The organism is Algoriphagus confluentis, assembly GCF_036245625.1.
Taxonomy (GTDB): Bacteria; Bacteroidota; Bacteroidia; order Cytophagales; family Cyclobacteriaceae; genus Algoriphagus; species Algoriphagus confluentis.
This window is the reverse complement of the sequence record NZ_BTPD01000002.1, coordinates 1-115,343: the sequence shown is the minus strand read 5'-3', so window position 1 is coordinate 115,343 and position 115,343 is coordinate 1. Positions and strand designations below refer to the sequence as shown.

Annotated in this window: 108 protein-coding genes and 1 pseudogene (1 of these 109 running past the window's edge); 49 read left to right on the top strand and 60 right to left on the bottom strand. The window is 45.0% G+C overall.

All coding sequences use genetic code 11. The features are described from left to right. On the top strand, positions 1 to 163 hold the final stretch of the coding sequence (locus AAA943_RS03130) for an ABC transporter permease/M1 family aminopeptidase (RefSeq protein WP_338222796.1). The gene continues 3,485 nt to the left of window position 1, outside the view; only the last 163 of its 3,648 coding nucleotides appear in the window; the start codon falls outside the window, past its left edge; it ends in the stop codon at positions 161 to 163. A gap of 67 nt (positions 164 to 230) precedes the next feature. Continuing rightward, the gene (locus AAA943_RS03125; RefSeq protein ID WP_338222795.1) at positions 231 to 1,661 is read left to right on the top strand and encodes a M20 family peptidase; all 1,431 of its coding nucleotides are present in this window, start codon (positions 231 to 233) and stop codon (positions 1,659 to 1,661) included. Positions 1,662 to 1,680: 19 nt separating this feature from the next. Here AAA943_RS03125 and AAA943_RS03120 read toward each other — a convergent pair whose 3' ends face one another. Further along, the gene (locus AAA943_RS03120; protein ID WP_338222794.1) at positions 1,681 to 1,974 is read right to left on the bottom strand and encodes a hypothetical protein; all 294 of its coding nucleotides are present in this window, start codon (positions 1,972 to 1,974) and stop codon (positions 1,681 to 1,683) included. Positions 1,975 to 2,034: 60 nt separating this feature from the next. After that, positions 2,035 to 3,969 carry a tetratricopeptide repeat-containing sensor histidine kinase gene (locus AAA943_RS03115; protein WP_338222793.1) on the bottom strand — a complete coding sequence of 645 codons (1,935 nt, stop codon included), beginning with the start codon at positions 3,967 to 3,969 and terminating at the stop codon, positions 2,035 to 2,037. Between the two features lie 218 nt (positions 3,970 to 4,187). Between AAA943_RS03115 and AAA943_RS03110 the strand changes: the two genes are divergently transcribed. Further along, on the top strand, positions 4,188 to 5,327 hold the full coding sequence (locus AAA943_RS03110; protein ID WP_338222792.1) for an acyl-CoA dehydrogenase family protein: 1,140 nt from the start codon (positions 4,188 to 4,190) through the stop codon (positions 5,325 to 5,327). Between the two features lie 68 nt (positions 5,328 to 5,395). Here AAA943_RS03110 and AAA943_RS03105 read toward each other — a convergent pair whose 3' ends face one another. From AAA943_RS03105 to ubiE, 9 genes are all read right to left on the bottom strand, one after another. Further along, positions 5,396 to 6,190 carry a 5'-methylthioadenosine/adenosylhomocysteine nucleosidase gene (locus AAA943_RS03105; RefSeq protein WP_338222791.1) on the bottom strand — a complete coding sequence of 265 codons (795 nt, stop codon included), beginning with the start codon at positions 6,188 to 6,190 and terminating at the stop codon, positions 5,396 to 5,398. Beyond that, positions 6,181 to 7,476 (bottom strand): NCS2 family permease, encoded by a 1,296-nt coding sequence (locus AAA943_RS03100; protein WP_338222790.1) that lies wholly within the window; start codon positions 7,474 to 7,476, stop codon positions 6,181 to 6,183. The genes AAA943_RS03105 and AAA943_RS03100 overlap by 10 nt, the downstream gene beginning before the upstream one ends. Positions 7,477 to 7,514: 38 nt before the next feature. Next, positions 7,515 to 8,285, bottom strand: a complete 771-nt coding sequence (locus AAA943_RS03095; RefSeq protein ID WP_338222789.1) for a 3-ketoacyl-ACP reductase — start codon at positions 8,283 to 8,285, stop codon at positions 7,515 to 7,517. After that, positions 8,282 to 9,724 (bottom strand): oxidoreductase, encoded by a 1,443-nt coding sequence (locus AAA943_RS03090; protein WP_338222788.1) that lies wholly within the window; start codon positions 9,722 to 9,724, stop codon positions 8,282 to 8,284. Before AAA943_RS03090 ends, AAA943_RS03095 begins: the two co-directional genes overlap by 4 nt. Then, positions 9,721 to 11,100, bottom strand: a complete 1,380-nt coding sequence (locus AAA943_RS03085) for a glycosyl hydrolase (protein ID WP_338222787.1) — start codon at positions 11,098 to 11,100, stop codon at positions 9,721 to 9,723. Before AAA943_RS03085 ends, AAA943_RS03090 begins: the two co-directional genes overlap by 4 nt. Beyond that, positions 11,090 to 12,502, bottom strand: coding sequence for a sodium:solute symporter family protein (locus AAA943_RS03080; RefSeq protein ID WP_338222786.1), 1,413 nt, complete (start codon positions 12,500 to 12,502; stop codon positions 11,090 to 11,092). The genes AAA943_RS03085 and AAA943_RS03080 overlap by 11 nt, the downstream gene beginning before the upstream one ends. Then, positions 12,499 to 12,711, bottom strand: a complete 213-nt coding sequence (locus AAA943_RS03075; RefSeq protein WP_338221165.1) for a hypothetical protein — start codon at positions 12,709 to 12,711, stop codon at positions 12,499 to 12,501. Before AAA943_RS03075 ends, AAA943_RS03080 begins: the two co-directional genes overlap by 4 nt. A gap of 138 nt (positions 12,712 to 12,849) precedes the next feature. Further along, positions 12,850 to 13,650, bottom strand: a complete 801-nt coding sequence (gene porT, locus AAA943_RS03070; protein WP_338222785.1) for a type IX secretion/gliding motility protein PorT/SprT — start codon at positions 13,648 to 13,650, stop codon at positions 12,850 to 12,852. Beyond that, entirely contained in the window at positions 13,599 to 14,321 is a 723-nt protein-coding gene (gene ubiE, locus AAA943_RS03065; protein ID WP_338222784.1) for a bifunctional demethylmenaquinone methyltransferase/2-methoxy-6-polyprenyl-1,4-benzoquinol methylase UbiE, read from the bottom strand. Before ubiE ends, porT begins: the two co-directional genes overlap by 52 nt. A gap of 121 nt (positions 14,322 to 14,442) precedes the next feature. On the opposite strand from ubiE, the gene yihA reads away from it, so the two are divergent. Continuing rightward, positions 14,443 to 15,054: a ribosome biogenesis GTP-binding protein YihA/YsxC gene (yihA, locus tag AAA943_RS03060; RefSeq protein ID WP_338222783.1), complete on the top strand. Its 612-nt coding sequence runs from the start codon at positions 14,443 to 14,445 to the stop codon at positions 15,052 to 15,054. A 38-nt stretch (positions 15,055 to 15,092) separates the two neighbouring features. After that, complete coding sequence (locus AAA943_RS03055) at positions 15,093 to 15,515, top strand: DUF5606 family protein (protein ID WP_338222782.1); 423 nt, start codon at positions 15,093 to 15,095, stop codon at positions 15,513 to 15,515. Here AAA943_RS03055 and AAA943_RS03050 read toward each other — a convergent pair whose 3' ends face one another. From AAA943_RS03050 to AAA943_RS03040, 3 genes are read right to left on the bottom strand one after another with little or no spacing between them, the layout of a single operon-like run. After that, positions 15,516 to 17,141, bottom strand: a complete 1,626-nt coding sequence (locus AAA943_RS03050; RefSeq protein WP_338222781.1) for a calcineurin-like phosphoesterase C-terminal domain-containing protein — start codon at positions 17,139 to 17,141, stop codon at positions 15,516 to 15,518. Continuing rightward, positions 17,138 to 18,568 carry a SusD/RagB family nutrient-binding outer membrane lipoprotein gene (locus tag AAA943_RS03045; RefSeq protein WP_338222780.1) on the bottom strand — a complete coding sequence of 477 codons (1,431 nt, stop codon included), beginning with the start codon at positions 18,566 to 18,568 and terminating at the stop codon, positions 17,138 to 17,140. Before AAA943_RS03045 ends, AAA943_RS03050 begins: the two co-directional genes overlap by 4 nt. A gap of 12 nt (positions 18,569 to 18,580) precedes the next feature. Then, positions 18,581 to 21,754 (bottom strand): SusC/RagA family TonB-linked outer membrane protein, encoded by a 3,174-nt coding sequence (locus AAA943_RS03040; RefSeq protein ID WP_338222779.1) that lies wholly within the window; start codon positions 21,752 to 21,754, stop codon positions 18,581 to 18,583. A 375-nt stretch (positions 21,755 to 22,129) separates the two neighbouring features. On the opposite strand from AAA943_RS03040, the gene AAA943_RS03035 reads away from it, so the two are divergent. From AAA943_RS03035 to AAA943_RS03025, 3 genes are all read left to right on the top strand, one after another. Then, positions 22,130 to 22,438, top strand: coding sequence for a hypothetical protein (locus tag AAA943_RS03035; protein ID WP_338222778.1), 309 nt, complete (start codon positions 22,130 to 22,132; stop codon positions 22,436 to 22,438). Between the two features lie 79 nt (positions 22,439 to 22,517). Further along, positions 22,518 to 23,642, top strand: a complete 1,125-nt coding sequence (locus AAA943_RS03030) for a sugar phosphate isomerase/epimerase family protein (RefSeq protein ID WP_338222777.1) — start codon at positions 22,518 to 22,520, stop codon at positions 23,640 to 23,642. A gap of 149 nt (positions 23,643 to 23,791) precedes the next feature. Beyond that, positions 23,792 to 25,015 carry an ATP-binding protein gene (locus tag AAA943_RS03025; RefSeq protein WP_338222776.1) on the top strand — a complete coding sequence of 408 codons (1,224 nt, stop codon included), beginning with the start codon at positions 23,792 to 23,794 and terminating at the stop codon, positions 25,013 to 25,015. Between the two features lie 22 nt (positions 25,016 to 25,037). Here AAA943_RS03025 and rnhA read toward each other — a convergent pair whose 3' ends face one another. The 8 genes from rnhA to ccsA (AAA943_RS02985) form a co-directional block, all read right to left on the bottom strand. Further along, complete coding sequence (gene rnhA / locus AAA943_RS03020; protein ID WP_338222775.1) at positions 25,038 to 25,496, bottom strand: ribonuclease HI; 459 nt, start codon at positions 25,494 to 25,496, stop codon at positions 25,038 to 25,040. A 24-nt stretch (positions 25,497 to 25,520) separates the two neighbouring features. Then, complete coding sequence (locus AAA943_RS03015; protein WP_338221174.1) at positions 25,521 to 26,102, bottom strand: MarC family protein; 582 nt, start codon at positions 26,100 to 26,102, stop codon at positions 25,521 to 25,523. A gap of 339 nt (positions 26,103 to 26,441) precedes the next feature. After that, positions 26,442 to 26,969, bottom strand: a complete 528-nt coding sequence (locus AAA943_RS03010) for a hypothetical protein (protein ID WP_338222774.1) — start codon at positions 26,967 to 26,969, stop codon at positions 26,442 to 26,444. Continuing rightward, the gene (locus AAA943_RS03005) at positions 26,950 to 28,392 is read right to left on the bottom strand and encodes a hypothetical protein (RefSeq protein ID WP_338222773.1); all 1,443 of its coding nucleotides are present in this window, start codon (positions 28,390 to 28,392) and stop codon (positions 26,950 to 26,952) included. Before AAA943_RS03005 ends, AAA943_RS03010 begins: the two co-directional genes overlap by 20 nt. A gap of 309 nt (positions 28,393 to 28,701) precedes the next feature. Then, positions 28,702 to 31,221: a cytochrome c biogenesis protein CcsA gene (ccsA, locus tag AAA943_RS03000; RefSeq protein ID WP_338222772.1), complete on the bottom strand. Its 2,520-nt coding sequence runs from the start codon at positions 31,219 to 31,221 to the stop codon at positions 28,702 to 28,704. A gap of 28 nt (positions 31,222 to 31,249) precedes the next feature. Further along, positions 31,250 to 31,666, bottom strand: a complete 417-nt coding sequence (locus tag AAA943_RS02995) for a cytochrome c maturation protein CcmE domain-containing protein (protein ID WP_338222771.1) — start codon at positions 31,664 to 31,666, stop codon at positions 31,250 to 31,252. A gap of 12 nt (positions 31,667 to 31,678) precedes the next feature. Continuing rightward, positions 31,679 to 31,921, bottom strand: coding sequence for a CcmD family protein (locus AAA943_RS02990; protein ID WP_338222770.1), 243 nt, complete (start codon positions 31,919 to 31,921; stop codon positions 31,679 to 31,681). Between the two features lie 3 nt (positions 31,922 to 31,924). After that, complete coding sequence (gene ccsA, locus AAA943_RS02985) at positions 31,925 to 32,599, bottom strand: cytochrome c biogenesis protein CcsA (protein ID WP_338222769.1); 675 nt, start codon at positions 32,597 to 32,599, stop codon at positions 31,925 to 31,927. A 194-nt stretch (positions 32,600 to 32,793) separates the two neighbouring features. On the opposite strand from ccsA (AAA943_RS02985), the gene rlmN reads away from it, so the two are divergent. From rlmN to AAA943_RS02970, 3 genes are all read left to right on the top strand, one after another. After that, the gene (gene rlmN, locus AAA943_RS02980; RefSeq protein ID WP_338222768.1) at positions 32,794 to 33,852 is read left to right on the top strand and encodes a dual-specificity RNA methyltransferase RlmN; all 1,059 of its coding nucleotides are present in this window, start codon (positions 32,794 to 32,796) and stop codon (positions 33,850 to 33,852) included. 80 nt (positions 33,853 to 33,932) lie between these two features. Then, entirely contained in the window at positions 33,933 to 36,614 is a 2,682-nt protein-coding gene (locus tag AAA943_RS02975) for a TonB-dependent receptor plug domain-containing protein (RefSeq protein ID WP_338222767.1), read from the top strand. A 50-nt stretch (positions 36,615 to 36,664) separates the two neighbouring features. Then, entirely contained in the window at positions 36,665 to 37,135 is a 471-nt protein-coding gene (locus AAA943_RS02970) for an outer membrane beta-barrel protein (protein WP_338222766.1), read from the top strand. Here AAA943_RS02970 and AAA943_RS02965 read toward each other — a convergent pair. Genes AAA943_RS02965 through AAA943_RS02955 form a run of 3 tightly spaced genes read right to left on the bottom strand, consistent with a single transcriptional unit; the run spans position 37,132 to position 40,983 of the window. Further along, positions 37,132 to 37,866, bottom strand: coding sequence for an MIP/aquaporin family protein (locus AAA943_RS02965; protein WP_338222765.1), 735 nt, complete (start codon positions 37,864 to 37,866; stop codon positions 37,132 to 37,134). The two genes, AAA943_RS02970 and AAA943_RS02965, sit on opposite strands and share 4 nt — an antisense overlap. Further along, entirely contained in the window at positions 37,863 to 39,365 is a 1,503-nt protein-coding gene (gene glpK / locus AAA943_RS02960; protein ID WP_338222764.1) for a glycerol kinase GlpK, read from the bottom strand. The genes AAA943_RS02965 and glpK overlap by 4 nt, the downstream gene beginning before the upstream one ends. A 52-nt stretch (positions 39,366 to 39,417) precedes the next feature. After that, positions 39,418 to 40,983 carry a glycerol-3-phosphate dehydrogenase/oxidase gene (locus tag AAA943_RS02955; RefSeq protein ID WP_338222763.1) on the bottom strand — a complete coding sequence of 522 codons (1,566 nt, stop codon included), beginning with the start codon at positions 40,981 to 40,983 and terminating at the stop codon, positions 39,418 to 39,420. Between the two features lie 188 nt (positions 40,984 to 41,171). Between AAA943_RS02955 and AAA943_RS02950 the strand changes: the two genes are divergently transcribed. Continuing rightward, entirely contained in the window at positions 41,172 to 42,224 is a 1,053-nt protein-coding gene (locus AAA943_RS02950) for a hypothetical protein (RefSeq protein ID WP_338222762.1), read from the top strand. A gap of 208 nt (positions 42,225 to 42,432) precedes the next feature. Further along, on the top strand, positions 42,433 to 43,194 hold the full coding sequence (locus AAA943_RS02945) for a DeoR/GlpR family DNA-binding transcription regulator (protein WP_338222761.1): 762 nt from the start codon (positions 42,433 to 42,435) through the stop codon (positions 43,192 to 43,194). Here AAA943_RS02945 and AAA943_RS02940 read toward each other — a convergent pair. The 3 genes from AAA943_RS02940 to AAA943_RS02930 form a co-directional block, all read right to left on the bottom strand. Further along, entirely contained in the window at positions 43,191 to 43,688 is a 498-nt protein-coding gene (locus tag AAA943_RS02940; protein WP_338222760.1) for a SixA phosphatase family protein, read from the bottom strand. The genes AAA943_RS02945 and AAA943_RS02940 overlap by 4 nt on opposite strands. Positions 43,689 to 43,791: 103 nt before the next feature. Further along, the gene (locus AAA943_RS02935; protein ID WP_338222759.1) at positions 43,792 to 44,526 is read right to left on the bottom strand and encodes an RluA family pseudouridine synthase; all 735 of its coding nucleotides are present in this window, start codon (positions 44,524 to 44,526) and stop codon (positions 43,792 to 43,794) included. Between the two features lie 93 nt (positions 44,527 to 44,619). Continuing rightward, positions 44,620 to 45,096, bottom strand: coding sequence for a GNAT family N-acetyltransferase (locus tag AAA943_RS02930; protein WP_338222758.1), 477 nt, complete (start codon positions 45,094 to 45,096; stop codon positions 44,620 to 44,622). Positions 45,097 to 45,323: 227 nt separating this feature from the next. On the opposite strand from AAA943_RS02930, the gene AAA943_RS02925 reads away from it, so the two are divergent. From AAA943_RS02925 to AAA943_RS02910, 4 genes are all read left to right on the top strand, one after another. Further along, entirely contained in the window at positions 45,324 to 46,094 is a 771-nt protein-coding gene (locus tag AAA943_RS02925) for a type III pantothenate kinase (protein ID WP_338222757.1), read from the top strand. Between the two features lie 79 nt (positions 46,095 to 46,173). Then, positions 46,174 to 47,337, top strand: a complete 1,164-nt coding sequence (locus AAA943_RS02920) for an AIR synthase related protein (protein WP_338222756.1) — start codon at positions 46,174 to 46,176, stop codon at positions 47,335 to 47,337. 122 nt (positions 47,338 to 47,459) lie between these two features. After that, on the top strand, positions 47,460 to 48,812 hold the full coding sequence (locus AAA943_RS02915) for an alkaline ceramidase (protein WP_338222755.1): 1,353 nt from the start codon (positions 47,460 to 47,462) through the stop codon (positions 48,810 to 48,812). After that, positions 48,809 to 49,198 (top strand): DUF983 domain-containing protein, encoded by a 390-nt coding sequence (locus AAA943_RS02910; protein ID WP_338222754.1) that lies wholly within the window; start codon positions 48,809 to 48,811, stop codon positions 49,196 to 49,198. Before AAA943_RS02915 ends, AAA943_RS02910 begins: the two co-directional genes overlap by 4 nt. On the opposite strand, the gene AAA943_RS02905 is transcribed toward AAA943_RS02910, so the two are convergent. After that, complete coding sequence (locus tag AAA943_RS02905) at positions 49,195 to 49,791, bottom strand: methyltransferase (protein ID WP_338222753.1); 597 nt, start codon at positions 49,789 to 49,791, stop codon at positions 49,195 to 49,197. The two genes, AAA943_RS02910 and AAA943_RS02905, sit on opposite strands and share 4 nt — an antisense overlap. A 180-nt stretch (positions 49,792 to 49,971) precedes the next feature. Here AAA943_RS02905 and AAA943_RS02900 point away from each other — a divergent pair, with 180 nt between their 5' ends. Continuing rightward, positions 49,972 to 51,330 (top strand): acyl-CoA dehydrogenase family protein, encoded by a 1,359-nt coding sequence (locus tag AAA943_RS02900; protein ID WP_338222752.1) that lies wholly within the window; start codon positions 49,972 to 49,974, stop codon positions 51,328 to 51,330. Here AAA943_RS02900 and AAA943_RS02895 read toward each other — a convergent pair. Next, positions 51,327 to 52,163, bottom strand: coding sequence for a UbiA prenyltransferase family protein (locus AAA943_RS02895; RefSeq protein ID WP_338222751.1), 837 nt, complete (start codon positions 52,161 to 52,163; stop codon positions 51,327 to 51,329). The genes AAA943_RS02900 and AAA943_RS02895 overlap by 4 nt on opposite strands. A 149-nt stretch (positions 52,164 to 52,312) precedes the next feature. On the opposite strand from AAA943_RS02895, the gene AAA943_RS02890 reads away from it, so the two are divergent. Then, positions 52,313 to 52,948: a GDSL-type esterase/lipase family protein gene (locus AAA943_RS02890; RefSeq protein WP_338222750.1), complete on the top strand. Its 636-nt coding sequence runs from the start codon at positions 52,313 to 52,315 to the stop codon at positions 52,946 to 52,948. Between the two features lie 47 nt (positions 52,949 to 52,995). Here AAA943_RS02890 and AAA943_RS02885 read toward each other — a convergent pair whose 3' ends face one another. Then, the gene (locus tag AAA943_RS02885; RefSeq protein WP_338222749.1) at positions 52,996 to 54,552 is read right to left on the bottom strand and encodes a sulfatase family protein; all 1,557 of its coding nucleotides are present in this window, start codon (positions 54,550 to 54,552) and stop codon (positions 52,996 to 52,998) included. 268 nt (positions 54,553 to 54,820) lie between these two features. Here AAA943_RS02885 and AAA943_RS02880 point away from each other — a divergent pair, with 268 nt between their 5' ends. The 3 genes from AAA943_RS02880 to AAA943_RS02870 are packed head-to-tail and all read left to right on the top strand — an operon-like array spanning position 54,821 to position 56,944. Further along, complete coding sequence (locus tag AAA943_RS02880) at positions 54,821 to 55,396, top strand: anthranilate synthase component II (RefSeq protein ID WP_338222748.1); 576 nt, start codon at positions 54,821 to 54,823, stop codon at positions 55,394 to 55,396. After that, positions 55,393 to 56,361 carry an aminodeoxychorismate synthase component I gene (locus AAA943_RS02875; RefSeq protein ID WP_338222747.1) on the top strand — a complete coding sequence of 323 codons (969 nt, stop codon included), beginning with the start codon at positions 55,393 to 55,395 and terminating at the stop codon, positions 56,359 to 56,361. The genes AAA943_RS02880 and AAA943_RS02875 overlap by 4 nt, the downstream gene beginning before the upstream one ends. Then, the gene (locus AAA943_RS02870) at positions 56,345 to 56,944 is read left to right on the top strand and encodes an aminotransferase class IV (RefSeq protein WP_338222746.1); all 600 of its coding nucleotides are present in this window, start codon (positions 56,345 to 56,347) and stop codon (positions 56,942 to 56,944) included. The genes AAA943_RS02875 and AAA943_RS02870 overlap by 17 nt, the downstream gene beginning before the upstream one ends. Before the next feature lie 98 nt (positions 56,945 to 57,042). On the opposite strand, the gene AAA943_RS02865 is transcribed toward AAA943_RS02870, so the two are convergent. From AAA943_RS02865 to AAA943_RS02815, 11 genes are all read right to left on the bottom strand, one after another. Further along, positions 57,043 to 57,822, bottom strand: coding sequence for a prohibitin family protein (locus AAA943_RS02865; RefSeq protein WP_338222745.1), 780 nt, complete (start codon positions 57,820 to 57,822; stop codon positions 57,043 to 57,045). A 173-nt stretch (positions 57,823 to 57,995) separates the two neighbouring features. After that, positions 57,996 to 58,853 carry an HIT domain-containing protein gene (locus tag AAA943_RS02860; protein ID WP_338222744.1) on the bottom strand — a complete coding sequence of 286 codons (858 nt, stop codon included), beginning with the start codon at positions 58,851 to 58,853 and terminating at the stop codon, positions 57,996 to 57,998. Next, positions 58,841 to 59,953, bottom strand: coding sequence for an HNH endonuclease signature motif containing protein (locus tag AAA943_RS02855; protein WP_338222743.1), 1,113 nt, complete (start codon positions 59,951 to 59,953; stop codon positions 58,841 to 58,843). Before AAA943_RS02855 ends, AAA943_RS02860 begins: the two co-directional genes overlap by 13 nt. 195 nt (positions 59,954 to 60,148) lie before the next feature. Beyond that, positions 60,149 to 61,021 carry an ATP synthase F1 subunit gamma gene (gene atpG, locus AAA943_RS02850; RefSeq protein WP_338222742.1) on the bottom strand — a complete coding sequence of 291 codons (873 nt, stop codon included), beginning with the start codon at positions 61,019 to 61,021 and terminating at the stop codon, positions 60,149 to 60,151. Between the two features lie 64 nt (positions 61,022 to 61,085). Beyond that, the gene (atpA, locus tag AAA943_RS02845) at positions 61,086 to 62,660 is read right to left on the bottom strand and encodes a F0F1 ATP synthase subunit alpha (RefSeq protein WP_338222741.1); all 1,575 of its coding nucleotides are present in this window, start codon (positions 62,658 to 62,660) and stop codon (positions 61,086 to 61,088) included. Between the two features lie 21 nt (positions 62,661 to 62,681). Continuing rightward, complete coding sequence (gene atpH, locus AAA943_RS02840) at positions 62,682 to 63,245, bottom strand: ATP synthase F1 subunit delta (protein ID WP_338222740.1); 564 nt, start codon at positions 63,243 to 63,245, stop codon at positions 62,682 to 62,684. Between the two features lie 6 nt (positions 63,246 to 63,251). Then, positions 63,252 to 63,746: a F0F1 ATP synthase subunit B gene (atpF, locus tag AAA943_RS02835; RefSeq protein ID WP_338222739.1), complete on the bottom strand. Its 495-nt coding sequence runs from the start codon at positions 63,744 to 63,746 to the stop codon at positions 63,252 to 63,254. An 83-nt stretch (positions 63,747 to 63,829) separates the two neighbouring features. Continuing rightward, positions 63,830 to 64,087, bottom strand: a complete 258-nt coding sequence (atpE, locus tag AAA943_RS02830; RefSeq protein WP_026947636.1) for an ATP synthase F0 subunit C — start codon at positions 64,085 to 64,087, stop codon at positions 63,830 to 63,832. A 38-nt stretch (positions 64,088 to 64,125) separates the two neighbouring features. Continuing rightward, positions 64,126 to 65,154, bottom strand: coding sequence for a F0F1 ATP synthase subunit A (atpB, locus tag AAA943_RS02825; protein WP_338222738.1), 1,029 nt, complete (start codon positions 65,152 to 65,154; stop codon positions 64,126 to 64,128). A gap of 19 nt (positions 65,155 to 65,173) precedes the next feature. Next, positions 65,174 to 65,557: a hypothetical protein gene (locus tag AAA943_RS02820; RefSeq protein WP_338222737.1), complete on the bottom strand. Its 384-nt coding sequence runs from the start codon at positions 65,555 to 65,557 to the stop codon at positions 65,174 to 65,176. A gap of 43 nt (positions 65,558 to 65,600) precedes the next feature. Continuing rightward, positions 65,601 to 65,834: an AtpZ/AtpI family protein gene (locus tag AAA943_RS02815; protein WP_338222736.1), complete on the bottom strand. Its 234-nt coding sequence runs from the start codon at positions 65,832 to 65,834 to the stop codon at positions 65,601 to 65,603. Between the two features lie 101 nt (positions 65,835 to 65,935). On the opposite strand from AAA943_RS02815, the gene porW reads away from it, so the two are divergent. The 3 genes from porW (at position 65,936) to uvrC (ending at position 72,734) form a co-directional block, all read left to right on the top strand. Continuing rightward, the gene (porW, locus tag AAA943_RS02810; RefSeq protein ID WP_338222735.1) at positions 65,936 to 68,554 is read left to right on the top strand and encodes a type IX secretion system periplasmic lipoprotein PorW/SprE; all 2,619 of its coding nucleotides are present in this window, start codon (positions 65,936 to 65,938) and stop codon (positions 68,552 to 68,554) included. Between the two features lie 3 nt (positions 68,555 to 68,557). Then, a complete protein-coding gene (locus tag AAA943_RS02805; RefSeq protein WP_338222734.1) occupies positions 68,558 to 70,864 on the top strand; it encodes a penicillin-binding protein 1A in 2,307 nt (768 codons plus the stop codon). A 64-nt stretch (positions 70,865 to 70,928) separates the two neighbouring features. After that, the gene (gene uvrC / locus AAA943_RS02800; RefSeq protein WP_338222733.1) at positions 70,929 to 72,734 is read left to right on the top strand and encodes an excinuclease ABC subunit UvrC; all 1,806 of its coding nucleotides are present in this window, start codon (positions 70,929 to 70,931) and stop codon (positions 72,732 to 72,734) included. 13 nt (positions 72,735 to 72,747) lie between these two features. Here uvrC and porN read toward each other — a convergent pair whose 3' ends face one another. The 8 genes from porN to AAA943_RS02760 all read right to left on the bottom strand — a co-directional run bounded on the left by porN (position 72,748) and on the right by AAA943_RS02760 (position 81,971). Beyond that, positions 72,748 to 73,563, bottom strand: a complete 816-nt coding sequence (gene porN / locus AAA943_RS02795) for a type IX secretion system ring subunit PorN/GldN (protein ID WP_338222732.1) — start codon at positions 73,561 to 73,563, stop codon at positions 72,748 to 72,750. Between the two features lie 24 nt (positions 73,564 to 73,587). Next, positions 73,588 to 75,186 carry a type IX secretion system motor protein PorM/GldM gene (gene porM / locus AAA943_RS02790; protein WP_338222731.1) on the bottom strand — a complete coding sequence of 533 codons (1,599 nt, stop codon included), beginning with the start codon at positions 75,184 to 75,186 and terminating at the stop codon, positions 73,588 to 73,590. Positions 75,187 to 75,222: 36 nt separating this feature from the next. Next, positions 75,223 to 75,993: a type IX secretion system motor protein PorL/GldL gene (porL, locus tag AAA943_RS02785; protein WP_338222730.1), complete on the bottom strand. Its 771-nt coding sequence runs from the start codon at positions 75,991 to 75,993 to the stop codon at positions 75,223 to 75,225. Positions 75,994 to 76,041: 48 nt separating this feature from the next. Next, positions 76,042 to 77,136, bottom strand: coding sequence for a T9SS ring complex lipoprotein PorK/GldK (porK, locus tag AAA943_RS02780; protein ID WP_338222729.1), 1,095 nt, complete (start codon positions 77,134 to 77,136; stop codon positions 76,042 to 76,044). 147 nt (positions 77,137 to 77,283) lie between these two features. After that, positions 77,284 to 78,270, bottom strand: coding sequence for a PorP/SprF family type IX secretion system membrane protein (locus AAA943_RS02775; RefSeq protein WP_338222728.1), 987 nt, complete (start codon positions 78,268 to 78,270; stop codon positions 77,284 to 77,286). Positions 78,271 to 78,343: 73 nt separating this feature from the next. Continuing rightward, the gene (locus AAA943_RS02770; protein WP_338222727.1) at positions 78,344 to 79,117 is read right to left on the bottom strand and encodes a uroporphyrinogen-III synthase; all 774 of its coding nucleotides are present in this window, start codon (positions 79,115 to 79,117) and stop codon (positions 78,344 to 78,346) included. A gap of 34 nt (positions 79,118 to 79,151) precedes the next feature. Then, positions 79,152 to 80,276, bottom strand: coding sequence for a DUF4271 domain-containing protein (locus AAA943_RS02765; RefSeq protein ID WP_338222726.1), 1,125 nt, complete (start codon positions 80,274 to 80,276; stop codon positions 79,152 to 79,154). After that, a complete protein-coding gene (locus tag AAA943_RS02760; RefSeq protein ID WP_338222725.1) occupies positions 80,277 to 81,971 on the bottom strand; it encodes a BamA/TamA family outer membrane protein in 1,695 nt (564 codons plus the stop codon). Between the two features lie 43 nt (positions 81,972 to 82,014). Between AAA943_RS02760 and hemW the strand changes: the two genes are divergently transcribed. The 7 genes from hemW (at position 82,015) to AAA943_RS02725 (ending at position 89,871) form a co-directional block, all read left to right on the top strand. Further along, positions 82,015 to 83,136: a radical SAM family heme chaperone HemW gene (hemW, locus tag AAA943_RS02755; RefSeq protein WP_338222724.1), complete on the top strand. Its 1,122-nt coding sequence runs from the start codon at positions 82,015 to 82,017 to the stop codon at positions 83,134 to 83,136. A 4-nt stretch (positions 83,137 to 83,140) separates the two neighbouring features. Next, positions 83,141 to 83,452 (top strand): DciA family protein, encoded by a 312-nt coding sequence (locus tag AAA943_RS02750; protein WP_338222723.1) that lies wholly within the window; start codon positions 83,141 to 83,143, stop codon positions 83,450 to 83,452. 95 nt (positions 83,453 to 83,547) lie between these two features. Then, positions 83,548 to 85,623, top strand: coding sequence for a GAF domain-containing SpoIIE family protein phosphatase (locus tag AAA943_RS02745; RefSeq protein ID WP_338222722.1), 2,076 nt, complete (start codon positions 83,548 to 83,550; stop codon positions 85,621 to 85,623). Positions 85,624 to 85,635: 12 nt separating this feature from the next. Beyond that, positions 85,636 to 85,968 carry an STAS domain-containing protein gene (locus tag AAA943_RS02740; RefSeq protein ID WP_338222721.1) on the top strand — a complete coding sequence of 111 codons (333 nt, stop codon included), beginning with the start codon at positions 85,636 to 85,638 and terminating at the stop codon, positions 85,966 to 85,968. Beyond that, complete coding sequence (locus tag AAA943_RS02735; RefSeq protein ID WP_338222720.1) at positions 85,969 to 86,382, top strand: ATP-binding protein; 414 nt, start codon at positions 85,969 to 85,971, stop codon at positions 86,380 to 86,382. It begins immediately after the preceding gene. Positions 86,383 to 86,470: 88 nt separating this feature from the next. Continuing rightward, a complete protein-coding gene (locus AAA943_RS02730) occupies positions 86,471 to 88,468 on the top strand; it encodes a peptidylprolyl isomerase (RefSeq protein ID WP_338222719.1) in 1,998 nt (665 codons plus the stop codon). Between the two features lie 38 nt (positions 88,469 to 88,506). Next, the gene (locus AAA943_RS02725) at positions 88,507 to 89,871 is read left to right on the top strand and encodes a peptidylprolyl isomerase (RefSeq protein WP_338222718.1); all 1,365 of its coding nucleotides are present in this window, start codon (positions 88,507 to 88,509) and stop codon (positions 89,869 to 89,871) included. A gap of 80 nt (positions 89,872 to 89,951) precedes the next feature. Here the strand turns inward: AAA943_RS02725 and AAA943_RS02720 are convergent, their stop codons facing one another. Continuing rightward, entirely contained in the window at positions 89,952 to 90,275 is a 324-nt protein-coding gene (locus tag AAA943_RS02720) for a hypothetical protein (RefSeq protein WP_338222717.1), read from the bottom strand. Between the two features lie 63 nt (positions 90,276 to 90,338). After that, on the bottom strand, positions 90,339 to 92,129 hold the full coding sequence (locus AAA943_RS02715) for an ABC transporter ATP-binding protein (protein ID WP_338222716.1): 1,791 nt from the start codon (positions 92,127 to 92,129) through the stop codon (positions 90,339 to 90,341). Between the two features lie 146 nt (positions 92,130 to 92,275). Here AAA943_RS02715 and AAA943_RS02710 point away from each other — a divergent pair, with 146 nt between their 5' ends. From AAA943_RS02710 to coaE, 7 genes are all read left to right on the top strand, one after another. Beyond that, positions 92,276 to 93,376 (top strand): Glu/Leu/Phe/Val dehydrogenase dimerization domain-containing protein, encoded by a 1,101-nt coding sequence (locus tag AAA943_RS02710; protein WP_338222715.1) that lies wholly within the window; start codon positions 92,276 to 92,278, stop codon positions 93,374 to 93,376. A 118-nt stretch (positions 93,377 to 93,494) separates the two neighbouring features. Further along, the gene (gene nusB, locus AAA943_RS02705) at positions 93,495 to 94,679 is read left to right on the top strand and encodes a transcription antitermination factor NusB (protein WP_338223089.1); all 1,185 of its coding nucleotides are present in this window, start codon (positions 93,495 to 93,497) and stop codon (positions 94,677 to 94,679) included. A 7-nt stretch (positions 94,680 to 94,686) separates the two neighbouring features. Continuing rightward, positions 94,687 to 94,989, top strand: a complete 303-nt coding sequence (locus tag AAA943_RS02700; protein WP_338222714.1) for a YtxH domain-containing protein — start codon at positions 94,687 to 94,689, stop codon at positions 94,987 to 94,989. 97 nt (positions 94,990 to 95,086) lie between these two features. Further along, the gene (locus tag AAA943_RS02695) at positions 95,087 to 95,620 is read left to right on the top strand and encodes a DUF1573 domain-containing protein (RefSeq protein ID WP_338222713.1); all 534 of its coding nucleotides are present in this window, start codon (positions 95,087 to 95,089) and stop codon (positions 95,618 to 95,620) included. 4 nt (positions 95,621 to 95,624) lie between these two features. Next, positions 95,625 to 95,942, top strand: a complete 318-nt coding sequence (gene yajC / locus AAA943_RS02690) for a preprotein translocase subunit YajC (RefSeq protein WP_338221240.1) — start codon at positions 95,625 to 95,627, stop codon at positions 95,940 to 95,942. Positions 95,943 to 95,949: 7 nt separating this feature from the next. After that, the gene (locus tag AAA943_RS02685; RefSeq protein ID WP_338222712.1) at positions 95,950 to 96,918 is read left to right on the top strand and encodes a YbbR-like domain-containing protein; all 969 of its coding nucleotides are present in this window, start codon (positions 95,950 to 95,952) and stop codon (positions 96,916 to 96,918) included. Next, positions 96,908 to 97,513, top strand: a complete 606-nt coding sequence (gene coaE, locus AAA943_RS02680; RefSeq protein ID WP_338222711.1) for a dephospho-CoA kinase — start codon at positions 96,908 to 96,910, stop codon at positions 97,511 to 97,513. Before AAA943_RS02685 ends, coaE begins: the two co-directional genes overlap by 11 nt. Position 97,514: 1 nt before the next feature. Here the strand turns inward: coaE and AAA943_RS02675 are convergent, their stop codons facing one another. Genes AAA943_RS02675 through AAA943_RS02665 form a run of 3 tightly spaced genes read right to left on the bottom strand, consistent with a single transcriptional unit; the run spans position 97,515 to position 100,079 of the window. Next, entirely contained in the window at positions 97,515 to 97,946 is a 432-nt protein-coding gene (locus AAA943_RS02675; RefSeq protein WP_338222710.1) for a nuclear transport factor 2 family protein, read from the bottom strand. Between the two features lie 52 nt (positions 97,947 to 97,998). After that, complete coding sequence (gene serS / locus AAA943_RS02670) at positions 97,999 to 99,270, bottom strand: serine--tRNA ligase (RefSeq protein ID WP_338222709.1); 1,272 nt, start codon at positions 99,268 to 99,270, stop codon at positions 97,999 to 98,001. Positions 99,271 to 99,308: 38 nt separating this feature from the next. Beyond that, the gene (locus AAA943_RS02665; protein ID WP_338222708.1) at positions 99,309 to 100,079 is read right to left on the bottom strand and encodes a hypothetical protein; all 771 of its coding nucleotides are present in this window, start codon (positions 100,077 to 100,079) and stop codon (positions 99,309 to 99,311) included. A gap of 78 nt (positions 100,080 to 100,157) precedes the next feature. On the opposite strand from AAA943_RS02665, the gene AAA943_RS02660 reads away from it, so the two are divergent. The 10 genes from AAA943_RS02660 to trxA all read left to right on the top strand — a co-directional run bounded on the left by AAA943_RS02660 (position 100,158) and on the right by trxA (position 110,092). Next, on the top strand, positions 100,158 to 101,135 hold the full coding sequence (locus AAA943_RS02660) for an isopenicillin N synthase family dioxygenase (protein WP_338222707.1): 978 nt from the start codon (positions 100,158 to 100,160) through the stop codon (positions 101,133 to 101,135). A gap of 1 nt (position 101,136) precedes the next feature. Next, positions 101,137 to 102,336: a chromate efflux transporter gene (chrA, locus tag AAA943_RS02655; protein WP_338222706.1), complete on the top strand. Its 1,200-nt coding sequence runs from the start codon at positions 101,137 to 101,139 to the stop codon at positions 102,334 to 102,336. An 80-nt stretch (positions 102,337 to 102,416) separates the two neighbouring features. Beyond that, positions 102,417 to 103,082 (top strand): CBS domain-containing protein, encoded by a 666-nt coding sequence (locus tag AAA943_RS02650; protein WP_338222705.1) that lies wholly within the window; start codon positions 102,417 to 102,419, stop codon positions 103,080 to 103,082. Between the two features lie 86 nt (positions 103,083 to 103,168). Further along, positions 103,169 to 104,044, top strand: coding sequence for an NAD kinase (locus tag AAA943_RS02645; protein ID WP_338222704.1), 876 nt, complete (start codon positions 103,169 to 103,171; stop codon positions 104,042 to 104,044). A 91-nt stretch (positions 104,045 to 104,135) separates the two neighbouring features. Continuing rightward, positions 104,136 to 104,897 (top strand): type IX secretion system protein PorG, encoded by a 762-nt coding sequence (porG, locus tag AAA943_RS02640; RefSeq protein ID WP_338222703.1) that lies wholly within the window; start codon positions 104,136 to 104,138, stop codon positions 104,895 to 104,897. A gap of 80 nt (positions 104,898 to 104,977) precedes the next feature. Continuing rightward, positions 104,978 to 105,715, top strand: a complete 738-nt coding sequence (locus AAA943_RS02635) for an isoprenyl transferase (protein ID WP_338222702.1) — start codon at positions 104,978 to 104,980, stop codon at positions 105,713 to 105,715. Between the two features lie 7 nt (positions 105,716 to 105,722). Continuing rightward, a complete protein-coding gene (locus AAA943_RS02630; protein WP_338222701.1) occupies positions 105,723 to 108,419 on the top strand; it encodes a BamA/OMP85 family outer membrane protein in 2,697 nt (898 codons plus the stop codon). 91 nt (positions 108,420 to 108,510) lie between these two features. Further along, positions 108,511 to 109,038: an OmpH/Skp family outer membrane protein gene (locus tag AAA943_RS02625; protein WP_338222700.1), complete on the top strand. Its 528-nt coding sequence runs from the start codon at positions 108,511 to 108,513 to the stop codon at positions 109,036 to 109,038. 84 nt (positions 109,039 to 109,122) lie between these two features. Further along, positions 109,123 to 109,680, top strand: coding sequence for an OmpH/Skp family outer membrane protein (locus AAA943_RS02620; RefSeq protein ID WP_338222699.1), 558 nt, complete (start codon positions 109,123 to 109,125; stop codon positions 109,678 to 109,680). 106 nt (positions 109,681 to 109,786) lie between these two features. Further along, positions 109,787 to 110,092 carry a thioredoxin gene (trxA, locus tag AAA943_RS02615; RefSeq protein WP_338222698.1) on the top strand — a complete coding sequence of 102 codons (306 nt, stop codon included), beginning with the start codon at positions 109,787 to 109,789 and terminating at the stop codon, positions 110,090 to 110,092. Between the two features lie 27 nt (positions 110,093 to 110,119). On the opposite strand, the pseudogene AAA943_RS02610 reads toward trxA, so the two are convergent. The 5 genes and pseudogenes from AAA943_RS02610 to AAA943_RS02590 all read right to left on the bottom strand — a co-directional run. Beyond that, positions 110,120 to 110,731, bottom strand: a pseudogene (locus AAA943_RS02610) (pseudouridine synthase); the annotation flags it as partial. A 68-nt stretch (positions 110,732 to 110,799) separates the two neighbouring features. After that, positions 110,800 to 110,949, bottom strand: a complete 150-nt coding sequence (locus tag AAA943_RS02605) for a hypothetical protein (RefSeq protein ID WP_338222697.1) — start codon at positions 110,947 to 110,949, stop codon at positions 110,800 to 110,802. A 19-nt stretch (positions 110,950 to 110,968) separates the two neighbouring features. Beyond that, positions 110,969 to 112,333 carry a hypothetical protein gene (locus AAA943_RS02600; protein WP_338222696.1) on the bottom strand — a complete coding sequence of 455 codons (1,365 nt, stop codon included), beginning with the start codon at positions 112,331 to 112,333 and terminating at the stop codon, positions 110,969 to 110,971. Positions 112,334 to 112,510: 177 nt separating this feature from the next. Then, positions 112,511 to 113,215, bottom strand: a complete 705-nt coding sequence (locus tag AAA943_RS02595; RefSeq protein ID WP_338222695.1) for a hypothetical protein — start codon at positions 113,213 to 113,215, stop codon at positions 112,511 to 112,513. Positions 113,216 to 113,234: 19 nt separating this feature from the next. Continuing rightward, positions 113,235 to 115,343: RHS repeat-associated core domain-containing protein (locus AAA943_RS02590; RefSeq protein WP_338222694.1), on the bottom strand; the 2,109-nt coding region annotated here is incomplete at its 5' end.

Here is a 115,343-nt window from a genome sequence, read left to right as displayed (position 1 = left end):
CCGAGTCAATCCCCTGTATGTTCAAAAGCATAAAATCAAACCCGGACAGAGCACACTGACCGTAAAAGTGAAGGGACAACCCGTCAAAGCAGGAATCGATCCCTACAATAAGCTGATCGACCGGATTCCGGATGACAATACCAAAGACGTGGAAATCCAATAACCCCAAAAGTCCAAGCCAAGTGTTTGGACTTTTTTTTTCTTACTTTCAGAAATAAAAAAATCCTCCCATGAAGAAAATTTTACTGGGCCTAGCTTTGGCTGTTGGTGTTTTGGTCGCCGTCCTTCTAATCAATACGCTTCGGATGAGCTCCCGACAAATCAATTCAGAACCTTTAGAAAAAGTAGCTTTTTCAGATCAGGTGTTTGACAATCTGTCTAAAGCCATTCGGTTTGAGACCATTTCTTTCAGTGAAGATACGCCACCGGATTCTGCAGCTTTCTTTGGGTTTCACCGGTTTTTGGAAGAGACTTTTCCTCTTATTCATATCCGCTTGAAGCTGGAAAAGATCAATACTTTCAGCCTACTCTACACTTGGGAAGGTTCTGATCCCAGCCTAAAACCCATCATCTTGATGTCTCATCAGGACGTGGTGCCGGTAGACGCTCCTACCCTCAGTCAATGGGAAGCGCCGCCTTTTTCGGGAAGCATCACAGATACCCATATCATTGGACGAGGCACTATGGACGACAAAGGTACTCTGATGGGCGTTTTGGAGGCTGTGGAAAAGCTGCTCTCTGAGGGATTCCAACCAAAAAGGACCATTTATATCGCCTCAGGCCACGACGAGGAAGTGGGAGGACCAAGAGGAGCAGGGAAAATTGCAGAATACTTAAAAGATCAGGGGGTAGAAGCCTTGATGACCCTCGATGAAGGAGGATATTTTGCCGAAGGGATGATTCCGGGATTAAACAGCCCGGTAGCCATGATCAATCTGGCTGAAAAAGGGTTTGCTTCTTTTCGTCTGATCGTCCGTACCAATGGAGGTCACAGCTCAGCTCCTCCAAAAGAAAATACGATCGGAATCCTAGCCAAAGCTATCGTCGACTTGGAAAACAACCAGTTGCCCTACAAGCTGATTCCACCCATTACCGATCAGTTGGAGTATTTGGGTCCAGAGCTTCCTTATCCAAACCGCATGTTCTTTGCCAATCCTTGGTTGTTTAAAAAGCCCATTTTGGAAGCGCTGAATGCACATACCACGACCGCACCCACGATCATCGACGGCGGAGTGAAAAACAATGTAATCCCTACCGTGGCTGAGGCGACGATCAATTTCAGAATTCTTCCCGGGGAAACGATAGAATCTGTCCAAGCCCACATCGAAAGCGTAGTTTCCGATACGGTAAAGGTAGAGCCCGTAGGGTTTTTGACCAATCCCTCCGGTGTATCCAGCACGGACTCCGAAGCTTACGAAGTGGTGCAAAAGACCATTCGTGGATTGCACCCTGAAGTTTTGGTCGTACCGGGATTATTGGGTGGCGCAACCGATTCGAGGTATTTTCAGGAAATTTCTGAACAAGTCTACCGATTCTACCCGATTCGGATTACTCCTGAATCCATGACCCGATTTCATGGGATCGATGAAAAAATCAGCAAGGACAATTATCTGGAAATCATCCAGTTTAGCTATCATTTGATAAAAAACTTCCAACAATAAATTCAAAAAGGACTCCTGATCAGGGGTCCTTTTTACTGTCCTTCTGCATCATTTCCAGCAAAACTCGGATTAAGCCCAATTTTTCCTCAGTTTCAGTCTTGAGAGTATCCAGGTTCTTTACTTGACTGAGTGCCTTTTGAGATCGGGCGATTTCTTGCTGAACCAATACTTCCAATTGTCGGAGCCGCTCACTTTGATTTCTTTTTTCTCTAAGTGTCTCGCGAATCAATAGCCACTGAAAAAAAAACAAAAGTCCCAAAGCGCCAATTGCCAAAAGGCCAATACCTCCGATATCGTTTAAAAATGAAAGCATGCTCAACAAATTGAACCAAAAATATCTGGAATGCCGAGCTTAAGCCATACGCCAAACTACCTATTCTGAATCCCAAACCAGAAGAATCAAAGTACCACCTCCAGGAGTCGAAGACAGTTCAAGTACTCCTCCCAATTCCTCTGCCCGCTTTCGCATGTTGTATAGCCCATTTCCCGGAGTGATTTCCGATTCCTCAAATCCTTTCCCATCATCTTGAACAGCTACGTGATATTCAACTCCCTCCTGCTCGATACTCACCCGAATAAACGTCGGGGAAGCATATTTGACAGAATTTTGGACCGCTTCCTGAACGACCCTCAAGACCTGAATGCTAGCAGCCGACCCCAATCCGGAATTCTTTTCCAAAGAGGTTGCCACATTGAGCTCAAACTGAATATCCGGACTGGATTGCCCGGCTTTTTGCAAAAAGTCCTGAATTCGTCCGATGAGAGACTCCCAAGTCACCTGCCCACTGTTCATAGCCCAGATGGTATCCCGAAGCTCCGTGATCGTCTGTTTGGTAAAATTGGCTATGGAATCGTATCGCTCACTCAGCTTTTCCTTGATTGGGTCGAAGTATTTTAGGTTTTCGATCGCCGAAATGATAAAGGTAAGTTGAGCGCCGATATTGTCATGCAAGTCTCTGGAGATCAGCAGACGCTGCTCCTGCAGTTTGTTTTGGGTTTCGATTTGAGCCAAAGCCGCCTTGAGATCCGCTTCCTGTTGGAGCTGAGCGTTTTTCAGCTTTTGCTGACGGTAAAGCAAATAACCCAAAATACCCAAGGCTAAAGCTAAGATCAAACTGCCGTAGAGTTGGAAATTTTTATTTCGAATGGCCAGTTGTTGCTCGGCTATTTCCCGGTCTTTCTTTTCCGTCTCGTATTGGGTTTGGAGTTCAGAAACGATTTCCTTGGACTCTTTTTCCAGCTTATTTCTAAGGTTTTGTTGGTAGAGATTGCCGTAAAATCTGGAACTATCCGGCATCCCCAAAGCCGCATAAACGGAGATCAACTCAAAATAAGGAAACATCGCATCCTCAACGGTACCCTGATCGACCATACTGGCAGCTGAAGAAAGCAGATATCTCTTAGCTTCGGCAAACTCTCCCTTGGCATTGAGGGCAACTCCCAAAGCATGCTCTATGGAGGCGATATCGTATTGGGAATTGACCTGATTTGCCACCTCAAGACCTTTCCTGGCTACGGATTCCAGCTTTTCCAAATCCCCTTTTTCCATCAAAAAAGCCCCGTAGATCCGATAGGTCATCGCCTGATTCATCAAGTCGCCCAGCTCTATCGACCCCTCGAGTGCTTTTTGGAAATATCGCTCCGCACTTTCGAAATCACCCAAATACTTATAGACTGTCCCGAGATTATTGTAGGAAGCGATAGTACCCCTGACATCCCCTAGCTGCTCACGAATAGAAGCCGATTCTTCATAGGCCTCTTTGGCCTTTTCGTAGTTGGACAAATTTTGATAAATCACCCCAAGGTTATTCAAAACAGTTGCAGCATTGAGTTGTGCACCGGATTTTTGAAAGATGGGCAAAGCCAACAAAAAATAATTAATGGCCGAATCTGTCTCATACTTTCTCTGGTGAATAAAACCGAGGGCATTGTAAGACTTGGCCATTCCCAGCGAATCCTGAATCTCCTTTCTCAAGGCAAGGGATCGGAGATAAAGCACCTTGGATTCATCCAAATCCCCTTTTTGAAGGATTCCACTACCCAGGTCTGAATAAGCTTGAGCCAAAATTCCCGGATCCCCGGCCAGTTCAGCTTGCTCCACAGCCAGCTTGCCAAAGTAGATCGAAGAGTCCAAGTTGATACTACCGTATTGCCAACCTATCTCTCCGTACATATTTGCCAATTGATTTGGAGGCAGAGGCTCTTTCACCCGAATAAGGAGACTGTCTATCACCTGTCTCGGGCTTTGGGCAAGACTGCTTATGCTCAATAAAATACCAAAACAGATAAATGAGCTGATCCTACGCATAGGTGATTAATTTTTAATGGGATACCTCCGAAAATAAGAATAATTCATTGGCCTTGAACTTCGCCTTCAAAAAAAGAAGAGGCTTAGCTAAATTTCAAATTTTATGAAAAAAAATAGCCATAAATCGAAATAATAATCTGTTTTAGATGATTTGGTACTGCCAAACCAATTTTTCATCTTGGAGTTAATTAATCAGAATTAAACCCAAAATAGTATCCATGAATTTTTCCCTCAACGAAAACCAAAGCATGATCGCTCAGATGATCCGAGACTTTGGAGCCAAAGAAATCACTCCTTTTCGTAAGGATTGGGATGACCAGAGCCACTTTCCCCTGCCTGTCTTTAAAAAACTCGGTGAGTTGGGACTGATGGGCGTACTGGTCCCCACCGAATACGGAGGTTCAGGCTTTGGCTACTTCGAATACGTGACTGCCATTGCCGAACTAGCCAAATTGGACCCATCTGTGGGACTATCCATGGCAGCGCACAATTCCCTCTGTACCGGCCACATTCTGATGTTTGGCAATGAAGAGCAAAAGAAAAAATACCTTCCAAAATTGGCCACCTGCGAATGGCTAGGGGCTTGGGGTTTGACAGAGCCCAATACCGGTTCGGATGCAGGAAACATGCGAACCGTAGCCAAAAAAGAGGGAGAATATTATGTAATCAACGGAGCTAAAAACTTCATCACGCACGGCTACTCAGGGGATGTGGCCGTAGTGATCGCCCGAACCGGCGAGGTGGGTGACAGTCACGGAATGACTGCCTTTGTCATCGAAAAGGGGACACCCGGCTTCAAAGGCGGACGAAAAGAAGATAAACTCGGCATGCGGGCTTCTGAGACGGCAGAAATGATTTTTGAGGACTGCCGGGTACATGAAAGCCAAGTTTTAGGTGAGGTGGGTGAAGGTTTTATCCAGTCTATGAAGATTTTGGACGGAGGACGAATTTCTATTGCTGCTCTTTCTTTGGGAATTGCCGAAGGAGCTTTGGAAGCTTCCATCCAGTATTCCAAAGAACGGCAACAGTTCAATAAGCCGATTTCCAGCTTTCAGGGCATTTCCTTCAAGCTGGCAGACATGGCCACTCAGGTGGAAGCAGCTCGGCTTCTGACTTTCAAAGCTGCTGATCTGAAAAACAGGGGCGAAAAAGTAACCCTCGCCGGAGCTCAAGCCAAGTATTATGCTTCCGAGGTCGCTGTATCTGTATCCAATGAGGCCGTTCAGATTTTTGGAGGTTATGGATTTACCAAAGATTATCCTGTGGAAAAATACTATCGGGATTCCAAACTCTGCACCATCGGAGAAGGTACCTCTGAGATCCAAAAGCTGGTGATTTCAAGGGAAGTGTTGAGGTAATATCAGAATTGCCCTTCGACTTCGCTCAGGGTGACCCCAGTGTCAGGCTGAGCGGAGTCGAAGCCTTTTTACATTTGTTCCAAAATACCGAGCACAATCCTGGCCGAATTGGCCGAGGCAGGTCCCACGAAAGAATTAAAATTCACCCTGGCGTGGTTATTCGCATTGTCGCTACAGGATCGGATAATGACAAAAGGGATCTCCAGGGTCCGGCAGATATGGGCAATCGCCGCGCCTTCCATTTCTGTGGCCAAGGCTCCAAATTCATCGTACAATTCCCTTGCTTTTTGATCGCTGCTGACGAAAACATCCCCAGTGGCGATGATTCCCTGAAACACCCTTGGCTTCCGGCCGGAAACCGGTTCTAATTCGGATTGGTCGGCAGCGGTTTTGGCCTTTTTCGCCAGTTCTGAGTCTGCTTGGATGAAAAGTTCTTGGTGATTCCCCCCACTCAGCCTTCGAAAAGGAGAAACTTGAAATCCCGTAGAGTCGATCTGTCCGAAGTCGTATTGGACCAATTGCTCCCCGATAACAATATCCCCCGGCATAGCATCGGGTGCCAATCCTCCTGCCACTCCGGTAAATATCAGGGTTTTGGGGCGATAGTTTTCTGTCAAAACGGCCGTACTATAGGAAGCATTGACTTTTCCGACTCCGGCTTTTAGTAGGACTACTTTTTGCCCCCTTAGTTTTCCAAGAAAGAAATCAATTCCTCCCTTGTTTTGGGTTTTGTATTTGCCCATCTCCTCCTTCAAAATGGCAATCTCCTCATCCAATGCCCCCATGATCGCAATCCGCTGGGCTTGGATTTCGACCAATACAAGGCAAAAAATGAGAGTAAAGGTGAGTTTTTTCAAATCCATAAAAAGAAAAGAGAAAGCAGGCTGATGACTGCAAGAATTGGGTTGATTTGGGAGGCTTTTCCCGTAAGCAAAAGTAAAACTGTCCAAGAAATAAAGCCAAATGAAATCCCAACGGAAAGGCTATAAGTGAAAGGAATCAATACAATAGTCAAAAATGAAGGCAAAGCTTCCTGAGGATTCTTCCAGTCAATATAGGTCAGCGGAATCACCATAAATGAACCTACAAGGACCAAGGCAATCGAGCTTGCGATGGTTGGGATGATGGACAAAAGCGGGGAGAAAAACATAAAAGGCAGAAAAAGCAATCCTGCTGTCACGGCTGTCCATCCTGTCCTTCCTCCCTCCTCGATCCCTACGGCTGACTCGATGTAGGCCGTACCCGAACTGCTTCCCACCAAACCAGCAAAGAGTGTGGCCAAAGAATCCGTCAGCAGTGATCTTCTCATATTTCGTGGACTTCCATCGGGATCTTTCAGTCCTGAAGCCTCCGAAAGCCCCACAAAGGTGGATATTCCGTCAAAGAGAATCGTGAAAGTGAACACAAAGATGACAGGGATATAAGCCACCCTCAAGGAACCCAATATGTCTGCTTTTCCCACCAAACTGAAATCCGGCATGGCCAAGACTCCGGAAAAGTTGACCAGCGTAGAAATCCCAAAATTCACGGCAGCAGCATCTCCCCACCAGCGCCCAATAGGCCAAGCCAAGACGGTGGTAAAGAGAATCCCGAAGATTATCGCCCCGGAAACGCGGCGAATCAGCAACCCTGCGGTGAATAACAATCCTGCCAAAAAAGTCAGACTAATAGGGTCTTTGAAGGCGGCCATACCTACCAAAGTGGCTTCATTTCCGATAATGAAGTGAGCGTTCTGGAAGCCGATAAAGCAAATAAACAATCCAATCCCCGCAGAAACGGCATGTCGGATGGCGGGAGGTATGGCCTGAATGATTTTCTCCCGAGTTTTGAAAACCGAAAGAATAAGGAAGATTACCCCTGACCAAAAGACTGCTCCCAAAGCTTCTTCGAAAGTCAGCCCAAAGCCCATCACAGCCGTGTAGGTAAAGAAAGCGTTGATTCCCATACCTGGAGCGACGACGATGGGATTTTTGGCATAGAGTCCCATCATCAGACTCCCAAATGCAGAGACCAAAACCGTGGCGGTCAATACTGCCGAAAAAGGCATTCCGGCTTCTGCTAGAATCGCAGGATTGACAATAATGATGTAAAAGCAGGCGAGGAAGGTAGATATCCCGGCGAGGATTTCGGTTTTGACATGGGACTTCATTGCAGAAAAATAGGGAAATGAATCCCAATTTGAAAAGCTCACAATCTACCCACCATCATCCCTCCATCTACTGCGATAATTTGCCCGGTAGCATAAGTCAAGTCCCCCCTTAGGATGGCTGCGACGATTTTCCCAACATCCTCTGGAGTTCCCAAACGCGATTCCAAGGTCAGCCCGTGGGAGATCTTTTCTTCGTAAATCTCCTTGACCTTGGCGGTCATGTCCGTCTCAATGACTCCGGGCTGTATTTCGTAGACAGGAATCCGCTGACTGGCCAATCGCACGGCAAATACCTGAGACATCATGGAAAGAGCTGATTTGGACATGCAGTAAGCCACCCGATTGGTAGAAGCCAATCGGGCTGAGACTGAGGTAATGTTCACTAAGGCGAAATCGGATACAGGGGAAGCCTTCTTTTGATCCAACATCCAACGTGCCACTGCTTGGGTAAGAAAAAAAGTGCCTCGCAAATTGATATCCATCAAATAATCAAAATCCTCCACTTCCACCTCCAAGACATCCGCCCGGACCCGTGGGGCCACCCCGGCATTATTGACAAGGAAATTGAGCTTTCCAAACTTCTCTTTCACTCCATTCAAAATGCTGGCCCGGTCGTTTTGCTCTGCGATATTTCCTGGAAAATACTCCACGCGAATGCCCTCTTTTTCCAAATCTAAGATCACATCCTCCACTTCTTCTTTTGCCCTGACTCCATTGAGCGCCAAGTCTATTCCCTCCTTGGCCAGCTTTTGAGCAATACCAAGCCCAATGCCTCGGGTGCCTCCTGTGATTAGTGCTACCTTTCTCATTCTCCTTTTACCAATTTTAGCTGTTCGTATTCAGGCATGGCTTTGTAGACCGGGTCCAAGGGAAAACACCCGGAAATCATCCCATTTCTAGGCGCTGTGGTACAATCCGAAAACGTACGGCAGATTTTCCCCCGCTTCAATCCCTCTCCTTTCAAAATATCCGCAGGCATATCCGGATAGCTTAACACCATTCTTCCAAAACCGATGGAATCTGCCTTCCCCGTCCTCAAGACATGTTGCCCCACATGGGGAAGCCACTCCTGCAAATAGGAATAGGCTGAACCGACCACATAAAACTCGGGGTACGCTTCCTTGATCTCAGCAGTGGCCTGAATCTGCCTTGCCACTCCATGTAAAGGATCTTCCGGGGGTAAATAGCCATCAGAAGGCGGGAAAAGGGCCGGGCGCTGAATGTGGGGATTGTAATAGGGACTTCCGGCAGTGGTGCAGAAAAGCTCAATCCCAAGCTCTTTCAGCACTTCCAAAAACTGAAAAGATTCGGTCATTTTGGATTGAATCCCGCTTTCATCCCCTCCAAAAGCGTATCGGTAGGGAGCCTCCATGGCTGGAACACCTTTTTCCTCAGGCCCTTTCTGAAAAGGAACCCAATCGAAAATGCTCATCCTCACCCCAATCTCCAGCCCCGGAGCGGCTTTTCGGATGCCATCCACAATCTCCCGGAGAAACCGGGTTCGGTTTTCAAAACTTCCTCCGTATTTCCCCTCTCTATCGTAGGCACTCAGAAATTCATGCCCCAAATACCCATGACAATGCTTGATATCCACGAAGTGAAACCCGGCTTTTTGAGCTAAAACTGCGGCTTTGATGTAATCCTCAATGATTCCTTCAATTTCTTCATCCGACATCACGGGGTAATCTTCAGATAGTCCAAACTTGGCATTCAACACAGAATGGGGATATAGAATCCTCGGCTCCATCTTCTTCTTGTCATTGGGCTTGCAAAAGCGTCCCGAATGCGTGAGCTGTAAGCCAATCAGGAAGTCGGACGTGTCGCCAAAATTCTCCCGATGCGTTTGCTGAAGCATGTCAAAAAGATCCACAAAATCAGGAAAGGTATAGGGATTCAGCAGGAGCTGATTGGGATTGGCCCTACCCTCGGGTCGAACAGCCACAGCCTCGCATCCCCACAGCAATTTGGCTCCGCTGAGTGCGAAGTTTTTCCAGCGCCTTTTGGTCAATTCACTCGGCCTCCCGTCTTCTGTCCCGTCCCAACCTTCCATAGGAAGAATGCAAAGTGCATTGCCAATTTTCCTACCAGATTTGAGAATATGAAGCTTCGCAAAGTGAGACCTCTCTCCTGATTCCAGCTCCTCGTCAAATTCAAGGGGAATCCGCTCTTTCTCCAGATGCTGTCGAAACAGATCGGCAGTTTTGAGCTGGGCTACTCGGGGGTATTGGGGTTTGTATTTTCCACTCATGGATTGACACAGTTGAGGTAGGTGTAATAGGTTTCCTTCTTAGCTATGCGCTGGATCAGCAGAGCCAGCTCACGGGCATGATAATCTCCCCACATGCTGGATTCTCCATGGGCCACTTTCCCTTTTTCCGGCACATAATCCCAACCGTTTGGTTGGTGGTAAATCGAATGCAAAATCAGGCCTTGATGCTGCGGGTGGGTTGAGAGGTAGGGTTCAGAGAAAAGAACCCCAGCGACCTGAATTCCGGCCTGAAGGTATCTTTCGGATCGCTCAGGGTCGAAATTTTTGAGATAATTACCAATACGAATCAAACCCTGTGCAGCTATGCAAGCCGCAGAGCTATCCACAGGTTCAAAGGCATTGAAGGGATCTGCAGGACGGTTGAGGTAATCGCCCATCCGATGGAGATTCGGGGCTCCGGTATCCCAATAGGGAATCCCGTCAGTCGGCGTATTTGCCAGATAAAACTCAGCTGTTGCAACAGCAGCCTGCTTGAGTTCGGCAATCAAGTCTGCTTTTGAGATCACAGGGGCATAGTCGGCTTCCGGGATTTGATCCAAAATCTCCAAAGTCTCCCCTACGCCGCAAATGGCCCAAGCCAAGCCTCGGGTCCAGGTACTGAACCCAGTATAACCTTGTTGGGAATTGGGACAGCGACAATTGCCGTCATTGGTATTGAAAATGATCTCATGGGCAGTTCTGCCCGGTACGTCATAGCTGTCTCTTCCCTTTCCATAAAAAACCGAAAAGCGAACGGTACTCAGAAGATGCTGCACTGCCCGTTGAATCAGGGAGATTTTGACATCGTTTTCTCCCTGAAGTACATGGCCCAGCTGATGAGAAACCACCAAAGCCCTGCAGCTTCGGATCGTATCCACAAAGAGGGAATGAGGGCCATTGAAAGAGTAAATAAATCCTCCATTTGGAATTTTAGTCCAACGAGTCGCCTGGACCGCGCCAGTGACTTTTAGGGCAAGCCTATAAAACTCCTTCTCCCAAGAGGAACCTTCAATTTTCCCTTCCTGAATCAATCGCAGAAGATTTCCATAGGTACTCACATTGTTGAAGCCGTGGTCATGGACGCCCGTATGAGTCAAATGAGGAGCCATTTTATCCACGGTATTTTTCCTTCCGATATCCAGGAATTCCTCTTCACCGGTGGCATCAAATTGTAAAATCGCGGACCCGAACTGGAAACCTTGAGTCCATTCAGTCCAGCCCCGGGTGACATAGATTCCTTTTTCTGTAAAAACAGGAGCCCCTTTTGAGGTATCAAAACTATCCTCTATAGCCCGGATTTTCTGGCCGGAAAGCTCCCAGAATCTCGGAAGCAAGTCTTGTACTGCCTGAAGGTCAATTGCGGAATTAAGCTGCATGGAGTTTCTTGGTTTTGGAATGGTGAAGGAGCATCAAAATAGATGTAGCTGGAATCAATATCAGATACATCGCCGCGTCAGTGGGCAAGCCGGCAAAACCAGCCGGAACCCATCCCAACAGACTAAGTACAAAATAACTGAGTCCAAGGGCGGAGAGAATCAGAATGGACTTTGGGGGATTTTTGAAAATCACCGCACTCAGGACCACCGGCGCAATCATCGACGTTCCGGCAAAGCTAACCCGAGCCAAAAGCACCAATTCGTCGCTAATCAGAGAAGAAAAGACCAAGACAATAAGGGAAAAAACCAAAATTCCCAGTTTGGTGATCCTCATGTTACGCTTATCATCTCCGCTCAGAAGCGACCTCAATTCTGTTCCCAAAGCGAAAATCTGGGCATTGGTAGTGGAGAGACAGGCAGCAAACAAACCGACCACAGCCAAAGCTGCTACCGGGTTGGCCTGATCAAAAAGCAAGGCTGAAGAAAGGAAATCAGCTGTACTGGCGTCTGGATATTTCACAGCTCCATAAAGGCCGATGAATGCCGTGGGCAAAATCACCAAAATGGCAAAAATACCCACGGCATAGGCCATTTTATGAACGGATTTTAAGTTTTTCATCACTACCAACCGTGTGGTAAACTGAGGCTGAGAAACCGGAATCATCATAATTGCGATGGTAGAAGCAATCAAAAATGCAGGACTGAACAATCCCTTGGGTCCGGGCAAAGAAAGGAGAGCTTCATTGCTTTCCAAGACCGCTTGGGTACCCGCTTCCACGCCGCCCGCCATGGTCAGGCAGGTCACTCCGATGATCCAAATGACCACCAAAAGAATCACTCCTTGGATCGCATCAGAGTACATGATGGCTTTTAGTCCCCCGATTTCTGAATAGACCAGCATGATTATCACCAAGAGTGCCGACCAGCCCCAATAGGGAAGTAAATCCGGAAAGGATGCATTAAGAAAAATGGAAATACCCCGGATTTGGATTGCCACATAGGGAATCAAAAACAGGAAAGAGCTCGCAAAAACGAGATACCCCGCCCACTTATTTCGGAAGCAGCTTTGGACAAATCCTGCCACTCCCTGATAGCCAACTTCAGCGGCTCTTTTGCGAAGAGCATAGCCAAACCAAAGAATAAAAAACACCATCAAGGCATCCGAAAACCCCAAAAAGATCCAAGCTCCCACTCCATGCACCCGGAAGAAATCCGGCATCCCCATAAATGTAAAAGCGCTAAAGAGGGCCGCTGAGAAAGTCAGAAAACCCAGAATCGTCCCGATGTTGGATCCTGCCAGCATAAACTCCTCGGAGCTTCTGTTTTTGCGGTAGGACTTATAGGAAGCATAAGCCAAAGAAGCCAAAAAGAGCAGGAAGAAGAAGAGCAGCCAACCGATCATTTTCCTTTGGAATCAAGATGTGGAAATACTCTGGAGCCCAAAAAAGTGAAAAGAACCAATAGGCAAGTCACCAAAAAACTCACCCAAAACACATAAGGCACTGAACCCAACATGGGTTGGGATTTTCCTTGGGAAAAAAGGAAAAGGAAAGAAATCAAAGTCAGCAAGACGACTGAAGATACGAGGAGTATCCATTTTCGGGAATTCATAGGCATTTTGGGTTGGATAGAAAATCCCCTGAAATCAATTCAGGCATGCTTAAAGTAGCGAATTCCACTCAAAAGCCTTTTTGAATGAAAAAGTAAATGCCTAAGAATCTACGGAAACAATTCCGTACATCTGAGGAATTATTGGAAGTTGAGGTAGATGGTCACGGACTTTCTCCTGATAGATTCAATTGCTGAGGCAAAGGCAGGATCGGTTTTTTCAGGCACATAAAGATTATTCAAGCCATGGGAAAAGCGGATTTCCGGAGCAAACTTGAAAAAGCGAAAATAAATCTCGAATCCCATCCCGGCCTCGATGGTGAAGTCCTGTCCGGTGGTTACAATCGGATCCAAGTTGGCCTCATCCTGAGACTTGGTCCTAAACTGATAGCTACCTCCACCGATGAAATACATTCGGGTATTATTAAATCGCTGAGAGCGGTACTTAAAAAGCAAGGGCAACTCGACCATGGTAGCCTCTGTAACCAATTCATCCGTGCGGATCCCCAGGTTACTTTCACCACCGGTATTATCCGGAGGCAGGTTGCCAAGTGGGGGATTGAAATAATTGACATCTACTCTGTACTCGTAAAAGCCGATTTTTGGAGTAAAAAGGAGATTTACCTGATCATGAAATCTTATTATGCCCATGAAGCCCAGTGAAAATCCAGGGGTGTATTTTGGGTAGATGGACTGAACCTCTGCCGTAGTCGGATTGGTCGGAGTCAGGAATGCATCTGCATAGCGAATTTGGTAGGTGGCTGTATGCCCCGCAAGAAAGAATCCATAGGATAGTGTCCTATCGTCAGATCCGGAAGTACTGGTCAGACCAAACAACCCTTGAGCCTTTGCAGTATTTCCCCCGCCAAAAATTAACAGGACAAGGAGTCCTATTTTTGCCCTACGTAGATCGAACTGATACCAAAAGTGAGTGGTTTGCATACGGTGCTGTGAAATCCGACTTTTTTCAATACGGCCAGAAAATCCTCTCCATCGGGAAATGCCTCAACTGACTCGGGAAGGTAAGTATAAGCAGAATTGTCCTTGGATACAATTTTACCCACCTGAGGCAAAATGGTGTTTGAATAGAAGGAGTAGGCCTGTTTCATCGGGAAAGCTCGGGGCTTACTGAATTCCAGAATGACCGTTTTTCCTCCAGGCTTAAGTACCCGATACATGTCTGCCAGCCCTTTTTCCAGATTCTCGAAGTTTCTGACTCCAAAAGAAACGATCACTGCATCAAACTTATTATCCTCAAACTGCAAACCTTCAGAATCTCCAAGATGCATTTCGATTTTGTCCTGAAGGCCTTTTTTGATCATCTTTTTCTGTCCTTCGGAAAGCATCCCTTCAGAAATATCCACTCCAATGATCTTGTCCGGATTCAAGGCCAAAGCCTCTATGGCGAAATCTCCCGTACCGGTAGCGATATCCAAGATTAGTTTAGGATGATCATTTTTGAGCACCTTCACCGCTTTTTTCCTCCAAATGATATCAATGCCCAAGCTCAACACATGATTGAGTAAGTCGTATTTGGGGCTGATGTTGTTAAACATCTCAGCCACTTGTGCTTTTTTGGGGTCTTGTTTGTCTTTGTAGGGTACTACAGTCATCACGAATCTTCTTTAAGGGGGCAAACTTACTACAGAAACCCGACTTAAAGAAAATTGTTGAAATACCGACCGGAAAAGCCTTTGGAAATAAAGCCCTATTTTTGTGATCAACTATCCGATCATGATCCAGAAAGCAGAATTTGTCGTCAGCAATACCCAACCCGAGAAATGCCCCAAGCCTGACCGTGCCGAAATCGCCTTCATCGGCAGGTCCAATGTGGGTAAAAGCTCCCTGATCAATCGGCTCACGGGGGTAAAAGAACTGGCAAAAACTTCCCAAAAGCCAGGAAAAACCCAATTGATCAATCATTTCAACATCAATGACCGATGGTATTTGGTGGATTTGCCGGGCTACGGCTTCGCAAAAGTCAGCAAAGACACCAAAGCCAAATGGGAAGTTATGATCAGCGGCTATCTGACCGGAAGAAAAAACCTCTGTGGAGTATTTATCCTGATTGACAGCCGTCTTCCGCCTCAGCAGATCGACCTGGAATTCCTGCTATGGTGCGGGACAGAAGGGATTCCGGCCGTCCTTGTATTTACCAAAGCTGACAAGCTGTCCAAATCTCAGGTAGACAAAAACGTGAAGGCTTTTTTGAAAAAAACCGAGGAGATCTTTGAAGAAGCCCCGGATTACTTTGTGACCTCGGCAGAGAAGGGAACAGGCAAAGATGAGTTGACTGCCTTTATTGAAGAACTGGTCATTGAGTACGAAGAAAACCAGACTAATTGAGCGATAATTCTATATTTGCACGCTGAAAATAATCAACAATGAATTTCAAAGATATTGCAAACGTATCCGGAAAACCCGGACTTTACCGAGTATTGAAACCAACCCGATCCGGAGTGATTTTGGAGTCTCTGGACGAGAAAAAAGCCAAATTTGTAGCCGGAATGTCCTCCCGAGTATCCATTTTGAGTGATATTTCTATCTACACACTGACTGAAGAAGGTGCTGAGCCCCTCGAGTCCGTGATGAAAAAAATCGAAGCCGAATATCAGGGAGATACCGGAGTGGATGCCAGTTCCTCAGACGCTGAACTTCGGGCTTTTCTAAAGTCTATTCTTCCTGAATTTGATGAAGCGAGGGTTTACACCTCCGACATCAAAAAACTCAACGCCTGGTACCAAATCATCCGAAAGCAGGCTCCTGAAGTTCTTCAGGACAATCCAAAAGAGGAAAAAGAAGAGTAATTAATGAGAAGAGGCCGAAATTAAAAACTCCGGCCTCCTTTTTTTTAGTCCAACGTTTTTAATCAACGACCTTAAATACTTTTTTCCAATGTGAACCTTGCCATATCGATCAGTCGCCGAAACAGTGATTTCATGCTCACCTGCACCTAGATTGACTGGAATTGGCGTTTTCCACAAATGCCGGCTAGGCTGTGCATTAGAGGGCCTTTTTCCTTGAATTATTTCCTCAGTCATATCCCATTCCAAAAGATCTACCAAATAGGCTGGATCTACTTCTTGGATTTGGTTCATTTTTATCCATTCACCTTCGTCAATTTTATACTTCACCTCATCTCCTGTAGCCCCCATAAAGAAATTAACATAAATTCCTGCGGTAGTTCGGAGGTCTTTTTTGAGGACTTTCGGGGCAAATATCTCCATTTGGTATTCTGCTGGTTTTCCAGCTACATGATACCGGATTTGGTATTGATTCCCCGCGAAATCCACCAAGGCAAAACCTTTGGGGGTGCCATCTCTCATCGTTGAAACAGGAATCCCATTTGCATCCAACACGCCTTTGTACCAATCTCCTGAGGTGGTCCCTACATTGTAATGATGGTGTGGTTTTTCCTGCTTCCATCCGTCTTCTTTTCCAAAGTAATCCTGCTTTTGCAAATGCGTGTGAGCAGACATGGAAAATGTATAGGGAAATTCTGCTAGCAAATCAAATAAACGCTGACGATCCTCATCCCTGAAGGAGTCTCCTTCTTCTGATAATGGAATGTGCATTGAAATTACCACCAAATGGTCTTTGGGAACCAATTTGAGATCATTTTCAACAAAGTCCAATTGGTCCGGACGCATGCCTCCCCAATATCCCTTACCATCCCGAGGATCTGGCCAAAGAATATCGTCCAACACGATAAAGTGCACTTTCCCTACATTGAACGAATAAGTACTGGGACCAAAGTGTGCCTCAAAAGTCTCATCTGCCAATTCATCCCAATCCACGTCATAGTTTTCGTCATGATTTCCCATGACATTGTACCAAGGGAGTCCCACTTTGGCTACCGCTCTGGAATAAGGATAGAAAAGATCAAGATCATCTCCTACCAAATCCCCTAAAGAAAGTCCAAAGGCCACATTTTGTATTCCTGCTACTTCATCTACGATTCCCCGATCAAAATAATCTACCTCCTCCAAATTGTAGGGCTGAGGGTCGCCGAAAATTAAAGCTGTAAACTTTTCAGGCTCCTCCTTTGGAATCAATCCAAAATTAATTTCTTTAGGAAGAGGTCCGGTAGGCTGGCTACCAGCATAGGTTAATTTGGGGGACCCCTCTGGCTTATGGATATAGAAAAACTGCGGCTTATTCAATGAATCAAGACAGACCTGATATCCACTTGGTTTGATTACAAAAATTAATTGACCGCTTGAAACAGGGATTTCATAGAAGCCATTGGCGTCTGAAGTGACGACAAGCTGTCCATTGGAAATTCCTACTCCTGGGATTCCGGGTTCTTTCCTGTCCTTTTTCCCGTTTTGATTTTGGTCAGAATAGACGTACCCTTTGGCTACTTCCTGAGCGGGCAAAGCAAATGAGATCGATCCCAAAAGAAGAGCAAGTAAGTAAATGGACTTTCTCATTTTTCCCACCAAACTTTAGTATTAATGTCATCTCCTCCCATCCGTGCCACAGCTTCCTGATAATTAATCGGATTGTTTATCTGAGCGTTGACCGGATATCTGAATCTGACAGGTACACGTTGGTCATTGAGCATTCCATCTGCTTTGGGAAGTACTGGAAAACCAGTACGCCGATACTCAAACCACTGCTGATAGTCATTGAAATACAAGGCAATGTATTTTTGAAAGAGTATTCTCTCCAGACTTCCATCATACGCTGCAAAGCTATTGGCGAAATAGGACTCTGGCAGGGTTACTGACCATTGCTCCATGGCGGCTTTGACCCCATTTTGATAAAATTCCTCAGCATCTCCCATAATCACCCCCCTTTGAGCTAATTCAGCTTTAATGAATTCAACTTCAGCGTAGGTCAATAGGAGTGATATCATAGGAGCCTGAACTAAGGCGATGTTGTGATTGGAAGGAATAAACTGAAACTGAGACTCTGTACCCCCATATCCCGATGGAATTCCTTTATACCCAATGGAAGTAGTACCATCCAATGCTCTTGCATTAGTCATAAACCGCATCCGACGGGGATCCTCCAATTCATTTAGGCGATCTGCAAAAAATTCGGAAATAGCGCGAAAGGTGGTAAAGTCAATTGCTCTTCCCCAAGGAGAAATATTTGGGACAACACCTGTGATCTTCAGTATTGCCGATTCCTCAGTGGATGTAAATACAGGATATTGAGTAGGATTGGAAAGGATGGAAGCCATTTTGATCAAAGCATCTGACTTCTTATTTGAAACCCTTAGAAGCAGGCGAAGATGTAAGGAATTGGTAAATTTCTTCCATCTTCCGACTTGGTTCCCAAAAAGGATATCTTCTCCATATACCATTGCTTTGCTGGGATCATAAAGTTGGTTGGCCTTTTCCAAATTTTCGAAAATAGCCTCATAGATATCCTCTTGAAGATCAAATTTTGCCTGAAAAATCCCTTGTTCACCCTTGCTCGCTTCAGAAAAAGGCACATCCCCAAAAGAATCAGTCAACTGGCTGGCTACCCAAGACTCCAAGGTCAATGCAATCGCCTCATAGTTTTGATCCTGTGCATGGATAGCTGCATCTTTCATTTCTCGAATGTTTACCAACCATCGGTAATAGGTATTCCAAGTTGAGTTGCCAGAGGACTCTGTAAGATCAAATCGATGTAAACCTCCGTTGGCACTTGGATAAGGAAGGGCCACCTGCATGATTTGGAAAGTAAATGCGTCTGCCCGATCAGTATTAAAACTACTTAACCCATAAATGATGGGATTTAAGAGAGTTCCAGGACTAATTTGATTTATACGGTTTGGGTCTGTATTGATTTCCTCAAATTCTCCAGTGCAGGAAAAGGCCAAGGAAAAAGTCAAAAAGACCGCAATTTTTTTTGCAAAATTCATTTTTCTGTTTCTTTAAAATTTCAGGTTAAGGTTTGCTCCAAAAGTTCGCGGGGTAGGTAATTGTCCCATTTCCACCCCGGGTAAAAGCGTGGAGCCGTTGAGCGCGGCTGTTTCAGGATCGAAAATTGGAAACTTGGTCCACATTGCAAGGTCTCGACCATAGAAAGCCAAGGAGGCTGCACGAATAGAGGTTCGGCTCAGGATTTTGGCAGGAATAGCATACTCCAATCGCATTTCCCGCAGCTTTATAAATGACGCATCAAAGGAGTTGGACTCCACATTAGCTCGGCGATAGTAATCTCCATAGTAGGTCGCCAAATTAACTTGGGTCGTATTGGGAGAAAAAGTTCCGTCAGCATTTTGGACTACGCCATCTCCGACTAGGAATCCGTCCTCTCTACCCCTCAAGGTATGGGTCAGTTTCCCCTGTTCGGACATTTTGTGGTGAGTCTGTGAATAGACAATCCCTCCGTACTGACCATCGAAAAGTATAGACATTCGGATGTTCTTATAGCTAACTTCGTTCCTTAGTCCTCCTTTCCAATCAGCAAATGCATTTCCTATATATTGGATTTCCTGTGGTCTGAGCGGAAGTCCGTTGGATCCAAAGACGATATCCCCTTCAGGAGAACGGACAAATCCGAATCCGTAAATATCCCCAGTGGTACCACCCACTCGGGCAATAATTGTGGCATTGCCTCCTGTACCAATCACCTGACTACCCTCTACCTCATCGGGCAGGGAAAGGACTTTGTTCCTGTTTCGGGCCCATGTCAACGTGGTGTTCCACTCAAATGGGCCTTTACGAACAGGAGTCCCATTCAAGACGACCTCCCAGCCTTTGTTTTGGACTGTACCGGCGTTCAAAATCGCACTGGAAAACCCAGTCACAATATCAATAGGTACCTGGATAATCTGATTTTTTGTCTCTGCTACGTAGTAATTCAGATCGAGACTTAGTCTTCTGTCTAAGAAGATTAATTCCAAACCGGTCTCAAAAGAAGTGGTGATTTCCGGTTTGAAATCTACATTGTATAAAGTAGTAGGTACAGAAGCCGAGCCGGGGAATTCACTTTGTCCGTAATATTTAGAAGTTCGATAGGGATCGGTATCATTGCCTACTTGGGCTCCAGATATTCTTAATTTGGCAAATGAAATAGGCTTTGGCAAAGACATTAAATCAGAAAGAACAAAGCTGGTGCTCAGGGAAGGATAGAAAAAGCTGTTGTTTTGAACCGGAAGGGTACTGGACCAATCATTTCGTCCAGTCAGATCAATAAAGATTTTCTCGTCCCAATCGAAGGAGGCCAAGCCGTAGACTGAATTGATCCTGCGGTTATTGTCACTGGTAGATACCGTTGGGTTATTGATGCCATTGGCTAATTTGTAAACCCCCGGAATGACAAGTCCGATAACTTCTGCACTGATCATGCGGAAGTTTCTGCTCATTTGGTTGGCTCCAATACTGGAGCTCAGGTTAATTTTATTTCCTATTTTTCCCCGATAGGTGAAAAGAAAATCAGAGTTGATTTCATAATTGGTAATATCCTGCTCCTTGTAAAAACCTCGTTGATAATTTGCAGAGGAGTAGGGTCTCTGTTGGGCTCTTTCCTCTTGGCTCATGGTGATTCCTGACCGAACCATCAGATCAAAATGCTCATTGAATGAGTAGGTGGCCGAAATGTTTCCTAAAAACGCATTGTTATTGACTGAATTGGTCATTTCATAGGCAATCAGAAAGGGGTTATCAATAAATGAACTAAAAGGATGAACCTGATCTACATTGGTCTGTCCAGATTTCCAAATTGGCCTATACCAGTCCAGGTCCACGTTTGGGTTTTGAAAAATCATGAAGTAAGCAATGGATTGATTATTATACCCCGTAGCCGGTAGATTATCACTTCTCTTGTTGGTGTAATTGGCCTTTACATTCAGCTTGAGTTTATCAGAAATGGATTGATTCACAGAAAGTGCGGCAACAAATCGCTCAAACCCGGTATTGGGCATTATCCATTCATTTTTGGTATGGGTAATGGAAGCCCTAACTGCTCCTCCAATATGACTTCCTTCCACTGCTACATTGTTAATTATATTGAACCCAGTTCTCCAGAAACCCTTGATGTTGTCCCGGTAAGGTCTCCAAGGCTGTCGGGTTGCCGATTGACCCTCCAAAGTAGGATCATATTGAAAATAGGACTGGCCGTCAAACCTTGGTCCAAAAGCGGAACTCGTCCCCCCTGTACTTGCCCCATCCTCAGAAGCCCCATAGGAATAGTAAAGCTCACCATCAGAGTTAAATGCCCTGCCGGTCCCTTGTCCATATTCATATTGGTAATCGGGCCATCTTAGAATATCATTAAAACTAATATTAGTATTGATGGACACTCCGATTCCTTTGGATTGTTTTGATCCTCCTTTGGTAGTGATGATTAGTGCACCATTTGCAGCACGGCTACCATAAAGCGCTGTAGCACTGGCCCCTTTTAATACGGTTATATTTTCAATATCGTCCGGGTTGAGATCAGCAATTCCGTTTCCAAAATCTACAGGAACATCACTTCCTGATCCTGCTCCATACGCGTTGGATACTCCGGAAGAGGTCAAACCAGAATTCATCGGAACTCCGTCAACCACAATCAGGGCAAAATTCCCATTGGGATTTAACGAGTTATTCCCCCTGAGGCTGATTTGGGAAGAGTTCATCGGACCAGAGCCTGCAGATAAGATATTCAATCCGGCTACTTTACCCCTTAAAGCATCTGACCAATTGTTGGATCTGGCTTCTAGCAAATCCTCCGAGCCAATCTTTTGAGTGGCATAGCCCAATGCTTTTTCCTCTCTTTCAATTCCCAATGCAGTCACCACCACCTCATTCAGAGCCAAGCCCTCGGTAAGCTGTACTGAAATAGAAGAAGAATTACCCACGACTCGTTCTATTGACTCAAATCCCACGAAGGAAAATACCAGAATATCATCAGGAGAAACCTCTAAGGAGTATTTTCCCTGCACATCAGTGATTGTCCCTCGACTGGTACTTTTGACAATCACAGTTGCCCCTGGAAGGGGTTCGTTAGAACTATCGGTGACTACACCGCTGACTCTAAATTGCTGGGCCTGGATGACCATCGCCGCAAAAAATGCGAAAATGAAAAGCATCCCCCGTTTGGTAAACTTTACAGGAACCATGAAAACTGAAATTTTTATCTGAAAAGGGTTTATAAAATATTGTGCAAACGTATCCCAGAGCTATTTTCCTTAAGTAAACTAAAGGTTATCAAAAAGTGAATTAACTCTTTATTAAGTCCTCCCTATTCAAAAAAAATGCAGCTAATTGACCAATAGACCCAGATTAAGTTGGTTAACATACCCTTTAAAACGGCATATTTTGCTGTCAAAAATTACCGAAAAATCAACTTATAAATAAGTAAGAATTAAACCCACAAACGGCAAATAAGTGAAAGGAAAGGTATTTCTTCTTGGGCCTTCCTTATTTCACTTTTTTCATTTGTTTAGCTATTTCAAAAAACATAGTAATCAATAAGTCCTGACTCATCTAATTCCATGGAAATTTCTCAAGCCAAAGAAGCCTTCCTCTTGATCTCAAAAAATTTTGACCTGGAAATTTCAGAGGAAAACTTGACTGAGAAAATGGCCATAGAACTCTTAGGGAAAGCTATAGCTGAGTTGCTGAATCAAAATCTCGAAAAACTCCTACAAATCTGTTACCGAGTCGATTTGGATGAAAATAAACTCAAGCAAATCCTTCATCGCTCCGATCCGGATTTTGTCGCTGCTGACCTTGCCCAAGCGCTTTGGGACCGGCAAAAGCTGAAAATCGAGATCCGAAGGAGATATTCCGAGAGCAAATAAGGCTTCCGGACCTTTCGTATCAATTCCCTCCTGTTTCTGTTTTTTTCCCTTTATTTTAAGAGGCAAATCCCAAAAAACCATGGCAAACCCCATTTGGATCATGACCTCGGCCTTTGATCAGCTCAATCTGGATCAAACCATCGAGAAGGCGAAAGAAATCGGCGTTCAGGGACTTGATCTCTGCGTTTTCAGAAAAGACGGAACCCGTGACGACTTTGTCGCCACTCATTTGGACTATGAAAACTTTGGCCCGGAACAAGCAAAAGCCCTGATCGAAAAGTTCAATGGCGCCCAACTCCGGCTTTCGATAGGAGCCTTCGAAAATCTCATCGGAGGAGATCCTGTTCAAAGGGTAAAAAACCAAAACCACCTGATCCGATTGATCCGAATGGCGTATCTCCTGGGAGGCGATGAAAATGATGTGAAGGTGGGGACTTTTGTGGGCTACAACCACGAATTGGGAAATGAAGAGGGTGGATTTGAAAAAAACCTTTTGGAATACCAACGCATTTTTGGGCCGATTATCCGCTATGCGGCGGATTTGGGAGTGACTGTTTTGTATGAAAACTGCCCCATGGAAGGCTGGAGAAGTTCAGGATTCACGGGAACATTCAACAACCTCACAGGAGTATTGGCCGCCCGAAAGCTGATGTACGAGTTGGTTCCAATGAAAAACCACGGGGAAATCTACGATCCTTCCCACGACGTGTGGCAGCATACGGATCCGGTGGAAGTGATCAAACACACGGATATGGATCGGCTAAAGCGGATTCATGTCAAATCCACCCGAAACAATCCAGATCCCTTTTGGGGAAACATGTATCCCATGCACCAAATCCGCCCCGAATGGGCTGAGAAACTGGGAATTCCCTCCAGCACCAACTCTTGGGATCGACACCATTACGAAGCCACTTTGCCGGGATTCGGACTAGGAGACTCCATGGACTGGAGAGCATTCATCAATACGCTCAAGCAAAGAGGCTTTTCAGGACCCTTTGAAATTGAAAATGAAGCGGTGCTTAGCAAGCAAACCGGAAAAATGGGAGCCATCGTCCAAGGCTGCAAAGCAGCAGTTCAAAATCTAGCTCCCCTAATGTGGAACCTCACAGATGAAGGCTGGACTTATCCGACCTCAGAATATCATCCGCTGAAGGATTTGAATCATCAAGACGTACCTGTAGTCACGATGGAGGAGATTCAGTAGACGGACCTTAGACAGGTGACATTGGGCGATTTAGCAGGAAAATCATTTAATAATTTACGTTTACAAAATAAACCTTTTTACTTTTTGAATGTAAATTTTTGTATTTTTATAAAGTACACCGAGGTTTTACTAGCCAAATTTTTGATCTGATGATACTTAAAGAGGATCTGCAAGCAGCTGTCGAAGGGCAAAGAAAAAGCCTTTCCAAAATAAAAGGATTGACTCAGCGGGAAGCCTTAGCAAAATTCAGTCCCACCAGTACTCATATCGAGGTGATTACAGGTGTCAGGCGAAGCGGAAAAAGTACGCTTATGCGCCAAATCATTGAAGAAACAACCACTGATTTTGCCTTTCTAAATTTTGAAGACCCAAGAATATTTGATTTTGAAATCGGAGATTTCCCAAAATTGGACGGACTTTTTGGGGAAGAAGTTTCGATTTATTTTTTTGATGAAATCCAAAATGTAAAAGGATGGGAAGTGTTTGTAAGGCAACTTCATGATCGGGGCAGGAAGGTTTTCATTACCGGATCCAATGCTTCTCTTCTAAGTAGCGAATTAGGCACAAAGCTGACAGGACGACACCTCTCCCATGAAATCCTCCCATTCTCCTATACAGAGTTTTTAGCCTATTGTAACCTTGAAAACTCAAATGAAAATTTCCTCGATTATTTGATCTCTGGAGGCTTTCCCGAGTATTTAAGAGACAGAAATCCTGAAGTCCTTCAGAATCTACTCAAAGACATCGTTTTTCGGGACATAGCTATTCGGCATGGTATTAAAAACACCCAAACACTGATGGAGATCACCTTATTTTTGATTGCCAACGTAGGAAAAACAACAAGTTTTAATAGCCTGCGAAAAACCTTCAACGTAGGCTCTCCGAGCACAGTCTCTGATTACTTGGCATGGCTGCAGGATTCATACTTACTGTTTTTTCTGCCAAAATTCAGTTGGTCACAAAAAAGTATCTCCAAAAATGCGAAAAAGGTCTATTGTGTGGACACGGGGTTTGCAAAGGCGAACTCACTGAGCTTTTCCAAAGACAGCGGTCGACTCTTAGAAAACCTGGTCTATCTCATTTTGAGAAAAAAGAGGATGGATTTATTCTATTTCAAAGAAAAAGGAGAGTGTGATTTTGTGGCTTTTGAAAGCAAGCAGTGCAAATGGCTCATTCAAGTGACAGAACGAGTCCATGCTGATAACAAAAAGGGGGAATTAGATGGCTTAACAGAAGCTATGTCCTTTTTTGAAAAAAAAGAAGGCTTCATCCTTACTTTAGACCAAGAGGATAAATTAATCATTGAGGGAAAGACCATCCATTTGGTTTCGGTGCGAGGATTTATTGAAAACTTCCTTTCCGGAGACAGTTAAGGAAGATCTCTTTCAAATTATCTCAATTACCCAATCCTTGCTCATATCCTAGATCAGCTGGAAGGTTACTCCCCATGGATGCTGCCACCGCCAGCTGATCGCATCGCTCGTTTTCGGGATGACCGGCATGGCCTTTCACCCAAAAAAACTTAGGCTTGTACTTAAGGTGGAGTGGAATGTATCGCAGCCACAGGTCGGGATTTTTTTTATCCTTGAAGCCCTTTTTTTGCCATCCCCAAAGCCAGCCCTTTTCGATGGCATCGACCACGTATTTGCTGTCCGAAAAAATCTGTACAGGATATTCTGTGGTATTCAATGCCTGAAGTCCCCGAATCACCGCCAAAAGCTCCATTCGGTTATTCGTCGTGAGCCGAAAGCCCTCAGAAAGCTCTTTTTCATGCTTCCCAAACTTCAGCACCACCCCATATCCTCCCGGACCGGGATTTCCTTTGGCAGCACCGTCTGTATAGATTTTGATCATAAGGAAAAAAGGAAAAGGTCACCCTTACATGGTGGAAATAGGGAAAGCATTGGATTTGAAAATCTTCACGGCAATGGACAGGAGGATGATTCCAAAAATCCTCCTCAGCACATCCACTCCGGTCTTGCCCAGCTTTCGCTCCAGCCAATTGGTGCTCTTGAGGACCACGTAGACAAAAATCAGGTTGAGTAATATGCCGATCGCGATATTGATCTGCTCAAATTCCGCCTTCAAAGTAAGGATCGTAGTCAAAGTACCTGCCCCTGCAATCAGGGGAAAAGCAATGGGCACGATGGAGGCACTGGAAGTAGCCTCTGGATCCGGCTTAAAAAGCTCGATCCCCAAAATCATCTCCGCCCCAAGGGCAAAAATGATCAAGGCACCGGCGATGGCAAAATCCTCCACTCCGATACCAAAAAGGCCCAAAATAGACTTTCCAACCAACAGAAAAGCAATCATCAAAACCCCTGCAGCCAGGGTAGCCTTTTCGGACTGGATATGACCTACTTTTTTGCGGAGATTGATGATGATGGGAATAGAACCCAAAATATCAATCACCGAAAAAAGAATCAGGGAAACGGACAGGACTTCTTTCGCATCAAACATGCGGCAAAATTAAGGATTCCTTTTGGCCCAAGTGTAGAACAATCCATAAAGAACGGGGGAAATTTAGAATATCACTGTCTTTAAGACTTTTTAAAACCTTTGGAAGAAAGGATCTAAAAATCAAGAAAAAGACACTTTTTGCAAAAAGCTCAAAAAGCCCAAATCTGGGGATTTGGGCTTTTTTTCTGATTTCTAACTTCTGATTTCAGTCTTTACTTTTTGCTTTTCCCACCGTATTATTCGCCGCTCTTACTTCAATAGCCATCTACGTCTGGGATGGATTTTGGGTGTAATCCGCATTAATAAACTTCTTTTATTAGAGTCAAGCTTTATCATGTTCTAATCAATAAAAACCACATAAAGTGGAATTGCGCATTCAAAAACCCAGTTGCCTTCACTATTCTTTTTCTGAACACTCAAACTTTCAGAGTTTGGATATTTGAACAAAATAAAGGAATATTCTCCAATAATGATTGGTTCGGTAATGGATAAGTAGGGGTAATCAGTTAAGTCATTAATCAAAGTAAATCTTTTTCCAAGTTTATTCCGGCTGAGCTCTTTTACCCGAATGTTACTGACATGATCGATTAATTGATCTATAGCCCTTTCTAAATTAGGATCTTCAAAAGAACAAAGGGCAATACCACGTTTATCTCTATAGTAACTTCCATATAATAAATGAACCCAGGACTTATAATCGATTGTTTGGAAAAAAATTCGGGTTTCATCCTTTCCGGATTTTCTAAACGCATCTTCTATCACTTGGTACTGTTCTTTAGTAAGATTTTTTTCGACCTGCCCTTCGGAAATAAGTGGAAAGATGATAAATAAAATAAGAAAGCCCCAACTAGTTGCACTTCGTTCCATTGGCCTGATTAGTTCCTGTTGCTTCATTATTTAAGATTTTTTGGATTTCAGCCCAGCTACTTCCTGATGGAATAAACTGTTTTGCTTCATCAATTAATTGAGTGGGATTGTCCGGATTTAACAACCCTCCAAAAGCCATTTTGTAGTAATAATCAAAACCCAAAGTACCTCCTGTCGGGCCAAATTTTTTATCCCAATTGTAAAGTGAAACTGCCATGCCTAGAATAAAATGACTCATCGCAGCATGATGGGTTTCATTCCAATTTTGATCATATTTTTCAAAATATCTTAGTAGTAAATCAAATGTAGTGTGGTTATATCTCAAATCCATATTATAAGTGTTTTCCAGCAAGAAGGCATGGACCGTTTCATGAATAATAGTTCGAGTAATGCTAAGAGAAGTAGCTTTCGCTAAATAATCATTATTCAATGTAATTACATTAATTCCATTGATTCTTTGAGTAATTGCATTAGCTCCGTTTGATACGAACCCATTTTGAATCTGATAGTCAAACTTCCCGCTCTGTTCAAAAAGATCCAGCATTCCCGGAAATATATCTAAACTCCCCAATCCATATAGGTCCGTGAGATAAGAACTTCCCTTTGATAATTGCTTAAATGTTCTGGATGCACAAGGATTAGTTAATCGATTGACAATGGTATTTGGTGAAGGAATAGTCGGTGGGTCATAGGAAGGCAAGTCCCGCGGTGGAGCTGGAACCGGATCATCACAGCATGGGGGACGCTCATAGTCATGGTAATCACTTCCGTCATTCCTATTATTCCCTGAGGGAGTATAGCCTCCTGAACCTGTGCAAACAACTTCTACAACTACAGTGGGTGGTCTTACTACTACAATTCCATCCCTGTCCGTGTAATTATTGGATATTTCCCGAATGATCGTTCGGCAATCACCCATGATTCTAGCCTCCCCCATTGAAGTCTGAAGCTGATACGTGGAATGGTGGGTCAATTCTCCATTATCAAATATAAATCCGATAAAGTGCCGCTCATTATAGGTCCATATATCCACTTTTCCAGACCAGTCATAGGGTATCCCGCCATAACTGATGCTTTTGAAATCTTCTAGGGACTCTTGATTATCCGGATAATACCTCGCAATCAGCGGATCAAACCGCTCCTGTGTCGGATGCTTCACAAACAGTATATTCTGAATCACCAGCTCTGCCGGATCTCTGTCAGGGAAGCTGTCCAGCATACTTGTCGGGAAATATTTGGTGGCATTTTCCAGGCTGACCTCAAAAACCTCCCGCCCATCGGGAAAGTAATAGTGATGAAATTGGTCCCAATCGGGTTCTTTTTCAAAAAAAGGCAAAATCAACTCCTGAGATTCCGTTCGGAAGTTGGAGCCACGCTCGGGCAGACGGAGATTAGTTTTGTTTTCTTCAAACCAAGACTTCACCCTGGCAAGCTGATCACCGGAATTTGGCTCCAGACGGGGAGCTTCAGGCTCTTGTACGCAAGATGTAAGCAGGGAATTTATGGTAATCAGGACAAGCAAAAGTGGTAAAAATCCGGATCTACCTAAATTTTTGTACTTGAGGGGGGGCAAAAATGTTTTTCATAAAATTGAGTTAGGTGGTTGATTAAAATTTCAGATCAAGATTAAAACGATCTGTTTAAAAGTCAAGCACTCCATGAAAATTTGCCACAAAAAAAGCCCAAATCTGGGGATTTGGGCTTAGATATTTTTGGAGATATTGGCACGCATTTACTCCATCCCCTTATCCCGCATCTTGGCGAATTCATCGAATCTACGGAAAATAGCCACGGTAAATCCTATCAACATCACGATAGTTCCTACCCAAAGCACATTGATATAAGGCTTCACGATAGCTTTCATCACCACGTAGTCCTTTTGGTACTGATTGACTTTGAAAACAAATTTGTTCTGATCAGGAAGGATATTCTCCAAGCTGACTCTGAGTCCCAACTCGGTATCAATCACCGGAAGCTTGCCCACTTGATTGTTTCGAATGATAAAGGTCGGCTCAAGCAGTTTTTCCACGTCATAATCCAACACTCTCAATTTTGCCTTGACTGCGACATCCCCTTCCTGTAGGACATAGCCTTCGATCTCCTTCATCACCTCTGCCCCATCAAAATAGGTCACGAAATCCGCAATATGAAACTGCTCCCCGGGACTCACTTCATAAACTTCGTCCTCTTTCCATTCCGGATCGGAATAGTCATTCATCGCTGCCACATAGGTATACAGATCCCGATTGAGGTAGATTTTCGAATCCGGAGAGGAGATCAGCCCACCCATTCCTTCGTTAAACTGAGACATGGGATTGAGGGAAAATTTCAGAGCCTCATTCTGAAAATAGTCAATCTTGAAGTAGTCATTTTCCTCCAAAACCAAATTGACCACATCCCCTTTTTTGAAGTAATCCTTGTAATCAACCAATGCAACCGCTTCGTTGACATTGCCGGTGGATTCAAGATATTTGGCCGGAACGAATTCAGGAACCCCAACCACCTTCTTTTGCCTTCCCCGGTAGACTACGGTGTAGTCTTTCATCTGAGTGGGCTTGTTGATCCAGAGTAGCACATGCTCCTTGTTCATCTCATCCTCCCAGCTGTTGCTGTAGGTGAGCCCGGACATATTGATGGAAATCACATCCGAATACCCGGAACTGAACATGATTCCGATCAGAATCATCCCCAAACCGATGTGGGCCAGTGAGCCTCCTGCCAGTTTGAAGGTGGACTTTTTTAGCAGCTTAGCCAAAATCACCGAGTTGGCGACGATGGTAAACATCCCAGCCAATACGATAATGATGTATTTCCAGTCATAGACCTTAGCCAATACGATCACTGCAGCCGAAAGCAATACAGAGATGATGTAGGGAGTGACCAAAGCCTCTTTAAGTGCTTTTTTATCCATCTTTTGCCACCAGAAAAACTGCCCCACTGCGGTCAGCAAAGCCAAAGCAACGGCAAACCACAACTGGAACTTGGTATAAAACTCCACCTGATCCGCTGGAGGAGCCATATTGGAGATGCCTCCGAAGATTTCGACCAAAGCATTCCAAGCCGGAATAGAAGTAGGCAAAATCACCTGAAAGGACATCAATCCCAAAGTCACCGCACCCAAAAAGATCCAAAACTCACGGGAATAGACGGAGGCTTCTTTTTCCGAAGTAGGAATATGCTTCCAAGCCCGCACCGCCAAAAAGACGGCAATAACGAGGAAAAACAACATGTAAATCAGCAACTGACCGGAGAGTCCCAAATCGGTAAAGGAATGCACCGATGCATCACCCAACACCCCGGATCTTACAAGGAAAGTCGCATACAAGACCAGAATAAAGCTCAGAATCACCAGGACGATGGAGGTCTTCAGAGCGGTTGCGCTTTTCTTAAAAGTGATCATGGTATGGATCGAAGCTACCAAGATCAGCCAAGGCACATAGACGGCATTTTCCACCGGGTCCCAGTTCCAGTACCCGCCAAAGTTCAGCGTGACATAGGCCCAGTATGCGCCCATGATGATTCCCATTCCCAAAATCATGGCTGAGAAGATCGCCCACGGCAAAGCCGGACGGATCCACTCCGAATAGCGCTTGGTCACCAAGCCGCCTATCAGGAAGGCAAAAGGCACCAAAGTAGAAGCATAGCCCAAAAACAGGGTTGGCGGATGGATGACCATCCAGATATTCTGCAAAAGCGGGTTGAGCCCAGTGCCATCCTCCGGAACAAAGTCTGGATTCAACTCAAAAATCGGTGCCTGAGTAGCATCTCTCAACAGGATAAAAGGAGAACTGCCGATTTTCAAATCCCCGATTACCACACCCAGAATCATGGAAACCAAAAAGGCCTGAACAAGGGCAAAAACAACCATTACAGGACCTTCCCAAAACTTATTGGTCTGAATTAGAATGATGCCCAAGACCACATTCCAGAAAGCCCAAAGGATAAACGCTCCCTCTTGCCCTTCCCAGAAGCTGGAAATCATGTAGTGGACAGGAAGCGCTTTGGAACTGTGCGAATACGCGTAAAAATACTCGAAGCGATGATTGTAGATGATCTCAAATAGGGAAAAAGCAATCATCGCCGTAGAACCGGCGTGAATGTAAAAACTGATCCGGCTGAATTTTCTCCAGCTGGCCTTTTCAATTTCATTGGCTCTGAAATACTGGAAATAGGCATAGGCTGTCACCAATGCACTGACAAAGGCCACGATGGTCATCAGGTGGCCGAGATTACCCATAAAGGTATTGATCATGATTTTTTCTTAGATAATAATCCCAACATCACATTCCTGCCGCCTGCACGTCTGTCTCCTGATATTTGGACGGACACTTCATCAGAATCTTATCTGCAACGAAGATATCCTTGTCCCGATAGGAACCGATCACCACGACCTGCTCCGATCGTTGGAAATCTGCAGGAACAGGTTCGTTGTAGAAAACCTTCTGCTCAGTGCCTTCATTGTCCACAAGGAGGAAAGTAAAAGAAGTTTTGTCTTCCCGCACCTCGATTCCGGTCACTTGACCTATCTCATCTTTTTTCAGCTGACCCACCACGTGTATGGCTTTGTCTTCCCCGTCCTGCTTCATTTCCCAGGCGGTACTGAAGCTTTCGTAGCTACTTGCATCCCCGATGGAAGTCATGATGATGACGATGGCTACGGCAATGATGCCCAATCCGATGATATGTCCTTTTTTCATGATATGGCTGATTTATTGGGGAAGATTCTTTTCCAGTTTTGAAATTTTCCGATCTGTATTGATGATATAAACCACCATTCCGGCGAAAATGATCAGAATGATGCCCACCAAAACGTAGATTTTTCCATCGGCACGCATTTGATCAGCCATTTCCACAGTCGTGTTGCTGTAGTCAGCTTCGGTGACCTCAATCTTTTCCTGAGCACTGAGGTTCAGGGAAAACAAAAGGAGGATTATTACAAATAATTTTTTCATCAATCAGGAATTAAGAAATCTATCATGGATAACTCGCTCTACCCTACGGATTCTGACCCGAACGGTTGCCAGCCAAGCCCCCAAAAGAGTCCAAGCCAGGATTGCCGGGTAAAAGACCAGTCTGAGTTTGGAGTCCAGGTCATAGGCATTGAAGCCAGGATTGCCCCCATTACCGGGATGAAGGCTGTCCGTAAGTCTGGGCAGCACAAAAATCAATGGGATAAAGGCTGCAAAAGCAAAAATATTGTAAACGGCTCCGATTCTGCCTCGCTGCTGCGAATCTGCCAAGCTGCCTCTCAAAATCAGATAGGCAAAATACATCAAAAGCCCAATCGCAGCCGCATTTTGCTTCGGGTCTCCACTCCAATAATCTCCCCAGGTAAACTTGGCCCAAAGCATTCCAGTCACAATACCCAATACTCCGAAAAGAATGGCCGCATTGGTAAATTCCAAAGCGAGATCATCATCTTCAAGTCGATTGCTGCGCAAAAACCGAATGCTGTAATAAACTGAAACCATCAGCATCAGAATCATCCCAAACCACATGGTCACATGGAAATGCAGGGCTCGGATCGTCTCATTGAGAATCGGAAGACGGGGTACGTCCATCAATAGACCGGCAGTCAGGGTGTAGATCAGCAAAGCGACCGCCAGGATTTTCCACCAGGATTGGCGCATAGGTTATTTTTGAATTGCAAGTGCAAAAATAAGGCATAAGTTCCTGAATCCCCCCTTTTTTTATGATAAAAGGCTCAAACCTACTTCATGAAAAAAACTTATTGGAATGAACTGAAGTCACCTTCCTAAAAGCTTAAAATCAGCAATTTTCCAATTTTGAAATTTTTCAATTTTCCAATCCTTAACTTTGCCCCGTGGAAAATCAAAAACAGGACATCCGAAAGCTATCTCTCGAGGAACTGGAAGCCTTCTTTTTGGCACACGGAGAAAAAAAATTCCGGGCCAAGCAGGTGTATGAGTGGCTTTGGCACAAGTCCCTGAAAAACTTTGATGACATGAGCAATATCTCCCTCGCAACCCGAGAACTGCTCAAATCCCACTTTATCATCAATCACATCCGGGTGGACCTCATGCAGCACAGCAATGATGGCACGATCAAAAACGCCGTCAAGCTTTTTGACAACAAAATCGTGGAGTCTGTGCTCATTCCCACCTCCAAGCGAATCACCGCCTGTGTTTCTTCTCAGGTGGGATGCAGTTTGGATTGTAACTTCTGTGCCACAGCCCGACTGAAAAGAATGCGCAATCTCAATCCGGATGAGATCTACGATCAGGTGGTAGCTATTAAGGATGAAGCAGAAACCTATTTTCAGCGCCCGCTGACTAATATTGTTTTTATGGGTATGGGAGAACCCCTGCTCAATTACAATAACGTGATCGAAGCCATAGACAAAATCACCTCTCCTGAGGGCCTGGGCATGGCTCCCCGCAGAATCACTCTTTCTACTGTGGGTATCCCCAAAATGATTCGGAAAATGGCCGATGATGGAGTAAAGTTCAATTTGGCCATTTCTCTCCACTCCGCAATCAATGAGACCCGTTCCCGGCTGATGCCCATCAACGATTCCAATCCTTTGGAAGACCTAGCTGAAGCGCTGAAGTACTGGTATCAGATGACCAAGCGTAAAGTCACCTACGAATATGTCATTTGGGAAGGAGTCAATGACGATGAAAAACATGCCCGTGCACTTGCTAAGTTTTGCAAAATCATCCCCTCAAAGGTCAATATCATTCAATATAATCCAATTGATGAGGGAGAATTTCGTCAGGCTAAGCAAGAGGCAGTGGACATGTACGTCCGCATCCTGGAATCTCAGGGAATCATAGCGAAAGTCCGAAAATCAAGGGGTCAGGATATCGATGCAGCCTGCGGGCAACTGGCTAATAAAAATGAAGTGGCAAATTTGGCGTAAACGTCGAATAATTTTTCTTGCAGATTTATCAAACCTTAGTTTATTTACGGCCGTTTTTTAACCAAACCAACTATTTTAAAATGCCCAGATTTACTTTGAGAGCCATCCTGGCTGTCCTGTGCCTTTTCCCCTTCTGTCTAAAGGCTCAAGATGACCTCCCAACCCAAATTCAAAATTACCTCGCGGCCTACCAAGAGGAGTTTCCTGTAGAAAAAGCCTACCTCCATCTGGACAAGCACACCTTCACCCTGGGGGAGGATATTTGGTTCAGCGCCTACTTGGTGGCCGGAGGAATACAGGTTCCCTCCCCGCTGAGTAAGACCCTGTATGTAGATTTTTTTGACGGAGACGGACTTTTGCTTTCCCAGAGAATCATCCAGATCGAAAACGGAAGAGGAGCTGGCGAATTACAGATTCCCCGCTACGGAAAAACCGGTCTGTATCAAATTAAAGCCTACACCTCTTGGATGCGCAATTTCGGAGAAGACTACTTCTTTGAACAATTTGTCAAAGTAGTGGATGGAGCTGGAGGATCATTCCTCCCTCAGGTAGAATACAAATCCGTCTCCTCAGAGGCCGGAAAAGCCAACTATGAAGTAGAACTCCTTGCAGTAAATGCTTCAGGAGAGCCCTTGGCCAATCAGGTACTTCTACTCAGTGCCATGGCAGGACAAGAAGAACTGTATCGCCAACAAATCCAACTGAATGCGCAGGGACAGGTTTCATTTAGCTTCTCCATACCGGAAAAAGATCATGCTGAACAGCATTTGGAGCTGAGTTTTGAAGAAAATCCCGACTACATCGTCACGCAGAAAATCCAGCTTCCTTACACCCTCAATCAGGCTGACATTCAATTTCTTCCAGAAGGAGGTAGCTGGGTTCAGGGGAAAAAAGCCACACTTGCCTTTCGGGCGGTATATCCCGATGGAAGTCCAGCCCAAATATCAGGTCAAATCGAAGGAGTGGAAGACAGTTTGTTTGAAAGTCAATTTGGAGGATTGGGGAAAATCTCATTTATTCCGGATAGACCTAATTACACCGCAGTAGTCAAAAATCCATTTTCTGAGCAGGAAAGAAGAATCCCTCTTCCCGAAGCAACCCAGACCGGATTGACTGTTCAAGTCCAAAACAACCCAGATGCCTCCTTTATTTCTGTATTTATCCAAGGTGAGGGAGACCCAGGGGAACTCTTGCTGTTTTCACACATTCGGGGATTGGTCAATTACATGATTCAGGGAACCCTTACCAATGGGGTCTGGGGAGTACGGATTCCCAAACAAAACCTTCCCTCAGGAATTAACACGGTGACCGTATTGAGAAAAGACGGCACTCCTCTCCTCGAGCGTCTTGTCTTTGTCCAAAGCGGGGACAAATTGGACTTAGAGGTACAAAGCAGAGGCAGCCTTAGTCCTAGAGGTAAATTCCAACTGGAATTGAACAGCAGCATGAGAGGAGCACCCACTCCTGGAAGCTTCTCTGTAGCGGTGGCTGATGCGGATCAGGTCAAAGAAGAAAGCCTGATTCACGGCACTATCTTTTCCCACCTGCTATTGACCTCTGATTTGCAGGGAAAAGTCTATCAACCGGGATTTTATTTTCAGAATCAGGAACCTGCCACATTGGAGCAGCTGGATTTGGTCATGATGACCCATGGCTGGAGGAGATTTACCGTTCCAGAGATTTTGGAGGAAAAGTTTCCTGAAAATGGCTTCTACATTGAGCAGGGAATCACCATCACAGGTCAGGTCAAGGAGCAGACAGTAACCAAGAAGGGTTTGGGCGGAGGAAAAATCAGTGCCTTGATCGGTGAAGGTTTGGAACTCATCGGTTCTGAATACGGACCGGACGGAAAATTCATTTTCACCGGGCTGGAATACCAGGATTCGGTGAGTGTGACCATCACCGCCGAGGATCAGCGGGCAAAAAACTTCATTGACCTGAGTGTGGACCAGCGCAAGCCGGTATTCCCTTCTCTTCCAGGAAAATATACCGCGCAGATTGTTTGGCCGGAGGAACTGGTTGCTACCTATCAAGCCCGCACCCTGATGCAGCAACTCAACGCTGAGGAAAATATCACCGACCTGGAAGGGGTGACTGTAGAAGCTCAAACCTTACAAGAAGAACAAGCCTCTGGCAGAAAGTTTTACGGAGATGGAGATGCTTCCATCAAGCCTGACGAAATTCCGGGAAGTGTCGGGTTTACCAATATCTTTCAGATGATTCAGGGAAGAGTAGCCGGGGTAAGGGTGAGTATCAGCGGAACAGGCGCAAGTGTCCAAATCCGTGGAGCAGGCTCGATTCAGGCAGGAACAGAGCCTTTGTATCTCCTGGACAATGTTCCGGTGGATGCTTCCCTCCTGTTCACCGTCAATCCCAGAGATGTGCAGAGCATAGACGTATTCAAAGACCCTGCTAGGACAGCCATTTTCGGATCTCAGGGTGCCAATGGAGTCATTGCCGTTTACACCAAAACAGGCGCTGGAATCAGCTACCAAAGCGTGGGTGGAACTCTTGTGGTGAGATATGGAGGTTACCATGCAAACAGGGAGTTTTACGCTCCAAAATATGATCAAGCAAGTCCTCAGACGGCCATTACCGATCAGCGAGCTACCATTTTGTGGAACCCTCTGGTAGAAACTGACGCCAACGGGCAGGCCAAGCTTGAGTTTTTCAATTCTGATCTGGCCAAAAGACACCTCATCATCATCGAAGGCATCGATGCGATGGGGAGAATAGGACGAACAGTCAAATTGATCGAATAACTATTGCATAGCTGAGCAAAGCCGTTTACCTTTTACAAAATTTCAAAACTATGAAAAAGGCTTTGCTCGGTTTGTTCTTTTGCGGTATGATTTGCTCCTGGGCAAATGCTCAGCAAAGTGGAGAAGCACGGATTCATGGATATGGAGTCTATGGACTCAGGACAAATCAATTTGGAGCAGGTGGAGGAATTGAATATTTTTTTTCAGACCAATTTGCCCTGATGCCCTCCTACACCTGGATCGATGCTGAGGTAGGAAATCTGTCCAACTTCAGTTTTGACCTCCGCTATTATTTTACTGAAGGAGTCTCCCAAGTCTATGTCTTAGCTGGGTATAGCCAAACCTTCGAAAACACCCAACCGGGTACTGCCGGCACTAGGCGGAATTCGGTAGGTGGAAATATTGGTGCTGGAGCCTACATTCGCATTACTGATTGGATGGGTTTAATATCAGAATTCCGTTTCCAAAGTCAGGGGATCCAGCAGGTGGTGGCAAAAGCAGGTTTAGCCTTTCCTCTTTAGAAACCTACTGCCTTGTACAAACCCGCCGCAAGCAAAGCACCAAGAATAGGGCCTATAATTGGAACCCAAGCATATCCCCAATCCGAACTCCCTTTTCCCTGAATGGGCAGGAGTTGATGCATCAGTCGAGGACCGAAATCTCTCGCAGGATTGATGGCATAGCCGGTAGTACCACCTAATGCCAAGCCAATCACCCAAACCACAAAGGCTACTGGCAAGGCTCCAACAGAGCCCAATCCCACAGGGGTCCCCTGCTCATCCTCAATTTTGGCTCCCGTGATATATAAGACGGCCAAAATCAAAACAAATGTTCCCAAAGTCTCCGAGAGTACACTTGTCGGAAAATTGCGGATGGCCGGGTCAGTACAAAATGAAGCTCGCTTCAGTTCGGGGTTTTCTTCCAAATCAAAGTGAAGCCGGTACATCATCCAAGCTAGCCCCGAGCCCAGCATGGCACCTGCCACCTGAGCCAAAATATAGCCTGGGGCCATGGACCAATCAAATTTTCCGACTGAGGCCAAGCCGATGGTCACTGCCGGGTTTAGATGAGCACCACTGTAGGGGCCTGCTATGACTACTCCACAAAAAACTGCCAAAGCCCATGCCGTAGTGATGGCCATCAGCCCTGCTCCATTTCCTTTGGTTCCCGGAAGGAGGACATTAGCGACTACCCCTACACCCAATAGAAGGAGGACACCTGTTCCGATTAGTTCTGCGATGTATGGATTCATTCTTCTACCCAGTTTTTAGCCCGTTCTACTGCTTTATTCCAAAAATGCACCAATTTATCTCTTTTTGAGGATTCCATTTGCGGATGAAATTCTTTTTCCGATTGCCAAAGATCCTGCAGCTCTTCCCTGCTTTTCCAGAACCCTACTGCCAATCCTGCCAAAAATGCTGCCCCAATCGCTGTGGTCTCAATGATTTCCGGCCTCTTGATCTCGCAACCCAGAATATCTGCCTGAAACTGCATGAGAAAATTATTCGCCGTGGCTCCCCCATCCACCCGGAGTTCCTGAGTGGGTTTGCCGGAATCTTTTTCCATGGCTTTCAATACATCATGTACCTGGTAGGCAATGGCTTCCAAGGCAGCCCGGGTCATGTGTGCAATGGTCGTACCCCGGGTGATTCCAAAGAATGCACCCCGGGCATTTTGATCCCAATGAGGTGCTCCCAATCCTGCTAAAGCCGGCACGAAATAGACTCCATCATTGTCTGCGAGACTGCTTGCCAACTTCTCCGTTTCTTTGGCATGACCGAACATTTCCATCCCGTCTCTCAGCCACTGAATAGCTGCTCCGCCAATGAAAACCGAGCCTTCTAGGGCATAATTGATCTCATTCCCAATTTTCCACGCTACGGTGGTGAGTAATTGGTTTTGGGACCGGACGGCTTCTTTTCCGGTGTTCATGACCAGAAAGCAACCCGTTCCATAGGTAGTTTTAGCCATTCCGGGCTCGGTACAAAGCTGACCAAAAAGCGCCGCCTGCTGATCTCCGGCTACTCCTGCAATGGGAATTTTGGTTTTCAGTACATCTCCGGCAGTTTCGGTAAATACCTCACTACAACTTTTCACTTCAGGCAACATCGAAGCAGGAATCCCAAAAAGATCCAACAATTCTTTATCCCATTGCTGGGTATGAATATTGAAAATCATGGTTCTACTTGCATTGGTGATATCAGTCAAATGGCTTTGGCCTGCCGTGAGCTTCCAAATCAACCAAGAATCCACGGTGCCAAATGCCAATTCACCGGCTTCGGCCTTTTCTCTTGCTCCCTCCACATTTTCCAGAATCCATCGGATTTTTGTGGCAGAGAAGTAGGCATCGATAATCAGTCCCGTTTTACCGGCGATAAGTTCGGCATGTCCCTTATCTTTCAATTCGTTGCAATAGGACGCAGTTCTACGATCCTGCCAGACGATCGCATTGTAGATGGGTTTTCCTGTTTTTCTTTCCCAGACGATGGTAGTCTCCCGCTGATTGGTGATGCCAATCGCAGCGATCTGATCGGCTCGAACCCCCTTGTTGAGAAGCGATTCTACCAAAACAGCCGATTGGGTGGTCCAGATTTCCATGGGGTCGTGCTCTACCCATCCCTGTTTGGGAAAATGCTGCTTGAATTCCTTCTGGGCGACGGAGACGATTCGCCCGTTATGGTCAAAAATAATGGCTCTGGAGCTCGTCGTACCTTGATCGAGTGCAAGGATGTAGGATGGATTTTGGGTCATTGCTTGGGTTTGTTTTGGGAAAAAAGGATTAGAAAAAAACCTCTGATTTCAATTAAGTTTTTATCAAATATTTGGTTGCTGTTTTTTGGAAATCTTCCAACTCTGCGGCGATCCACTCTTCATCTTTACCCATCTCCTCGGCCATAAGTCGAGCCACCTTTTCAGCGCAATCCAAGGCCGCTTGGGCATCAAGTATCAACATTCGAATTCTTCTGGAAAGCACATCGTCTAATTTTTGGGCCATTTCACTTCTCACCGCCCAAACCACCTCAGCAAGGATATTGGGAAAATCAGGATGGATGGATGATGCCCAGGCTGAATTCTCTTTAGCCAAATCTTGGATTTGTCCCGCATGGGACCCATATACCTTCCAATGACCCGATGGAATATCCCGAGTGTAGCCATACAAAAGAATATCCTGGGATTTGGAATCCGGTACTTTCAGTCCGGTGACTTTGGAGTAGTAGTCTACCGTATCCTCCCCCATCTTCCGGAAAGTGGTCCATTTCCCTCCCGTAATGGAGACCAATCCACTTTCAGAGAGAATGACCTTGTGAGATCTGGAAATCTCCTTGGTTTTGGTACTCCCCTCTTTTGGCCTAGCCAAAGGCCTAAGTCCTGCGAAGACTGCTTTGACGTCTTCTCGGGTGGGTTTTCGGGTTAGATAGCCTGAAGCGGTTTCGATCACGAATTCAATTTCCTTCTGCAAGGCCTCCGGCTCCAATTTGGGCTTTTCCCGAAGGGTATCGGTGGTCCCAACTACCAATTTCCCATGCCAGGGGACGGCGAATAAAACTCGACCGTCTTTGGTTTTGGGAATCATCAACGCATCTTTTCCTCCCAAAAAATCCTGATCCAACACCAAATGGATTCCTTGACTGGGCTGTATGGTTTTGGGTGCTTCCGGATTGTCCATTTGCAGAATATTGTCTGCAAAAACCCCGGTGGCATTGACAATCATTCGGGCCTGAACGGGATATTTCTTCTTCGAAATTTGGTCCTGAATATTCAATCCGGTGAGTTTGCCGTGCTCGTTTTTCTGAAGGGAAGTGACCTTGGTATAATTGAGGATACAAGCTCCTGCATGGTCTGCAGTCTGGGCGATGGCCAAGGCTAATCGGGCGTCATCAAATTGCCCGTCAAAATACACAATCCCTCCGTATAGATTTTTAGGTTCAATTCCCGGCATTCTACGGAGGGTTTCCTCTTTGGAAATATATCTCGAGGGGCCCAAACTCAGGTTGGCCGCCATGTAATCGTAGATTTTTAGGCCAGCGCTATACTGTACCCGATCCCAAAGCGTGTAGACCGGAATGATAAAGGCTTGATTTTCGGTGAGATGAGGGGCGTTTTTGATCAGTCTTCCCCGCTCTTTTAGTGCTTCCAAAACCAAAAAAACATCTCCCTGAGCCAAATATCTCACCCCCCCATGGAGTAGCTTGGTACTTCGGCTTGATGTCCCCTTGGCAAAATCAGCCTTCTCAAAAAGTGCTACCGACATCCCGCGGGATACCGCATCCAAGGCCACTCCAAGCCCCGAAGAGCCTCCGCCGATGATGGCAATATCCCAAATTTTATCCTTGTCTCTAAGCTGATTTAAGTTTTCTTCTCGATTCATTTTCTTTCCCATCTTGGCTAAAAGTAGTAAATAAAGAAATAATAAGAAATAAAAAGAAATAAATAAATACAATTTACTTTCTTTTTTATTTCTTTATTTATCTTGTTGCCGTCTAAAACCTATCTTAAACCTAAGGTCTAACCACAGGAAAGCACCTATAGTTAAGCTTTCCCAATTCTCAAATCATCATGAAAAAATCAATTTTTCTTTTTCTGCTTTTCGGCTTGCCGCTTACGGTTGCAATTCAAGCACAGACGATTGAAAGCTTGGCAAAGGAACTGCCGCCTCATTTCTCCATTCTTACCACTTGGGGTGTTAGGCCTGAATGGGATGAGAAATCAGAAAATATTTATTTCCTGAATAAACTTGTAGGCGATGTGTTCAAGATCAACATTGCGACCAGGGAAGTTTCACAGGTGACTTCTGGATTTTACCATGGAGGCATTCACCGTGTGCTTGGTTTGGCTAATGGTGACCTTTTACTTGCGATGGGTTCATCGATTTTTGATGCAAACAATCCCGAAAAGGATCGTCATTCTGGATTGGGGCTTTATGTTCTTACAAAGGAAAATCCGAATACACCTTATGCCTTAGAGGCCTACTGTGATGAAGGTCCGGCTGTATCCAAAAACAGTCTGAAAATCGCATGGACGCTGAAAGGTCAGCGGGAAATCAAAGCCGGAGAGATTTATTATGAAAACGGAGTACCCAAGCTGAAGGATGTTCAAACTGTGATCTCCTATCAGGACTCCTCCGCCTACGTGAGGTTGGAAACTCAGGACTTTCGGCCACCCGTCAATGAGGAATTGATTTACACCCATTATTGGGGAGATGAAAGAGACCAATATTTCAACTCTCAGGTTTTTGGGTTCAACCTCACCACCAAAGAGACAAAAAAATACACGGACTTGCCCAAGAGCTACAATGAAGCTGAGGGGATATTTCCAAGCGGAGATTTTATGGTGATCGAAAGTGATCGTCATCAACCTATGAATGAACGAAACAAATACAAGCTTGATATCTACAAACTCAAATTGGACGGCAGTGGAGAAGTGGAGCGTTTGGCGGATTTTTCCACGCGGTATTTTAACAGAATCAAATCTGATAATCCCGTGGTAAACAAAACAGGCAAAATCATTGCCCACCAATTCGGCTACCAAAAAGGTGCAGGTGATGGCAGGGGAATATTTTTGTTTGATTTGGAGGCCTATGAAAAGGCTAAATCGGGTAAAAAAGATTAATTGCAGTCGAATTCATTGTAGGGTTTGATTGAATGAAATTTCATACAAATGCTTAAAAGGAACTTTGCCAATAGAGTCCATCGAAGGCCAATTGAACTAGTGAATTCCAAATCTTTCCCTACCTCTGTCTTCTGTCTTGCAGCCTAAAATCAGGGGAATATTCGTTTACTTACAGAATTACGAACAGCAGATTTAATTAATTAGATAAATGACGATTGCAGAGCGGCACAAGCATATATTGGATGAACTGGCGATAAGCGGATTTGTCAATGTGGCTGACCTTGCCAAATCGCTCCAAGTCACCGTTGTGACGATCCGAAAAGACCTGAAGATCCTCGAAGATAAAGGCTTGCTCTACCGCTCTCACGGAAGTGCCACCTCGGTTTCCCCCTATGTATCTGACCGATCTGTTCAAGTGAAAAAGCTGGAGCAGGTAGAGGAAAAGAGCAAAATCGCCCAGAAAGCTGTGGAGTTTTTAGAACCAAAAGAAGCCATCATTATCGGTTCGGGTACCACCGTAGGCGCCTTTGCGCAAGCGATTCCTCGGAATTATCCGCTGACCGTGTTGACTTCCGCATTGAACGTAGCGATGGCCCTGATTGATTCCACAGAGATAGAACTGGTACAGTTGGGGGGAGTGGTGCGAAAAAGCAGCAGCTCGGCAGTTGGGCATTTTGCCGAAGAGATGTTGAAGAGTTTTGCCTGCAGCAAATTGTTTCTCAGCGTGGATGGAATTAGTCTAGACTACGGGCTCACCACTTCCAATATGATGGAAGCCCACCTCAATGCGCAGATGATCCGGTCCGTTCAGAAGACCATCGTGTTGGTCGATAGCCGAAAGTTTGGTCGAAAAGGATTTGGCAAAATCGGAGAACTCGAAGACGTGGATGTGATCATCACCGACTCGGGGATTCCCGAAATTTTTAAAGAAAAACTGGAAGAAAAAGGAATTGAAGTGGTGATAATTTAAAAATCCTTGTAAACTTTTCGCTCTACGGCTGCCCCATTTTTCTCCAACGTCACCACATAGATGAAATCATATTCTACATCCTGGAGGTCAGAATACTTCTCCCCTTCTCCCACAAAATAATTCGCCAATCTGCTGACCGTATTGCTATGCCCGACCACCAAGATATTTCCTTCCAGACTCTTTAATTGCTCGACCAAAGCATCGTGATTGCTTGGATCGTAAGATTGAATGTTCAAGCCGGCTTGTTCTGCAGTGGGCAAAGCTGTGAGTCTAGTCCGCTTGTAATCCGTGCTGAAGACATGCTTGATATTCTCATTTTGGAGAATCTGGGCCAGTTTTTTAGCCCGAATCTGACCTACTTGGAGCAGTTCAGGATCACTTCCGGCGAGTTGCTTTTCGGCATGGCGGACGATGTAGATGGCTTTAGGGGAGGTTTGGGAAGTGCAAGCTCCCAAGAAAAGGATAAGACCTAGAAGAAGGAGAAGGTTTTTCATGGATAGTTAAAGATATGCTTCGCGAGATTAGAGATATGCTTCGCAAAATAGAGGACCTGTCTCGGCGCTAGCCATATTTTTATCTGCAAAGCTATCTTTCTGATTATCCCGAAAAGGTATTGTCCAGATGCTGATCTTTGGCTTTGACCGTCTCAAATTCCAAAAACTGCTCCCAAAACTCATTTTCAGGAAGAGCTGCTCTCATGTAGAGTTTTTCTTTGCGAATGGGATGTACAAAGACCAAGTGAAATGCGTGCAGGTTGATACTAGCATCGGGATTGGCCTTGGCAAAACCATACTTTACGTCGCCCCGAATCGGACAGCCCATAGAAGCCAACTGCACACGAATCTGATGCGGGCGACCGGAAATCGGACGTACCTCGAGCAACCAATGGTCATTGAGTTTGCCGAGAACCTTGTAATTCAGTTCCGCCTTTTGAGAACCCGGCACTTCCCTTTCGTGGGCTGTGACAAAGTTTTTGGCCTCATCCTTGGTCAGCCAATGGGTGAGTTTGCCTTGCTCCTCGGGTGGACGGCGCTTTACGATGGCCCAATAAACTTTATGAATATCCCTCTTTCGGAACAGTTCCATCATCCGCTCCAAGCCTTTGGAGGTGCGGGCAAAGGCCACGAGTCCACTCACCGGACGGTCCAGCCGGTGAACAGGGTGAAGGAAAACCGCTCCGGGCTTTTCGTATTTTTCGGCAATGTAGTCCTTGCAGTAGTCCGTCAGCGTCTTGTCCCCGGTTTTATCCCCTTGTACCAAGACCCCTGCCGCTTTGTTGACGATCAGGAGGTGGTTGTCCTCATAGACAACAGAAAATGGTTTTGCTCTCATAATGAATCACAAAGGTAGGTTTTATTTTGGGACCGAAGACCGAAGATGAAAGACCGAAGCACTTCTTCCGTCTTCGGTCTCCTGTCTTCCTACTTAAGAGAGCATTTTTCGAATTTCATAATCCTGCAAATGCGCATTGAGCCAGCCGGCATCGAGGTAGGCCCCGTATTTTTTGTAAAAATTAATCGCAGGCTCATTCCAATCCAAGACCTGCCACATCATTCCGGTACAGTTTTCTTCCAAGCATTGGGCCATCACCCGGTCAAAGAGCATTTTCCCTGCACCGTTTCCTCTTTCAGACTCGGTCACTACGATATCTTCCAAATAAAGGCGCTTACCTTTCCAAGTTGAATAGCGGAAGTAGTAGATCGCAATCCCAATAATTTCTCCTGTAGTCTCTTTTTCGCAGACAAAAAGTCCATAGACCGGATTGGGACCGAAACCATCTTTTTCCATCATCTCCACCGTATTGGTGACTTGCTCGGGGGCTTTTTCGTATAGCGCGAGTTCTTTGATCAATTCGAGCACTCGGGGTAGGTCTTCGATCGTTCCTTTTCGGAGAGAATACATGAGAGGATTAGTTTAATGAATGGTTAATTTAATTTCTTAAATCCTACCTCAGGAACTCGCAAACTTCAAATTGCCCATTTAACACTAATTTGGATCAAACTTCCGTCTTCGGTCCTCGGTCTTCCAGCCCTTGTTGCTGGAGTAAAGCTCTGAGGAGGGAGTAACACAAAATCAGATTTGCTTATTTCTTTGGAATGGCCCTAAATTAGTCAAAACCTGAGAAACGAATGTTTTTAGCCATTGATGCCGGCAATTCCAATGTAGTATTTGCGCTTTTTGATCCCAAAAACGGCAAATGGACCAATCAATTTCGTCTGGAGACCCAAACTCCCAAGTTGATTTCCCAATTGGGAAAAAAGGTTCCGCTCTATTTTTTGGAACACGGTATTTCTCCTGAAGAAATCAATCAAATCGGCTTCAGCTCGGTAGTTCCTGAGGTCAATTCCGTGATTACGCAGTTTTGTGAGGGCTTTTTTGGACAAGCCCCTTACCTCATCAGCCCGGAGAGCTATAAAAAGCTTCTTGTAAAACCTGTTCGTCCCAATGAAATCGGAAGTGACCTGATGTGCAATGTGATGGCCGCCTACTCCCGGGTAAAGGGACCTGTCATCGTGGTGGATTTTGGTACGGCTTTGACTTTCACTTCGGTAGATGAAAAAGGAAAAATCTTAGGGGTAAGCATTGTCCCCGGGTTGCATACCGCGATCAAGGCCCTTTTTATGAATACCTCCAAGCTGCCTGAGGTAGAATTGAAGCTTCCGGAGTCGGTTTTGGGAAAAAACACCATTCACGCCATTCAGTCAGGCGTGCTGTATGGATACACAGGCTTGGTAAAAGGGATGCTGGAGGCGATCAGAAAAGAAACCGGGACAAAGTTTACAATCCTGGCAACCGGGGGTTTATCCTCCATTCTGACCAACCTTCAGGATGAATTTGATCAGGTGGACAGAAATCTCACGCTAGACGGTCTCCGCCTGATTACTGAAGCAAATCAGTAAATCTGGGCAATTTTTAATTTTTCCAATCTTTCAATTTTTCAATTCCTTACCTTTGCCTTAACCAAACCCTTCCCCAGCTATGAACGAGCGCTACATGCAGCGCGGTGTTTCCGCCTCCAAAGAAGATGTTCACCAGGCCATTTCCAAGCTAGATAAAGGCCTTTTTCCCAAGGCTTTTTGCAAAATCGTGGAAGACACACTCGGCGGGGACCCGGATTATTGCAATATCATGCATGCAGACGGGGCAGGGACCAAGTCCTCTTTGGCTTACCTCTATTGGAAAGAAACCGGCGACCTCAGCGTGTGGAAGGGAATCGCTCAGGACGCCATCATCATGAATACCGACGACCTGCTTTGCGTAGGTGCGATCAATAATATTCTGGTCTCCTCCACCATCGGCAGAAATAAAAACCTGGTTCCCGGAGAAGTAATCTCAGCCATCATTGAGGGCACAGAAGAGGTGCTTCAGATGCTTCGCGACAAAGGAGTGAATGCTGTCCTGACCGGAGGAGAAACAGCTGATGTGGGAGATTTGGTGCGAACGATCATTGTGGACAGCACGGTGACCTGCCGAATGCGAAGAGACGAAGTGATCAGAAATGACAAAATCCAGGCAGGGGACGTGATCGTAGGATTGGCCTCTTATGGACAGGCCAATTACGAAAAGGAATACAACGGAGGCATGGGAAGCAATGGCTTGACTTCAGCACGACATGATGTCTTCAGTAAAGTATTGAAGACCAAATTCCCGGAGAGCTTTGACCCTGCTGTACCGGACTCCTTGGTGTACACCGGAAAATACAATCTGACTGACCCTGCACCCGGAGCCCCTGTGGATATGGGAAAATTGGTCCTTTCCCCAACCCGAACCTATGCTCCGATCATGGTCGACGTGTTGAACTACCTCAGACCTCATATCCACGGCTTGGTGCATTGCAGTGGTGGGGCACAGACCAAAGTCCTTCACTTTGTGGACCAAGTTCATGTGATCAAGGATAACCTTTTTGATACTCCAGCCTTGTTTAGGATCATTCAGGAGGAAAGCGGTACCGACTGGAAAGAAATGTACAAGGTCTTCAACATGGGCCATCGGATGGAAATCTACTTGGATGAGCGCTATGCAGATGAAATCATCGATATCGCAGAATCTCACGGGGTAGAAGCCCAAATCATCGGTCGTGTAGAACCTCACGAAGGAAAAAAAGTAACCATTCAGAGTCATTACGGGACCTTTGAGTATTGATTTTCCGACATGCTCATTTAGAAAAAGTTATTGGTTATTGGTTATTGGTTATTGGTTATTGGTTATTGGTTATTGATCATTGATCATTGATCATTGATCATTGAAAATTTTTGCTCCTCTACATGAATAAGCTTACTTCTACATTTGCCAAGGCTCTAAAGATCTTTCTTTGGGCTTTTCTTTTTTTGGCACTGTTGGGATTTGTATTGATCACTACTGTGGACCGATCTCCGATTGAGGATCAGGATTTTTATCAAGAAACTCTCCAAAGATTGGATCAAGAATCCTGGACAGAAACTCAAGGTGAGGTTTGGCTTTCTGGCTGGTCAAAAGTGAACCTCACTCCCGAAAGACCGGTGGATTTGGTCGGCTATGCCCCGAGAGGGCCTTATGAATTTGTCCAGGACAGCAGCTATGTCAAAGCCATCGCTCTCAGCAATGGCCAAACCCAATTGGCTTGGCTCAATTTCGAATTGCTTATTGTGCATCCTGCCTTGGCCAAAGCAATAGAGGAAGGAGTCCAAAAAGCAGGAATCCCCATTGACCAATTGATCTTCACCGCCACCCACACCCACTCCGGCATGGGTGGATACATGCCCGGCCCTTTGGGAGAAATGGCCTTTGGGGGATACGATGAGAAAATCGTCGAAGGCTTGGTCGCCAAATCCGTCCAAGCCCTGCAATCTGCCCTCAGCACTCAGGATACAGTATCTATTTCCTTCCGTAAAACCAATGCACCTGACCACGTGTCCAACCGCTTTATCAAAGACGGACCTTACGATCCCTTTGTCCGGCAGTTGATTTTCACCAAAAAGACGGATGGGAAAAAAGCACTCTTTTTTACCTACTCAGCCCATGCGACTTGTCTGAGCTCCAAATTCATGGGCCTTTCCGGGGACTATCCCAAGTTCTTGACCCAAAGGTTGGAAAGCCGGGACTATGAATTCGCGCTCTACGCAGCAGGAACCGTGGGAAGTCATCGCCCTATGGCCAAGGGAAATACTCCCGAACTGGTCCAATCCTATGCTGCCTCTCTGGATTCAGTGATTTGGCTTAGGATGACCAACTTTGCTTCCAATAAAAAACCTTTAATCAAATATTCAAGATTGAATCTAGAACTCAGAGAACCTCATCTTCGGATTTCCGACAACCTGAGAATCCGTCCTTGGCTATTTGATTACCTAGTTGGTGACACCAATGCACATTTGGATATCACTCAGATCGGGAACATTCTGATGATCGCTTCCAGCGGGGAGACTTCGGGGGTTTTTTATGAGGAATGGGAAAAACTCGCTCAGGAAAATGGACTCAAACTGATCATCACGGTCTTCAATGGCGGCTACATTGGCTACATCACTCCCGATGAGCTCTACGACGAGCATTTTCACGAAGTCAGAGAAATGAACTGGTACGGTCCGGGAAATGGACATTATTTTGACCAATTGATTCAAAAAACCATAGAAAAAGCTCAATGAGAACCAATCCAACCATCAACCCATCTCTCTGGAAAAGCCTTTTCGGCATGCGCTGCCCAAAGTGTCGGAAAGGTAGATTATTTCAGTCCATGAATTGGGGGAGGCCTGCCAGCTTTTTCGAAATGAAGAAAACTTGTGAAAACTGCCATCAGGCCTTCGAACCCGAACCTGGATTCTACTTTGGTGCTATGTTTATCAGCTATGCCCTGAATACTGCACTATTTATCGCAGTTTGGGTAGCTTATTCAGCTCTTGTAGATGAGTTTTCCATTTTGGAGCTCTTGCTTTGGATCGGGATTTCGGCTATTCTCCTTTTACCAGTCTTCTTCAGGCTAAGTCGGTCGATATGGATTACCATTTTTGTCCCTTTTCAGGGAAAAGACTAATCCTTTCGCCCATACACCTGTGCTTTAATCCAGCCTTTTTCCCATGTTTTTTCTTTCAAAAGGCAGAATCCACTTTGCGAAAGTAAGCCGGGATAATCAGGAAGGTCACTTCTCGGATGCCCGGTAGTAGCCCGAAAAAAGAGAAGCATCAGGCGAGACAGCACCTGTTGTCTCCTAGTTTTGGGTGGGAAAAAATCACTGATTATCACAATCCCATTTTCGGAAAGGCAGGATTTGATTTTCTCCAACAAAGCCAAAATATCCTCTTCCCGAAGACAGTCCAAAACAAAAGGGAGCAGGAAACAATCGGCTTGGCTTTGGCCTTGAAATTCTCCGTGAACAAACTGAAGGGAAGAATTTTTGAGATTTTTTTGGGCTATTTGGAGCATTTTGGCAGACTTTTCCAAATACATTCCCTTCAATCGGGGACCAAATTGCTGATAAGCAAATCCGTCTCCACCACCGATGATTACCAGTTTATTGGAGAGATTTTCGTCCACAAAGGCCCGGTTGGCAGTAAGAATTTTTTCTCCGAAAACCCCTTGGGAGAGCATTTGGTAGATAGGGGCAAGGAAACCATACAGGTCCGACATCGGTATATATTGTCATTGATCTTCTGTTAAGGTTCCCTTTTGCCAAAAGGACTGGTATTTGGGCTCAAAGGAGAACAACCGAAGAAAGTTAAGATTTAATTGCAGGAAGTACTGCTTTTTTGGTCAGTCTTCAGGCAAAGTTGCGAATAACCCATGTAACCCTAATCCAAAAAAATTTTAATGAAAAATTTCCTGAATAAAATCAGCGGCATGCGCCAATTGCTTTCCAACATCGATTTGGATCAGATAGCTAAACTATCCCAGAAAGTGGACTTGCCGAAAATGGTAGGCTTGGTCTCTCAGATGAGTGATGCTGACCTCAGTAAAATGATGGGATTGCTTAAAGGAGGTGGAAAGCCCAAAGAAATCCCACCCATCAACGGGGACTTTTATGAATTGGGTAAATGCCTCCCTAAGCACGAGCGGGAGATTCAGCTGAGAGTAAGGGATTTCATGGAGAGAGAAATCAAGCCGATTGCCAATGACTATTGGAATCGGGCGGAGTTTCCCATGCACATTATCCCCAAAATGGCCGAGTTGGACATTGCCGGATTGACTTATCAAGGATACGGCTGTCCGGGACATTCCGCACTACTTGAAGGGTTTATCGCCATGGAAATGGCCCGGGTGGACACTTCGATTTCTACCTTTTTCGGGGTACAAAGCGGATTGGCTATGGGTTCACTCTACCTCTGTGGCTCAGAAGCGCAAAAGCAGGAATGGCTTCCTGCCATGCAGAAACTGGAAAAAATCGGCGCCTTTGGCCTCACCGAACCCGAAGTGGGGTCAGGGGCTGCAGGAGGACTGACCACCACCTGCAAGCGAAAAGGAGATTCTTGGATACTCAATGGGCAGAAAAAGTGGATCGGCAATGCCACCTTTTCGGATATGACCATCATCTGGGCCAGAGATCTCGATGACAATCAGGTAAAAGGATTCATCGTCAGAAAGGACAATCCGGGATTCCAGGCCGAAAAGCTTAAAGACAAGATGGCCTTGAGAACAGTACAAAATGCCCTGATTACCATGACCGACTGTGAAGTACCTGAAGCCGACCGCCTTCAAAATGCCAACTCCTTCAAAGACACAGCAAAAGTCCTCCGCATGACCCGGGCAGGTGTGGCTTGGCAAGCAGTAGGCTGTGCGCGGGGGGCCTACGAGCTCGCCCTTGCCTACACTAATGAGAGAAACCAGTTTGGGCGACCCATTGCCTCGTTTCAGCTCGTGCAGGACCTCTTGGTGACTATGTTGGGAGATTTGACAGCCATGCAGACCATGGTCTTCAGACTTTCCCAAATGCAGGATGAAGGAGAATTGCTGGACGAGCATGCTTCCTTGGCAAAAGTTTTTTGTACCCTGAGGATGAGATCTATTGTGGACCATGCACGGGAGCTTTTCGGAGGAAATGGGATTCTTCTACAGCATGACATTGCCCGGTTTGTGGCCGATGCGGAAGCAGTCTATTCTTACGAAGGAACCAAGGAAATCAACTCCCTTATCGTAGGTAGGGCGATCACGGGGCATAGTGCTTTTGTCTAAAGCATCCAAAGCAGAAGAGGAAGCATAAAGGATGCTTCCATTCTTCCTCTTTTTGCTTCCTGAGAGATACCTGCATGAAAAAAACTGAGGTAGTGAATAAGGGTCATCAATAAAAGTAGGCAGGCAAAAGGGCGGTAAAAGGAAGGTAAAAGGATAAAAGCCACCAAACTCAGGAAAATCAATAAGAAGGCAAGTCTTCTTATCCAAACAAGCAGTCTTTCCGGTACAAGGGTCAACGCTGCCGAGGGAAATCCCAGAGCAGCATCCTCCTTTCGGTCCAAAAATGAAAACATCAACAGATTCAGAAAGGCCAAAGCCATGTAAGCAGGAATAAATAGCAGATTTTGCCAGGTCCAATCAATCACCTCCAGCCGAAGCAGGGGAATCCAGGCTATCCCCAAGACATAAAACACAGCCGTACTCAGCTCTTTGATCAATCCGGCCGCCTGACCGGCTTTTCTCAGGAAAAACATGGTCAGGAGAATGACTATCCCCAAACCCAAACTGAAATAGAGCTCCTTTCCCAAGCCTAAAACCCGATAAGACAAAAATAGCCCAAGAAGGACTGTGGGAATGACAAAAAACCACAATACCCCCCCCCATCGCTGATAAAATACATGCCTGGAAGATAGTGGGGACTTCAGCTTGCGGGCATCCAGAATATGGTCCAGGGTATAAATGCACCACACTGCCATCCCCAAAAGCAAGGCGATCAAGGGATCCAATTCCGCGTGAAAAAGTCGGGAGAAAAAGAGTAATCCCGCTATTGAGCCTGCCACTACATCCAAGGAAAGACGGGAAATCACCCGGTACGCCGTTTGAAGAAATGCCATAGCCGAAAATAAGGCGGAATTCTGAAATCTTAACTTCCCTTGGTCACTTTGGGGAGTTTAACTCAAATCTCCAACCTCACTCGTGGAATTTGTGAGTTTTTCATTGGCAGAAAAAGTATATTCATGGCTGCAACTCAACCCAAAAACCGATGAAAAAACTCTGCTTACCCCTATTTGCCTTCCTTTTGAGTCTATCCACTTTTGCCCAAAGCCCCATCAAAGTGGCTTTTGTGGGAAATAGCATCACCCAAGGTCCCGGTCGGGACAATCCGGATTCCTACCCTCTTCAGGTTGGAGCTTTACTCGGAGATGCCTATGAGGTTAGAAATTTTGGCGTAAGTGGCCGAACCCTGCTGAGAAAAGGGGATTACCCTTACTGGAATGAGCCGCAGTTTCAGGAAGTAAAAGACTTCCAACCCGATGTGGTTTTGATCAAATTGGGCACCAATGACTCCAAACCGCAGAATTGGGCCCACAAAGAAGATTTTGTGAAAGATTATCTGGATATGATCTCAGAATTCAGAGAACACATGCCCAAGGACGGAAAAGTCTATGTCATCTTCCCCGTACCGGTGACCCGAGTCAATTTTGGTATCACCCCTGAAGTAACGAATAATGAGCAAAGACTCATGCTATTTGAGGTCGTTCAAAAATCAGGAGCGGAGGTGATCGACCTGTATACCCCGCTGATGGACAAACCCGAGCTGCTTCCTGACGGTGTGCATCCCAACAAAGAAGGACTGACCATTATGGCTGAGGTGATTGCGAGAAGGATTAGGCTCTAAGAAGATTTCTTTAAAAATTGGCAGGCGAAGTCGATTTTCGCCTGCCTTTATTTTTCCAAAAACCAAACCTGCTTCCATTCCCCCTCAAAAGGGTCGTTAGCTTGAGGAGTCCCGGGGGTACTTCTCCCATCACGGATGTATTTTGCAAGCAGGCTCTTCAATTCTTCCACTTTTTCGGTTTGTTCAGCCTCCAAATTGGTAGTTTCTCCAGGGTCTGAGGCAAGATTGTACAATTGAACCTCCGGGAGATCCTTCGAAACCGGGTCATTGGGTCTGGGATAGCTCCATCCTCCCGAACCCGGAGCCAAAATCAGTTTCCAGTCTCCCTTGCGGATGGCAAAAGTACCGTTAACGGAATGGAAAACAGTGGCTTCACGAAACTCCCCCGAGGGAGTATTCCCCAGCAACAAAGGAAGCAGGGAATAGCTGTCCTCTCCTTCATTTTCCCCCACTTCATAGCCTGATAATTCCGCAGCTGTGGCAAAAAAATCAACCAAGGAGATCGTATGCTCGCTACGGGCACCTGCTTGGATTTGCTTTGGCCACTTGGCGATAAAGGGCACCCGATGCCCTCCCTCGTAGATATCTGCCTTGTGCCCTCTGAATTGGGCGCTGGGCAAATGCCCCATCTCCACCAATTGGGTAAATCCAGCCGCAGGTGCGCAGCCATTGTCACTGCTGAAAATCAACAGCGTATTTTCTTCCAATCCTGCCTCGGCCAAAGCCCGGTTGACTTGCCCGATGTAGTCATCGATCATCATCACAAAGTCAGCATAGGGCAGCAGACCGCTTTTTCCCTGCCATTCCTCTTTGGGAAGAATGGGGGTATGGGGAGAAGGCAAAGCGAGGTAAAGAAAGAAAGGTTTTTCCTGCCCGGATTGACTTTGGATGTATTGGATGGTTCGGTTAAAGAAGTTCGGGGTCACCTCTTCATGGATAAAGTCCGGAGAAGTGGGACCTTTTCTCCACCAGGAGTATTCCCCTTCGTCTATGGTCTCCCGGTTGGGAATCTGAGTGACTTGGTCATTTTCCACATACACATAGGGAGCCATATCCAAGGAAGCGGGGAGGGCATAGCTGTAGTCAAAGCCCAAGACAGTCGGACCGTTTTTAACAGGCTTTGAAAAATCCACCAAACTGAAGTCGGCCGCATAGCCTTTCCCCACCTGCTCGATCGAATCCACCTTCAATCCCCAATCCATACCCAAGTGCCACTTTCCGATAAAAGCCGTCTCATACTCTTTGGATTTCAACATTGAGGCTACAGTGGTTCTTTCTTTGGGGATCAACGCTTGAGATTCCCCGGTCAGCACGCCTTCTTTCAAGCTTGTCCTCCAATTGTATCGACCGGTAAGCAAGGCATACCTCGATGGGGTGCAAACCGCCGAAGTAGTATGGGCATCGGTAAATATCATCCCTTCTGCTGCCAGCCGGTCAAGGTGTGGGGTTGAAATTTTGCTATTCGGATGAAAGGCCTTCAAATCCCCATAGCCCAAATCATCCGCCAAAATGAAAATGATATTGGGTGGGCTTTCCTTTTTGGGCGGGGCAGTGCAGGAAAAAATCAGAGCAATCAGGAGGTAAAGAAGGGACAGTTTTTTCATAAGGCATTATCAAGACAATCCTGTAAACTAGCCATTTATCTCCGGTTTTCCAGCCTGAACTTGGATTCGATTGGCGGTTTCCAAAACAACACTATAATTTACCTTTAGTAATTTACTTTTGGTTAATTACCCTTGACCGTCCACTAACCAAAACTTTTTGGAGTAACCCCAATTCAAAAAAATTTTTCTGGAAATACCTTCTATTCCAAGTCACGAATCAAATATCCTTCTCCTTACCTTTGCCACCGAAAAACTCGATAGACTGACTGTGGGCCTGCTGCTTTTGGACCATCAGGATTCCTTCACCTACAATTTGGCTGAACTGATCACTGAGGTCACCTCTTTTCCTTTACAAATCATTTCTTCCTCCTCCTGGCAACCTGCCTTCCTGGAGGACATTCGCGGAGTCATTCTGTCTCCGGGACCGATGCGGCCCAAGGACCATCCGGGTCTTTTTCCCTGCATCGAAGCCTGTGCAGAAAAGAATATCCCGCTACTTGGCGTTTGCCTTGGTCATCAGGGAATCGGGGAGTACTTTGGGGCTAGCCTAATCCAATTGCCCCAAGTGATTCATGGAAGAAAGAAGTCAATTGAAGTGCAGCCTTCAGATGAGCTCTTTGCCGGACTTCCTACTCTATTGGAGGTAGGCCTGTACCATTCCTGGATGCTGGAAAAAGATACGCTACCCGAAGTACTGGAAATCATCGGGATATCTGCCGAAAACGAAATCATGGCCATCCGCCACCGTGAAAAACCCATCTTTGGAATCCAATTCCACCCCGAGTCCTTTTTGACCCCACAGGGGGCCCAAGTGATGTCCAACTTTATCTCCCTTTGTCCTTGAGCCCAGAAGAATTTGTCAGACTGACTTCGGCATGGGGAAAAAGCCGGACCCCGTTTTTCTTCCTTCTGGATTTTGAAGGGAAAAATCCACAGGCCTTTCTCTGGGAAGAAGCAGCAACCCATGGAATCTTTTTCAGATTTAAGAACCAAGGGAATGCTACACCAAAAAAAAACCTCCCCGGGGTAAATTGGGCCTTTTCCCCTATTTCCTTTTCGGAATATCAGCGCAGATTTAATCTGGTTCACCGGCATATTCTTCAGGGAGACAGCTATCTGCTCAATTTGACTTTTCCCTCCCAAGTCCAAACCGACCGGACTCTTGAGGAGCTGTTTCACTTGGGAAAAGCACCTTATCAGCTGCTTTTCCAAGACCGGTTTGCTGTATTTTCTCCGGAAGGCTTTGTAAAAATGGAAGGGGAGGAAATCGCCACCTTCCCCATGAAAGGAACCCTCGATGGAAGCGTGGATCGTGCTGAGGAGGTCCTTTTGGCCAATACCAAGGAAGAATGGGAGCACAATACCGTGGTGGATTTGCTGCGCAATGACTTGGCCATGGTCGCCAAAAAAATCCGGGTGGTTCGCTACCGCTACACCGAACGAATCCCCGCGGGTGGAAAGGAAATCGTGCAGTCCAGCTCAGAAATCCGGGGTACTCTGCCGGAAAACTGGCAAGAAAATATCGGAGATATTCTTCTTCGACTACTGCCCGCCGGATCAATCACCGGGGCGCCTAAGGCCAAGACCGTGGAAATCATTCGAGCTGCCGAATTGGACGAAAGGGGGTATTATTGTGGGGTTTTTGGAATTTTCGACGGGGAAAAGGTGGAAAGTGCCGTGGCCATCCGCTTTTTGGAAAAGCGGGACGGGGCCTTTTATTTTCGAAGCGGAGGGGGAATCACCGCTCTAAGTCAAGCCGAGGAGGAATATCAGGAACTCCAAACCAAAGTCTATGTACCCTTTGTTTGAAACGCTATGTCTCCTCGATGGAGAGATTCAGCATGCGGAGTGGCATGAAAGGAGGTTTGTGCGCTTCTATCTCAGGGAGTTTGGTCAGCAGCCTTCCTACTCCCTTTTGGATGGCCTGAAGATTCCGAAGGAATTCCAAAAAGGGAAAAACCGGCTTCGAATCCGCTACCACGCCCAAGGGACTTTGGCCGAATTCGAGCCCTATCATCCTGCACCTCTCAACCGACTCCGACTGATCGAAGCTCCGCAGCTCGACTATTCCCTGAAGTGGACAGACCGCAGTGCCCTGAACCAACTCAAAGAACAGAAAGGCGAGGCAGATGATGTGCTGATCCTTCAAAAAGGCTTCATTCGGGACACTTCTTACTGTAATGTGGTATTTTTTGACGGGAAAGATTGGCTGACTCCGGCCACTCCCCTGCTTGAGGGCACAGCCCGTGCCCGATTGATTGCTGAGGGTAAAATAAAGCCTCGGGAACTTACCCTTTCCGACCTTCCCAAGATGCAGGGATTCCGGCTGGTAAATGCTTTGAGGGAGTTTGAAGAGGAAGAGACACGAGGGATGGAAAACTTGGTTTTCTAACCTACTTTCTGGAAAGACTTCCTAAGCCCGTTTACAAACCAAAGGCCCCGGCAGTTTCCCACCGAGGCCTTTGTAAAAAGCTCAAAATCCCCTTAAAATCAATCTCTTTGAGGATTAATCAACAAAGGCGCCTTGCCATCGGTAATGATAATTTTTGCATTGGGCGAATTGGCAAGTTCCCTAAACGCTTCAATGCTACGCAGTTCAATGATTTCCTTGACCAATCCCTCGGCGAGTATTTTTTGGGCTTCCCGGGTACTTTGGGCTTCGATTTTTCGGCGTTCGGCTTCTTTTCGCTCCCTATCGAGGATGTATTCCATCTGTTGGGCCTCCTGTTCGGCAGCCAACTTTCGCTCGATGGCCCGACTGAGTTCATCGGGGAGCTTGATGCTTTTCATCAGCACCCGCTCTACGACCACGCCGCGAGAACGGAGAGACTCGTGCATTTTTTCCTGGATTTGCTGCTCGATCTGACTCCTCATGCCGGAGTGCATGTCCTTGGCCATATATTGGGCACTGACGTCTGCTGCGGCAGACCGAAACACATTCATAATGAGTACAGAGGAGAAATTCTGTCCCACATCTTCCAAGATGTAAGGAACCTTGGCTTTTTCTACGCTGTAAAGGATGGAAATCTCCGACTCCACGGTGAGTCCTTCCTTACTCGGCAGATTCATTCTTACTTCCTGATTGGTGGTGCGGATGGGTACTTTGAGGACACGGGTCGAGAAGGGATTGAAAGAGACCAAGCCTGCATCAAACACATTGGGATTGAGCTTTCCATACTTTCTTTTTACACCCACTTCTCCCTGCCGGATGACCGTGCAAGAGGCCAATCCCAGGCAGACAATTGCCAGCAAATACGTGATAGTTCTCATAGATTTTCAGGAGTTGATTTGTCTAGTTGAACGAAAAAATTCCTGGGGAAGGTTGGGGAAATCCAGACCAAAATCGACCAAAAAATCACTTTTTTGAAAAGATAATTTTGAGTTTGGTAAAAAAGTCAAAAGGAGGTTTTGAGATTATTTGTCGAGGAGGCGGGAGAGGCAAATCAGTACAATTTTCGATCAGGAACCACCCCCCTCACTCCTCCTCTGGGATCTTCCACATCCCCCGAATACCTCGGAATCAAATGAATATGAACATGGGAAATCGTCTGCCCGGCCTTCTCTCCGATATTTATCCCCACATTAAACCCATCGGGATTAAAGCGTTTTTGGATTTCCTTTTTTGCTTCATTGAGGAGGAAGAAACATGAGGATTGTTCCTTGAAACTTAATTCAAAATAGTCCAAAACATGCCTTTTAGGAATGATTAAAGTATGTCCAGGATTTACTGGAAATTTATCCAAAATGGAATAAGCCTGAGCCGATTCCAGTAATAATTCAGTTTCAATATCCGGATTGCAAAAAGGACATTCAGAAGAGGGTCTTTGAATCTGATTGAAGCGCTGGTATTCGTAAATCTCGCAGTTATCGTTCTTGAAAATAGACCGAAAAGGCAAGACTACATTGGTCTGAAATGTAGGTTTCTGATGGATTTTGTGGGTTCGGAAACCTTCATAAACCAAGTCTCGACGAACAGCAAAATAGGCCTTACCAGATGCATTAAGCAAAGAGGAAATTTCTATTAAAACCAAGGCCTGCTCCTCAGGGAGAAGCACGTTTAACACATAAAAGCAAATAATCGTGTCAAACTTTCTGTCTGGATACTTAGGAAAGTAATGCTTGTCGTAACCTTCAATTTGGAAGCCTTGACTTTTCAGAATTTCCACATCTTTCCCAAATCCACAACCGAAATCCAATATCTCGCCAGTTAATAGGCCTCTTTCCTTTACAATTCTTGCAGGAAAGGAAAGGGAGTCGCGCTCCTTGGCGGTGAGGTGGGAGAATTGGTTTAAGGTTCCCATGGGTCAAATCCTCTTTTTTCAATTAAAAAATGGCACGTTTCCTTCAACTGATCGATTGCCAAATCTCTCCAATTGGAGTTATCAGCATTTCCAAGTAAACTGATTTTGATCTCTTTTTGAAAACGGATTTCAAAGCTTTGATTAAGGATTTCCCAATAATGAAGAATTACTCCCTTTTGTCTGTCAATTAGCCTTGGAGTTGGGATTTTATCCCGTTTAATATTATTGATTTTGGGAACAGAAGGAAGCAAATTCCAGAGATCATTATTCTTCCAAATCGCAAGTGGAATAATATGATCTACTTCAATTTTATTGGTTTTTCTACCAGTCCAAACGCATTCAGTTTCTCCAAGTCTAGCCAACAAAGAACCAAAAAGCTTTTTAGATTCAGTTGCCTCTCTTTCTGTGACAGGTGACTCCACAAGTTTTTCCACAATGTTCTCGAATGGAAGTTCTTTACCAGAAGCTTTCCTAGAAAATTCGGCCCATTTCAAAAAAATGGAATCTTGACCACTTATAAAGCTACCTAAAATCTCAAATGCCTCATAATAGGCTTTAGGAATTGAAAATGTACCGTAATTCAAAACCAAAAAATTACTATCCAGCTTTTTAATTGATCTTGATTTTCGTTTTAATTCCGGAGTAAAAATGGAAAGATAATCAGAAGAAATAGATCTTCCGATGTAGTACATTGGCATTTTCCTAATCGTAGCATTAAGCTGATTTGCCAAACTAATCACAGTTGGAGTCAATTCTTCACTGACACCATTCCTTTTCAAATCAGCATAAAATGCTGATAATCCACCTTTCTTTTGATAAAAGGAAACTACATCGGAAAGCTGTTTTTCAAAAGATAAATTGGCTCTTCCATTGATTTGGGGAATTTTCAAGCTTGAATCAAAAATCGGATAATAATAGATCATCCACTTCTCAATCAACAACCCCATAGGAAAATGTACCCTATCCCCTTTTAACTCAATAAATGGACTATTCTCCTGAATAAGGTCTATTGTGCCCCTCAATAAAGCAAACTTGTACGTGGTAGATTTACTATCCCTCTCTATGATCTTACTGATATTGGAAAAAATCTCTTTGTTCATTTCCTAAAAGCTTTAAACTAAGATAGCAAAAGCAATAAAGGCATCAAATATTATAAAATCGAGTTTAGAAAAGAATCACAATTGGGGAGGATTAAAAAATCTGTTTATTGATCTGTTAAAATCTGTGAGGCCCATACAAAACAAAAAAACCACAACCCTTACGAGCTGTGGTTCCGATTTGGGATCTATTGTTGTTTATTTTCCGCCTAGGGCATTGGCACCGGCTACAATCTCGAGGATTTCGTTGGTGATCGCTGCTTGACGGGTACGATTGTACATCAATTTCAGTTCTTTTAGCAGTTCTCCGGCGTTTTCTGTTGCCTTGTCCATTGCCGTCATCCGTGCACCATGCTCGGAAGCATTGCTTTCCAATACCGCCTTGTAAAACTGCACCCGAAGGGCCTTTGGCACCAATTCCTGAATGATAAACTCCCGGGATGGCTCCAAAATGTAATCGGTCTCAGTAGTCACTGCTTCTGTAGTCTCCATTGGAGACATAGGAAGGAACTGCTCCGTGCGGATAATTTGGGTAGCTACGTTTTTGAATTCATTGAAAACCAAAAACACCTGATCAAATTCTCCTGCGACAAAAGCATCCATCACTTCGTTGGCAGCATTCCAAACCGCATCTACGGTCAAATCCTGAAACATTTGGGCATGTGCGCCTTTGATTTCATATCGGGACTTCTTGAAGAAATCCATGGATTTTCTGCCCACGGGCATGATGGTGACTTCGGCTTGGGAGAAATTTTCCCGGATAGCTGCTTGGGTAGCCTTGATGACGTTGGAGTTGAAAGCCCCGCAAAGTCCTTTGTCAGAAGTCACAGGGATGAAAAGCACCTTTCTCACTTCTCGTTTTTGGGCATAGACCAAGTCTGCGGACCCTTCTGCCGAAGCAGACACGTTGTTGAGGACTGCAGTCAGCTTTTGGGAAAAAGGTCGCATCTGCACGATCTTGTCCTGCGCTCTTCTCAGCTTGGCAGCCGAGACCATCTTCATGGCTTTGGTGATCTGCTGCGTGGACGTGACGGAGGTGATCCTTTGCTTTACTTCCTTGAGGTTAGCCATCTGTGCTTACTTTGTATCGATCTAAATCCGGGCAGGTAGCCCTACCCGGATATAATGGTTGATTTTATGCGTACTTAGGTGCCAATTCTTTGGCTGCTTGAGCGAGGATTTGACCTGCCCCGTCGATATCTCCTTTGAGGATTTTTTCCAAAGCCTCAGGATATGAAGTATCCAAAAGCGTGTAGAATTCCTTCTCAAAAGCTCTTGCCTTCTCTACAGGCACGGTATCCATCAAGCCTCGGGTAGAAGCATAGATGATGGCCACCTGATGCGCTACCGATACCGGAGAGTACTGTGGCTGCTTCAGGATTTCCTGGTTTCTACGTCCTCTTTCGATGGTTCGCTTGGTAGAAGCATCAAGGTCGGAACCGAACTTGGAGAAAGCCTCCAATTCACGGAACTGTGCCTGATCAAGCTTCAAGGTACCGGCTACTTTCTTCATCGATTTGATCTGCGCATTACCCCCTACTCGGGATACGGAGATCCCCACGTTGATCGCAGGACGGATACCGGAGTTGAAGAGGTTGGTCTCCAAGAAAATCTGCCCGTCGGTAATGGAGATTACGTTGGTAGGGATATAAGCGGAAACGTCACCTGCCTGAGTTTCGATCACCGGAAGTGCAGTCAAAGAACCTCCACCTTTTACCAAATGCTTGATGGACTCAGGAAGGTCGTTCATAGCCTGAGCGATTTTGTCGGATTTGTTGACTTTCGCCGCTCTTTCCAACAATCTGGAGTGAAGGTAGAATACGTCACCCGGATAGGCTTCACGTCCCGGAGGTCTTCTCAAAAGCAAAGACACTTCACGGTAAGCTACTGCCTGCTTGGAAAGGTCATCATATACCACCAAAGCAGGACGTCCGGTATCACGGAAGAACTCTCCGATGGCAGCACCCGCAAAAGGAGCAAAGAACTGCATCGGTGCAGGGTCAGAAGCCGCTGCAGATACGATAATGGTATAAGGAAGAGCTCCGCCTTTTTCCAAAGCTGCCAAGATACCTGCTACGGTAGAAGCTTTCTGTCCGATCGCTACGTAGATACAGAATACAGGCTCGCCTTTTTCGTAGAAGCTTTTTTGATTGAGGATGGTATCGATCAAAACGGCAGTCTTACCAGTCTGACGGTCACCGATAACCAATTCCCGCTGCCCTCTTCCGATAGGAATCATGGCATCGATGGATTTGATACCGGTCTGAAGCGGTTCGGTTACGGGTTCGCGGTAGATTACCCCGGGAGCCTTTCTTTCCAAAGGCATCTCGTACAATTCACCGGTGATTGGGCCTTTCCCGTCGATAGGGTTACCCAAGGTATCCACTACCCGACCAAGCATTCCTTCGCCCACCTGAATGGAAGCGATTTTCTTGGTACGCTTTACGGTATCTCCTTCTTTGATATCCTTGGAATCCCCAAAAAGTACAGCACCCACATTGTCCTCTTCGAGGTTGAGCACCATGGCTTTGGTTCCGTTGTCAAACTCCAGCAATTCCCCTGCTTGAGCTTTGGAAAGTCCATAGATACGGGCTACTCCGTCACCCACTTGGAGTACGGTACCCACTTCTTCGAGTTCAGCTTCAGTTCTGACACCGGAGAGCTGTTCTCTCAGGATGGCTGAAACTTCATCAGGTCTTACTTCTGCCATGATAGTAGTATATAGATCGTTTTAAAACTGTTTGACGTATTGATTTTGGATAAGCTGACTTTTCAGCTTTTTGAGCTGCCCGCTGAGGGACTCGTCGAGCTGTTTGTCGTTTACTTTCAGGATGTAGCCACCGATTAGTTCAGGATTGACTTTTTCTACAAGCTGCACTTCCCTGGCCTCAGCAATCCGGGAGATGACTGCCTTGAATTCTTTTCTCAGCTTTTCATCAATGGGGAAAGTGGTGGTCAATTCAGCTACCTGAATGGAGTTTTCGATATTGTATAGTTTCACGAAAGCTTTGGCCATTTCAGGAAGGACATTTTCACGTCCTTTTCTGCAGATAATCTCGAAAAACTTCAGGGTTGCCTCAGTAGCACCTCTTTTTTTGAACAGGGCATTGAGGATGTTAAGTTTTTTCTCCGAACTGATGATCGGATTACGCAGAGCCAATTTCAAATCCCTGTTGGAATCTGACATTTGGGCCAAGTGCATAAAATCCTGGAAGACCTCCTCGACTTGCCCTCGTTCTTTGGCCAGTCCTATCAGGGATTTGGCATAGGCGTAGGCTACTCTTTCGTTGGACATGGATGATTAGTTAAGCTTTAGGTCTTTTACAAATTCTTCCACGAGCTCTTTCTGAGCTTTTTCGTCGGAGAGGTTCTTTCTAAGCAGCTTTTCCGTGACTTCCAGCGTAAGCAGAGCTACCTGATTTTTCACCTCGGTGAGGGCTGCCTTTTTCTCGGTCTCGATTACTGCTTTGGCATTTTCGATTTGCTCAGCCGCGACTTTGGAAGCTTCATTTTTGGCTTCTTCGATCATTTTCACAGAAGTTTCCTGAGCTTTCTTCAGGATAGTATCTCGCTCTAGTCTAGCCTCCTGAAGGAGTTTTTCATTTTCTGCCTTAAGGTTGGCCATCTCGTTTCTGGCTTGTTCGGCAGCTTTGAGAGAATTCTCAATGCTCGTCTCCCGCTCTTCCAATGCAGCAAGCATAGGCTTCCAGGCAAACTTGATCAGGATAAACAATAACCCGAGGAAGCCAAACAGCTGCCAGAAAATAAGTGCGGAACTGGGAGTAATCAAATCCATGATGTATGATTTATTTCAGATTGTTCAATAGGGGAAAGAAAGAGAGGGGAAAGGCCTAGCGCCAATCCCCTTCTGTGTTTGGTTTAGCTGATACCCGCGATATTCAACGCGATCAGCAGACAGATTACCGCTGCAAACAGGGAAACCACCTCGATCAAAGCTGCGATGATCAACATTGCACCCTGGATCTTACCGGCAGCTTCTGGCTGACGAGCAATAGATTCCATTGCCTGACCACCGATACGACCGATACCCAGTCCTGCGCCAATCGCAACAATACCAGCACCGATACCAGCACCCATAAGTGCATAACCAGCAGTCAACAAGATAGACATTAACATAAGTGTAGAATTTATAAATTGAACAAAGAAATTTCTAATTAATGATGATCGTCATGCGCGTGTTCGGCAACTGCAGAACCGATGTACATCGCCGTAAACAGCGTAAATACATAGGCCTGAATCGTGGCCACGAGCAATTCGATGATATTGATAAAGGTCACCATCAGGGTACTCACTACCCCGATAGCGTAAGATTCAAAGATGAAAACCAAAGCAATAAATCCCAAGATCACAATGTGACCTGCAGTGATCGCCACGAAAAGTCGGACCATCAAGGCAAAAGGCTTAGTAAATAAACCGATGATTTCTACCGGAACGATAATCAGCAACATAGGAATTGGCACTCCCGGAGTTGCAAAGACGTGCTTCCAATAGTCCTTGTTCCCGTTGACATTGGTAATGATGAAGGTCAAAATAGCCAAAGTGAAAGTCACCCCAATATTTCCCGTCATATTTGCCGCGCCTGGCAAAAGGCCCAAGAGGTTTCCAAACCAAATGAATAAGAACAAAGTCAAAAGGTAGGGAACAAATTTCTTGTATTTGGGTCCGATTGAGTTTTTGGCGATTTCGTCTCTCACGAAGATGACAATCGGTTCAAGGATGGCTGCAGGCCCTTTTGGAGCGACAGCTCCATTTTTCTTGTAGAAGCTGCCTGCAGAAATGGCCAAAACAGCCAAGAAAATCATAACCAAAAACATCATGACCACGTTTTTGGTGATGGAGAGCTCGAGAAAGCTTGCTCCGTCTACTCTTCCCAAGTGGTCATGCTCGTCGATAAAGTATCCTTCATGCGCATATTCTTTACCGAAGGCGTGAGTCTCATGATTCTGGAAATCGCTGGATTTGAAAAACTCCAATCCCCGGTCAGAAGAATAAACAATAACCGGGAGAGGAAGCGTGACGTGGGTATGTCCAAAGGTTGCGAAATGCCACTCATGGGAGTCTTTCACGTGGTGCATGATAAAGCTTGTCTTATCTTCTTCTGAACCTGCCGCAAAAGTGGGGGTAGAACTTATCAGCAAAAATGCTGAAAATAAAAGACTTAAGGCCAATAATTTACGCGTCATCAACTCTTGTTTTTGAGGGCTACTTCGAAATCGGGCGCAAGTTAGCCAGAAAGGCGTAGATATCAAAAACTAAGTAGAACAAAAAAATCGCAAAGAAATCGGCGATAAACAAAATAATATTTTCCATGCCGGGCCATACTTCCACCCCGATAAAAACCAGGGAACCTATCAGCCTCAGGACCATCGCCAAGACAGAAATCTGAAAAAAACTATCGGGGAGTACTTTCAGCAAAAAAGAATTGAGCAGCTGAATAAAAAAGAAAAACAAAACCAGGAAAATCAAAATTTCCCAAATCTTAGGATGGACAATCACAGGAAAAACCTGCTGAAGGACCCAAATAATCAGCCCAAGTCCCAAGGAAAAGAGCCAAAATCTTACATGTATATTACTTAGGAAGGTCACTTTGGTTGACTTTGGCACAAAGCTACTTCATTCTGCTGAATTGCTACCCATCTCTTTTCATAGAAAGCCAAAGCTGATAAAAAGCCACAAAAACAGATAAAAAGCTGAACAATAGCAACCAAAGAGGGAACTTCATCGCGCTTTTTTGCTGAATCCACCATCCCAGCCAAGTCCCCCCACCGATAATTCCGAATAGCTGAAAAGATAGACCAATGTATTTCACATAGACAGGAGTACCGGAAGAATCGGATTTGGGTTTTGGCTTGGAATCAGGCATAGGTCAAGTTACGTATTGTAAGGAAAATATAACAATCGCTAATTCGTTCGCTAAGTAAGCCAAAAAGCCTAATTTGGTATTTCATTTGGGTAAAAGTAGAAATGAGAAAGATTTTCGGCCTTTTTGGGGTCCTTTTGTTTTTTGCAGCTTCCTGTTCTTCCGAGAGGGATACCTTTACTAACCGGGCATTTCATAATCTCACGGCCCATTTCAACGCGTATTTTTTGGCAGATCAAAAGATCAAAGACGTGGAGAATCAAGTCCGCACCAATTACAAAGAAGATTATACCCAGGTTTTGCCGGTATTTATTCCTATTGATTCCGCCACTATTCAGCAAAACAAAGCCAAACTTGACTCAGCAAGAGACCTGGCATCCAAGGCCATCGAGTGGCACAAAATTTCAAAATGGAAGGATGACAGCTATTTTCTTTTGGGAAAAATCGATTACCTCCAGGCCCAGCAGGATGATGCACTCAACGCCTTTAAATATGTCAACAGCACCAGCAAAGACAATGACTTGAGGCATCAGACCCTGATAAGCCTGCTGAAGCTATATATCGACAAGCAGGAAATAGAAAATGCCAACTTCACCATTGACTATCTTTCCAAAGAATCCGGAATCAGCGACGAAAACCGCTACCAACTTTACCGGACCCTAGCCTATTACTATGAGGTAAGGGAGGACCCCAATGGCATTATCGGCGCCTTGGACAAAGCTTTGGATTATGCAGATGATAAAAAAGAAAAGTCCAGAATCAACTTTATCCTTGCCCAAAGGTATCAGCGGGAAGGATTGGATGCTTTGGCATACGACTACTACAGAAGGGCTTTGGATGGCAACCCTCCCTATGAAAGGAGTTTCTTTGCCACGCTTTATGCCCAGCAAGTAGCCGAACTGAATGCTTCCAAGGACCTCCGAAAGGTGAGAAATTACTATGAGGACCTCTATAAAGATCCTAAAAACAAGGATTTGAAAGATGTAGTGGTCTACGAACAAGCACTTTTTGAGGAAAAGCAAGGGGACATTCCCCTCACGCTGGACTTGCTCCATCAGGCAGCCAAAGAACCCGGCACCAACCCCAGAATCAAAGGCTATATCTATCAGAAACTGGCAGAGATCCACATTCAGGAGTTCAAAGATTACCGGGCTACCAAATACTATTTGGACAGTGCACTGAACTTTATCAAGGCCAATGACCCTGCTGCTTCAGCCATTCAGGAGAGGAAAATCACCCTGGACAATTACGTGTTTCATCAGGAGCGGATTCAGCTCAACGACAGCTTGATTGTGCTGGCTGAGAAAACTCCCGATGAACAGCAGGCTATTGCTTTGGCTTACATTCAGTCTGAAGAAGAACGGCTTATCCGGGAGGCAAGGGAAAAAGAGCAGCCCAAAAACAGCAATATATTCAACAACCTTTTGGCATTTAGTGGAAGGGACTCAGGTTCGAGTTTTTATTTCGACAACGGAGTAGCAATGCAGCAGGGGGCCATTGAATTTAACCGAAACTGGGGAAGCCGTCCACTTCAGGACAATTGGAGGAGACGGTCAGCTATATTTCAGACCTCAGCTCAACCTGAGGAAATCAAACCAAGTGAAGACTCCTTAGCCAATCAGGAGAATTCTATTTTGGCTGGATTACCTACGCTGGAGGGCTTGTTGGCACAGATTCCCACTACTCCTGAAATCAAAGAGCAGATCAACCTGGAATTGGAAGAATCATACTTCGAGCTGGGCAAATTGCTTTATTTTGAATTCAATGAACCTTTGATGAGTATTGAAAATTTGGAGACCCTCATCCGCAATTATCCCAATTCGAACAAAAAGCCGGAAGCCTATTATCTGCTTTATCTAGGTCAGAGAGATACCGGAGGCAACTCGCAGCAGTATGTCAGCCGGCTGAATCGGGAGTTTCCCGACTCTCAGTACACCTTTTCTGTCAACAACCCAAATGCCGCCTCAGGGAATGTGGCCTATCTTGCTGCCTCCAAAGGCTATGAAAAAGCCTACAATGCCTACTACTCCGGACAGTATCAGCAGGCTTCTCAAATCATCCGCTCCACCTTGGAGCAATACCCTTTGACCAGAACAACAGAAAAGCTGTTGCTTTTGGACATCATGGTTGTAGGAAAAACCCAATCCAAAGAGCGGTTCAAGGAAAGACTGGAAGCCTACATCGAAAACACCAAAGAGGAGAGTTTGGTCACTTTGGCGAAAAAAATGCTCCGACCTTTATTGTCAGCTGAAGAATTGGCAGCTTTGGCACCAAAAGAGGAAGAACAGGCTGACTCCACTACCCTAGAGGCAGAAAATCTGACCCCGGAAAATCTTAAAATTCCTGAAAATTCTCCATATAAAATTAACGAAGCCCAAACCCACATTTTTGTGATTTCGATGAGTCCTGAGGAATCGGAAAAGGCCAAAAATCTTTTGGGAGACTTGGAAAACTTCCACGGGCAAAACTTTAAAAACTCCCGGTTGAGAACAGGAAACATGAATATGAGTGCCGAGGAGGCCATTTTCATCATTAGCCCTTTCACCAATTCGGAAGCCGCTTATGAATACTACAAGAAATTTTCCAACGACTTTAAATCGGAGGGTTTACCTGATGAAGTCAAAGCCAAAGCCTTTTTCATTTCTATAGAAAATTTCCAAATCCTGAATAAAACCAAAAATATGGAAGAGTATTTGTTATTCTTCCGAAGTCTGTATCAGTAAACTATGTCTAAAACGACCAAACCCACCCTTCCTATTTGGGCCGGTAAAACCATTAAATTTCTCTGGATTGCCTTTATTGGAGGGTTGCTTTTTTTCATCCTTTTCGTCTGGATGGTCAGTGTGAATTTCTTGGGGCTTTTCGGTTCGCTTCCTGATTTCAAAGCCCTGGAAAACCCCGAGAGTGAAATCGCTTCAGAGCTTTACTCCTCAGATGGAATGCTATTGGGTACCTATTTCCGGGAAAACAGAAGCCCGGTAGACTACGAGGAGCTTTCGCCCAATTTGGTCAATGCTTTGATTGCCACCGAAGATGTCCGCTTCGAAAGCCATTCCGGGATAGATATGACGGCCATGATTCGGGTGATTGTAAAATCCCTGATCTTGGGACAGGATGCAGGAGGGGGATCCACCCTTTCTCAGCAGACGGCTAAAAACCTGTTCAAAACCCGAACCGATGCCAGTCAGGGAGTCCTGAGCAATGTCCTGGGATTGAGAATGCTCATCATCAAGACCAAGGAATGGATTGTAGCCACCCAACTGGAAAAGGCCTACACCAAAGATGAGATTCTGACCCTTTACCTGAACACCTCAGAATTTGGTTCGAATGCCTATGGGATCAAAACAGCCGCCTCTACCTTCTTCAACAAAACTCCCGCCGAGCTTAACTTGCAGGAATCAGCCGTATTGGTAGGATTGTTTAAGGCCCCTACCTACTACAGCCCTGTATTCAATCCGGACAATTCCCTGAGAAGGCGAAACACCGTTTTGTACCAAATGGTGAAAAATGATGCCCTGACCGAAGCAGAATACGACTCTATTTCCAAACTTCCGATTGAGCTGGATTACAAAGTCCAAAATCACAATATCGGATTGGCCACCTATTTCCGGGAGATTGTCAAGGCAGACATGATCAAATGGACTAAAGAAAATCTCAAGTCCGACGGGACAGCCTATGACCTGTTTGGCGATGGGCTGAAAATCCACGTGACCATAGACAGCCGCATGCAGCGCTATGCCGAACAGGCTGTAGCGGAGCACATGTCCGACTTGCAAAAGGCCTTTTACAAAGAAATGGGAACACGGGATCCCTGGATTGATGAAAACTGGCAGGTGATTCCCAACTTCATTGAAGATGCTGTCAAAAGGACTGAGGCATATCGACTCCTCAGAAACCGCTACGGAAATGATACAGACTCTATCCAAATCAAGCTCAACGAGAAAAAAAGAATGCGGATTTTCTCTTGGGAAAGAGGGGAAATTGACACCTTGATGAGTACCATGGATTCCATGCGATACTACAAGAAGATTCTTCAGACCGGATTTGTCAGCATGGACGCCCACACAGGACATATCAAGGCCTGGGTAGGAGGTATCGATCACAAATACTTCAAGTTTGACCACGTCAAACAAAGTAAAAGACAGCCAGGGTCAACATTTAAACCTTTTGTTTACGCCGCAGCCATAGAAAACGGCTACAGCCCCTGTTACTCAGTGGTAGATCAACCGGTGGAAGTCTACATCCCTGGACAGCCTGCCTGGAGTCCATCCAATGCCGATGGCAAATTTTCGTACAAGAAAATGACGATAAGAAGGGCCATGGCCCAATCTGTCAACTCAGTGACCGCGTACATGATGAAGAAACTGAGTCCCAAAATCGTGGTGGAAACAGCCAAAAGGATTGGGGTCACAAGTGACTTGGAAGAAGTGCCCTCATTAGCACTGGGAGTCAATGACGTATCCGTCTTTGAAATGGTCGGAGCTTTCGGGACCTTTGTCAATAAGGGAGAACATACCACTCCATTTTATATTGACCGGATTGAGGACAAAAACGGAAATGTCATCCAACAATTCACTCCAAAAAAGCGACCAGCCATGTCTGAAGAGCATGCTTATTTGATGCTTTATATGCTGAGAGGTGGCTTTGAAGAGGAATCAGGTACTTCTCAAGGGGTGCCTTGGACCTTGCGGGAAGGCAATGAACTGGGAGGAAAAACAGGCACCACCCAGAACGCCTCCGATGGATGGTACATGGGAGTAAGCAAGGATTTGGTATCCGGGACATGGGTGGGAGGCGATGATCGCGCCATCCACTTCAGAAGCTGGACAGCAGGTCAAGGAGGCAGAACAGCCCGCCCTATTTGGGTCAAATACATGGCTAAAGTCTACGCAGATCCTACTTTGGGCTATACCAAGGGCCCCTTCCCTAGACCAGAAAGACCCCTAAGCATAGAAATAGACTGCGATAAATACGAGCAGGAAAGTCAACGATTTGCTGACTTTGACTACGATGCCAAGAAAAATGATTTTTAAATCAAGTGATTTTCCATAGACCAAAAACAGATCGATTCCCGGTCTGTTTTTTTATTTTTGACCCATGCAATCCTCTTCCTATGTGCCATCTGATCATCTTCAGCTTCCCGATCATCCGGGAGTCTATAAGTATTTCAATGCTGAAAATGACCTGATCTATGTAGGCAAGGCCAAGAGCTTGAAAAAAAGAGTCAGTAGCTATTTCAATAAGCTCTCCGGAAGCAATCTCAAAACCCGAAGGATGGTCAAAGAAATAGCGAGAATCGAAATTACCTTGGTCAACTCCGAACTCGATGCACTTCTTTTAGAAAATAACCTGATCAAAAAAGTACAGCCCAAATACAATATCCTCCTCCGGGATGACAAGACCTACCCCTATCTGCTTATTACCAAAGAGAACTTCCCGAGGATTTTCCCTACCCGAAAGCTAATCCCCAAAAGAGGTACGTACTTCGGCCCTTTTGCTAGTGTCAAAGCCATGAATAATGTGTTGGATTTGATTAGAGAACTATTCACCATCCGAACCTGCAATCTAGACCTCTCGCCATACAAAATCGACGAAGGGAAATACAAAGTCTGCCTCGAATACCACATCGGCAATTGCCAAGGACCCTGTGTGGGCCATCAACGCGAAGCCGCCTATCTTCGGGATTTAGAACAGGCAAAGCACATCTTAAAGGGCAATCTTGGGGTGGCCAAGACTTACTTTAAGCAAGAAATGCAGGAGTATGCAGAAAAGCTGGAGTTTGAAAAAGCGCATCGGATGAAAGAAAAACTGGACCTCTTGGAAAAATACCAGGCCAAATCCATGATTACCAATCCGGGAATAGCCAATCTGGATGTGTGTACGTTGGTTGCAGATGAAAAAACGGCCTATGTCAACTACATGAGAGTAATTAATGGAGCGATGATTACTTCCAAAAATGTGGAATTGAAGAAAAAACTCGACGAATCTGAGGAGGAATTACTTATCACAGCCCTTATCCGCCTGCAGGATCAATTCCAAAGTGATGCTGCGGAAACCCTGACCAATATCCAATTGGAAAGCCCTATTGAGGGACTCAACCTCAGTGTGCCAAAAATTGGCGATAAAAGGAAGTTGATTGAATTGTCACTGAAAAACGCCCTTTATTACAAAAAAGAAAAAGCCCTCCTTCAAGGGTTGAATCAGGATAAAAAAGATCGGGTCATCAGACAGCTTCAACAGGATTTAAGCCTTCCGGAGATACCTGATCACATTGAATGTTTTGACAACTCCAACATCATGGGCACGAGTCCGGTGGCCAGTATGGTTTGTTTTCTCAACGGGAAACCGGCAGTGAAAGAATACCGTCACTTTCATATCAAAACGGTTGAAGGCCCCAACGATTTTGCCAGTATGAAGGAAATCGTTAGCCGAAGATACAAGCGACTTCTCGAAGAGGAGAAACCATTACCTAAACTAGTGGTCATTGACGGAGGAAAAGGCCAACTATCCTCGGCAGTAGAGGCCCTTCAGGAACTTGGAGTTTATGGCAAAATGCCCATTATCGGAATAGCCAAACGATTGGAAGAGATCTATTTTCCCGGCGATTCCTATCCCATTCACATTGATAAAAAATCAGAAAGTCTAAAACTGCTACAGCGAATTAGGGATGAAGCCCACCGATTTGCGATCACTTTTCACCGAAAGGTGAGAAGTAAAAACGCCTTTGGAACTCAGCTGACAGCAATTCCAGGAATCGGAGAGAATACGGCAGAAAAATTACTGAAACACTTCAAATCGGTAAAAAAAATAAAAGAAGCCAATCTTGAGGAATTAAGCGAGGTAATCGGAACTAACCGTGCCCAGAGTCTGCTCGAATGGAAAGAAAAAAATAAAGGGGCTTGAGCCCCTTTATTTTTTACCACTCCCAGAGTGAATTTTCAAATTCCAACAACTTGTATTCAAAAGCAAGAGAATTCAAATAAGCTTGCATCTCTGGATTGGGATGTTCTCCATTGACCAAATCCGCGATCAGTGCTTCGTCAGGATTGGTGAATCTTCTCACTACCGATCTGAACAGACGGGATTCGAAAGCCTCATCGTAAGTCAGACTTTTGGAGATGTTCTGGAAATTTAACCATCTGGCTTCTGGATGATTTTTAAAGTAATTCACGAAATCCTTGTATCGGATGTAGGCGATCGTTTTTTGACCTGCGTTTGCATTCGTAGCGGAAGGCATTACCAATTCCAAATGCTTGATATCAAAGATGGTCTTGGAATGGTGCTTTTCAAAAACAAAATCTTCCTTGAAATCCAGGTAATAAAGCTGCTTCACAAAAATGGAATCCCCATTGGCTGAGATCCAGAAATTGTCCTGAAACTCGGCAATAGAAAGAGGTTTGGTAAAGTTTTCGTCTCCAAACACTTCTAAGGCATTTTCATCCACCACAGCTTTGTAGATCTGATTAATAATTCCATTGGCTTTATTGTCGCCGGAACCATAGAGGGAAAGGTTGTATTTCTCTCTCAAGTCAATTCTTCTCCATACAGAAATCTGATACATTTTATCATCTTCTCTGATTCTCTTGATAGAGTAGACGGTATCCATATCAAACTGTCTGTCCCCAAAACCTGAGGGATTGACACTAGTGGCTACCTGTGCCTCTACTTCCTGAAGGCTATAACCTATCAGGACCAGGGCCAAGAGAAAGAATTTTTGCACCAATCGTTTCATACTATTTGTTGTTTTTGGAATCGCTTATTTTACAGCAATCCGCTTGATTTCTCTCAGTTCAGAGTTGATTTTGTTCCCTCTGAAATTTGTTCGTGTTACTTGAGTCACCCGTACAACGATATCATCACCCGGTCTTGCACTTTCGAGCAGAGAACGCATGCTGCCACCGATGGGCACAGTCTGTCTAGGGACCTCACTTCTCAAAAGAATGAGTTCACCGCCAGTCACTTCAAAATTGGCATCTTTCGCCATCGTTCTGGCAAAAGTAGGCTCAGGGACTGCAACTACTTTAATTCCGGAGAGTACATTGATAGCCTGAGCTTGGCTGATATCAATTTCTCCACCATTTGAACCCACAACGCGAATGGTAGGCGCTGGAACCGGCTTAATGTCAAACGCCACATCACCGATTTTATTTCCTCCCGAGCTGACTCCGATAGTAACTTTACCTGAGCCTCCGGGAATAATGGTGACTTGCCCTGGATTATTTCCCTTGATGGATTGACCATTCGAAATGGCAAATTCTGGAGAATAGGAATTACCCAAAGCAGGAACCTCGATCAACAGTTCGTTAGCACAATCTGCATACAACTGCTGAACTACCTCTGAAGATACCTTTATGACCGGTCTTGCCACAAAGTATTCGTATTCCACAGGAATTACCTGGTCTTCTCCACCTACGTTGGTTACAATTTCACCCTTCAATACTTGTCTGGAAAGCCCTCTGTCGTCGTAGCTTCCTGCAGGAGGCACTACAAACTCTACTTTACCGAAACCATTTTCTACAGGTACCGAACGGCCATTTAGCATCATGGAAGGAGCTGCGGAGGAAGATGCGGAAGCGATAAACATATCTCCTTCAAACTTGGTACCTGCAGCTACCACATTAGAAACTGCAGCAATCTTACCTTCCAATATGTCAGCCTTAAAATAAAATGAACCAATCGATTGAGTGATTTGAGATAAAGCTTCTCCCTCAATGTTCAATACTTCATTTTGGAACTGAGACAACAAAGCCATCACTGCGCCTACCGGAGATTTGACAAAGTTCAGATTGGTAAAGCTCTTCCCTCTGACTTCTCTGTCATTCGCGAAAATTTCAATCTCGGAAGCATCCAAAGCAATCGGCTTGAAGGTCACCCCAGTAATTCCAATTCCGTTGAGGATTTGAGAAACCTGAGAAGGATAAGCATTCAGCTTTTCTTTCAACTCATCCCCTTTGCCGTTATTGGCAAACATGTTTCCAGGAACCTCTGTATTTTTCAAGGCTGCGTTGACGAAGTTGCCTTCTTCATTCTTAGCATTTGCCTGAGTAATCAACTGCTGCTTGAGGTCCTCCAGATAAACCGTTATTTCCTTAGTAGCTTCTCTTACTTGCTGCGCCGCAGCCACTTTGGGAACATCCTTGGGGTTGTTGCCCTGCTCTTCTACTGTCGCTTTGATAGAGCTGACAGTAAATTCATTCTTTGAAATGTAATTTCGGGAAGTTCTCTCCATCCCATCATTGATGAGGACAAACTTCTGGAGGATCTGATTACTCACCTGAAGGGCCAAAAGGGCCGTCAGGACCAAGTACATCATTCCGATCATCCGTTGTCTAGGTGTCTCTTTAGCTCCTGCCATCTTTTTTTGATTCTTTATTTAGATGATTGGACGAGATTAACCTTTCATGGCAGAAAGCATTCCGCCATAGATTTTATTGAGAGAGCTTACATTTTGGTTCAACTTAGCCAACTCATTTTTGAAGGCTTCGGTCTCTTTTCCAGCCTCGGTAAGACCTTGCATAGCAGAAGTCATGTTGCTGTAGAACTTGTTCAGTGTCTTCACATGGCTGTTGGCATCCTGTAGTTCCATTTCATATACTGCGTTCAAAGCTGAAAGATTTTTGGTCACCGTCTGAACTTGAGCATGGTAGGCTTTCGCATCCTGAGAAGCGGAAGACATTTCAGTGAGGGCAGCTGCAGTCTTGCTGTAAGAGGTGTTCATATCCACTAAGGTCTTGGCAGCAGTTTTCACGTTGGTAGCATATTCATTAGTAGCAACTGCTGCATCGGCTAGATTACCCATTTTTTCGGCAGAATTGGCCAAATTGCTCATGCCTTTTCCTAGGCTTTCGATCAATTCAGGACCTATTTTCGCTTTAGAAAGCATATCGTCCAATTTGACAGACACATCGTCTCCCTTTCCTTTTTTAGATCCCCCATCAGCTAGCTCAGGATATATCTTGCTCCAATCTACGTCCTCTTGCCGAGGCTCGAAAGCAGAAAGGAAAAAGATGATTGCCTCAGTGGTCAACCCTACCCCGATCATCAAGTTGGCGCCTTGCCAATCGAGGATTTTAAACATTGCACCAAGGATTACTACTGAAGCTCCGATACCATAGATCTTAGGCATCACGCTTGAATAAAAGAAATTGCCTTTACTAGCCATTTTTGAATTATTAATTAAGGTTAAGGTTTTTGTAGGGTTTTAAGTGGTTTATCTTCTTGTTCTTTTTGTTGATTTTACGTCCATTGAACCAGAACGCCCCATAAAGGTCATGGCAGTACGGAATCCAATGTGTGCCTGTGCTACATCTTGATATTCATAGGTTCTGGTAGATGTTTCCAAATAATGGGCAATATCTTTCCAGCTTCCTCCTCTTACGATTTTTCTAGGCTCGTTGGGATCGTCATAGACCGGATCCAAATCCCAGGTATCGACCCTAGAAGTGGCTTTATAGGCGTCCATTACCCATTCTGCAACATTGCCAGACATGTTGTACAAGCCAAACCCATTAGGGGAAAACACATCTACTGGGGCGGTGTATGCAAAGCCATCGTCAATGTAGTTTCCTCTTCCAGGCTTGAAGTTGGCCATTAGACAACCTCTTTTGTTTTTCAGGTAAGGTCCTCCCCAAGGATATTTTGCTACGTCTTTTCCACCTTTGGCGGCATATTCCCACTCTGCCTCGGAAGGAAGCCGGAATGATGGCACATCAAAGTCAGAATCATCATTGGCCCGAAGGTGGTATGTTCTCCACTCGCAATACTGCTTTGCTTGATCCCAGGAGATACCGACTACGGGGTAGTTGTCAAAGGCAGGGTGGTCAAAATAAAATTCCATCAGAGGATCGCCATAGTGATATGAAAAACTGGTCGACCATACGGTAGTATCAGGTCTTAGATCTTCATAATTCAAATTTGGAGGATCTTTAAGCGTAGTCGGAGTGCCGGTAGCCAGCTCTCCGTTTTTTACCGCCTCCAAAAACTGACGGTATTTATTGTTTGACACTTCGTATTTGTCCATAAAAAATTCAGAAATGGTAATCTGTTTATTCATGGAGGATTGGGTATAGGCAATATCTTCATCAGATTGCCCCATCCAAAAAGTCCCGGCCTTGATAGGAACCATGTCAATGGGAAGATTCTGAGACCAGCTTGCCCGCTTTGGGACACCGGTCACTTCACCTCTCCTGTTCGCCTTTTCACTGGCAGAACCTTTTTTATTAAAAAGGCCACAGCCTGGTAAAAGTGTAGCTATTGCCAAGCCCAAGGAAACTGGCAATAGACGGAGTTTCATTTTTTTATACATAAATGACGTTTTTGACTTCATCAAATTTATTCAACCGCAAAACTGGCTTAGATGGCGAAAATTAGAAGAATAAATCCTAATAATGCAAATTGCCTGCCAATTTTACTTCAATTATTTACATAGCCGGACCCGCTTATTTTTATCAGTTTAATACCTGAATCTCGGTGTTCGCTGTATGACCCGTTGTACTTCCCTTGTCACATCCGAGAGGGCATACCTCAGCATGAATTCATGGCTGGTGGGAGATTTAGCCTCTACCCCACTGATGACCAAATCGAAAGCATAACCCAGCTTGAGTGAATTATCCCTTAGAATGCTGTATCCTAAGATTACAGATACCGATTCTTCCCCTCTAAATGCCAACCCTGCGTTTATTCTGTTTTGATGTGTTGCCATAACGCTCACATCGTAAGAAAAATTATTCAGAGATACTGTTTTTAAGAGAAAACTGGGCTCGATTCTAAGTTGACCGATTGGTCTGATTCTATAGCCTACTAATAAATATGAATGGTTTTTGAGTTGGTTGGCATAGGTCGCATCCCCGAAATCAAAAGTGGGCTGATTGAGATGCTTACTGCTAAGCCCAATGTAGTAATCGCCCCGGTCATACAGAAGACCCGCACTTACATCCAGGGCAATTTGATTTTCTCTTCCCGAACTTGGCAAGTTGGGTTCGGGATTCACTACTATCAGCTCTCCGTAATCCAAAGAACTGGAAAACATCCCCACTGAACCTCCAATACTGAGCACTCCACGCTTCAGCTTCTTATGATAACTGCCCTGAAGGTTGACTTCCAAATTATTGGAAGGTCCGATTTGATCGTTGACGATGGTTAGACCATACCCGATGTTTTTGGTATCCAACCTACCCTGTGCTGTAATCAGCTGAGTGATTGGCGCCCCTCCCTGACCACTGCTGGTAGAGTATCCTGCCCATTGTGACCTATGAAGAGCAGAAAACCGATACCCTCCCTCCTTGCCTGCAAAAGCAGGATTGTAGAACATGCCATTGAACATGTACTGAGTAAACTGAGCATCCTGCTGTGCATGCGTAAGTATCGGGCTGAAAAAGATCAAAACCAGCAAATATTTCAGGCATTTCAAAAAATTGTCCAAACGGCTATTTGTTGACATTGCGTGTGAATTATTCAATTTTTAACGAGTGTAAACATTTAAACTGAAAATCCACAGAAAATGATTCTAAGATTTACAAATTATTGGCTTTCTTAATGTAAAGTTCCAAAGCCCCTGTCATACTCGGTGCATTGGGCATGGGGGCTTCTATGTCCAAAATCAATCCCAAATCACGTACCGCCTGAGAAGTAGTAGGTCCAAAGGCTGCAATTCGGGTCCTTCCCTGGACAAAATCCGGAAAATTTTGCTTGAGTGACTTCAGACCGGAAGGACTGAAAAAGGCCAAAATATCATACTTCACATCCGCAAGATCGGAAAGGTCTGCAGGCAAGGTGTGGTAAATGATAGCTTCAGTGAAGGAAATCCCGTTTTTCTCCATGTATTCCGGAATATCATCTTTCCGGATATCGGAGCAGGGGAAAAGGTATTTTTCGTTTTTATGCTTTTTGAAATAATCAAACAGATCCTGCGCCGTACGCTGTCCCACGAAAAGCTTTCGCTTGCGAATTACAATGTATTTCTGAAGATAGTGGGCTGTCTGATCTGAAATACAGAAATACTTCATCTCAGCAGGCATTTCGATTTTGAAATCCTTGCAAATCGCAAAAAAATGATCGATGGCATTTCTGCTGGTGAAAATGATCGCAGTATGCTTCAAAATATCGATTTTCTGCTTTCTGAATTCCTTCGGAGGTACCGGCTCTACTTTGATAAACTGGCGAAAGTCAATTTTGAGGTTGTATTTTTCCGCCAATTGCAGGTAAGGAGAATTGGCATCACTGGGCTTGGGTTGAGAGACTAAAATACTTTTGACAGGCTTAAATCGATCTTTTGGAGTAGTACTCATACCAGATTTATGAATTTTTTCTTAAAAACACTCATTAAAACAACCAGGCCGAAACCCACTTGGATAGGATGAGAAAAGGCACCAGTTCGGCGATGCAAAGGTAAGTAAATAAATGATATTTCTTAAAACTAAGCCGATTCATCATAATCAGAAACAAAGCAAAAATCGCTGCCAGGTACACCCAAAAAATCCCCTGAATGAAATAGGGAAGTAGGATGGACATCCTCCCGAAGTCATTGACAACAAAGAAGGCAATCCCTGCCGATACCAAAGCCACCCCCAAGACAATAAGCCGCAACAGATAAAAAAAATGTGCAAAATCCACTTTGCCCAAATCAAAAAAATAGGACACCAGCCTTATGCCTACAAATTTGCCTACAATCAACAGGAAAACTAGGGCACTACCTCCTATCCATACCAAAATCAAAGAGGAATACTCTATTCCTACCTGTTCTGTAAGTTGCTGAGGGCGAAAGACCACCCCCACCATCAAGGCCAACTGGGCGACCATCATACTCACGATAAACAAATAGGAGAGAATATCAAAAGAAAAAAACTTCTGCAAACTCCCTGAATCCGAGAAATCCTCCGCACTGAGCACTGACACAGGCTGAAGAAGTGCAGAAAGGAGATAGGGATAAGCTAGACGGTACAAGGCTACCAAAAATAGGATAATCAACAAGCTGACAAAATAAAAATCCCTGATTTCAGGTCCGTAGACGAGTCTAGGAAGTGGACCGCCAAGTGTCGTTTCACCACTAGAAAGCACCTGGGTTGATGGCAAATTCAGGACTTTTTTCAAGGCAATCCGCTCCCCTTTGGCTTTGGGAGTAAAGAGCGTCAGAAGAAATTCTTTTTTCCCGACGATCTCTTCCATTTGCCTTAGAGAAATGTAGATCAGCGTGTCCTTTTCGGTGGCCATCCATAATCTCCCCTCAAGAAATAAGGTGGTTTCCGCAGGAGCTTCAATGGAAAAATTGGCTAAGGGGTAGGTCGAGGCGGAAAGCTCCACCTCATACGCCACTTTGGGATTGAACCAGCTTCCTCCCTCAGAACTGTTTGGGGTGACTCCATAGGTTTCCAATACTTGTGCCTGAGCTCCGGCAAAAGCCCACAAAAACCCTAAAACCCCAAAAAAAAGCTGTTTTATCAGACCCATTCAAAATCTTGCTAAATATCCAAAGTGCACTCGAGCATACTCGAAGGACAAGGGTTGGATGTTGGACTTGCCCAATGCAAACACAAAACTGAACAATCCCCCTTCGGTGTCCAAATTAATTCCAGAACCAAATGAAAAAGGCTGGTCAATCCGAGGTGAAAAATACGGATTATCCAGAATCCCCAGATCTCCGAAAACCATCAAATACGAATTTTGACCAAAAAACAAGCGCTGCTCCATATTGATATAGGTATATTGCTGCGCAAAGAAAAATTTCTCATTGAACCCTCGGATGCTTTTCAACCCACCTATTCGGAAAAGCTCATTGAGAAACAGATTCCTGTTTTCAATTATTCCTCCCGCACCTCGAATCCACATTCCCCAAACTGGCTTGAGGTAAATATGCTTTTCCACTTCCAGCTTTCCCTGGATTTGGGTGGAAGTTTCGCTGAGCCCTTCATAAAGTTCGACGGGTATTCCCGTATTTTCCAAGATTCGCTTATTTCCCGCAGCGAAATCACCAGAGACCCTCCATCCTTTTCTGGCAAATCTTACATCATCCAAATAATTCCACTCTCCACCTATACCGTATTGATTCCAGCGGAAGTCAATAAACGAGGGCAGTTCTTCCAGCCCCATTCCGCCTTGGTCGATAAGATCTCCTGCTTGCCTGCGCGTAAAGAAATTCAGGTACCCAGAATCAGATATCCGATACCCAAAATCCAGGACGAAGGACCTGTTCACAAAAGAACTATCCTGTCTCAACAGGCTGAAATGGACCTGAGCATCTAAAGGAGACCTAAACAGAAAAGACTCCTTGTAGTTCAGGTCCAAGGCTTGGGACTGCACATTTAGGCGCTGCCATTGAAGTAAAATATCTCTTCCTTTTCCTCCTAGGTGGAATAGCCGCAAATCCACCTGACCGGTGATCAACAGCTTTCCCGGCTCATTTTCATTGGGTAAAAACCCGATAACTCCATCAAAAACGTTGAGTTTCCTTTCTTGTAAAGTAAATACAGGGATAGCCCTTTGCTGCTGGAAGCTAACTTCAGGAGGACCGACAAGAGAAAAATAAGGAGACTTTCGGAGCAATTGGGTGGAATGTTCCAATCGGGTCTGAGAGAACGGCCTTCCCACTTCCAATCTGGAAAGCGATTGAAGGTAGCCTACTCTGGTTTTTGCAGATCCGGCTATAGAAAGGCTGTCCCAAGTGATCAAAGGACCTGCCTCAAAGTTCATTTTTCCGGATAGCTGGGTCCCTTGAATCCCAATACTGTCAATTTTCACCTCGGCAAAAGGCCAGCCCCTGTTTTCGGCAAAGTCAAGCAAATCCTCTATCCAAAGATACGGCGCCGGGTAATCTGCACCGGGCCGACCTTTATCCTGTACAAATTCCTCCGGAATGGAGGAGAGTTCAAGTTCATTCCAAGAGAATACAGGTCCTGATTTCACCCGCAAAAGCAAAGTGTCTCCTCCAATTTCTTTTAGAATTTGGGCCTGTAGATATCCCTTGTTTCGAATTTGCATCAAAGTGGAATCGGCCTGGAAAGACGCTAGCTCCTGGGTTTTGAAATAGACAGCCTCCTGCTTTGGCACGCCTTCCACCTGAAGAATTACCCCAAAAATTTCTTGCCCCCAAAGATTTTGAGGAATGAAAAGAAGAAGCGGGAAAAGGAATTCAAACCTAAACTTCAAGGATAGAGGGATTGGTTATATTTGCAAAATAACCGAAATCCTCTTGGCGGGCATCTATATTCATATTCCATTTTGCAAGCAGGCTTGTCATTACTGTGATTTTCATTTTTCCACCAACCTCTCCAGAGTCTCTGAGTTAGTGCAATGTATTGAGCTGGAGCTTGCTCTCAGAAAAAATGAGCTTGGAAGTGAAAAAGTAACCACGGTGTATTTTGGAGGTGGAACCCCATCTCTCCTGAACAGCAGCCAGCTGGAGTCCATACTGTCCCAAGTCCAAAATCATTTTGATTGCGATTGGGAAGAGGTGACCCTGGAGGCAAATCCCGATGATCTCCATCCACCAAGGCTGGAAGAATGGAAGGGCTTGGGAATAGACCGCCTGAGTCTGGGGATCCAGAGCTTTCATCCCGAAATCCTTAAGTTTTACAACCGAAGTCACTCAGCCGAACAGGCGATGAAAGCCTTGGAAATCTCCAGAAAAGCCGGGTTTGAAAAGTTTAGCCTAGACTTGATTTATGGTTTTCCCCATTCAGATCACAGGCTTTGGAAAAAAGACCTTCAGGTGGCCCTGGATATGGATCCGGGCCATATATCTGCCTACAGTCTCACGGTAGAGCCCAAAACTGCCTTGGGAAATTGGGCAAAAAAGGGAAAGTTTACTCCGGCAAATGAAGACTTTGTGGCCGAGCAGCTGGAGTGGCTTCAAGAAGAAACCCAAAAAGCAGGCTATGTACAATACGAAATATCCAACTTTGGCAAACCCGAAAAATGGGCGCTTCATAATTCCAACTACTGGAGAGGAATTCCCTATCTGGGAATAGGTCCCAGTGCCCATTCCTTTGACGGTAAAACACGAGGGGCAAACCTGGCTTCCAATCCGCGGTATATAGAAGCCTTACGGAGTGGGAAGCTGGTTTTTCAAATGGAGGAAGAAACGCCCGGAGACAGAGCCAATGAGTTGATTTTGACTTCACTCAGGACAGTCTGGGGGTTGGATTTGGCTGCTTTCGAAGAAAAATTCGGAATTTGGCTTTGGGAGGAAAAAAAATCGGAAATAAAAAAATTCGAACAAGCCGGATGGATGCTTAAGCAAGGGAATACTTTATCTTTGACTCCATCAGGAATGCTTTTGGCAGATAGTATCGCTGCCGAACTTTTCCTCTGAACTTATGGCTTACGAAAACAATCCCGGAAGAAAAAAAGAAGCAGCCCCTTTGGAGTCTGCATTCAAAGAACTGCTCAAAGCCTACCGCTTGGAAGGGAAATTTCAGGAAAATCTTCTGATCAATTCTTGGGGAGATATCGTGGGCAAAACCATATCCAGCCGGACCAACGGCCTGTTTATCAAAGAAAAAAAGCTTTACGTCCGGATCAGTTCAGGCCCCTTGAAAAAAGAACTTCTACTCAATCGCTCCAAAATTTTATTGCTCATAGAGGAACACGTTGGCCAGGGAGTAGTGGAAGATTTGGTGATCTTGTAGCTGCACTTTACAATTTTTAACACCCCCCCGATACCCGCATGGCAATTCACTGAATCAGTTTAGTTCAGATTGAGTATTATTGTGATCATTTATCCATGATCCGACTACCAAAATTCCATATCGGCAAACTGACACTCCTACTCTCCCTATTGGTGTGGCTAGCTTTGCTTTTCGTGGATTTGGTCCGGATTTTTGGAATAATCAATTCCTTGGAGTCGGGAATATCCAGCGAAATCACCTGGGTACTAGAAATCCTCTTTTTCATCTGTGTGTACTTCTTTTACACCCATTCTCTGGAAAAAAACAAGCAGAAAAATTTTCTGGAAATGGTCTGGAGAGGAGCCTCCACGGGGGTTTTTGCCAGTGGAATTGCCCTGGTGATCGAGCTGTTTTACTTCTCATTAGGAGACAGCAAGCTGGGAGGAGATCCATTCCTCAAAAACCTTTTTTACCACATCAATTTCGCCCTAACTACGATTTTCCTTATTTCCACGGCTTTGCTTTGGAAAACCCTCATCCTTTACCAAAAAACCAAGCAGGTAGTCAAGCAATGGCAGGCTTTTGAATTTGCTCTGCTGGTGGCCATGTTTTTTGTTTTTTTCAACAAAAACAACCTGGACTATTCCTTTATTTTTGGATTGGTCATTCTGTTGATAATTTCAGCAGTGCTGGCTGGAAACCTGAAGTGGATTCCCTATCTGAATTTTAAAGAAAAATGGAAATCCCTGCTTTTTCTATTTCTCATTCTGGTCAGTAGTGCATTCCTTTTCACGCGGTTTCTAGCGTATAGCAATGCAGAAATTTACCAAGTCAATCTGACTGACAACCTTTTTCTGATTGCCCTTTTTGGCTTCATCTTTCTTTATGGCCTATTCAGCTTTTTGGTCACGCTGTTCAATCTGCCCACTTCCTCTGTTTTTGAACAAAAACTGACCGAAACGATCAACTTTCAGCGCCTAAGCCAGTCAATCAAACCGGAAGAAAACGAAGAGCAGGTCTTGGATATCCTGATGGATTCCTGCATGAGTGCATCCTATGCAGATGGGGCTTGGCTGGATATCCATGAAGAGGGCAAAAACATCCCCACCCAGTTGCGGTTTATGGAAAACAAAGACCTTGACGAGTTGACCAAACTCATGCATGCTCCAGTCGAGGAATGGGAAAAATCCTCCCCTGTAAGTCTCCTTCAGCCCCTTAGCCTACGCCTGGATCACCTCAAATTCCAATCCGCCTTGGTGGTACCCCTCGTGATCAACAACCAGAAGACCGGTCAAATTCTGCTGGTCAAAGAAGTTCGGGATGGGTTTAACAAAGAAATGATCGGAATCATCAGCACCTTTTCCAGACAGGCCAGTATTGCGGTCGAAAACCACCGCCTGCTCAATCAGGCCATCCGGAACGAACGCTACCAAGAAGAGCTGAAAATCGCCCAGCGAGTGCAGAAATCCCTCCTTCCCACCCGATTGGACCATCCGGACACCTTCGAAATATGTGCTTATTCCAATGCTGCCGATGAAGTGGGGGGAGATTACTACGATACCTTCGAACTCAGCGAGGAAAAGTACGTCCTGATCATGGGCGATGTTTCGGGAAAAGGGACCTCCGCAGCCTTCCACATGGCCCAGATGAAAGGAATATTTCAAAGCCTGATCCAACTGGACCTTTCGCCCGCCCAGTTTATGATTCAGGCTAATTCAGCCCTGGGCCGATGCCTGAGCAAAAATCATTTCATCACCGCCTCCATTTTCCTGATCAATACCCAATCCAAACAGATCTGCCACTCCCGTGCCGGGCATGTTCCCACCTTATTCTACAAATCTGAAGAGAAAAAATCCGAATTTTTGATGCTGGACGGTTTAGGATTGGGAATATTAAGAAACCGACAGTATGAAAATCACGTTCAGGAGAAAACCATAGATTACAAGGAAGGAGACATTTTGGTGATGTTTACCGACGGAATCGTGGAAGCCAAAAATCAAAAAGGACAACAGTTTGGATTTGAAAGGATCAGGAGTTTGGTAGAAATGCATCCTGAAAAGAGCCCAAAAGAAATACAGAATATTTTGATCGATACTCTTCATGACTTCGTAGGAGGCAATGGCATGATCGATGACGATTACTCCCTCATGGTAGTCAAGTTTCACCCTCCCACCCATCACACGAAGAAATAACCCCCTCCCAATATGCTCCTAGTGGAAAAAACCAAAGAAGACTTACATGATATCCTTAGCCTTGACGGAGAGGTAGATGCCAGTAACTCTGTCATTCTGGATGAGGCCATTCAGGAATTGGTCCAAAATGGCTCCCGTTCTATTTTGATAGACGGCAGAAAGCTGGAATATATTTCCTCAGCAGGATTGGGAGTTTTCATGTCCTATCTGGAGGAATTTCAAGAGAAAGAAATCAGTCTGAAAATTTCGGGGCTGAGTCCCAAAGTCGTGGAAGTATTCCGGATTCTGGGCTTGGACAAGCTGATTCCGATTTTCCCGGACAAAACCGAAGCATTGGCCAGTTAAATGAAATACCAGGTAGACATATCCTGCCAAACTTCTGCTTTGGCTAATCTGCGGGCGTTTATCCAAAGCTCCCTGGAAAATTATGCGCTTTCGGAAATCGATCGACATCAAGTCACCCTGGCCGTAGAGGAAGTATGTGCCAATCTGATTATCCATTCCCATGGATGCAACCCCAAAGACCAAATCCATCTGGAAATCAAAGATTCGGAAGATAAGCTCATCGTAGAAATTTCAGATCAGGGAGAAGCCTTTAATCTGCTGGAATATGAAATCCCCGATATTCAAAAAGTGATGGTAGAAAAACGAAAAGGGGGATTGGGTATCATTCTGGTCAGGAAAATTATGGACGAAATTGAGTTTGAATCCAAAGATGGGGTGAATACCTGCAGGCTGATTAAATGGTTTCGTTCCTAATTTTGGTTAAATCCTCTCTTATAAAAGCAATCTCCCTGAATTCCTGATAAATTTGTAACATTGCATCGTCAAATAGGAATTCCATTTCATGAAGCACCGGATCATTTCGGCATTTGTTTTTTCACTTTTCATCTCCCTGTCAGGAAAGTTTGTTACCCCGTCATTTGGGCAAGACTCCGAGGTCTCGTCCGTACTCTTGACCGTGGGGGGAAAACCTGTACAGCGGGATGAACTCATCTACCTCCTATCCAAATCGGGTCCGGTAAACTCGTCCCCGGGAATTAGTAGAGAGGAGTTTGAAGAAAACCTCGATCTCTTTATCAATTATCAGCTCAAAGTCCGGGAAGCCGAGGCCCAAGGCTTGGATCAGACAGAAGAGTTTAGGCGGGAATTGGAGTCATTCAAAGAAACTTTGATCGCCCCATTTCTCATCCGAAATTCTTTAGAGGAAGGGGAATTGAGAAAAGCATATTCCAGGATGCAGGAAATCATCCGGGCCAGCCATATTCTATTTCAATTTCCCACCAATGCCAGCACAGAGGATAGCCTTATAGTCCTGAAAATGGCACTTAAAGTCAAGGGAGATATAGAAAACGGAGCGAATATCAACGAATTGGCCGTCCAATATTCCGACGACCCTTCTGCCCAGTCCAACCGGGGAGATTTGGGATATTTTACCAGCCTACAGATGGTTCAGCCTTTTGAAGACGCGGCATTCAATCTGCAGACAGGCCAGGTTTCGGACCCTGTCCTGACCAATTTTGGCTATCATATCATTCAGGTGCAAGACCGCAAGCCTAACCCCGGTCAGGTTCAGGTTTCTCATATTCTGGTCAGGTTTGAGCCCAAAGACTCGCTTCAGGAAGCCAATGCGAGAAGGAAAATTGCGGATATCTACACCGAAATCCAGAAAGAATCCACCGTTTGGGAGGACATTGTACTAAATTATTCCGAGGATTTGGCCAGCAATCAAAGAGGGGGAATTCTTCCTTGGTTTGGCGTTGGGTCCATGATTCCTGATTTTGAGATGGCGGCATTTTCCCTCTCAGAAATCGGAGAAGTATCCCCTCCTATCCGCACCCAATATGGATACCACATACTCCGCCTGGAAGATAAAAAACCCCTTGCCCCATTTGAGGAATTGGAAGAAAGTATTCGGTCAAAAATCCTAAGGGACAGCCGCTCACGAATGATTCAATCCCAGGTAGTGGCAGTCCAGAAAGCACGCTATGGATTCAAAGAAGACGAAACCTCTGTCTCCAGATTGGGGCAAGAACTCAACGGGGTCGCTAAAGCAGACTTCAATACTCAACTCGAAAGCAGAAGTCTTTCCCAGTCCCCATTATTCACTCTGAAGAACAAAACTTACCTGGCTAAGGACCTGGCAGATTACATGAAGGACCTGGAGGTAAGAAATATTCCCAAAGAAGGAACGTTCGACTATTGGTATGACAGGTATGTGGCCCACATCCTATCCGAAACTGAGGTCAGGGATATCTCATCGGGAAATAAAGAGTATCAAATGCTCATCAAAGAATATAGGGATGGAATTTTGCTCTTTTCCCTGATGAACAAGGAGGTTTGGCAAAAAGGGCTAACCGATTCTTTGGGTCAGGTAGAGTTTTATCGCAAAAACATCACGAATTACCAATGGAAGGAAAGAGTGGAGGCTTACGTAGTCAAGGTGCTCGATCCGGGACAGCTCAATACTGCCAAGAACCAACTTAGTAATGGAGGATACAGTCCTTCAGTCATTGAGTCTTTTGAAGAAAACTTCCGAAGCAAAACTCCCCTTGCCTTTCAAACCCAGTCAGGAGTACTCGAAATCGAAGATCACCCTGTGCTATCCCAAGCGGATCTGAGCAAAAATTACCAGGAGCTTCAGCTGGATGGTCAGACTTATTTGATCCTGATTGGTCAAAAATTTACTCCTGGACCACGAAAATTTGAAGAATCCAGAGGCTTGGTAATCCGGGATTACCAGGATTATTTGGAAAATACACTCACCCAATCGCTAAAAACAAAGTATCCTGTCAGCGTAAACAATGCAGTGAAAGAAGAGGCTTATTTGGCCCTCAATCGATAACCGCTGATCTGAAAAGATTGACAGGAGGCACTATTCCTATGAAAAGTTTAAACCATCTATTTCTCATTCTGACCTTTGCAGTACTTTCAGGTGTGACCTTTGCCCAAGAGGCCGCCCAGACCGGGCAGGTTTTGGATAAGATTGTAGCCAAAGTGGACAACAATATCCTGTTGGAATCTGATGTACAGAGATCCTATCTCGAGGCTCTCGCTCAGGCTCAGCAGGGAATTGAAGCCCCTAGCCGATGTGATGTATTCGAATCCCTGCTGATTAACAAACTAATGATCGCCAAAGCGGAAATCGACTCCATTTTTGTGACCGATGCAGAAGTCCTGCTTCAGGTGGACAATCGATTCAGTGCCGTGATGCAGCAGTTTGGAGGAGATGAGGATGTATTGGTGCAGGTATACGGCAAAACAGCTGACCAACTCAAAGCAGAAATTGAAGATGTCATCCGCGAACAACTCATAGTGACCCGGATGAGATCCAAAATCACAGAAGGAGTCACGGTATCTCCGGCAGAAGTGAGGTCTTTTTTTAACAGCATCCCTCAGGATTCTCTCCCGCTGTTTACCTCGGAAGCAACGGTAGGACAAATTGTCAAAAAACCGACCATCAATCCCAACCTTAGAGATCAGATGGTCAACCAACTGCTCCAGTTCAAACAGGATATTTCGGATGGAAAGGCTGATTTCGCCGATTTGGCAAGAAAATACTCTCAAGACCCAGGTTCCGCTGCTCAGGGAGGAGACTTGGGATTCTTCCGAAGAGGAGAACTTGCCCCGCAGTACGAATCCACCGCCCTTGCCCTTCGTCCTGGAGAAATCAGCGATCCGGTGGAAACCCAATTTGGTTTTCACATGATCCAATTGCTTGAAAACCGAGGCACCTCCTACAACACCCGGCATATATTATTGATCCCGGAAGCTACAGAAGAGGATGTCCTGAAAGCTGAGCGCTATCTGGACAGTTTAAAAACAGTAATCGAAAGCGGGAAAATCGAATTTGCCAAGGCAGCAAAGGAATATTCGGATGACCGAAACACCTCTGACAACGGGGGCTTCTTTGTAGATCCTGCGACCAATTCCAACCGACTGTCTCTAAGAACCCTGGAAGATCCGGTACTCTATTTTACCATAGATACCATGCAGGTAGGTCAGATGACCAAGCCCATGAGATTTGAAGATCCGAGAGAAGGAGTAAAGGTTAGAATTCTATTCTACAAAGCCCGATACCCCGCTCATCGTGCAAATCTGGAAGATGACTACGAAAAGCTAAAAGCCGCCACCTTGAGAAGAAAAGAGGATGAACTTCTCGAAAAATGGTTTTTGACTGCCAAAGAGGACGTCTTTATAGATATTGACCCGAGCTATGACCGCTGCAATGCCCTGCAGGCTAAGTAAACACCCATACTAACTAAAAAAACTACCCTCCCGAAAACCGGATTTCAGGAGGGTAGTTTTTTTCAGTGAGCGGTACTGGTTTAGGATTTGCCTTTGCCAAAGAGCGACTTAAATGCCAGACCCAGTTGCTTGAATCCTTCTCTGAGAAAACCTTTGGATTCCTTCAGTCTAGGCTCAATTTCCTCTTTCTTTTCTTCGAATTCTTTTTTTAGCAGTTCCTTGGCTTTTTTAAGCTCGTCCTCAAGAGAAGTCTTGTTTTCCTTGAGATCCTTGATTTTTTTCTCGATCTCCTCCTTTACATCTGAACCGGCCTCTTTCCCCTTTTCTACCAACTCCTCTATCTTTTTACCGACTTCCTGAAGGACTTCTTCGATTTCGTCTACGGTCGTTTTCTTTTTTTTCATGGTTCAAAAATTTTAGTTCTGAGTCATGAAGTTACGGAAAAAGCTGAAATTCAACAGCTATTCCTAGGAATCCACTGGCTCTCCTGCCTGAGTCTGCTTTTCGTATAGCTCTGCATAGACCCCTTTTTGCTCCATCAGGAAGTCGTGATTTCCCCGCTCGATGATCTTTCCGTCATGGAGCACGATGATATGATCTGCCAGCTTAGCTGATGACACCCGATGGGAAATAATCACTGAAGTCCGGTCTTTCATGATGGATTTTAAAGCAGACAGAATCGCATTCTCCGTTTTGGTATCCACCGCAGATAGGCAGTCATCCAAAATGAGAATTTTTGGCTCTTTGGCAATGGCCCTTGCGATGGAAACCCGTTGCTTTTGCCCTCCGGAAAGGGTAATCCCTCTTTCTCCCAATAGGGTCTCAAATCCTTTGGGAAAATCAACGATGTTTTGATATACATCCGCATCCTTGGCCGCCTTTTCGATCAGTTCGGGATCGGCTTGGTCAAGACCGAAGGCAATGTTATTTGCAATGGTATCCGAAAACAAAAACACATCCTGAGGCACAAACCCGATTTGTCTCCTCAGTCCTGCCACTTCATATCTGGGAAGCTCTCTTCCGTCTATTTTGATCACTCCCGAGCTCGGGTCATACATGCGCATCAGGAGATTGGCGATGGTCGACTTACCCGATCCGGTAGTCCCGATGATTCCCAACGTCTGACCGGATTTGATCTGAAAGGAGATTGAGTCCAATGCCTTGATGCCTGAATCTGGATAGACAAAGGTCAGATCTTTGACCTCGATATTCCCTTCCAGTTCGGTCTTTATCTTTTCTGTGCTGATCATTTCGTTTTTGACATCCAAAAACTCATTGATTCGCGTTTGGGAGGCCGCAGCACGCTGAACAATACTCGTCACCCAGCCCAAGGAAGTCACCGGCCAGGTCAAAATATTGACATAAAGAATAAACTCCGCAATCACACCGTAGCCGATCTGTCCTTCTATTACCTGCAATCCTCCGATATAGACGGTAATGATGGTGGATATCCCCACCAAAGCCATAATCAAGGGAAAAAACAAGGCGTTCACCTTAGTCAGAGAAATAGATTTCTCTTTGTATTCCTCACTTGCCTCTGCAAATGCCCGGGAAGAATCTTCCTCACGGACAAAGGCCTTCAATACCCGAATACCGGAAAAAGCTTCTTGCACATAAGTGCTCAATCCGGAGAGACTCCGTTGAATTTTTTCCGATCGCTCATTGATTAGATTATTGACAAAATAAATGCTCAAGGAAAGCACGGGTAGAGGCAGTAGCGAGTACAAAGTCAATTCAGGATTGACAGATACCATGTAAAAGATCACCAGAGGAAAAAGAACCAAAAGATTGATCCCGTACATAATCGCCGGTCCCAGGTACATTCTCACCCTACTCACATCTTCAGATATTCGTGCCATCAGGTCACCGGTACTGTTTTTTCGATAAAAACTTAAAGGAAGGTTCTGATAATGGTCAAAAAGCTCATTTTTCATGTCGTACTCGATCCTGCGGGACATGATTATGATCGTCTGCCGGATCAAGAACAAGAAAAAACCTCTCAACAAAGCCATGGCCAAGATCAAGAGTCCAAAAACCAGAACGTATTGGAGAAAATTATCCCTGGCCGCTTCACCCAATCCTCCATTCATCAGCGGGCGATAAAGCGCAAAGCTCTCCACCACATAATCTATGGCAATTCTTACCAACTGTGCAGGGATTATAACAAAGACATTGGAAATGACAGTAAATCCTATTCCCAAAAGCAACAATCCCTTGTATTTATACAAATACTTATTTAATCTCCAAAGCGGCTTCACCAAATAAAAACTTTTAAAACGGAAATAAACTTAATTAAACTGCGGATGAGTTTGCTTTGAAGGCTGATAAAAGTATTTAATTTTGTATCGGCCTGATAGCAAAGGACACAACCCAAATATAACACATTCTAAAAAGCTAAGTTCGCATGTTAGAGATTAAAACGACCGAAACGGTGAAGGAAGGATCCATATTCGGACAGATCACCACGATGGACCACGAGCAGTTGGTAGTATGCCATGACCAGGCAACGGGACTGAAAGCACTCATCGGAATTCACAATACAATTTTGGGCCCGGCGCTTGGAGGGACGAGAATGTGGCCTTATGCTACCGAAGAAGAGGCTATCACGGATGTATTGCGACTCTCCAGAGGCATGACCTTCAAAAATTCCCTCGCAGGCCTGAATCTGGGCGGAGGAAAAGCCGTAATCATTGGTGACCCAAAATTAAAAAACGAGGCATTCCTGAGAAGATTCGGAAGATTTGTGGAAAGTTTGGGCGGAAGGTACGTGACTGCAGAAGATGTCAATATGAAAACTTCCGACATGGAGTACATTGCCATGGAGACCAATCATGTCACCGGACTTCCTCAGATCAAAGGAGGAGCTGGAGACCCTTCGCCGGTGACCGCTTACGGAGTCTATGTGGGGATGAAGGCGGCAGCAAAGAAGGCATTCGGGACGGATTCCCTCTCCGGCAAAAAAATCGCAGTACAAGGTGTGGGACAAGTAGGCAAATACCTCATCGAACACCTGGTGAAAGAAGGAGCCGAAATCTTCATTACCGATATTTTCGAAGACAAGCTACAGGAAGTAGCCAAAAACAGCGGGGCTACTGTAGTCGATCCGGGCGTGATCTACGATTTGGAAATGGACATCTATGCACCCTGTGCACTTGGTGCCACCATCAACGATCAAACGGTCGACAGACTGAAGTGCGCAGTCATAGCCGGCGGAGCCAACAATCAGCTGGCAGAGGAAGACAAACACGGCAAAATTCTCATGCAAAAAGGCATCATCTATGCCCCTGATTTCCTGATCAATGCCGGTGGAGTGATCAATGTAGGTGCAGAATACTATGGTGACTACCATGAAGAACTCGTCTTCAAGCAGACAGAAAAAATCTTCGATACCTGTCTTGCCATCTTGAATAAGTCCGAGAAGGAGAATATTCCAGCTCAGGAAGCTGCCATCAAAGCAGCCAAAGAAAGAATTGAAGCTATTGGAAAGGTAAAACTATCCTTCTGATTCTCGACCTACTCGCTAGAAAACCCACCGATTGGAAAGAATCGGTGGGTTTTTTGTCCCCAATACTATGGGTTTGGCACTGCCAAATTCCCTATATTTACAGCTCTTTAACACTACTATGCTCAACAGAAGAATCCTAAGGGTCAAGGCTTTTCAGAATCTCTACGCCTACGAACAATGCAAAGGATCCAACCTTAACCTAGCCAAGGATTTCATCAAAGAATCCTTCCTTCCTGATCTAAACAGCATGGAGGTACAGGATAAAGCTTTATTGAACAAAGAGGCTGAGCAAGCCCTCCGTCTCTTTGATCAAAATCTTGAAAACCCTCAACTTTTGGGTGCTTCAGATGCAAGCCCCAAAATCAAAAAAGTGGTTTTGGAAGCACTAAAACAATTCCATAAGGCCAATGAGAAAGATCAGCAGTTTCTGCTTAAAAATATGGTGGCTTCTGCTGAGCGAATTCCACAGCTTTATCTGCTCGCTATTGAACTCTTGCAGGCATTCGCCCTTCATGTAGAAAAAGACTTTGCCAAAAAGAAAAAGCTTTCAGGAGACAGTCCCATTGGTTTCGGAAATGACCTCAATCTGGCAAAAAACCAGGTTTTGGCCAAAATCCGGGAATCTCAGGACTACCAGAATGCACTCGTCCGAAATCAGGTCAATCTGGACGATATTGAACTAGAGATCAAAGAATGGTTTAGAGATTACATCAAGCCCTGCGAAATTTACCAAGCTTATTTGCAAATCGCCGAACCTACGGTAGAGCAAGATTATGAGCTCGCAGACGACCTACTCAAAAAAATCATCTTCAAAAATGAAGTGATGCTCAATTTCTTCTCGGAAAAAGATCTCAATTGGACCGAAAACAAGTCTGTGGTAAGAAGTCTCGCATCCAAAGTTTTGAAAAATGCATCCCATATCTATGATTCTGAGGATAACGGATTACCGGAAATTGCCATGAACTGGGACGAAGACAGGGAATTTTTTCAAAATATCTTTAACTTCACCATCGAAAACGATGCGAAAAGCAAGGCACTGATCTCACAAAAAACAAAAAACTGGGATATCGAACGGCTGGCATTCACTGACAAAGTGATCATCTCTATGGCACTTGCAGAGATGAAAAACTTCCCGAGTATTCCCATAAAGGTCAGTATCAACGAATACATTGACATTTCAAAAACGTACAGCACGCCAAAAAGCAAGCAGTTTGTCAACGGATTGCTGGATGTTTTATCCAAAGAGTTAACCGAAAGCGGCCAAATTCGTAAGAGTGGTCGGGGACTTTTAGACAATAAATAAGAAAACTATGAGCAAGAACAGCAATACTTTACTCGCCTTTCTAGTTGGTGCCGGCGTAGGCACTGCCTTGGGAATCCTATTTGCACCGGATACTGGTGCCAATACCAGAGATAAGCTTACCTTCAAACTCTCTAAATACCAAAAAGAGCTGGAAGAACTGATCAAAGAACTGGTTGAAGGCAAAGAGCTTCACTTGAATGAAGCAAAAACAGAAGGCAAAAGAGTCATCAATGAAGCCAAAAACAAAGCAGAGAATCTGCTCAGCGACGTGAATAAACTGATCGAACAAATCAACCAAGGTAAAAACTGATCGGCAGATCTTGTCCCGGAAACCAATAGCTAAAAGTTGGAGTTTCATGGACAGGTTCATTTGAAAATCAGATAAATAATCAAACAACAACAATCCTATGAAAATTAAATTTCTTAGCGCAATGGCTGTGGTAGTCTTGCTGGGTGCATGCAACCAAAAGGACGATCAAGGGGACAAAATCAAAGCTTTGGAAGAAAAAATCGCCCAACTAGAAAACTCCAACACTGCAGTAACTCCGGTAAACGTACAGACGGCAACCACTGCAGACCCAAGTTCATTGGGGGCATTCGAATTCAAAGAGATGGAATATGATTTTGGGACAATCAACGAAGGTCAGGTAGTGGAGCACGTCTTCAACTTTACCAACAACGGACAGGCTCCTTTGGTCATTTCCAACATCACCGCATCCTGTGGATGTACCAGCCCTGACTGGACCAAAAGCCCAGTCAATCCAGGAGAAACCGGTTTTGTGAAAGTGGTATTTAACTCTGCCGCAAAATCCGGATCTCAGGCGCCTACCGTGACTATCCAAGCCAATACCAACCCAACAGTGACCCGATTGAGAATGAAGGGCTCTGTTACTCCAAAATTGGCAGGAGCTGCTGCTCCGGCTGGTCCTCTGAAGAGATAATCACATGCTGAATTACATACTCGCTCAGGCTCCCGCAGGGGGAGCAGGCATTCTTGGTCAGGTTTTTCTCTTTGGTTCCATCATTTTGATCATGTATTTCTTCATGATCAGACCACAGCAGAAAAAACAAAAAGAAACCAAGAAGTTTATCGAAGAAATTAAAAAAGGGGATGAAGTCGTCACCATCGGCGGAATTCACGGGAAAGTAAGTAGTGTAGAAGGCGATGTGGTCTATATCGAACTGGACCGTGGACTCAAAGTAAAAGTGGAAAAATCCGCCATTTCTTTAGACTTCTCCAAAAAGACAGCTTCAACCAAATAATTGAGCTTTGCCGGATACCAAAAAATCCTCTCGCAGGATTTCTTCCCGAAAACTCTCCAATCTGAAAGTGGTAGTCCTCTGCATCCTTGCAGCTACCACTTTTTGGATTTTAAATGCCCTGAATAAGGACAATTATACCACTATTGTCGATTATCCCATCGCTTGGGAATACGACACAGAACGATTTTTCCCAGTAAAACCTCTTCCTAAGAGTATACAGATTCAGATCACCGGCAACGGTTGGGATTTGTTGAGAAAATACTTCAATCTGAATGAACCTCCCTATCCTATTCCCTTGGCCAATCCTGCTGAGAAAAACTTCCTACTGACCTCGGACCTCAAACGATCTTTGGGAGAGTTTCTTACTCCAACTCAGCTGATTGGGCTCCTGGAAGATTCAATTTCCTATCAGATTGATAGGATTGAGACGATTGCACTCATACCAAAGCTTGATTCTGCCTCTTACACGCTGGCGAAAAACGCAATCATTGAAGGGGATATATCCTTTGAGCCCCAATCCATCACCGTCAAAGGCCCTAGCTCGGTCCTTGCACTTTATGAAGGATTTTTCCCGGTTCAATTGGATCGGAGAAATCTGGATGAGAATTTCTCCCAAGTTGTGGAGCTCTCCTTGGAAAAGTCATTGGCAGAATTTGTAGAGCTAAAAATTCAGGAAATCCAAGTTTCCTTTGTAGTGGTCAATTTTCTGGAAGGCAATAAGCGACTGAAGATCAAAAAAATCAATTTCCCACGAACAGTTTCCCTTCAAGATGAGGAAATCACTCCTGTAATGACCTATTTGGTCGACGAGCGCTTTGTCGACGAACTCAAGGAACTGGAGTTTGAGGCCATTTTGGACTATTCCAAAAGAAACCGCTCCGACAGTACCCTGGATATTCAGGTATCCCCATCCCCCAAATTCATCAAAGAAATCAAAGTAAATCCGGAGCAAATCCGTCTGAAATATGGACAATAAGCGCTCATGGAAAGTAGGCGTAACGGGAGGGATTGGCTCGGGCAAATCCACCGTATGCAGGATTTTTGGCCTGTTGGGAATCCCAGTGTACTCTGCAGATGATCGGGCAAAATGGCTCATGGAGCATGATCCCAATCTCAAATCAAAAATTACCGAAGAATTCGGCATTAACTCCTATACCCAAGAAGGGGCGCTCAACCGAAAATATCTTGCAGAACAGGTCTTTTCGGATCCTGAAAAGGTTAAAAAAATCAATGCCCTGGTCCATCCGGCAGTGGGTTTGGATTTTGACAAATGGACCCTGGAGCAGAAAGTCCCTTACGTACTCAAAGAAGCAGCTCTTCTTTTCGAAACCGGTTCAGCCAAGCAGTTGGATAAAATCATCAATGTAAGCTCGCCCTTGAAGGTGAGGATAGCCAGAGTATTGATGAGAGATCCCCATCGCTCCGAATCCCAAGTCAACACCATTATCGATCAGCAGCTACCCGATGAAACGAAAAATGAACTGGCTGACTTTGTGATCAAAAATTCTGAAAACAAGCTGCTTATTCCTCAAGTCCTCGAGATTCATCAAAAACTACTCGAAGAGATCTGATTTACTTTTCCAAAGACCTTTCCCACCAGCTTTTGTGGACAATTTTCCACTTTCCTTCGATTTTCAAAAGCGTGAGGTAATCGTAATAATAAATCCCAGGCCAGAACAGCTCTGTTTCGGCTAAAGCCATTTCGCCGACTATTTTGATATTCTTCAGTTCATTTTTAAAGTCATTCGGGTTTCTGGGACTTCCCTTCGCCGTACCTGCTTTCCAATCTTCAAAAGGGGTGACAAAAAGTTGATCCCCCCGATACCCAATCAATCGCGCATCCGGGAGAAAGGCTTCCTCCAATTTACCTGCGTCCCGCTCGATCATCCCTTCAAAATAGAGCTGAACAGTTGCAGCTATTGCTTTTTTCTCTTCTTCCAATTGGGACTGAGCAAAAGAGAAAATCGGAAGAAGTGTGAGAATAAATAGAACTGATTTTTTCATGTTTATAGGAATGAAAAAAGAAAAACCGCCATTTCTGATGGTTTGGAGCAAATTAGATTTTATCAAATCCCAGGTAAGGAACAAGTACTTTTGGCATGAGAATACCATCCGGGGTTTGATTGTTTTCTAGAATAGAAGCCACAATCCTTGGCAAAGCAAGTGCAGAACCATTGAGAGAATGAGCCAATTGGGTCTTTTTGTCCTCCCCTTTGAATCGCAGCTTTAACCGGTTGGTCTGATACGTCTCAAAGTTGGAAACGGAACTTACTTCCAACCATCTTTCCTGTGCGGCTGAGAATACTTCCATATCGTAAGTCAAAGCTGAAGTAAAGCCCATATCCCCTCCACAGAGCCTAAGCACCCGGTATGGAAGCTCCAGTTTTTGCAAAAGTCCTTGCACATAGCGGCTCATTTCCTCCAAGGCTTGGTAGGATTTGTCAGGATGGGTGAGCTGTACAATCTCTACTTTGTCAAATTGATGAAGTCGGTTTAGTCCTCTCACATGAGCTCCCCAGCTCCCTGCTTCTCTTCGGAAACAGGGCGTGTAGCCTACGTTACGAATAGGTAAATCCTCCTCAGAAAGAATCACATCCCGGTACATATTGGTAATGGGGACTTCCGCCGTGGGAATCAGGTAAAGATTATCTGCTGTAGAATGATACATCTGCCCTTCCTTGTCGGGCAGCTGCCCAGTACCATATCCTGAATCTTCATTGACCAAGATGGGAGGCTGCACTTCCACAAAGCCTGCATTTAGGGCTTCATCCAAAAAGAAATTGATCAGAGCGCGCTGCAATCGGGCACCCTTTCCTTTGTAAACCGGAAAGCCCGCTCCCGTGATTTTCACACCCAGATCAAAATCTATGATGTCGTATTTTTTGATCAGTTCCCAATGAGGGAGCTTATCCTCGTGAAGGAATGGGATAGTACCCTGCTCCAATACGATTTCGTTGTCCTCAGCACTCTTTCCTGCAGGCACACTGAAGTGAGGCACATTGGGTATGGTATAAAGCAGGCTTTTGAGACTTTCTTCGGCTTTGGAATTCTCTTCTTCCAATTCTTTGATTTGAGATTTGATTTCCCCCGTTTTTGCTTTGGCTTTTTCAGCCTCTTCCTTTTTGCCTTCTTTCATCAGTTGCCCGATTGATTTGGAGAGAGCATTGGCCTCAGCCTGAAGCTGATCTCTTTCGGTTTGGCTGGACTTTCTCCGATCATCCAAAGCAATGGCCTGATCCAAAAGCTCTTGGGCATTGGGGATATTTCTTTTCTGCAATCCGGCCAGAACGGTAGCATAGTTCTCCCGGATTTGATTGACTAAAAGCATGAAAATGGAGGTTTAAATCTATCGGCAAAGATAAGGACTTATCGAACAAAGACCGACTTAGTGATAAAAGAGAAGGGGCCTTCGAGATCCTTTCCTTCTTTTCTGACCAGTTTGACCTTGACCTGGTAGTCCCCAACCGGAAGGTTTTCGACCAAAATCGGCGCCATATGATCTATTTCATAATGCAAGTCATTGATATCTACCCGGACAATCAATCCATCGAGCTTCATGTCTCCTCCCAGTACAAGGAAATCAATGATCAAGTCCTCTCCGGCAGGGATTATCTGTGCATTGCGAGGGAGATTCACTGCCAAATAAGGCTCAGCTGAATAAGGAAATGGCCTAGACTCACCGACCAAAAAATCTCTGTCTACATAGTTCCCAAAACTTTTCAGGGCTAGGCCTTGCTCATCCACCAAGTAGCCTACTATTCGGTAGGTTCCCTCTGCCAGTTCTTTTTGGAAAATCGGAGAAAGGTGCCCTACAGGATCTCCTCCATTGATGATATTGAAAAGTCGGGGTGATCGAATTTCCGCCTCGTAAATGGGGAAATTTTTGACGTTGAATTCAAAGGGGACCTTTCCGGGACGGAAGACCTGATTGCCAAGTGGCGTATAAAGCTCCAGTATTGCGTCCGGAAAAGCGGAGGAATCTTCCAGTTGAAAGAAAGTCACCGGTGAGGCTTGTTGCACTTGCTTCACCGAATCCTGCACTGCTACAATCACTTTTTCATTGATTCTTTTTTTATCCGGATTACAGGAAAACCAACCCAAAACCAAAAGCAGAAGGAATACGGGGAATTTGTTCATACAAAGAGTGAGTAATGAGTCTAAAGATATTTATTTTTGGACAATTCTAGTTGAACCCCAATTAAACCCAATTCCACAATGGAAATCCTTTTCGACGAAATCCCAAGCTTAGACCTTGCTCATTTTACCTCAGGCACTTCTGAGCAAAAGATGAATTTTGTGAAAAAGCTGGGCGAAGCTTATCAAAATATCGGTTTTGTAGCCATAAAAAATCACGGCCTGTCCCAAGATCTTCAGGATCGGCTTTATCAGTCCATCAAAGATTTCTTTGCCTTGCCCGACGAGGTAAAAACCCAATACCAAAAACCGGAGATTGGCTACCAAAGAGGCTATACCGGCAAAGGAAAAGAGCATGCGAAAGGTAGAAATACCGGGGACCTTAAGGAATTCTACCATGTAGGACAAGAATTGGAAGCCATTCCGGAGGAAGATCCAGTAAAAGGAGAGTATCCTGCCAATTTGTGGCCCAAGGAAATCCCCCAATTCAAGCAGGATGCTTTGGAGGCTTTCCAAACCTTGGAGAATGCAGGAAAAGAAATGCTGAAAGCGATTGCACTTCACCTGGAGCTCGAGGAGGATTATTTCGAAGACAAAGTAGCCTATGGCAATTCCATTCTTCGACAAATCCACTATTTCCCGATAGAGAATCCGGACGAAGTGCCTGCCGATGCAGTCCGGGCAGCAGAGCATGGGGATATCAATCTGATCACGCTCCTGATGGGTGCCAGTGCAGATGGCTTGCAGGTACTGAGAAAAGACGGAAAATGGATCCCGATCACAGCCCTTCCAGATCAGCTGGTAGTAAATGTCGGAGACATGCTGGAGCGTCTGACCAACAAGAAGCTGAAATCAACGATTCACCGGGTAGTCAATCCTCCCCGGGATAAAATGAATACCAGCCGATACTCTATCCCGTTTTTCATGCATCCCCGCTCTGAGATGGACCTAACCTGTCTGGAAAGCTGCATCGATGCCGATAATCCGAAGCAGTTTACCGATGCTACGGCCGGAGAGTTTCTGGAAGAAAGACTAAGAGAGCTAGGTCTCAGAAAATAAGATGTCGGTACGAAGGGTCCGATATCTTGTATTCCTCAAGGACATTCTGATCCTGTCCGTGACTTCTTTTGGGGGCCCACAGGCATTCTTGGCGATGCTGCTGGAGCGCATGGTCAAATCCCGGGCCTACATCTCCGAAGAGGAGCTTTGGGAGCTCAATGCCCTATGCAATATGCTCCCGGGCCCCTCTTCCACCCAATTGGTCTCTGCGATTGGTTTTCGGGTGGGCGGACCCAACTTGGCCTATTTAGCCCTGTTGGTTTGGATTCTGCCTGCCACGCTAATCATGACCTCAGCGGCTCTGCTGATTGATTTTCTTCAAGAAAACACCCCCGGAGCCTTGAATTTCGCCCGATTCATTCAGCCTATGGCGATCGGCTTCATCATCTTTGCTGCGCAAAAAACAATCAGTAAAATGGTCAAAAGTACAGAGGCCATGATTCTGATGTTGATCTCTGCTTTCGTGGCCTTTTTCTACAGTTCTCCCTACATTTTTCCAATTATGCTGGTATTGGGAGGATTGAGCACCTCTATCAAATACAAAAGCCAACCCAAATCAGAGGAGGACAAAACTTTCTCGGTGAAGTGGGCCAACTTTTACCTTTGGGGAGGAGTTTTGATTTTGGCCGCTGTTGCCGGTGCTATCACCAAATGGCAGCCTCTGTTGCTTTTCGAGAATTTCTATCGAAACGGAAGTTTGATTTTTGGAGGGGGGCAGGTGCTTGTCCCTTATCTCTACACCGAATTTGTGGACTTTAAGCATTTCTTGAGCTCAGAAGAGTTCCTGACCGGCTACGCTATTTCTCAGGGAGTTCCCGGACCTACTTTTGCCATTTCTTCCTACATCGGAGCCCTTTCAATGCGGGAATTTGGGACTTTTGGTTTTTTCATGGGTGGGCTTGTGGCTGCAGCGGGGATTTTTCTCCCAGGAATTTTCCTGATCTTCTTTGTTATCCGCTTTTGGGATCAGCTGAAGCTGTATCGCCCGGTACGGGCTGCCTTGGAAGGAGTCAACGCCGTATCCTGCGGAATGCTCATTGCCGCAGCTTATTTGCTTTTTGAGCCCCTGGAAGCCAATGGGATAAATATTCTGTTCATTTTAGCCACCTACGTGCTGTTGCAGTTTTCGAAGATTTCATCACCGATAATCATCTTGGGGGGAGTGGTTTTGGGTATTCTGGCCAATTATTTTCTTGCTTGAGACCCAAAAAGCCCGGAGAATTGAACAGAAAACTAGGCTTTGACGTTTTTACTTCTGAATTCAATTCTTAACTTTCTTTCATGCAAGCCTACGAGTTTATCAACAGTCTCATTCCCCCGCTGAAACTTTCAGATCGGTCCGGTATGGCTTTGAATTGGATGGAAGAGATCCGGACAGATGCACTACCGGTGGTGGATGAGGGTAAGTTTTTGGGCTTTGTAAGTGATGAGATCATTTTTGAGGTCAATGACCCAGAGATTTTGATCGGAAAAATAGAAGTGGTCTCGGGAGCTTGTTGGGTGTATTCCGATAAACATATCTATGATGTACTCCGTGTTTCAGCTGACGAGCAGTCCAACCTCGTGGCAGTATTGGACCGGGAAAACACCTATCTCGGGGTGATTACCATGGAAGATGCCATTGCGGCTTTTGCTGACAGCCTTTCCATCAAATCTCAAGGGGGAGTACTGATCCTTTCCATGGATATGTCTGATTACCACCTCTCGGAAATATGCAGGCTGATCGAATCCGAAAACACGAAAGTATTGAGCTCATTCATCACCTCAGATCCTTTGGATGACAACAAAATCAAGCTAACGCTAAAACTGGATAAGCCCGATCTCAAGCACGTAAAGGCAACCTTGGAACGCTTTGGCTATCGGGTAATTGATCATTTTCAGGAGGAGACCGGTATCAGTGCCGATGAAGACAGAATCGGCAACTTGCTGAGATTTTTAGATATTTGATCCGTGAAGTCAAGCTTTGGGCTGTCTTTTCATCCAGATCGGTCCATTCAAGATTCCACGGGACGCTTAACAAATTCCTGAAATCCATGAAAATTGCACTGCATGGCCTGGCATTGAAGGCTGAATATTTCTCTGAAGTCGAGCTGCTCTTTGATGAATTGATCAAACATGGGTTTGAAATTTTCGTCACGGAGATTTTTGATCGCTTGATGAAGATGAATGGCAATCATCGGCTGAGCTATTGGGTATTGGAGACTCAGGAGGAAATTTCCTCAATGGATTTTTTCATTTCTATCGGAGGGGACGGGACCCTTTTGGATACCGTGTGTGTAGTTGGCCATCAGCAAATTCCGATTTTGGGCCTGAACACCGGTAGATTGGGTTTTTTGGCAACAGTATCCACTGGTCAGATTCAGGAAGCCGTCCATCATCTTGCAGAAAACAATTTCCAATTGGAATCCAGGGTACTGCTGAGTCTTCAGAGCAACCGGAAATTTTTCAACGGGATCCACTTTGCTTTGAATGAATTCACTATTCACAAGCGGGACACCTCCTCGATGATCACCGTCCACACGTACATTGACGGCAAATACCTCAATTCCTATTGGGCAGACGGACTGATCGTATCCACCCCTACCGGTTCTACCGGATATTCTCTGAGCTGCGGGGGTCCCTTGATTACCCCGGGCGCAAAAAGCTTTGTGATCACCCCTGTAAGCCCCCATAATCTCAACGTCCGCCCCATCATAGTCTCAGACGACTCGGAAATTAGCTTTGAAATAGAAGGAAGAACCGATAAATTCATGATCTCTTTGGATTCCCGGTCGACCTCGATCTCTTCGGACATCAAGCTGAGTGTCAAAAAGGAGTCATTTGCTGCCAATTTGGTAAAACTTCCTCATTACCATTTCTTTGATACACTAAGGCAGAAGTTGAATTGGGGTTTTGATATGAGAAACTGAAACTAACAGGCTGTTGAGCTTAACATTAATTAACCCGTCAAATACTTATGTGCGTTTTTTTAACGTTAAGTCCTTTCTAACTTGCATCGTCTTGAAAAAGGTCAATTTTAAGCAATTCAGATATTTAGCCATTTTACTCTTCGGCTTTGTATGGAATATTTCTGACTTGAATGCACAGAAGTATGAGGTAGGAGGAGGAATCGGTGGCGCTACCTATTCAGGGGATATCATTCGTAAAGTTGACTTGGGCCAAAATGGCCTTCAAGGAACGTTGTTTGGCAAGAGAAATTTTGACAATGTGTGGACATTGCGGGTGGCCTTGAGTACGGCTGTTCTGCAGGCAGATGATGAAATCAGGCCCTTGGATCTGGTTGCGAAAAGTAGAGACGCACGATTCAAAGGCGGGGTGATCGAAGCCTCTGCTGTGATGGAATTCAATTTTCTGGATTTCCTCCGTAACGACTCCGAGTTTCGTTGGTCGCCGTATGCTTTCTTTGGAATTGGATTTTCCTATTTTACCATGAAAGGACGTCCCAGTGCGGAGCGATTTACTCCGGCAGAGTACTACCAGCTTACTTCTCCGGTGATTCCATTTGGTGGTGGCGTAAAGTACCGCTTGAATGACCGGTGGACGCTGGCAGGAGAACTGGGATTTAGGCCGACCTTTACGGATTATTTAGATAAAATTGATTCTAAAGCAGGTATATTCCTCAATTCTGAAGTCGACCCCAATACGGGAACTATCCCCTCCCAGATTATCAATTTTGGTAATCCCAATACCAAAGACTGGTACTATTTCCTCGGGCTGACCGTCTCCTACACCTTTGCCAACGTGAAGTGCTACGCGTATTAATTAATGGACCAAAGGGCTGATAATTAAAAAAGAAATAGCATTTTTGTACCTCCAAAAAAGTAGGTACCCAAGGCATTGGAATGAAGGAACAGTTAGACCTTACTAATATCCCCCGACATATTGCGATCATCATGGACGGAAATGGCCGATGGGCCAAGAAGAAAGGAGCCATGAGAATCTTCGGACACCGCCATGCCATTCAGGCTGTAAAAGATGCAATCGAAGGAGCGGATAATCTAGGCGTAAAATACCTTACCCTGTTTTCATTTTCTACCGAAAACTGGTCCAGACCCCAAGATGAAGTAAGAGCTCTGATGGAGCTGTTAGTCAAAACCATCATCGATGAAATCTCCTTGATGATGAAAAATAACATCAGACTGGAAGCAATCGGAGACATTGACAGCCTACCCAAGTCCGCGTATGACAAACTTATGGAAGCCAAAGAACTGACTTCGGGAAATACCGGATTGACAGTAATTCTAGCCCTAAGCTACAGCGGTCAGTGGGAACTCACTCAAGCCGTCCGTCGCATTGCTCAAAAAATCTCAACTGGTGAGCTGAACCCTGAACAAATCACTCAGGAAACTGTCGCGGCAAATCTCGATACCGCGGGAATTCCTGATCCAGAACTGATGATCAGAACAAGTGGTGAATACAGAATCAGCAACTTCCTCCTTTGGCAACTGGCTTATACCGAGTTGTATTTTACATCTGTATTATGGCCGGACTTTAGGATGGAGCACCTCTATGCCGCAGTGAAAGATTATCAGAAACGTGAACGTAGGTTTGGCAAAACCGGTGAGCAAGTAAAACCATAAGTTGTTGATGAAAAGAGGTTTATTTATTCTTTGTTGTTTGATCTGGTCTTTGTCGGCCGTCGCCCAAATCCGTCTCGGACAAAGCCGCTATGCCTCTCCCCGAGCTGTCAATATCCTGGAACTGAACTACTCCAAACCACAGAAGTTTCGTATCGCAGAAATCAAAGCTGTAGGCTTAGCTACCCTGGATGAGGTAGCCATTATCTCCCTCTCAGGCCTCAAGGTAGACGATCGAATCGATGTCCCGGGAGATGCCATATCCAATGCACTCAAAAAACTTTGGGGTCAGGGAATTATCGGAGATGTGAAGATCCTCGTCACCAAAATAGAAGGCGACGACATCTACCTCCTACTCGACTTGACAGAAAGACCCAGATTCTCCCGCGTGGAGTTTAACGGAATCAACAAAACTCAGGAAGGGGAGCTGAGAGATAAGGTAAATATCAGAGGAAGGGTGGTAAGGGACGACGTATTGAATACGGCCAAACGAAACATCGAAAAGTATTACATGGATAAAGGCTTCCTGAACACGGATGTGAAAATCTTCCAGGACCGGGATACCACTTTGCCCAACAGCGTCAAGTTGAGATTTGACATCAATACCAACTCCAAGGTCAAAATCAACGAGATCCAGTTCTATGGGAATGAAGAAATAGCCGATCGTGCCTTGAAAGGGAAAATGAAAAAGACCAAGGAATATGCCCGTGTCTCTATTTTCAAAGATGCCTATTCACGTCTCACAGACGCGAATTTGGAAAGTGCGACGAATTCCCTACGCTACACTGAGCCAGCTTCAAAGGAGGACTTTACCTCCTATATCCATAAAAACTTTAAGCTCAATTTCCTCAACGGATCCAAATACATCCCCAAAGAATATCGCAATGACAAAGACAATGTCATAAATTTTTACAATAGCAAGGGATATCGGGATGCCAAAATAATTGCAGACTCGGTTTATAATTTCTCCAGTGACAAGATCAATATCGATCTCAACGTGGAAGAAGGCCGAAAATATTTCTACCGAAACATCACCTTCACCGGAAACTACATTCATCCGAGTTCTGTCCTTTTGGCCAAGCTGGGCATCCAAAAAGGAGATGTATACGATAAAGAGAAACTTCAAAAACGACTCAACTACGACCCCCAGAAAGGGGATGACGTGAGTTCACTTTATCAGGACGACGGGTACCTATTCTTCAATATTGATCCGGTAGAAATCAATGTGGTCGGTGACTCGATCGACATGGAGATGCGAATCTTTGAAGGTCCTCAAGTGACGGTAAACAGTGTGAATATCAAAGGAAATGAACGGACTTCCGATCATGTAGTGATGCGTGAAATCCGTATTCTTCCCGGACAGAAGTTCAACCGGAGTCTTTTGGTAAGAACCATCCGGGAACTTTCCACTTTGGGCTATTTCGACCCGGAAAAGATCAATCCGGATCTTCGGCCCAATTTTGAAAATGCCACGGTGGACATCACTTTCGAGCTGGAGGAGCGACCCAATGACCAAATTGAGCTTTCCGGTGGCTGGGGTGGATTCTATGGCTTTGTGGGTACAGTTGGACTTTCTTTCAACAACTTCTCCATCCGAAATATCGGCAACTTTGATAAGTGGGATCCACTTCCGGTGGGAGATGGGCAGAAGCTTTCTCTGAGAGTACAAGCCAACGGCCGTACGTTCCAAAACTATTCCATCTCTCTGACTGAACCTTGGTTTGGAGGTAAAAAGCCCAATGCGCTCAGCTTCTCCCTAAACCATTCCGTACAGCGCCAGGTGGACTTCAGAAATCCCGGTGTGATTAACGACGATGCAGGCTTCTTCAAAATCACAGGGGTGACCGTGGGGCTGGCTAAGCGTGTCACTTGGCCGGATGATTACTTTAGCATCAGTAATTCCCTTCAGTTCCAAAACTATGAGTTCAACCAGTTTGGTACTTCCTTTGGCCTAAGCTACCCCACCGGTACTTCGAAAAGTATAACCTTCAACACCACGGTGGCCAGAAACAATGTGGATAACAATATCTACCCGAGACTGGGATCCAACATTATCTTAGGGATCAATATTACCCCTCCCTACGCGACTCTGAATGATAACATCACCTCAGAGTCCCCGGATCGGGAGAAATACGCTTGGCTGGAATACCACAAGTGGATGTTTGATGCCTCTTTCTACACTCCGATTTTTGGATCGAGTAAGTGGGTAGCCAGCGCCAGAGCGCATATGGGCTTCTTGGGCTCTTATGGCAACAAAATAGGAATCATTCCTCTGGAGCGATTCGTCATGGGCGGAGATGGAATGACATTCAATAACTTCGCTTTGGGTCAAGAAATCATCGGTCTGAGAGGATATGAAAACCAAAGCATCACCCCGGGAAGGGATACAAGAGGGACGATAAATCCGGATCCCTATGGTGGGGTAGTTTATAATAAATATGTAATGGAGATCCGTTTCTTGGTTTCCCCCAACCCCTCAGCAACGATCTTCTTACTCGGTTTCGCAGAAGCAGGAAACAACTGGGGCGATTACAAGGACTTCAACCCTTATGATTTGAAAAAGTCTGCAGGATTTGGTGCACGAATTTTCATGCCTGCCTTTGGCCTATTGGGTGTGGATTGGGGATATGGATTTGATCCTATTCCTGGCGAGAGAACAGCAAGTGGACCCCAGTTTCACTTTACGATCGGTCAGCAATTCAGATAATCTTCAACAGTATCGGAGCGTTAGTTAAAATATGCTAAAATAAATTTGCGATTTTCCCCGGCAATCAAACGCTGATTTTACTCCAGAAGAAATGAATAACTCACCGAAAATTGTACTTTTGCTGCTCTTTATGCTCTTTGGCAGCCAGTTAAGGGCTCAAAAGTTTGGTTACATCGATTCCGAATTTATCCTAAACAAGCATCCGGACTACAAAGTCGTCCAAGACGAACTCGCCAAGCTGAGTAATGAATGGAAAAAGGAGGCACAAAGTTTGGACCAGGAGATCAAAGAAATGTACACCCAGCTAAAAGCGGAAGAGGTACTGCTCACCGAGGAAATGTACCAACAGCGGATGGCAGATATCAAGGCGAAGGAAAAGTCTTCGCAGGAATACAACAGCAGAATCTTCGGAATCAACGGAGTCTACTATCAAAAACAGGCAGAATTGCTGCAGCCCCTACAGTCCAAAATCTACGACGCAATCGAACGGGTCTCCAGAAAAAACAATCTAGCCGTTCTCTTCGATAAAGCCGCCGGACCTTCTGCAATTATTTACTCTGATCCGAGACATGATTATTCAGAATTTGTCCTGGAGGAGTTGGGAATAGATGAAAATTAATGAGTAAAAAGGGTTAGGGCCTTTCAAAAAATTGCCTGCTGCCCATTTGAATAAAAGACAAGTACAAAAACAAATTAGAACCATATGAAAGTAAAAGTTATCCTATCTGCAGTAGCCTTGCTATTCATGGGATTTGCGGCACAGGCCCAAGAGATCAAAATCGGCTACACCAGCGTGGAATTCATCATGGATTTGATGCCGGAAATGGAGCAAATCGGAGCCGACATTCAAGATTACCAAACCCAGCTTCAAACCAATATCCAAACCAAAGCAAATGATTTCCAGCGTCAGGTGCAGGCTTATCAGCAGGCAGCTCCTACAATGACTGACGAGGCTCGTACTGCAAAAGAAGCCGAATTAACCAAGCTGAATCAAGATCTCCAGAAATACGAGCAGGACGCTCAGGTATCTTATCAGCGAAAGCTTCAGGAGCTATTGGAGCCGGTACAGACCAAAGTCATCAATGCAATCAATGCGGTAGCAGCTGAAAACAACTACACCCACATCTTTGCGGAGACTGCCGGACAATCTCCGATTCTTCTTTATACCAAAGAGGAAGATAAATTTACCGAATTGGTATTGGCCAAATTAGGCCTTCAGATGCCTCAGAGACCAGCAGGAGCCGCTCCTAGCGGAAACTAATTCCAGAAGAATGATTTAAATCCACAGGCAGCTTTTCGAGAAAAGCTGCCTTTTTTATTTGAGTTTATAGTCTTGTATCTTATGTCTTGATTCTACTGTCTAAAGTATGCCCAAGAAAAATCCAAAAGATATCATCTCTCAAAGTCAGGATGCAGTATTGGTGGATTTTTATGCGGATTGGTGCGGACCCTGTCAGACCATGACCCCGGTCTTGGAGGAAGCCTTGGCCGAATTGGGAGGAAATATAAAACTGCTCAAAATCAATGTGGACAAGCATCCCCAACTCAGTCAGCAGTTTGCTATCCGCTCCATTCCTCACTACATCCTATTCAAGCGGGGCAAAATCCTCTGGAGAAAAGCCGGTATCCTGACCAAAAGAGATTTGATCCAACAGCTTAAGGGATTCGCATAAAAAAAGCTCCTATTGGAGCTTTTCTTTTTATAGATAATACTTCAATCGAATCACTTCCTTCTCAGTCAGGAAGCGGTAATTTCCGCGCTTCAGGTCCTTTTTGTCCAAGCCTGCAAACATCACCCGGTCCAAAGCGGTGACCTCGTATCCCAAATGGGCAAAGAGTCTACGGACTATTCGGTTTCGGCCGATATGGATCTCCAAGCCGAGAATTGTCCGGTCTTTGGACAGCACTTGCATGTCATCCACTTTTACCTCTCCGTCCTCCAAGGTCAGACCTTCCAAAATCTGCTCTTCATCCTTATGGGTGAGGGGCTTATCCAAAGTGACCTGATAGATTTTCTTGATTTGGTTGGATGGATGAGAAAGTTTCGCTGCCAACTCCCCATCATTGGTAAACAAAAGCAAACCTGTGGTATTTCTATCCAGACGACCCACAGGGAAAATCCTTTCCTCACAGGCATTGGCTACTAGATTCATCACCGTCTTGCGCTCCATAGGGTCATTGGTTGTGGTGATAAAATCCTTGGGCTTATTCAGCAGGACATAAACCGGCTTTTCGGGGTTGATCCGCTTGCCCTGAAAAATCACCCGATCTGTCTTTTTTACCTTCTGGCCCAGTTCAGTTACGACCTCTCCAGTAGGGGGTAGTACCTGTACCGATTGTACTTCCGACAAAATTTGTTTGCGTACCATCTGGCGTCACTCTATGGATGGCTCCGACACCCCTCCTGAGCCAACTTGTTGCTTTCTGCCTGATAGGTGTAGGATAGCTGATCTACCACATCATAGGTACTGGCAGTACGTTGATTTCTTCGAGTAAAAGCAGTGATATTGCCATTGGGGTCATAAGTCATACCACTCAGATTAAATCAGTTAGTTGATCTGCCTCGCAATAAATTCTCCCCGATTTTCCTCAGTTTGACGAAATGAAACGTTCTCGAATAGGTTTTTAAATCTCCCCAACTCAAACCCAATTTTCAGCTGCACTGCCGATCGGGCCAAACTCCTGTCTTCCTTATACAAAGGATCCCAGGAAACCATCACAACCGATCGGATCACTTTTCCCATGGGGATAGTCCGGACGAGGGAGAGTTCGCCTGCCCAGGCTTTGCCTGAAAAGTTCCGGCTCTCGTATCCGGCTGGATATTCGGTACTGATTTGATTATTGGATACACTAGATTGTACTCCCCAGTTTCCCTTGGAAAAACGCAGTCCCAGTTTGGGTCCCTGACCAGTGATCTGTGGGCCTGAGGCATTATCCGAACTTCGCTTGACTGTCCAGACACCAAATGCCTGAAACTGATGGGTAAATCCATAACTTAGTCCACCTTCAGCAAAAAAACCTTCCTCAAAAGAAGTCAGCGGATCATACCAAAGCAATAATCCAGTTCGCTCCAATACCCCAGCCCCCTTCAGTTCATTGGATTCAACGAGTTGGAATTTCCTTTTTTCCTGATCCAACAGTACCTGAACATTCCCCAAAGAATCCAGTTTGAGTTTACTGAATTCACCTTCGGCTTTTTGGATATACTCGGTGGAAATATGTCTGGCCTTACCCGCAGCCTGTTCCTTGGCTTGAGCCATCAGTTCTTGAGGTTCTGCTCCCTCCCGAAGCAATTTTTCCAGTCCATCCTTTCCATAGAAATCCGGAATCTTGGCCTCAGCCGGATTCCAGCCTTCGGAGAGCGTGCCGCTAAGCGTCTGCTCGATCTTGGGCATCAGCCATTCATTGACCAAGGCCTTCAGGTTTTCCTCACTCTGATCCAGTATCCCATCCAGTCCATCCAGATCGGACACTTGGGCTAGCTTGGCTTTGGAACCTTCTACACCTTCCAGGGTACGATTCACGGCTGATCTCAACTCTTCTCCGGGGATCTCCTGCTCTTCCAGCATGCTTTGAAGCACCTCTGCCTCCTGATCCAATACCTCTTTTCCTTTTGCTTTCAGTACACTTACCACTGAGTCCTGAGTGGTACTGTCCTGCGTAGCTTTCTTTAGTTTCTTCACTTCGGATCGCAGAGAATCGTAGGACTTTTTCAAACCTTGAACCTGTCGCAACTCCTCGAGATAAGGAATCTCCGACTTGGTGGCCAAAGCCTCCAAACCATTTGCAGAAATCCCCTTAGGCAAGCCTCCTCCGATACTTGGCATCTTGGGTCCAGCAGGTAGAGTCTGTGCACAAGTAGGGAACCAAAGACCGGCTAAAAGACAGAAAAGGAAAAAGGATTTGAGGGACATTGGGTGGTGAAAAATTTGATCTTAAATAGTTTAGCATTTTATCTTTTTACCTTAAACCTAAATCTTAAAAAAAACCACTGACTAACCAAAAATGCAAATTTGGTTAGGTAGAAAGAATTAGAGGTAAACTACACCTAAATTCCAATATTTCTTCAACAACTAGACGCAGTAGATGCACTAATCTTCAACAATTATTTCTTGAACAAACACAGATCCAATTATTGAATCCAATTCGCTTGGAATTATCTCAATATCCAATAATATTTTACTAATTTTCTTTTCGTTAGTTTTATATACCACCCTGTATAAATTATCTTCCAACATTTCAAAATCAATATTTTCATTGGTATTATAATACCGAAATTTCAATTTCCCATTAAACGGAAAATAATTTTTTAATAATAATTCAACTTGATTACTCCCATTAAACTCATAATCCAAAAGTCTCAAATTTAGAGAATTATAAGTTTTTTTATCATTTTCATAGATTGCACTATATAAAATTTTTCCATTTAATACATATTCATAATACTTAATAAGATTATTTCTCTTAATCAAACTTAAAGAATCGTTTATTTTTTCATTTGTAGGACCTAGAATATAAGAATTAAAATCAAAATATTGTTTATTGGACCCCAAAACTTTTCCTTTTGGAATTTCTGATTCAAAAAAATCAATAGTTATTTTTGACTCTCCTTCATTGTTGAATAAAGTGAGTTTTGTTAATCCAGACCCATCTCCCGCAAATTCTAACTTTATTTTCTGAGATTCCTGATCTAAAAATATTGTTTCATTATCTTCGATCTTAAAATTATTTTGTTTTTTACCACAAGAAATTAATACCATCAAAAGCCCTACATATAACAAATACTTTTTTTTCATAGTTACATTTATTTTTAAATCATTTTACTTTGTTATTCCAATTATAAGTTCTAAAAGCTTTACTTGTCTCGGAACTCATCTTAACTTTATCTCTTATAATAGTGTCATTTGAAACACGCATTTTATAAGAATATCTAGTTTCAGAACCAGACTGATGTGTCATCTGATCAAAATATGAGGTATCGTTTACAGGGATATCTGTATTTACCACCTCATTTTCTTGATCTTGAGCACCTGTTTCAGGCTTAAAGTTTATATTATTTCTATTGTCTTGACTACTATTCTCATCAGACAATCCAATTAAATTCATTACCCTTTCCAATATCCCATTTACAACATCCATAATCTCTCCTGATGGACGGCTACTACCAATAGTCGCAACTAAATCTGTATTAACTACTTCCACCTTATCAGAAGTTGTTCCTATATCTGAAGGACCTGAATCAAGAACGGTTGTAGCTATTATCCCATTTGGTTGATGATTTTGAGTAGGTAAACCACTAGATTTTCCAATACTAAAGAAATCTTGGACTTTATTTTTAAGAGAACCAAAATTTTTCTCCATTTCTGAATAAAAAACGGATGCTGAAGAGGGAGGTCCACAACAATCCCTTGGCATCATACCATCCGGATCAATAAACCTGATCGGATTATCAAAGGCATAATTGTATGGAGAATGTCTTCGCATTTGATCCGATAATGGATCAATGACACCCCATCTCCCAATTACAGGATCATACATCCTTGCCCCATAGTCGTAGTACTGCAGGCCGGCATCCTCGATCAGTTCTTTGCCGTTGTAGAGGTACTTATTCGCTTTAATCCCCCCATACTGAAATCCAATTCCAGTCAGTTCCAGACCCCATGGATTCCCGATATCGCTGCGCTCATCGGGACAGGCTCCATGGGTCTCCTGAGCGATCGGTGAGGACATGCTCATCAGCATCATATTGTCAAACCAAACATCCTCGGAGGTCTCGTTGACCACAAAGGTTTCCATATATCCGTCTTGAGAAATATACAGATTCTCCTCCAAAACCTCGTGTTGGTTGGCGGCATTTCTGCTCAGCACTTTCTTGCCCACCTCGTATCGATTGCTGTCCTGATCGTAAAGTGCATAGATAAGATAAGCCTCAGGAGCCGATTTCTTTTGCAGATCTCCAGCCAGGATATCCACCAGATTGAAAAGGGCTATCGGATTGCCTCCTCCTGCACGCTGAGTGCTTACCGCCAGTTCATTCAGGTCATTGACCAGTTTGTCTTTCGCTCCCTGGGTAGCAAAGCTTCCCGCATTGGCTTTCTTCTTCTTTTCATCCGCATACTTCCCAAAGACCTGAAGCCTCACACTGTCTCCTTCGTAGATCTCCTGGCTTCTGCCCGGCCCCACCATTCTTCCCCTGTCCGCATTCAGCCAGGCTACCTGATTCCCGCCAGCGGTTTTGTTATGTTCAGGCGCTAGTTGCCTGGAAGCCTGAATCTGGGTAAAGTCCTGCTCTTCCGTTTCGGCGTTTTGAGTCTCCATAGTAGCCATATAGACCTGTGTAGATGGATTCCGAAGTACCTGCCGCACATTTCCCAAATGATCCTTGATAAAGTACTCATACTGATAGGTACCCAACTCGACCGCAACTCTGCCCTCCTCATGAATCAGGTAATCCAGGGCACCATTTTGAAACACAAACTCACCTACATAGTCCTGTGTCTTGGTCAGAGCACCGCTGGTATTATATACCTTCTGAGTTAATTTGATACCTTCCGCATCATAGGCAAAGCGGATTTTTGCTCCAGTATTGAATGATACTTCGACCGGAAGATTCAAATGGTTGTAGCTGATGTTAGATATCTGCTTATCCAGATTGGTCTTCAGGTTGCCATTGGCATCGTAAGCGTAGGCAGTTGAGCTTCGCTCGATAAAGCCTTTGGAAGTATAAGATTGAGCTCCCATTCCATCTGTTACTTGGGTTAACTTATTGCTGTTAGCTTGATATCCATAAGTCAATACATCCACATCACCATAGGTACTTGATGTCCTTTGATTTTTTCTTGTCAGGGCCATGATATTCCCATTGGCATCATAGGTCATATCGCTCAGGCTGAACCAATTCGTCTCACTGGTCGCAGTGTAGGT

Bases quoted from the DNA above. Each gene is read 5' to 3' on its own strand.
- AAA943_RS03125 (WP_338222795.1), top strand. From the start codon at position 231: ATGAAGAAAATTTTACTGGGCCTAGCTTTGGCTGTTGGTGTTTTGGTC.
- AAA943_RS03120 (WP_338222794.1), bottom strand. From the start codon at position 1,974: ATGCTTTCATTTTTAAACGATATCGGAGGTATTGGCCTTTTGGCAATT.
- AAA943_RS03115 (WP_338222793.1), bottom strand. From the start codon at position 3,969: ATGCGTAGGATCAGCTCATTTATCTGTTTTGGTATTTTATTGAGCATA.
- AAA943_RS03110 (WP_338222792.1), top strand. From the start codon at position 4,188: ATGAATTTTTCCCTCAACGAAAACCAAAGCATGATCGCTCAGATGATC.
- AAA943_RS03105 (WP_338222791.1), bottom strand. From the start codon at position 6,190: ATGGATTTGAAAAAACTCACCTTTACTCTCATTTTTTGCCTTGTATTG.
- AAA943_RS03100 (WP_338222790.1), bottom strand. From the start codon at position 7,476: ATGAAGTCCCATGTCAAAACCGAAATCCTCGCCGGGATATCTACCTTC.
- AAA943_RS03095 (WP_338222789.1), bottom strand. From the start codon at position 8,285: ATGAGAAAGGTAGCACTAATCACAGGAGGCACCCGAGGCATTGGGCTT.
- AAA943_RS03090 (WP_338222788.1), bottom strand. From the start codon at position 9,724: ATGAGTGGAAAATACAAACCCCAATACCCCCGAGTAGCCCAGCTCAAA.
- AAA943_RS03085 (WP_338222787.1), bottom strand. From the start codon at position 11,100: ATGCAGCTTAATTCCGCAATTGACCTTCAGGCAGTACAAGACTTGCTT.
- AAA943_RS03080 (WP_338222786.1), bottom strand. From the start codon at position 12,502: ATGATCGGTTGGCTGCTCTTCTTCTTCCTGCTCTTTTTGGCTTCTTTG.
- AAA943_RS03075 (WP_338221165.1), bottom strand. From the start codon at position 12,711: ATGAATTCCCGAAAATGGATACTCCTCGTATCTTCAGTCGTCTTGCTG.
- porT (WP_338222785.1), bottom strand. From the start codon at position 13,650: ATGCAAACCACTCACTTTTGGTATCAGTTCGATCTACGTAGGGCAAAA.
- ubiE (WP_338222784.1), bottom strand. From the start codon at position 14,321: ATGACTGTAGTACCCTACAAAGACAAACAAGACCCCAAAAAAGCACAA.
- yihA (WP_338222783.1), top strand. From the start codon at position 14,443: ATGATCCAGAAAGCAGAATTTGTCGTCAGCAATACCCAACCCGAGAAA.
- AAA943_RS03055 (WP_338222782.1), top strand. From the start codon at position 15,093: ATGAATTTCAAAGATATTGCAAACGTATCCGGAAAACCCGGACTTTAC.
- AAA943_RS03050 (WP_338222781.1), bottom strand. From the start codon at position 17,141: ATGAGAAAGTCCATTTACTTACTTGCTCTTCTTTTGGGATCGATCTCA.
- AAA943_RS03045 (WP_338222780.1), bottom strand. From the start codon at position 18,568: ATGAATTTTGCAAAAAAAATTGCGGTCTTTTTGACTTTTTCCTTGGCC.
- AAA943_RS03040 (WP_338222779.1), bottom strand. From the start codon at position 21,754: ATGGTTCCTGTAAAGTTTACCAAACGGGGGATGCTTTTCATTTTCGCA.
- AAA943_RS03035 (WP_338222778.1), top strand. From the start codon at position 22,130: ATGGAAATTTCTCAAGCCAAAGAAGCCTTCCTCTTGATCTCAAAAAAT.
- AAA943_RS03030 (WP_338222777.1), top strand. From the start codon at position 22,518: ATGGCAAACCCCATTTGGATCATGACCTCGGCCTTTGATCAGCTCAAT.
- AAA943_RS03025 (WP_338222776.1), top strand. From the start codon at position 23,792: ATGATACTTAAAGAGGATCTGCAAGCAGCTGTCGAAGGGCAAAGAAAA.
- rnhA (WP_338222775.1), bottom strand. From the start codon at position 25,496: ATGATCAAAATCTATACAGACGGTGCTGCCAAAGGAAATCCCGGTCCG.
- AAA943_RS03015 (WP_338221174.1), bottom strand. From the start codon at position 26,102: ATGTTTGATGCGAAAGAAGTCCTGTCCGTTTCCCTGATTCTTTTTTCG.
- AAA943_RS03010 (WP_338222774.1), bottom strand. From the start codon at position 26,969: ATGGAACGAAGTGCAACTAGTTGGGGCTTTCTTATTTTATTTATCATC.
- ccsA (WP_338222772.1), bottom strand. From the start codon at position 31,221: ATGATCAATACCTTTATGGGTAATCTCGGCCACCTGATGACCATCGTG.
- AAA943_RS02995 (WP_338222771.1), bottom strand. From the start codon at position 31,666: ATGAAAAAAGGACATATCATCGGATTGGGCATCATTGCCGTAGCCATC.
- AAA943_RS02990 (WP_338222770.1), bottom strand. From the start codon at position 31,921: ATGAAAAAATTATTTGTAATAATCCTCCTTTTGTTTTCCCTGAACCTC.
- ccsA (WP_338222769.1), bottom strand. From the start codon at position 32,599: ATGCGCCAATCCTGGTGGAAAATCCTGGCGGTCGCTTTGCTGATCTAC.
- AAA943_RS02975 (WP_338222767.1), top strand. From the start codon at position 33,933: ATGCCCAGATTTACTTTGAGAGCCATCCTGGCTGTCCTGTGCCTTTTC.
- AAA943_RS02970 (WP_338222766.1), top strand. From the start codon at position 36,665: ATGAAAAAGGCTTTGCTCGGTTTGTTCTTTTGCGGTATGATTTGCTCC.
- AAA943_RS02965 (WP_338222765.1), bottom strand. From the start codon at position 37,866: ATGAATCCATACATCGCAGAACTAATCGGAACAGGTGTCCTCCTTCTA.
- glpK (WP_338222764.1), bottom strand. From the start codon at position 39,365: ATGACCCAAAATCCATCCTACATCCTTGCACTCGATCAAGGTACGACG.
- AAA943_RS02955 (WP_338222763.1), bottom strand. From the start codon at position 40,983: ATGAATCGAGAAGAAAACTTAAATCAGCTTAGAGACAAGGATAAAATT.
- AAA943_RS02950 (WP_338222762.1), top strand. From the start codon at position 41,172: ATGAAAAAATCAATTTTTCTTTTTCTGCTTTTCGGCTTGCCGCTTACG.
- AAA943_RS02945 (WP_338222761.1), top strand. From the start codon at position 42,433: ATGACGATTGCAGAGCGGCACAAGCATATATTGGATGAACTGGCGATA.
- AAA943_RS02940 (WP_338222760.1), bottom strand. From the start codon at position 43,688: ATGAAAAACCTTCTCCTTCTTCTAGGTCTTATCCTTTTCTTGGGAGCT.
- AAA943_RS02935 (WP_338222759.1), bottom strand. From the start codon at position 44,526: ATGAGAGCAAAACCATTTTCTGTTGTCTATGAGGACAACCACCTCCTG.
- AAA943_RS02930 (WP_338222758.1), bottom strand. From the start codon at position 45,096: ATGTATTCTCTCCGAAAAGGAACGATCGAAGACCTACCCCGAGTGCTC.
- AAA943_RS02925 (WP_338222757.1), top strand. From the start codon at position 45,324: ATGTTTTTAGCCATTGATGCCGGCAATTCCAATGTAGTATTTGCGCTT.
- AAA943_RS02920 (WP_338222756.1), top strand. From the start codon at position 46,174: ATGAACGAGCGCTACATGCAGCGCGGTGTTTCCGCCTCCAAAGAAGAT.
- AAA943_RS02915 (WP_338222755.1), top strand. From the start codon at position 47,460: ATGAATAAGCTTACTTCTACATTTGCCAAGGCTCTAAAGATCTTTCTT.
- AAA943_RS02910 (WP_338222754.1), top strand. From the start codon at position 48,809: ATGAGAACCAATCCAACCATCAACCCATCTCTCTGGAAAAGCCTTTTC.
- AAA943_RS02905 (WP_338222753.1), bottom strand. From the start codon at position 49,791: ATGTCGGACCTGTATGGTTTCCTTGCCCCTATCTACCAAATGCTCTCC.
- AAA943_RS02900 (WP_338222752.1), top strand. From the start codon at position 49,972: ATGAAAAATTTCCTGAATAAAATCAGCGGCATGCGCCAATTGCTTTCC.
- AAA943_RS02895 (WP_338222751.1), bottom strand. From the start codon at position 52,163: ATGGCATTTCTTCAAACGGCGTACCGGGTGATTTCCCGTCTTTCCTTG.
- AAA943_RS02890 (WP_338222750.1), top strand. From the start codon at position 52,313: ATGAAAAAACTCTGCTTACCCCTATTTGCCTTCCTTTTGAGTCTATCC.
- AAA943_RS02885 (WP_338222749.1), bottom strand. From the start codon at position 54,552: ATGAAAAAACTGTCCCTTCTTTACCTCCTGATTGCTCTGATTTTTTCC.
- AAA943_RS02870 (WP_338222746.1), top strand. From the start codon at position 56,345: ATGTACCCTTTGTTTGAAACGCTATGTCTCCTCGATGGAGAGATTCAG.
- AAA943_RS02865 (WP_338222745.1), bottom strand. From the start codon at position 57,822: ATGAGAACTATCACGTATTTGCTGGCAATTGTCTGCCTGGGATTGGCC.
- AAA943_RS02860 (WP_338222744.1), bottom strand. From the start codon at position 58,853: ATGGGAACCTTAAACCAATTCTCCCACCTCACCGCCAAGGAGCGCGAC.
- AAA943_RS02855 (WP_338222743.1), bottom strand. From the start codon at position 59,953: ATGAACAAAGAGATTTTTTCCAATATCAGTAAGATCATAGAGAGGGAT.
- atpG (WP_338222742.1), bottom strand. From the start codon at position 61,021: ATGGCTAACCTCAAGGAAGTAAAGCAAAGGATCACCTCCGTCACGTCC.
- atpA (WP_338222741.1), bottom strand. From the start codon at position 62,660: ATGGCAGAAGTAAGACCTGATGAAGTTTCAGCCATCCTGAGAGAACAG.
- atpH (WP_338222740.1), bottom strand. From the start codon at position 63,245: ATGTCCAACGAAAGAGTAGCCTACGCCTATGCCAAATCCCTGATAGGA.
- atpF (WP_338222739.1), bottom strand. From the start codon at position 63,746: ATGGATTTGATTACTCCCAGTTCCGCACTTATTTTCTGGCAGCTGTTT.
- atpE (WP_026947636.1), bottom strand. From the start codon at position 64,087: ATGTTAATGTCTATCTTGTTGACTGCTGGTTATGCACTTATGGGTGCT.
- atpB (WP_338222738.1), bottom strand. From the start codon at position 65,154: ATGACGCGTAAATTATTGGCCTTAAGTCTTTTATTTTCAGCATTTTTG.
- AAA943_RS02815 (WP_338222736.1), bottom strand. From the start codon at position 65,834: ATGCCTGATTCCAAGCCAAAACCCAAATCCGATTCTTCCGGTACTCCT.
- porW (WP_338222735.1), top strand. From the start codon at position 65,936: ATGAGAAAGATTTTCGGCCTTTTTGGGGTCCTTTTGTTTTTTGCAGCT.
- AAA943_RS02805 (WP_338222734.1), top strand. From the start codon at position 68,558: ATGTCTAAAACGACCAAACCCACCCTTCCTATTTGGGCCGGTAAAACC.
- uvrC (WP_338222733.1), top strand. From the start codon at position 70,929: ATGCAATCCTCTTCCTATGTGCCATCTGATCATCTTCAGCTTCCCGAT.
- porN (WP_338222732.1), bottom strand. From the start codon at position 73,563: ATGAAACGATTGGTGCAAAAATTCTTTCTCTTGGCCCTGGTCCTGATA.
- porM (WP_338222731.1), bottom strand. From the start codon at position 75,186: ATGGCAGGAGCTAAAGAGACACCTAGACAACGGATGATCGGAATGATG.
- porL (WP_338222730.1), bottom strand. From the start codon at position 75,993: ATGGCTAGTAAAGGCAATTTCTTTTATTCAAGCGTGATGCCTAAGATC.
- porK (WP_338222729.1), bottom strand. From the start codon at position 77,136: ATGTATAAAAAAATGAAACTCCGTCTATTGCCAGTTTCCTTGGGCTTG.
- AAA943_RS02775 (WP_338222728.1), bottom strand. From the start codon at position 78,270: ATGTCAACAAATAGCCGTTTGGACAATTTTTTGAAATGCCTGAAATAT.
- AAA943_RS02770 (WP_338222727.1), bottom strand. From the start codon at position 79,117: ATGAGTACTACTCCAAAAGATCGATTTAAGCCTGTCAAAAGTATTTTA.
- AAA943_RS02765 (WP_338222726.1), bottom strand. From the start codon at position 80,276: ATGGGTCTGATAAAACAGCTTTTTTTTGGGGTTTTAGGGTTTTTGTGG.
- AAA943_RS02750 (WP_338222723.1), top strand. From the start codon at position 83,141: ATGGCTTACGAAAACAATCCCGGAAGAAAAAAAGAAGCAGCCCCTTTG.
- AAA943_RS02745 (WP_338222722.1), top strand. From the start codon at position 83,548: ATGATCCGACTACCAAAATTCCATATCGGCAAACTGACACTCCTACTC.
- AAA943_RS02740 (WP_338222721.1), top strand. From the start codon at position 85,636: ATGCTCCTAGTGGAAAAAACCAAAGAAGACTTACATGATATCCTTAGC.
- AAA943_RS02735 (WP_338222720.1), top strand. From the start codon at position 85,969: ATGAAATACCAGGTAGACATATCCTGCCAAACTTCTGCTTTGGCTAAT.
- AAA943_RS02730 (WP_338222719.1), top strand. From the start codon at position 86,471: ATGAAGCACCGGATCATTTCGGCATTTGTTTTTTCACTTTTCATCTCC.
- AAA943_RS02725 (WP_338222718.1), top strand. From the start codon at position 88,507: ATGAAAAGTTTAAACCATCTATTTCTCATTCTGACCTTTGCAGTACTT.
- AAA943_RS02720 (WP_338222717.1), bottom strand. From the start codon at position 90,275: ATGAAAAAAAAGAAAACGACCGTAGACGAAATCGAAGAAGTCCTTCAG.
- AAA943_RS02710 (WP_338222715.1), top strand. From the start codon at position 92,276: ATGTTAGAGATTAAAACGACCGAAACGGTGAAGGAAGGATCCATATTC.
- nusB (WP_338223089.1), top strand. From the start codon at position 93,495: ATGCTCAACAGAAGAATCCTAAGGGTCAAGGCTTTTCAGAATCTCTAC.
- AAA943_RS02700 (WP_338222714.1), top strand. From the start codon at position 94,687: ATGAGCAAGAACAGCAATACTTTACTCGCCTTTCTAGTTGGTGCCGGC.
- AAA943_RS02695 (WP_338222713.1), top strand. From the start codon at position 95,087: ATGAAAATTAAATTTCTTAGCGCAATGGCTGTGGTAGTCTTGCTGGGT.
- yajC (WP_338221240.1), top strand. From the start codon at position 95,625: ATGCTGAATTACATACTCGCTCAGGCTCCCGCAGGGGGAGCAGGCATT.
- coaE (WP_338222711.1), top strand. From the start codon at position 96,908: ATGGACAATAAGCGCTCATGGAAAGTAGGCGTAACGGGAGGGATTGGC.
- AAA943_RS02675 (WP_338222710.1), bottom strand. From the start codon at position 97,946: ATGAAAAAATCAGTTCTATTTATTCTCACACTTCTTCCGATTTTCTCT.
- serS (WP_338222709.1), bottom strand. From the start codon at position 99,270: ATGCTTTTAGTCAATCAAATCCGGGAGAACTATGCTACCGTTCTGGCC.
- AAA943_RS02665 (WP_338222708.1), bottom strand. From the start codon at position 100,079: ATGAACAAATTCCCCGTATTCCTTCTGCTTTTGGTTTTGGGTTGGTTT.
- AAA943_RS02660 (WP_338222707.1), top strand. From the start codon at position 100,158: ATGGAAATCCTTTTCGACGAAATCCCAAGCTTAGACCTTGCTCATTTT.
- chrA (WP_338222706.1), top strand. From the start codon at position 101,137: ATGTCGGTACGAAGGGTCCGATATCTTGTATTCCTCAAGGACATTCTG.
- AAA943_RS02650 (WP_338222705.1), top strand. From the start codon at position 102,417: ATGCAAGCCTACGAGTTTATCAACAGTCTCATTCCCCCGCTGAAACTT.
- AAA943_RS02645 (WP_338222704.1), top strand. From the start codon at position 103,169: ATGAAAATTGCACTGCATGGCCTGGCATTGAAGGCTGAATATTTCTCT.
- AAA943_RS02635 (WP_338222702.1), top strand. From the start codon at position 104,978: ATGAAGGAACAGTTAGACCTTACTAATATCCCCCGACATATTGCGATC.
- AAA943_RS02630 (WP_338222701.1), top strand. From the start codon at position 105,723: ATGAAAAGAGGTTTATTTATTCTTTGTTGTTTGATCTGGTCTTTGTCG.
- AAA943_RS02625 (WP_338222700.1), top strand. From the start codon at position 108,511: ATGAATAACTCACCGAAAATTGTACTTTTGCTGCTCTTTATGCTCTTT.
- AAA943_RS02620 (WP_338222699.1), top strand. From the start codon at position 109,123: ATGAAAGTAAAAGTTATCCTATCTGCAGTAGCCTTGCTATTCATGGGA.
- trxA (WP_338222698.1), top strand. From the start codon at position 109,787: ATGCCCAAGAAAAATCCAAAAGATATCATCTCTCAAAGTCAGGATGCA.
- AAA943_RS02605 (WP_338222697.1), bottom strand. From the start codon at position 110,949: ATGACTTATGACCCCAATGGCAATATCACTGCTTTTACTCGAAGAAAT.
- AAA943_RS02600 (WP_338222696.1), bottom strand. From the start codon at position 112,333: ATGTCCCTCAAATCCTTTTTCCTTTTCTGTCTTTTAGCCGGTCTTTGG.
- AAA943_RS02595 (WP_338222695.1), bottom strand. From the start codon at position 113,215: ATGAAAAAAAAGTATTTGTTATATGTAGGGCTTTTGATGGTATTAATT.